Genomic DNA, 115,343 nt, shown 5'->3' on the forward strand with positions numbered 1-115,343 from the left:
CCATAAAGGAAGATAATTAACGTAGCAAATTTCACTATTTTTTTTTGTGAAATATATTTTCCAGAGATAAATAACTCCCATATAAGGATAAACAAATCTCTCAAAAAAAATACTTTTATTTGTTTTTTTTGGGCTATTAATAATAAAATTTAAATTTGTATTAAATAATTTAAGATCCTTTAAAAATTTATTGGCTATAATTCCTTCACCTTTATTTTTACTTAAGTCACAACACCATATAAATATATTTTTTTTAGACATTAAGTTTTTTCAAATTACCAGCTAGAACTGTGTATGCTGAAAGTAACATTATTAAATCAACTCCATATACACCATATGAGTTTTCAACTAGACCTCGGAATAATAAAAATAATATTATAGATATTGAACTTATTAAAACATAGTTATTTTCAAGGTTCAAATGATGGCGATATTTTATTGTTTTAAGTATTTGCATAAGAATAAATAAATTTAGAATTACAAAAATAAAAAAACTTAAAAAACCTCCACAAATTAAAGAATATATAAAAATATTTGATGCATGAGAACCAAATGGACCCATCACAGACTTTGCCATACTGTTGGGTTCAATTTTTTTTAAATTCATTAAATGTCTATCTGATTGAGGGCCAAACCCAAAAAAATATTTTAAATTTCCATCAGCATTATCTATGATTGGTTCATATTTAATAACTATTAATTTTTTTTTCATTTGATCGTTAAGATTTCCATTAAAATAAATTTGTAATAATAAATCCCAAGCCTCTATTCTGTTATTACTAAATGATGAAATTTTTTCAAAGAGACTAAGTTCTTTACCTGGGATATATTCTCCTTTTGTGGTTTTTAATAAAAAATCATTTCTAATAAAATTTATTTTATCTTCATCTTCTAATAAGACTTCAGTTTTAATATCTAATTTATTTATTAAATAATTTTTTAAGATAGGGTAAGACGAAAATAATAAAACAGGAATGATGATTGAAAATAAAATAAATTTTGATCTTAGTTTGTAATTATTAAATTTAAAAAAAATATTAATAGCTATCAAAGAAACAGCAAAAAATATAACTGTTGTTCTAGATTGTAAAATCAATATGATAAAAGCCAAGAAACTAATTACAAACAAAACAATATAATTTTTTTTTTGTTTATAAAAATTCACTAAGTAAAAAAAAGAAAAAAAATAAAAAGATATTAGTGCCATTCTAGATATTCCAGTAGATCTTGGGAAATATTCACCACCTAATTGACCAACAAATACTTTACTATGGTAAAGCAAGTTATAAGAAAGAATGTTTTGTTTAAGTGCTAAAAATGAAAAAATTATAGAAATAATGAAAATAAATAAGATATTAAAAATAAAAATTATATTTACTAAATTAAAATTTTTATTTTCTAAAATGACTTTGAAATAAATTATCAATGAGAACAGACAAACTACCCAATAATGTTCATAATTACTCACATTTGAAAAAAATAGTCCTATAATTTGAAATATTCCGTATAAAAATAAGCCTAAAAAAAACAAATCATTTTTAATATTGAGGTTAATTAAAAAATAATTGTGCTTAAAAATAAATAGAAAAAGAATTACGTAAGGTAAAATAGCCCTTGTAAAATTTAAATAAAAATTTAATCCAGTTTCACTTATTTCATAAATATTTAAATATTTAGAACCAGTATTTATTGATAACCAAAAAAGAATTAAGAGCAATACAAATATAATGTCTTTTTTATTTATTTTTAAAAAATTATTAAACATGTCTTAATTTTATACTATAAATAATGATATGAGAAAAAAAATACTTATTGCTGGTGGAGGTGGATTTATAGGAGGTCATTTAGCAAATTTCTATCATAAAAAAGGTTACGATATTACATCGATTGACCTTAAAAAAAAAAGTTTATGGTTTCAATTAAATCCTAAAATAAAAAATATTAAAGCAGATTGTAGAGATCCTATAGTTTGCGATAGAATTACTAAGGGCAAAGATTATATTTTTAATTTAGCTTGTGATATGGGTGGAATGGGATTTATTGAATATAATAAAGCTTTGTGCATGCTTTCTTCAGTAATAAATATTAATCTATTGAAATCATCAAAAAAAAATAAAATAAAAAAATTTTTTTATTCATCATCTGCTTGTGTTTATCCTTCTTATAGGCAAAAAAGTTATAATCAACCTCAACTAAAAGAGACAGATGCCTATCCAGCTGATCCGGAAGATGGATATGGATGGGAAAAATTATTTAATGAGAGAATGTGTAAGCATTTTTATGAGGATTTTGGCTTAGAAACAAGAGTAGCAAGATATCATAATGTTTATGGTGAGTATGGAAGTTGGCAAGATGGAAGAGAAAAAGCACCAGCAGCTATTGCGAGAAAGTTTGTAGAGTCGATTCATAAAAAAAAAAATCAAATAGATATTTGGGGTGATGGTAAACAAATTAGAAGTTTTTTGTACATAGATGACTGCATTAGAGGAACAGATTTACTCTTTAATAGCAAATATCGAAATCCAATAAACATTGGACACGATAAGCACATAACTATAAATCAATTAGTTACAGTTCTTGAAAAAATAACTGGGCACAAGGTAAGACGTACTTATGACAAATCAAAGCCAAAAGGAGTCAACTCAAGATCAAGTAATAATACACTTGTTAGAAAGATTTTGAATTGGTCTCCAAAAATATCAATAGAAAAGGGTATGAGTAGATTATATCAATTTGTTAAATCCGAATATTACAAAAAAAAATACTAAATGGAGAATAAAAAAAGAGAATTAATTTCAATTATAATTCCTTTTTATAATCAAGACGTTTATTTTGATAGCTGTGTAGAGTCGGCATTATCTCAGACATATACTAATACCGAAATAATTATAGTGAATGATGGTAGTGATAAGGTTTTTGAGGATAAATTAAAAAAATTACAATCAAAATATCCTGACAAAATTAAATTACTTACACAAGAAAATAAAGGAGTTGGAGCTGCAAGAAATTTAGGGATCGAAAATTCTAAAGGAGAATACATTGCTTTCCTTGACTCCGATGATTATTGGTTACCAAACAAATTAGAACATCAGATGACTATTCTAAAAAAAAACAAAATTAATTTTATTCATAATTCTTATTTAATTGTGAATGATGAAAATAGATTTATTGGTAAATTTATAAGTAATACATTGAGTTATAAAGAATTAATTAGATCTTGCGACATAGGTCTTTCTACAGTTCTGGTTAAATCAGATTTAATTAAGAAACATTTGTTTTCAACAATAAGTACCAAAGAAGACTTCGTATGTTGGTTAAGTATAGTTAAAGAAATTAATTCACTTTATGGAGACCAAAAAGAAGTTATGATTTATAGAGATAAAAAGAATTCATTATCATCAAGTATAAAAGTAAAATTTATAAATGCATTTAAAGTTTATTATAAGTATGAAAATTTCAATATAATTTTTTCACTTATCTATACACTCAACCTATCAATAAATTGGATTTTCAAAACTTATAAAATTATCTTTAAAAACCCTGATCAAATAAATTTTAAATATTTATCTAATATTAATAATCTCAAATTTGAAGAGTCTTATATTTTATCGGCACTGAATATGGCATCATTATCCAATATTAATTTATTTTATTTACATAGTGCAAAATTTATTTTTTGGATTGATGGATACTGTGCAAAATTTATTGTAAAAATGTTTAATAAAGTTCCAGGTAGAAAATTAATACAAGATTTAAAATTAACAGAAGATGTTAAAAAAATATATTTATGTGGAAACAATAGCAAACTTCAAATTAATTTTCTAAAAAATAAATTTAATTCTGAAATAGATTTTATAGAAGTACCATTTTTTAAAGAATTAAATGAAATCAATAAATTTAAAGTAACTGTTGATGATAGATCTCTGGTGATAATAAATATTTCAACGCCAAAACAAGAAATCTTAGCATTAAACATTTTAAATAATAATAAAAATAAAAAAATTTTTCTTTTATGTTTGGGGGGAGGAATATCAATGGTAACAGGTGAAGAAAAAATTGTTCCTGAAATTTTAGAAAAAATTAATTTAGAATGGCTATGGAGACTTAGAAGCAATACATGGTTTAGGTTAAAAAGATTAGTTAACACCTCGATTATATTTCTATTTAAAATTATATTTGGATATTTCGATAAAACAAATTTTAAAAATATTGATTAGATTTTATTAATAAAATCAGATGTTATTTTTTTTATAGAATATTTTTTTTGATAAAATTGACTGTTAGGTTTATTAATTTTTTTCGCAGAAATATTTTTTAAAATTAATTCTGAAAATATCTTAGGATTGTTTGCAATATGGATTTTACTAAAATGATTATTTAAATCTAATCCTAATATAGCTGTTTTGCTCGCAATAATAGTTTTGCCAAAAACTAATGCAGAAATCATTTTAACTTGTGAACCAAAAGCAGTTTTCATGGGATTTACAAAAAGGGATGCACCTTTTAGATAACTGTAAAATTCTTTTTTCGAGACAAAACCAATATTTTCTAAATAACTTTCTTTATATGGAATTTTTCTACTACCTGAGACAACAAGTTTTATAGTTGTATTTTTTTTAATCACTAAAGGCATTATCTTTTTTATTAAAATATCCAAAGCTTCTTTGTTTGGTAAATAGTCTATTGATCCACAAAAAAATATATATTCATATTTTAATTTTTTTTTCTGGACTTTTTCAATATCAGGAAAATTTATTCCATTTGGCAGCAATAAAGATTTTGATCCATAAATCTCCTTGATTTTTTTTTTATCCATATTTGATACAGCAGTAAAAATATCAAATTTTTTAGATATATATTTTTCAAAATGCTTAGTTAATATTGAAATTAAAAATCCATTCTTTTTTTTTCTTAACAAAAACTCAATATTATGTGAATGATAAATAAATTTTGAATTTTTAAGTTTTTTTTTTACAAGCAGGTAAAATAAGACCGTATATCCAATCCAGCTAGCACCTTCTAATATTATGACTGAATTATTTTTATTTTTACATAATTGCTCAGTAATCTTAGCCATTTTAAAAATCTTAAGAACCTTATCTATTTTTGATTTAGCTATAATGGTTTTGACGCTCTTCTCCTTTTGTCGAATATTAGAAAGTTGAATTAATCTTTTATTTTTTGATGGAATGTTTTTAAAAAAATTATATGAAACTTCTGATGCTCCAGAATATGGGTTTGTAACCCTAAAAAAATTAATTAATACAAAATTATATTTTTTTTTCATTCAAATATAGAAAAAACCCAACAGGTAAATATAAAATTATATTTACCCAGTTATTAAAAAAATCTCCTGATGGTATTGGTAATAAATTTAATAATAAAATTATATAAATATAACTTTTTGACTCAGCCTCAATACTATTGAAATTTTCAAAAAGAAAAATTTTAATTGATTTAATCATCAAAAAAACAAAAGTTGAAAGAAATACTAAATATGAAAAAATGCCAAGTTCAGCAATCACTTGAGCATGATAATTATGTGGATGCCATCCATTTGTAACATATAATTTGTAATTTTTTGCTCCCAATCCTAAAAATGTATTTTCTTTAAGAATACCAATCACATTTATTATTTGATCTTGATGAAATTTTGAGAAAAAGAAAATTCCTTCATCATAACCACCTTTGATTGAGCCACTATCGTTATAGCCAGGAAATAAAAGTCCACTAGAATAAAATACACTTTTTATCTTTTCATATAGATCAGGATTATAAAATAGTGTCAATGCTGTTAAAATAATAATACCAAATGAGAAGATTTTTTTAGATTTAATTAAAAAACTTGATTTAAATAATATTAAAATAAACAAACAAATTGCAATAAATATCGAAACTCTTTCTGTCGTAAGCAGTATTAGAATAAATAATATAATCATTAATACTGTGCTATAATAGGGTAATCTATAATTAAATTTTTCTTTAATCATTAAAATTGAAAATAAAAATATTGGTAAAAGTTTAGCAAGAAAACTACCAAGTTTTTTTTCCTCACCCATAAAGCTTGTAACGTAAGGAAGTCCAGTTTGATAAGTTTGAAGCTCAAATAATATTAAATTTTTACCAAAAAAATATTGGATATATCCATCAAAAATAATAATTAGAAAAGTAAGAAAAAAAACTATACTAAAATTTATTTTAAAATTTTTAAAATTTACTAATACATAGTATAAAAAAATCGAAAAAACCCCGTATCTAATATATCCAATTGAGTATTTAAATGATTGTAAATGTTCTGAGAATAATGAACTTAAATTAATCAGTATGAAAAAAATAATAAATATTTTAAAAAAATTATTTTTGTAGTAATTAAAAAGTTTTAGTCTGAAAGTGTCTATTAAGAAGAGAATTGAGCATATAACAACTATTAAATCAGGTAAAAATGGACCAGTTATTAATGCCAAAGGCAATAAATAAATTAATTTGTGGTAATAGGAAATCATTTCAAATAATGAAATTTAATTAGTCAAATTTGGTAACTCATAAATTTACTTATTTAGATAGTTTAAATTAAAAATATTGTAATATAATAAAACCGACGACTCATAAATATTTTAAATATATATACAAAATATGAAATTAACAAAGGAACAATTAGAAGAAATAAAAAACCAGCAATCTCAAAATAATCAAACAAAAAGAGTTACTTCACCTGAGCTAGAAAGAATTCTTTATGAAGCAATACCCGCATTAGATCATGGTTTTGTTAGAGTAGTTGATTATATGGGTGATGATAGCTCAATTGTACAGTCAGCAAGAGTGTCCTACGGAAAAGGAACAAAACAGGTTTCAACTGATAAAGGTTTAATAAAGTATTTAATGAGACATTGGCATAGCACACCTTTTGAAATGTGTGAAATAAAATACCACATTAAGCTTCCAATATTTATTGCCCGTCAATGGATAAGACATAGAACAGCTAATGTAAATGAATACTCCGCAAGATATTCAATTTTAGATAAAGAATTTTATTTACCTTCGCAACAAAATCTAGCTGCTCAATCTACTAGCAACAGACAAGGAAGAGGTGATGTGTTAGAAGGTAAACAGGCAGAAGAAGTTTTAAAACTTTTAAAAAGTGATGCTGAAAGAACTTATGATAATTATGAAACAATGCTTAATGAAAAATTTGATGGCACAACAATAGATGAAAGCAAAAAGGGACTAGCAAGAGAGCTTGCTAGAATGAATTTAACTTTAAATACATATACTCAATGGTATTGGAAAACTGATCTTTTAAATTTAATGAATTTTTTAAGATTACGAGCTGATAGTCACGCTCAATACGAAATAAGAGTTTATGCTGATATAATGTTAGAAACTTTAAAGAAGTGGGTTCCAACAACCTACGAGGCTTTCATGGATTATAGAGTTGGAGGCACCGAGGTTTCTGCAAAAGGAAAATTAATTATTCAAAAACTTATCAAAGGTGAAAATGTGGATGTTGAAAGTTCTGGACTGTCTAAAAGAGAGTGGAATGAATTAATGACTGCTTTTGATCTTATAGATAAGTTGATTTAATTTTTTCAGCAAAATTTAAATATATTTTAGAAATTTCATGCTCAGGGTTTGCCTCTACAATTGGCTTTCCTTCATCTCCAGTTTTACCAACTTCAGGATTAATTGGAATGTCACCCAAAAATTCTTTTTGGAATTCTTCAGCAGTTTTTCTAACTCCACCTTCTCCAAAAATTTTATATCTTTTTCCGTCGTCTCCTATAAAATAGCTCATGTTATCAACTAAACCCAAAATCTTAACTCCAAGTTTATCAAACATTTTAATTCCTCTCTTAACATCCAAAAGGGCTACTTCTTGAGGTGTACTTACAATTATTGCACCATCCATTTTTATTTCTTGTGAAAATGTAAGTTGAGTGTCACCAGTTCCTGGAGGCATATCAACGATAATAAAATCTAAATCTTTCCAATTTACTTTCTGAGTAAAAGTTTTAATTGCACTTGTTACCATCGGCCCACGCCATATCATTGGTGTTTGTTGATCAGCTAAAAAACCAATTGACATACATTGAATGTCATATTTTGTAATTGGATCTAATTTTTGACCATCACTTTTTGGTTTTTCATTAATATCAAACATTTTAGGAATTGATGGACCATAAATATCTGCATCTAAAAGACCAACTTTGCATCCAATTTTTTTCAAAGCTAAAGCAAGATTCGTTGCAAAAGTAGATTTTCCAACACCACCTTTTGCACTAGAGATTGCAATTGTAAACTTAGTTCCAAGAATAGGGTTTTTAGTGAATTTTTTAGGCTCTAGCTTACTTTTCATTGCGGCACTAAGTTCAGGTTTTTTATCGGTCATAAAAGCATCATTACTTGTTTTTTGCAATAAAGACACTATATACTTTCGCATATGTCAGACGATTTTAAAGGTCAAAGTCCTTGGGGAGCACCTCCTGGTGGAGGGGGCAGTGGGAATGGATCAGGTAGAGGTCCGACACCACCAAACGTCGACGAATTAATTAGAGATCTTCAAGATAAAATTAAAAGATTTTTACCTGGTGGAAAAACTTCAGGAGGAAAATCAATAAGTCTAATTTTATTAGTTTTAGTTTTTGTATGGTTAGCCAGTGGACTTTATAGAGTATTACCTGATGAACAGGGTGTTGTATTAAGATTTGGTAAGTTTGTAAAAACTACACAGCCTGGTTTGAACTATCATATACCTTTTCCTGTTGAGACTGTTCAAACACCGAAAGTCACCAAAGTTAATAGAATGGATATAGGATTTAGATCTGAGAGAGACAGTGGTTTTTCTACAGGTGGTGGTGTTGCTGATGTTCCACAGGAAAGCTTAATGTTAACTGGAGATGAAAATATTGTTAATATAGATTTTTCAGTATTCTGGGTAATTAAAGATGCAGGTAATTTTTTATTTAAAATTCAAGATCCAGAAGGCACAGTTAAAGCAGCTGCCGAAACTGCAATGAGAGAAGTGATAGCAAAAAGTGATATTCAACCAATTTTAACTGAAGGAAGATCTAAAATTGAGCTTGAAACTCAAGAAATTATTCAAACAATTTTAGATGATTACGAAAGTGGAATCCAAATAACTCAAGTGCAAACCCAAAAAGCCGATCCGCCTGATCAAGTAATTGATGCATTTAGAGATGTACAGGCTGCAAGAGCAGACATGGAAAGATCTAAAAATGAAGCTGAAGCTTATGCTAACGATGTAATTCCAAGAGCACGAGGGGAAGCGCAAAAAATTTTACAAGCAGCTGAAGCATATAAAAAAGAGGTTGTTGCAAAAGCTGAGGGTGAAGCAAGCAGATTTATAGCAATTTACAATGAGTATAAAAATGCGAAAGCAGTTACTCAAGAGAGAATGTATCTAGAAACTATGGAAAAAGTTTTAGCTGATATAGATAAAGTAATTATAGAAAAAAATGCGGGTTCAGGAGTAGTTCCATATTTACCTTTACCTGAATTGAAAAAGAAAGCGACAAATTAAGATGAAAGCTGGAAAAATATTAGCAGGAGTATTAGTTGCAATTGGTGTTGTAGCTTTTCTATCAGTAATTATAGTTAAAGAGGTTAACCAAGCAATTATTCTTCAATTTGGTGATCCAAAAAGAATTATAATGAAGCCGGGATTAAACTTTAAAATTCCTTTCATTCAAAATGTTGTTTATTTAGATAAAAGAATTTTAAACTTAGATGCTCCACCAGAAGAGGTTATTGCATCAGATCAAAAACGTTTAATAGTAGATGCATTTGCAAGGTTTCAAATTATTGATCCATTAAAGTTTTATATTTCAGTTGGAAATGAAAGAGTTGCTAGATCAAGATTATCTACAATTATAAATTCAAGAATTAGAAATGTATTAGGTCAAGAAGAATTACAAACATTGTTATCTAAAGATAGGTCTAAGCAAATGGCTTTAATTAAAGAAGGTGTAAACAATGAAGCTCAAAACTTTGGAATTAATATTGTAGACGTAAGAATTAAAAGAGCAGATCTTCCTCAAGCTAACAGTGATGCGATTTATAGAAGAATGCAGACTGAAAGGGAGAGAGAAGCAAAAGAATTTAGAGCAAAAGGTGCTGAGATGGCTGTTACAATTACATCAACTGCAGATAAAGAAGTTACTGTAATCTTGGCAGATGCTCAAAAGCAATCTGAGATTATGAAAGGTGAAGGTGACGGAGAAAGAAATAAAATATTTGCTGATGCCTTTGGCCAAGATCCAGAATTCTTTGCTTTCTACAGAGCTATGCAAGCATATGAAAAAGCTCTTATTGGTGGTGAAACATCTTTAATTCTATCACCTGATAGTGAATTTTTTAAATTTTTTGGAAATATAAAACCTGAAATCCAGCAATAATTCTTAAATGCGTGAGCTAGTTATAGCTTTTGGACTTTTCTTATTTATTGAGGGAATTTTATACGCCTTATTTCCAGCAAAAATGAAAAGTATGTTGAAAAAATTAGAACTTGTTAAAGATAGTCAGCTTAGATCAGGTGGACTTATTTTTGCGGTAACAGGTTTTATAATTATTTATTACATTAAGAGCTAATATGAATAACATTAAACTTATATTCTTAACCCTAGTTATATCATTTAGCTTTTCGTTAAATGTAAACTCTAAACCAGTTCCTGCTTCTTTTGCAGATCTTGCTGAAAAATTAATGCCATCTGTAGTGAATATTTCTACAACAACAACCGTCGTAACCAATACTAATCCTTTTCCTTTTCAATTTCCTCCGGGCTCTCCTTTTGAGGATATGTTTAAAGAATTTGGAACACCTCAGGAAAGACAATCAGCTGCTTTAGGTTCTGGGTTTATAATAGACGAGAAAGGAATTGTAGTAACGAATAATCACGTTATCCAAGATGCTGATGACATTATTGTTAGGGTAAATGGTGACCAAGAATTTAAAGCTAAGGTTCTAGGTGCTGACCCATTAATGGATATTGCTGTTTTACAATTAGAAACAGATGAAAAGTTTATTCCGGTTGCATTTGGTAACTCTGATAAAGCAAGAATTGGAGATTGGGTTTTAGCAATTGGAAATCCGTTTGGTTTAGGTGGAACTGTAACTGCAGGAATTATTTCAGCAAGAAATCGATCAATTGGTTTATCAAGATATGAGGATTTTATTCAAACAGATGCATCTATTAATTCTGGAAATTCTGGTGGGCCCTTGTTTGATATGGAAGGAAATGTAATTGGAATTAATACAGCAATTCTTGGACGTAATGGTTCTATTGGAATTGGATTTTCTATACCATCCAATAGTGCACAAATCGTAATTAAACAATTAATTGAATTTGGTGAAACAAAAAGAGGATGGTTAGGAGTTAGAATTCAAGATGTAACAAAAGAAATTGCTGAAGTTGAAAAATTAGATAAAGCAAGAGGGGCATTGGTTGCTAGTGTTGCAGAAAATAGTCCTTCAGAAAAAGCAGGAATACAAGCTGGTGATATTATTTTAGAATTTAATGGAGAGAAAATTAATCAAATGAAAGAACTTCCAGCGATTGTTGCACGTACAGAAGTTGGAAAAAAGGTTGAGGTTAAAATTTGGAGAGACAAAAAAGAGATCATTAAAGATGTTATTCTAGGAAGATTAGAAACTTCAGATGATTTCAAAATAAGCAAAAATCAAGAAACCGAAAAACAAAATAATGAAGAAATAATTGAAAGTTTAAGAATTGCAGTAAGACAATTAACTAAAGAAGATATTAAAAATAGAAATTTACCAAATCAAACTACCGGACTTGTGATAACAAAAATTGCAAACAACAGCCCTGTGGCAAATTCAATAGAGCTCAACAATATTATTATTGAGGCTCAGAAGAAAAAAATTAGATCAGCAGATGATTTAAGAAAAATTACAAATGAAGTTCTTAATTCAAATCAAAAGACAGTTTTACTCGCAATCTATAATAATCAAAATCAAAGACGATACATTGGTGTTAAGCTAGACTGATCATGGATTTAAAATCCAAGATCATATTAATCTCAGGTCCTACAGCTTCAGGTAAATCAAGTTTTGCTATTAAGTTTGCAAAAAAAATTAATGGAGAGATTATTAATGCAGATAGTATGCAAGTATACAAACAGCTTAAAATTTTATCAGCTAGACCGGATCTAAAAAAATACCAGAAAATAAAACATCATTTGTATGGTTTTCATAATGTTACAAAAAACTTCTCTACAGGTGATTGGCTGAAGTTAGTGATTAAAAAAATTAGCGAAGTTCAAAAAAGAAAAAAAATACCAATTCTTGTTGGAGGCACGGGTTTATACTTTAAAGCTTTGACTGATGGTTTAGTTAAAATACCTAATATTTCATTAAAATTAAGAAACGAAATCAGAGATTTGCAAAAAAAACTAGGACAAAAGAAGTTTTATGAAAAATTATTAAAATTAGATCCATCTTCAAGAGGCAAAATAAACCCTACAGATACTCAAAGATCTATCAGAGCCTATGAAGTAAAAAAGTTTACAAGAAAATCTCTACATGAGTGGTTTAAAAACACAAAATCAAACTTCGCGGAAGATGATTTCTTTAAAGTTTACATTGATTATCCTAGACAAGAACTAATTGAGCGTATCAATTTAAGAACAAGTGAGATGATAGAAAATGGAGCAATAAAAGAAGTAAAAGATTTCATAAAGCTAAGGGTTAAAAAAGATAAAACTGCCAATAAGGCTATTGGAGTTAATGAAATTAGAGAATATTTAAAAAAACAAAAAGATTTGAATGATACTAAAGAAAAAATAGCCATAAAAACTAGACAATACGCCAAAAGACAAAGCACTTGGGCTAGAGGTAATATGATGAGCTGGATGAAACTAAAGCCACAAGACATAAATAAATTTTTGAAAAAAATTTAAAATTTTCATTCTTAAACTTGACCAATGAGCACAACTTCAGCTAGATTGCCTAATGCCAAAATTATTAACTGGAGCAGAAATTGTATTTAAGTGTCTTGAAGACCAAAAGGTAGAACATATCTTTGGTTATCCAGGTGGCGCAGTATTACCAATTTATGATGAATTAAAAAATCATCCTTCTATAAAACATATTTTAGTTAGACACGAGCAAGGTGCAGGTCATGCAGCTGAAGGTTATGCTAGATCATCAGGAAAACCAGGCGTAGTTTTAGTTACATCAGGCCCTGGAGCTACTAATGTAGTTACAGCATTAACAGATGCGTATATGGACTCTGTTCCCTTGGTTTGTATTTCTGGTCAAGTTCCAACGCATTTAATTGGAACAGATGCTTTTCAGGAATGTGACACCACGGGAATTACAAGACCTTGCACGAAACACAATTGGTTAGTGAAAGATATTAATGATCTTTCAAAAGTAATTCATGAAGCATTTAGAGTTGCAACAACAGGGAGACCTGGACCAGTTTTAATTGATATTCCAAAAGATATTCAGTTTGCAAAAACAAAATACAAAAAACCTAACAAAGAAAAAAAATTAAATGGAAAATCCCATAATAAATTTTCTCAAGATCAAATTGATGAATTAGTAAATTTATTAAGTAAATCTAAAAAACCAATCATCTATAGTGGTGGAGGAGTAATTAACTCAGGTCCAAAAGCAAGTCAGGCTCTAAGAGAATTTGTTGAGCTCACTGGTTTTCCTATAACTTCTACACTTCAAGGATTAGGTGCCTACCCTGGAGATGATAATCAATTTTTAGGAATGCTTGGTATGCATGGTACTTATGAAGCAAATAATGCTATGCATGATTGTGATCTTTTAATTAACATAGGTGCAAGGTTTGATGATCGTATTACTGGAAAAATTGATGAGTTTTCACCAAATTCAAAAAAGGTTCATATTGATATAGATCCATCATCAATTAATAAAATTATCAAAGTAGATCTTGCAATTGTTGGAGACGTTACGAGCGTTATCAATAAAATTAATAAGACAATTGCTAAAAGAAAAAATGGTCATAGCAAATCAAATAAATCAAATATAGCTAAGTGGTGGGAACAAATCGAAAGATGGAGAGAAAAAGACTCTCTTAATTTTGTAAATAGCAATGAAAGTATAAAGCCTCAACATGCTGTTCAAAGACTTTATGAATTAACTAAGAATAAAGATACTTATGTTACTACTGAGGTTGGGCAACATCAAATGTGGGCTGCTCAACATTATAAATTTAATAAACCAAACAGATGGATGACATCTGGTGGTTTAGGAACCATGGGGTATGGATTGCCAGCAGCAGTTGGTGTTCAAATTGCTCATCCTGAAAAATTAGTAATTGATATTGCTGGAGAAGCTTCAGTTTTAATGACTATGCAAGAAATGTCTACGGCAGTTCAATACAATCTTCCTATTAAAATATTTATTTTAAATAATCAATATATGGGAATGGTAAGACAATGGCAGGAATTACTCCATGAAAAAAATTATTCTGAAAGTTATTCTGAAGCATTACCTGATTTTATGAAAATGGCAGAAGCATATGGTTGTAAGGGAATTAAAGCAGACAGTCCAGATCAGCTTGATTATAAAATTCAAGAAATGATCGATTTTGATGGACCAGTTATATTTGATTGTCATGTGGATCCTAACGAGAATTGTTTCCCAATGATTCCATCTGGAAAACCTCATAACCAAATGATCTTGGGGCCAAATGATCAAGAGGAAAATAAAATCAAAGGAAAAGGCAAAGCCTTAGTATAATCAAAATGCCGAAATCAAAATCAGCTTATAGCATCCCTTCGAAAAAGCAAAAATCTGACACATATATTTTTGTAGTATGGGTAGATAATGAGGCTGGAGTTTTGGCAAGGGTAGTAGGTTTATTTTCTGGGCGAGGATATAATATTGAGTCATTAGCAGTTGCAGAAGTTGACGCGGTTAAAAATATTTCAAGAATAACAATTGTTACTACAGGAACGCCTCAAGTAATTGACCAAATAAGACTTCAATTAACTAAATTAGTGCCCGTTCATAAAGTTGCTGAGTTTAAAAGAGAAGACAAAGATGTAATATTTAAGGAAATGGCTTTATTTAAGGTAGTAGGCAAAAGAAATAAAATTGAAAAATGCTTAAATGCTTGTAAAAAATTTAATCCCGTAATATTAGATGAAACAAAATCTTCAGCAGTAATTCAAATAACTGCTCTAAGAAGAGAGATAGATGTAATGAATAAAAAATTAAAGCCTTTGGGACTTATAAGTACTTCGAGAACAGGGGCAGTGGCTATGACCAGAGGTGCTAAAATATTTAATTAATTTAATAGGAGAGACGATATGAAAATGTTTTATGAAAAAGATGCGGATGTAAATCTGATTAAGAGTAAGAAAGTTGCTATTTTTGGTTATGGAAGTCAAGGTCATGCTCATGCATTAAACTTAAAGGATAGTGGAGTAAAAGATATTGTTGTAGCTTTAAGAGAAGGTTCATCGAGCGCAGCAAAAGCAGAGTCAAAAGGTTTAAAAGTAATGAATTTGTCTGATGCTGCTGAGTGGGCTGATGTAGTAATGATACTAACACCAGATGAATTACAAGCAGAAATTTATAAAAATCATATTGAACAAAGAGTAAGAGAAGGAACAAGTATTGCCTTTGCTCATGGGCTAAATGTTCATTATGATTTAATTAAAGCTAGAAAAGATTTAGATGTTTTTATGGTTGCTCCGAAAGGCCCTGGTCACTTAGTTAGAAGTGAATATGAAAAAGGAGGTGGAGTACCTTGTTTATTTGCTGTTCATCAAGATGGTTCAGGAAAAGCAAGAGATTTAGCTTTATCTTATGCTTCTGCAGTTGGTGGAGGAAGATCAGGAATTATTGAAACTACATTCAAAGATGAAGTTGAAACAGATTTATTTGGTGAACAAACTGTATTATGTGGAGGTTTGGTTGAGCTAATTAAAAATGGTTATGAAACTTTAGTTGAAGCAGGATATGAACCAGAGATGGCATATTTTGAGACTGTCCATGAAGTTAAATTGATTGTTGATTTAATTTATGAAGGTGGAATTGCGAACATGAATTATTCTATTTCAAATACTGCTGAATATGGCGAATATCAATCTGGACCAAGAGTAGTGAATAAAGAAGAAACCAAAAAAAGAATGAAAGAAGTTTTGGCTGAAATTCAATCTGGAAAATTCACTAAAGAGTGGATGGATGAATGCAAAAATGGTCAAAAAAACTTCCTTGCTACTAGAGCTAAATTAGCAGAGCATCCTGTTGAAAAAGTTGGTGCAGAACTAAGAGCTATGATGCCTTGGATAGGTAAGAAAAAATTAGTTGATAGCGATAAAAGTTAAATTTTATCAGTAAATTATTACTACTATAATTTAATTATTTCACTTATACTTTTTTAAATAAATTTTAAAAACGAGGGAAATAATGAAGACTAAAAATATAGTAAGGATACTATTATCATTAGTTATAGTATTCGGATTTTCTTCAGCATGGGCAAAAACTATTAAATGGTCTATGCAAGGAGACAGTTTAACACTAGACCCACATGCACAAAATGAGGGTCCAACTACACAAGTATCTAGACAAGTTTACGAAGCTTTAGTTCAAAGAGGTTTGGATATGAAAATAGGTCCTGCTTTAGCAACAAAATGGAAAGCTACAGATCCAAATACTTGGATTTTTACTTTGAGAGAAGATGCTAAGTTTTCAGATGGTTCTGGGATGACATCAGCAGATGTTGTGTTCAGTATATTGAGAGCTAAGCAAAGAACATCTGACTTTAAAGAATATATTAGCACCATTTCTAATGTTGAGGCAGTTGGAGATTACGCAGTCAAAATAACAACAAGCAAACCAAATCCTATTCTTTTAAACCAGCTATCAAACATTTTTATAATGTCTAAAGCTTGGTCAGAGAAAAATTTTGCAATGTCACCACAAAACTGGGATGCAGGTCAAGAAACATTTTCTGCTACTAATGCATTAGGAACTGGTCCTTTCAAAATTACATTGAGAGAACCTAATACAAAAACGGTGTTTAAAAGAAATAAACACTGGTGGGGTGAAATGAAAGATAAGAGTGTAACTCAAATCGAATTAATGCCTATTAAAAATGCAGCGACTAGAGTTGCAGCTTTATTATCTGGTGAGATTGATTTAGTTACTGATGCTCCTGTCCAAGACTTAAAAAGAATCGGATCTTCTTCAGGTCACAAGGTTGAAAGTACAGCTCAAATGAGAACAATTTTCTTAGGCATGGATCAAGCAGCTGACAAATTAAGAACTGGTAATACAGGTGATAATCCATTTAAGAAAAAAGCAGTAAGACAAGCTCTTTATCAAGCAATTGATATTGAAGCGATCAAGAAAAAAGTTATGAGGGGCTTAAGTGAACCAGCAGGAATTATAACTTTCCCAGGTGTAAATGGATATACAGCTGATCTTGATAAAAGATTACCTTACGATGTTAATGCTGCAAAAAAACTTTTAGCTGATGCAGGTTATCCTAATGGTTTTGATGTTGAACTTAGATGTCCTAACGACAGATATGTAAACGATGAAGCAATTTGTACTGCTGTTGTTGGTATGTTAGGTAAAATTGGAGTTAATGTTAACTTATTCGCTCAAACTAAAAGTAAACACTTCAAAGAGCTTAAAGATGATCAAGGTGATTTCTATATGCTAGGATGGGGTGTTCCAACTTTAGATAGTCACTATGTTTTCCATTATTTATATGAAACTGGTGCTAGCTGGAACAAAGTTAACTTTAGTAATGCAGAAGTTGATGCTGCAATTAGAATTATGGAAGGTGAAGTTGATTTAGATAAAAGAAATGCTGCAATTGCAAAAGCTTGGAAAATTGTAAAAGATGATATTTCTTATCTTCCTTTACATCACCAAGTAATTTCTTGGGCATCTAAAAGCAATGTTGATGTTCCTATCAGACCGAATAACGAACCGTTATTCAGAACTGCTAGTTTTAACTAATTAAAAATTATTACAAGCCCTTTAAAAATTTAAAGGGCTTGTAAGTTTAAACTTTCACAAATTGATAAAATATTTTTTTAAGAGGCTGTTTCAATCTGCTTTGGTGATGTTGGTTGTCGCCTTTGTATCCTTCTCATTATTTAATTTTGTTGGAGATCCAATTAATAACATGGTTGGAGAAGAGACTTCTGATGAGGAAAGAGCTGAATTGAGAGAAACATTAGGTTTGATGGATCCAATACACGTTCAATTTTCGAGATTTATAGTTAATGCTTCTAAAGGTGAGTTTGGAATTTCATATCAATTAAGAAGACCTGTTTCAGAATTAATAGTTGAAAGATTGCCTGCAACTATTGAACTTGTGGTTATTTCAGCATTAATTGCACTTATAACCGGTACATTGTTGGGAGTTTATACAGGTATAAATCGAAAAGGTTTTTTAAGTGATTTTGTCTTAGCAATCTCCTTGCTGGGGGTTTCGCTCCCCACATTTGTAATTGGTATATTATTTATATATTTATTTGCAGTAATCTTAGGAATATTGCCTTCTTTTGGAAGAGGAGAAGTTGTTGATTTAGGTTTTTGGACCACAGGTTTTTTAACAGTTTCAGGACTTAAAGCAATTATACTTCCTTCAGTAACATTAAGCCTTTTCCAAATGACTTATATCATCAGACTTGTACGAGCAGAGATGATGGAAATATTACAAACAGATTATATTAAATTTGCGCGTGCTCGAGGCATTAGTGAAAATAGTATTAAATATAAACATGCATTAAAAAATGGATTGATACCTGTAATAACTATAGCTGGAATAAATATTGGAACTTTAATTGCGTTTTCAATTATTACTGAAACTGTTTTTCAATGGCCTGGCATGGGCTTCTTATTTATTCAAGCTGTACAATTCGTCGATATACCAATCATGTCAGCTTATCTAGTATTTATTGCTTTTGTTTTCGTAATGATAAATTTTATAGTTGATATTCTTTATTATCTAATTGATCCAAGAATAAGAGTTAAAGGAGATACTGCAAGTGGATAACAAATCTATAAGTACTTGGGAGAGAATAAAAGATAGTGATGTTTATCATAGCTTTATTAAATCTCCTACTGCAATTGTCTCATGTACTATTTTGTTTATAATTTTTTTCTGCTCTTTCTTTGTTGAGCTGATAACACCTTACAATCCTTTTGATCCATCCTCTCTCTCACTGATGGATGCATTCACACCACCATCATGGACAGAAGATGGTCTTGCTAAATTTATTTTAGGTACTGATGGACAAGGAAGAGATATGCTATCAACAATTTTGTATGGATGTAGGATTTCTCTAATTGTAGGTTTTTCTGCGATAATTTTTAGTTTAATCCTTGGAGTTGGATTGGGATTAACCGCTGGATTTTTTGGGGGAAAATATGAAATGATAGTAATGAGGTTAACCGATGTTCAGTTAACAGTACCAAGTATTTTGATGGCATTATTGGTTGATGGTATAGCAAGAGGATTAATCTCGAGAGAAATGCATGATGAAATGGCAATTTATGTTTTAATATTTGCAATCGGGATTTCAGAGTGGCCACAATTTGCAAGAGTTTCAAGAGCAGCAACTTTGGTCGAAAAAAATAAAGACTATGTTTCAGCATCAACAATAATCGGTGTTTCAAATATAATTATTATGTTTAAACATATTTTACCAAATATTTTAAGACCAGTGTTAGTAATTGGAACTATTGGTTTAGCTCTTGCTATTTTAGCTGAATCTACTTTAAGTTTTTTAGGAGTTGGTGTCCCTCCAACAACACCTTCTTTAGGGACATTAATAAGACTTGGTAATGACTTTTTATTTTCAGGAGAATGGTGGATAACTTTTTTTCCAGCAATTTTCTTAGTTATTTTAGCATTTTCAATAAATTTATTAGGGGATTGGATGAGAGATACTTTAAATCCAAAATTAAAAAAATGACATTTTTAAAAATAAATAATCTTAGCGTTGATTATCAAATGAGAAAAGAGACAGTTTACGCTGCAAAGAATGTAAATATTGAGGTTAATAAAGGAGAAATTTTAGGATTAGTTGGAGAGTCTGGATCAGGAAAAAGCACTGTAGGAAATGCTATTATAAATTTAATTGATGAACCAGGTAAGGTTTCTAGTGGCTCAGTTATTTTAGGCGATCTTAACATTCATGAAAATTCTGAAAGTATTGTAAAATATAGGGGAAATAAAATTGGATTGATATTTCAAGATCCTCAAACTTCACTTAACCCAATTCTTACAGTAGGCGAACAATTAATTGAAACAATTCAAACTCATCTTAAATTAAGCAAAGAAGAAGCAAAAAATAAATCTATAAATTTATTAAAAGAGGTTGGTATAAAAGATGCAGAGGCAAGATTTGATAATTATCCTCACCAATTCTCAGGTGGAATGAGACAGCGAGTAGTAATTTCTTTAGCTTTATGTTGTGAGCCAGAATTGTTAATTGCAGATGAGCCAACAACAGCATTAGATGTGTCAATTCAATCTCAGATTTTAGAACTTATTAAAAAATTAACTAAAGAAAGAAATCTTGCGGTTATCTTAATTACTCATGACATGGGAGTTATAGCTGAGACAGCTGATCGTGTAGCAGTTATGAAAAGTGGTAATTTAGTTGAAATTGGTGAAACTAAAAAAATATTAACAAGTCCACAAGAAAATTATACTAAAAGTTTAGTAAGTTCAGTTCCACCAACTAATAAAAAAATTTCAAGATTTGTAATAGTTGAAAAAGAAAACAACAATAAAAAAGAAAATAATATCAAAATATTAAATAGATGGTCAAAGAAAGAAATTATAAACCAAGATTTGGTAGAAATAAAAAATCTTAATAAAAGTTTTGATGATAATTTTTTTACCGAAAGTTCTAAAAATTCTGTGATGGCTGTTAATGATGTTTCGTTTGCAATAAAAGAGGGTGAATCTTTCGGCTTAGTGGGAGAAAGTGGGAGCGGAAAATCTACAATTGCTAAAATGATAGTAAATTTATTTAAACCTTCTTCTGGCGATATCTTCTTTGACAACGTTTGTATAACAAAAATTAAACAGAGATCTGAATTAATGAAATTCAGAAAACAAATTCAAATGATATTTCAAGATCCTTATTCTTCACTAAATGGAAGATTAAAAGTAAAAGATATAATTGCAGAACCAATTACACTTCATAATCCATCTATATCTTCTTTAGATTTAAATAATTATATTTATGATTTACTGGAGTCTGTGGAATTAACTCAAAAATCTGCAGATCGATATCCTCATGAATTTTCAGGAGGACAGAGACAGAGAATATCAATTGCAAGAGCTCTTGCCACACAACCAAGGCTTTTGGTTTGTGACGAACCTACTTCTGCTTTAGATGTAAGTATCCAAGCCCAAATATTAAATTTACTTAAAGATCTTCAAGAACAATTAAATTTAACAATTTTATTCATTAGTCACGACCTACCGGTTGTTAGACAAATGTGCGATAGAATTGGCGTCTTAAAAGATGGAAAATTATGTGAAGTTTCAAATACTGAGGACTTATTTTTAAAACCAACGCATGAATATACAAAAGAGCTTTTAAGGTTAATGCCTAAAATTGAGTCTATTTATAATTAATTTTATGTAAGCCTAAAATGGTCCATTAAAAGTGATTATCTAACTAATTATTTTGCAATCTCTCTCATAGATTGTATTATAGATTTTCTAAAAATTTTAGTTATGAGCAAAAAAGATAGAGTCTTTATATTTGATACTACTATGCGTGATGGTGAGCAATCGCCAGGCGCATCTATGAGTTTAGAGGAAAAAATTCAAATCGCCAGAGTGTTTGATGAATTAGGTATCGATATTATTGAAGCAGGTTTTCCTATAGCTTCACCAGGGGATTTTGAAGCTGTTTCAGAAGTAAGTAAAATTTTAAAAAATTCTATACCTGCGGGACTTTCAAGACATTCAGTAAAAGATATTGATAGAGCTTATGAAGCTTTAAAACATGCACCAAGATTTAGAATACATACATTTATTTCTACAAGCCCGTTACACATGAAGCATAAATTAAATATGTCTCCAGAAGATGTTTATGAATCAATTGGAAAACATGTTGCTTATGCAAGAAAATTTACTGATGACGTTGAGTGGTCTTGTGAAGATGGAACAAGAACTGATATGGATTACATGTGTAAAACTGTAGAGCTTGCAATTAAAAATGGAGCTACAACAATTAATATTCCTGATACAGTTGGTTACACAATACCATCAGAGTTTACAAAAATTATAGAAACTTTATTAAATAAAGTTCCAAACATAGATAAAGCGATTTTATCTACTCATTGTCATAATGATTTAGGTTTGGCAGTGGCCAATTCATTAGCTGGAGTTCAAGCTGGAGCAAGACAAATTGAATGTACAATAAACGGATTAGGAGAAAGAGCAGGAAATGCTGCTCTTGAGGAAGTTGTCATGGCTATTAAAACAAGACCTGATTTAATGCCATACGAAACTGGAATTAATACAACACTTTTAAGCAAAGCTTCAAAAATTGTTTCAAATGCAACAGGATTTCCTGTTCAATACAATAAAGCTATCGTTGGAAAAAATGCTTTTGCTCATGAAGCAGGAATTCATCAAGATGGAATGTTAAAAAATAGACAAACTTATGAGATAATGACACCTGAAAGTGTAGGGGTTAAGCAAACATCATTAGTGATGGGTAAACATTCTGGGCGACATGCATTTAAAGATAAATTAAACAGTCTAGGTTATCCAGATTTAACTGATGATGTAGTAGGTAACGCATTTGCAAAATTCAAAGTCTTAGCAGATAAGAAAAAACATGTTTACGATGAAGATATTATTGCCTTAGTAGATGATAGTTTAATTGTAGATAATAAAGTGAGTGCAATTACTCTTAAATCTTTAAAAGTTTTTGCTGGAACAGGAGAACCACAAAAAGCAGAAATGACTTTGGATGTTTACGGTGATGTTAAAAATGCAACAGAAACTGGAGATGGTCCAGTGGATGCAATATTCAAATGCATTAAAACTTTATATCCTCATGATGTTAACTTACAGCTTTATCAAGTTCATGCAGTTACAGAAGGAACAGACGCACAAGCAACAGTAAGTGTAAAAATAGAGGAAAAGGGCAAAACAACTGTAGGTCAAGCAGCAGATACAGATACTTTGGTTGCATCAGCAAATGCTTACATAAATGCATTAAATAAAATGATAATCAAAAGAGATAAAACAGCTCCAATGGAGCAAGAAAGTCAGAAAGTAAGAGGGATATAATGGGATTATTTGATAGTGTTAAAAAAATATGGAGCCAAGATATGGCTATTGATCTTGGAACAGCAAACACACTTGTTGTTTTAAAAGGTCAAGGGGTGGTTTTAAATGAACCTTCAGTTGTTGCTATAGTTGATCAAGGCGGAAAAAAAAATGTATTAGCTGTTGGAGATGAAGCAAAAACAATGCTTGGAAGAACGCCTGGAAACATAAGTGCAATTAGACCTTTAAGAGATGGTGTTATAGCAGATTTTATAGTTACCGAAGAAATGATTAAACATTTTATTAAAAAAGTTCACAAAGGAAGTACATTTGCTAATCCTAGAATTTTAATTTGTGTACCAACTGGCTCAACACCAGTTGAAAGAAAAGCAATTCAAGATAGTGCTTTAGCAGCAGGTGCAAGAAGAGTTCAGTTAATTGAAGAACCAATTGCAGCAGCTATTGGAGCAAATCTACCAATTTCTGAAGCAACTGGTTCAATGATTGTAGATATTGGCGGTGGTACAAGTGAAATCGCTGTAATGTCTTTAGGTGGATTAGTTTACTCTAAATCTTTAAGAGTTGCGGGTGACTCAATGGATACCGCAATCGTAGATTATATGAGAAAAGAATATAATTTATTAATTGGTGATACTACTGCTGAAAAAATAAAAAAAGAAATGGGAACAGCTGTACCAACAGGAACAAATACTTATCCAGTTAAAGGAAGAGATTTAAGATCAGGTACGCCTAAGGAAGTAAATATTACAGAAGAAGATACTGCAGAAGCGCTAAACGATATTATGAAACAAATGGTTGGTGCAATTAAAGATGCGCTGGAAAATACTCCACCTGAGTTGTCAGCTGATTTAGTTGATATGGGATTAACTTTAACAGGTGGTGGTGCTTTGTTAAAAAATATCGATAAAAGGTTTTCTAAAGAAACAGGTTTACCAGTTCATATAGCAGATGATCCATTATCTTGTGTAGCTGTCGGTACAGGTAAAGCTTTGGATCAGGAAGAAACTTTTTCTACTATGTTATCTGAATATTAGGAAAAATGGCTACCGGCAGAGATGATTTTGTAATTGCCATTAGGTCAGCTTTTTTAAAAAAAAAAGATAAGCAAAAATTTTCTTTACTAACTTTAATTGTTTTATCAATTTTTGTAATTGTTCTAAGTAATTTAAACTTTAAAGCAATACAATTTGTTAAATTAGGAATTAATGAAGTAATTTATAGATCATCTCATATTGCATCAATCCCAGAAAATAAATTAAAAGAATTAACATCAAAATTCAAATCACATATGGATTTGTATGAAAGTCATCAGAAAGAATTAATTAAAATAGAAAATTCTGACCAACTTAAATTACAAAATGAGTTTTTAATTGAAGAAAATGAAAAGCTTAGAGAGTTACTTGACGAAAGTATAAATTCTGAAGAAATTTTTGCCAGAGTTTTAATTGATAAAGACAGCCCATATTTAAAATCAGTAGTATTAAATAAAGGCACAAAAGATAAAGTAAAAATTGGAATGGCTGTTATTGATGATGTTTACCTAGTTGGCCAAATAATTGAAGTAAATTATACTAATTCAAGGGCATTACTATTGTCTGATCTTAATAGTAAAATACCATCTGTTCTAGAGCCAGATGATATACAAGCTGTTATTTCTGGTACAGGAAGTGATTTTGGAAAAATTGAACATACCCAGGAGGACTATGCTCAAGGTTTTGAAAATAAAGATATTATTGCTTACACCTCAGGTCTTGGTGGTTTATTCAAACCCGGTATACCAATTGGAAAAATTGATAATATATCAGATGGAAAAATTAATTTTTTTTCTGATTTTACACAACTCAACTATGTAAAAATAGTTTCTTATAAAATAGGTGGAGAGGGATAATGTCGTCACTTAACAAAAGCTCTTTTTTAAAAATATTCTTATCTTATTCACCTTTGATAATGTTATTTTTTTCAGTATTTAATGAATTTGATTTTAATTACTTAAAACTTGATTATTTTGCTTTTAATTTTGTTCATTTATTAATTTTTTTCTGGACTTTAAGAAATCCTGATCAACTAGGCTACCTTGCAATTTTCTTTGCAGGTATAGTCAATGATGTTGTTATAGGGATACCAATAGGTATTAGTAGTTTTTGCTATCTTATTCTTTGTTCAGTAACAGCCTATATAAGAAATATTACTTTATCACCAAACTTTATGAAAGACTGGATATCATTATTATTTACAATTTTATTAATAAATTCAATTCAAATAATTATTTTGGATTTAGTCTTTTTAATTAAAGTTGATTACACTAATTATTTGATCAACTCAGGTTTTACTTTTTTATTTTATCCAATATTTTTTTTATTTTTTAATTTTTTAAACGAAAGAATTTCATATCAAACAAATGATTAAATCTAATTCAGGAATAAGAAAAACAGATGTAATTAATAGAAGGATGTTCATAATCGGAGCAGCAAAAATTATAGTTTTTGTTGGTATCGTTGCTCGTTTATTTTCTCTTCAAATAAACGAAAATAAAAAATATTTAACACTTTCAGACAAAAACAGAATTAGAGAATGGAAACTCCCACCTACAAGGGGAAATATTGTTGATTATTTTGGAAATGTAATTGCAGGGAATTTAAAAGTTTATCAATTACATATAATTCCAGAGCAAGTTGAGAATTTTAATTATTTATTAGTAAGATTAAAAAATCTTTTAAATCTAAGTGATAAAAGAATTGCAAGAATAAATAAATTAAAATCAGAACTGAAACCTTGGGATAGCATTATTGTTTCTGAAAATTTAAGCTGGAGTCAATTTGTAAAAATTAATAATTATTTATACGATCTTGTAGGCGTTAAACCTGTAATGACAATCTCCAGAAACTATCCATTTAACGATGTATACACACATGTTCTTGGTTATGTGAGTCAACCAAATGAAAAAGAAATTTTAGAAAATGAAATCATCCAAGAAAGATTTGTACCAGGAATGAAAATTGGAAAACTGGGCTTAGAGAAAAGACTTGAAAATCATTTAATTGGAACAAATGCCATACAAAGATATGAAGTTAATGCTTACGGCAAAAGAATTAATCAACTTGAACATCAAAAAGGTGAGCAAGGATCAAAAATACGTTTAACTGTAGATACAGAAATACAAAAAGCTTGTGGAGAATTGTTAAATCAAAAAGCAGGATCTATAAGTGTAATGGATATTTATACTGGAGATATAATAGCAATGTATTCATCTCCATCTTATAATCCTAATTTATTTCTCTTTGGAATAAGTAATGATGAGTGGCAATTAATTAGAAATAATCCATTAAAACCACTAATAAACAAAACCCTTTCGGGTCTATACTCACCAGGTTCAACAATAAAACCAATTGTTGCCCTATCTGCACTAGAAAACAACGTGGTTGATACAAAATTTAAAGTTAAATGCACAGGTAAAATGGAATTGTATGGACAAACATTTCATTGCTGGAAAGAAGAAGGACATGGTTGGGTAAGTTTAAAAAATGCTATGAAGCAGTCTTGTGATACTTATTTTTATGAAGTCGCAAGATTGTTAGGGGTAGATCGATTAAATAAAACAGCTGAAAAATTTGGTTTAGGAAAAAAAGTATTAGGTGATTATTTTGATAATGAAAAAAAAGGATTATTTCCCAATACAGTATGGAAAAAAAATAATCTTGGCAAAGGCTGGGTATTAGGTGAAACTTTAATCACAGGTATTGGTCAAGGTTATACACAAACAACACCTTTACAACTTTGTATGATGACTGCACAAATTGCAAATGGAGGATATGCAATAAAACCAAAAATAATTGTGGACAGTAATCCAATTTCTTATGAAGACGCAAAACAATCAATGGAAAGTGGGTTATTATTTGATGCCGGATCTGAGGAATTGTTAGACAAAAAGTTATTTAAAAACCAAAAAAATATTAAGATTGTTCAAGAGGCAATGTTTGCTTCAACCAATGAAAGATTTGGAACCTCTTATAAATCAAGAATTGATGATCCTAAATATCAATTTGCAGGAAAAACTGGAACAGCCCAGGTCAAGAGAATTAGCAAAAGAGAGAGGGAATTGGATTTGGAATTAGAGCAAATACCATACAAAGATAGAGATCATGCTTTGTATGTCGCTTATGGCCCATATGTTAACCCGCGATATGCGCTTAGTATAATTGTTGAGCATGGTGGTTCGGGAAGTAAGGCGGCAGCACCAATTGCAAAAAAATTATTTAAATTAATCATCGATAGACATGATTTAAGAAATAAACAATCAAATTTTGAGAGGATTACCGTTTAAATGTTTCAGCACGATAGATTGAGTAATGAGATTACATTATTTCAAAAAATAAAAAACTTAGATTATATATTATTGATTTCTATCATCCTTCTTTCTGTATTAAGTGTTTTTGTTATGTATTCTACAGACGGTGGTGAAATACTTTTTCATACAAAAAATCATTTTGTAAAACTTGCAGTTTTTTTTCCTTTAATGATATTTGTGGCTTTCTTTAATATAAAATTTTGGCATAACTTTTCTTATATAATCTACTTTATAGTAATACTTTTATTAATTTATGTTTCATTTTTTGGAATAAAGTCCTCTGGTTCACAAAGATGGATGGATCTTTATTTATTTGTTCTACAACCTTCAGAACTTATGAAAGTAGCAATCATAATGTGTCTTGCAAAATACTTTCATAGAATAAAAATAGAAAATGTTAATTCATTTACTAGTATAACTATTGTTTTATCGATTATAATAATTCCAATAATTTTTGTAATTTCTCAACCTGATCTTGGTACATCTATATTAATTGCTTTAAGTGGATTAATTATTTTGTGGTTAGGAGGAGTAAAAATAAAGTACTTTATTTACTCATTTATTACTTTTTTGATTTCGTTACCTTTTATAATTTCATTTCTTAAACCATACCAGAAACTAAGAATATTAACTTTTTTAGACCCAGATAGAGATCCCTTAGGTGCTGGATATCAAATTATACAATCAAAAATAGCAATAGGTTCAGGTGGCCTTAATGGGAAGGGTTTTTTAAAAGGCACCCAAAGTTATTTGGATTTTTTACCTGAAAAACATACAGATTTTATATTTACTTTATTTTCAGAGGAGTTTGGTTTTATAGGTTCTGTTGGTCTTTTGATATTATACTCAATAATAATTTTTAGAATTTTACGAATAGGATCTATTTCAAGAAGTAACTTTGCTAGACTTTTTTGTTTTGGTTATGCGTTTGCAATATTTATTTATATTGTTGTAAACTTATCTATGGTTCTAGGTTTACTACCTATAGTTGGTTCTCCATTACCAATAATGTCCTATGGAGGTTCTTCAATGTTAGCTACAATGATTGGCTTTGGCATAGTTTTGAGTGCTAAAATCAATCATAAACAAATGATTGCATAATAAAATTTAAATTTGCATAATTTGTCACTCTGATAAATTAATTTTTACTTGTATAACAATTTCATGAATAAAAATCTTAAAGTAGGAATAGTTGGAGCAGGAATTCAAGGTGTATCTAATGCTTTGTTTCTTCAAAAAAAAGGTTTCAATGTAACTATTTTTGACAGAGACAACCCAGGTAGCCAAGCCGCCTCTTATGGTAATGCAGGTCACTTTTCACCTTATGCGTCTCTTTCTTTAAATAGAACCGACGTTCTAGCAGACGTGCCTGCAATGTTGCTTAGTTCCTCAGGTCCACTTGCTTTAAAATGGAATTATGTTCCTAAAATGATTCCATGGTTTGTAAAATTTATAATGAATACTACTAAAACTAAGATGATGCATACTGCTAAAAATATGCACCAAATTTTAGATCTAGCTTTACCTGCATATGATGAATTATTTGAAGAGATAGACCTAGAAGGTTTGGTTGAAAACAAAGGAATTCTTTATATCTGGAATGATAAAGATTTAAAAAGTAGAGAATTAGAAATTAAAGTTAGAGATGAACTAGGTGTTGAACAACAATTGGTCACTAAAGCAGAAATACACGATCTTGAACCACATATTAAACCATTTTACCATGCAGGCGTTTATTATCCTTATGCGAGACATGCAAGAAATCCGAAAAGAATTCTTTTAAAACTATTTGATTTATTTTTGCAAAAAGGTGGAAAATTTAACAAAGTAAATATAAAAGATATTAATTTTGATGAAGAAAAACCAGTTTTTAAAACTGAAACTCAAAGTTACGTTTTTGATAAAGCAGTAATAGCGTGTGGTGCTTTTTCAAAAAAATTAACAGATAATCTTGGTGAAAAAATACCTTTAGATACAGAGCGTGGATATCATGTTCATTTTAAAAATTGTGACCATTTATTAAGCAGACCTGTGATATTTTCTAACCGTGGATTTGGAATTACACCAATGGAACAAGGTTTAAGAGTTGTTGGAACTGTAGAATTTGGCGGATTAGATAATCCATTATCTAAATCAAGAGTTAAAAATTTGATAAATAATGCAAAATATATGCTTGGTGATTTACCCGAGCATGAGGATGAATGGTTAGGATTTAGACCAACTTTACCAGATTTTTTACCTGTTATGGGACCATCAAAAAATCATAAAAATATTTATTATTGTTTTGGGCATCATCATTTAGGATGGACTTTAGGTCCAATTTCTGGAAAGATTGTTTCAGGGATGATAGCGAACGAAAATACAAATTTAGATTTAAAACCTTATAGTTCGCTTAGATTTAGTTAAGTGACTAAAGATAATAATTTTTTAGCCTATTTATATCTATTTTTAACTGTAACTTTCTGGGCAGGAAATTTTGTAGTAGGTAAACTTGCAAGTTTTTATGAAGTTCCACCTTTTTCACTAAATTTTTACCGATGGCTTTTTGCTTGGTTGATTTTAGCACCTTTTACAATTCCTGAAATATTAGAGAAAAGAAACTATATAATTAAAAACTATAAGATTTTCATTGTTTTGGGAGTTACTAGTATTACAATATTTAATTCAATTGTTTATTACTCATTAAATTTTACTCAGGTGATTAGTGGAGTTTTAATGATTTCAACGATACCTGTGATGATCATGTTATTTTCTTCAATTTTAAAAATTGAAAAGACAAATATTTTTCAAATTATAGGGGTAGTATTTTCTTTTGCTGGTGTAATTATGATTATTACAAAAGCAAATTTGGAAATATTAAAAAATTTAGATTTCAATAAAGGTGATATTACCATGGTGATAGCAATGTTCTCATGGGCTTTATATTCTACATTGTTAAAAGGAAAAAAATATGAATTAACTCAAATATCATTACTTCAAGTAGTAATTACATTTGGTTTAATATTTTTGATACCAGTTTATTTTATTGAATATCAAATTGGATTTAGAATTAACTTAGAATTACCATTTATTTTAATTCTATCTTATGTAGTTTTGTTTCCAGGTTTGGCATCTTTTATTTTATGGATAAAAGGAATATCTATGATTGGTGCTAATCGATCTGGTGTTTTTTTACACCTAATGCCAATTTTGAGCGCAATAATGGCGATGATTTTTTTTAGTGAAAAATTTATGTTTTATCATATTTTAGGCGCTTGTTTTATTATTACAGGAATATTGTTATCAAATAAGAAAGTTAAAAATGCTTAAAGTTGCTATATTAGATGATTATCAAAATGTTGCTCAACAATTTGTAGATTTAGAAAAACTGTCTGGGAAATATGAATTTAAGATTTTTAGCGAACCTTTTTTAGACGAAGCAGACGCAATTGATCAGTTAGCTGATTTTGAAGCTTTGTTAATAATGAGAGAAAGAACTCCAATTACAAAAAATTTAATTGATAATTTAAATGATTTAAAGTTTGTAATCACAAGTGGATTACGTAATAGATCTATTGATTTAGAGGCCGCTAAGAAAAGAAAAATTATAGTTTGTGGAACAGATATAAATATCAACCCAACGCCTGAATTAACTTGGGCATTAATTCTTGGCTTGGCAAGAAACTTTAAAGAAGAGTTCGATAATATGTATCAAGGATATTGGCAAACAACTATAGGGGTAGAATTAAAGGGAAAAATTTTAGGTTTAATTGGATTAGGCAGGGTAGGCAGTGAAGTCGCTAAAATTGGAAAGGCTTTCGGTATGCAAGTAATGGCTTGGAGTGAAAATCTTAACTTAGATAAGTGTAAAGAATTAGACGTACTACCTTGCAGTAAAGAAGATTTAATTACAAATTCTGATGTTCTTTCAATTCATGTTCAAGGAGGTGAAAGATATAAAGACTGCATTACTTTAAAAGAATTAGATAAAATGAAAAAAACAGCTTTTTTGATAAATACGTCTCGTGGACCTATTGTAAATGAGGATGATTTAATTATCGCTTTATCAACTAATGTAATTGCTGGTGCAGGAATTGATGTATATGAAAAAGAGCCTTTACCTGAAAATAATAAGCTTAGATTTTTACCAAATGCATTGCTCACTCCTCACATTGGTTATGTTACAGCTGAAAATTATAGTATTTTTTATAATCAAATGATTGAAGGATTAGAGGCTTGTGTAAATGGAAAGCCTATCAGAGTTCTAGAGTAAAAATGGAACTACCTGTTGTTAATCACGAGGATTATTTTGCTAAAATTGGTGATGATCACAAATTTCCAATAAATAAATTTGGTGAACTTGCAAAATACTTAATCCAAAATAAAATAGTAAAAAAATTTCACAAACCATCACCTTGCTCATTTGAAACATTAAGCTACGCACATGCCAAAAATTATATTTCAGACATTAAAAATAAAACTTTAAGTAAAGAGGGAATAAAAAAAATTGGATTTCCACTTGTTGATAGTGTTGTTCAAAGATCGTTAGTTGCTACAGGCGGCACTGTTTTAGCATCTAAACTTGCAATCAATTATGGCATATCATGTAATACTGCTGGAGGTAGCCACCACGCAAGTTATGATGGAGGAGCGGGCTATTGTGTATTTAATGATGTTGCAGTTGCGTCACATTACTTACTTAATAGAGGTCTTGCTAATAAAATTTTAATTGTTGATTTAGATGTTCATCAAGGAAATGGTAATTCAGAAATTTTTAAAGATAATAGAAGTGTATTTACATTCAGTATGCATTCTAAAACTAACTATCCAGCAAAAAAATCAAATAGTGATTTAGATGTGGAGCTCGAGGATAATTTAGAGGATGATGTTTATATCAAAACACTTAAACATTATTTAAATGAGTTAAATCAAGAAAATTTTGATTTCATTTTTTACATAGCTGGTGTCGATATTCATTTTAACGACAGATTAGGGAAATTAAAAATTTCTGATGAGGGTATTAAATTAAGAGATGAGCTAGTAGTAGAAAACTTTTTTTCTAGACGAATACCATTTTGTGGGGTTTTGGGCGGTGGTTATAATAAAGATTTTAAAAAACTTGTTGAATTACATTCAATGTTACATCAATCTTGTGCTAAATATATAGGATCATGACAAAAAAAATAAATCCAAATTTAACTGCTGAGCAAAAATTAATTTTATTCGAGGAAGGTACTGAGCGTGCTGGATCAAGTGAACTTAATCATGAAAAAAGGGAAGGAAGTTTTCATTGCGCAAACTGTGGTGAAAAATTATTTGATTCAAAAACAAAATATGAGAGTGGATCAGGCTGGCCTTCTTTTTATGAATCTTTACCAGACGTATTTGAAACAAAAACAGATCACCACATAGGTTATGAAAGAACCGAATATCATTGTAAAAAATGTGGAGGCCATCATGGGCATATATTCGATGATGGACCTGATCCTACAGGAAAACGATTTTGTAACAATGGGGCATGTTTAGTTTTTAAACCTAAGAGCTAAATATAATGTTCGAAAATATTGATATTAAAAAAGTCAAAGAGGAACTCAGAAATCACTCAAAAAATTATAGAGAAAATTTTGCTAAAATTGAAAAATTTATAGAAGCTGAAATACAAGAAATACTAAATTTCAAAAAAAACAATAAATCCATAATTCCAGAAATTAGTATTAATGAAATAGATCTAAACAAAACAAGAGTAATAGAAGATATAAAAAAAAGAGGGTGTGTAATAATCCGAGATGTTTTTGAAGACAAATTTATTGAAAATTTAAATCTTCAATTAGAAAAGTATATTGACGAAAATAATTATTATGAAGATCAAAAGAAGAAAGCTGATCTAGATAAATATTTTAGTGACCTTAAATCAGGCAAACCTCAAATATTCGGTCTTTATTGGTCCAAAGCACAAATAGAAATTAGACATTCAGAGCAAATGGCTAAAGTAAAAAAATGGCTAAATAATCTTTGGGTTTATAAAAATGAAGAATATGAGGTTTTTGATCCTAATAAAGAGTTATCTTATGCAGATAGAGTTAGAAGAAGAGAGCCAGGTGATGATACTTTGGGTCTTTCTCCTCATTGCGATGCCGGATCTATTGAAAGATGGACTGATAGTCATTATCAAAAAATTTATAGAGATATATTTTCTGACAACTTTGAAAAATATAATCCATTTGAAGCAAAATATAGAGATAAAACAATAGAGTTTGAGTCTCCTGCAGTTGCACATGTTTTTAGAACTTTTCAAGGTTGGACAGCTTTAACAGAACAAGGTCCTAACGATGGAACTTTACAATTAATACCAATTGCTAAAGCAATGACATATATTTTAACAAGAGCATTGCAAGATGATGTTCCTGAAAATGAATTGTGTGGATCAAAACTTGGTAGAGCATTATCTGTAAATAAAGATTATCATTCATTACTTTTAAAAGGTTTGGTTTCAATTCCAAAAATGAAACCAGGGGACACAGTTTGGTGGCATCCAGATGTTGTTCATGCCGTTGAAGACAAACATTCAGGAAAAAATTATTCTAATGTTGTTTACGTTGGTGCAACACCTTATTGTAAAAAAAATCTTGATTATACAATAAAACAATCAAAAAAATTTCTAGAAGGTAAAAGCCCACCAGATTTTTCTGCTGAAGATTATGAAATAAATTATAAAGGAAGAGTTAAGTTAGAAGATTTAAGTTTATTAGCAAAGAAACAGTTAGCTTTAGAGGAATGGAGTTAATTGTTTAAAAGATCTTGAAGTTTATTTTCTTTTTCTAAAGCTCTAACCTCATCATAACCACCAATATGTTGGTCATCAAAAAAAATTTGTGGAATAGTTCTTTTGCCATTAGCTTTTTTAATCATTTCATCCATTGCACCATCTATTTTTGAAATATCAATTTCATTATAGGGAGCATTATTTCTAGCCAATAATCTTTTTGCTGCCTCACAATAATTACATAGTGGGCCTGTATACATCGTAATTTTTTTCATGAACTATAGATAGTCACCTTTTTTAATTTTACTAGCTATTTCTTTTCTAGAATATTCAAATTTTTTTCGATGTTTTATACTTTTTTGATTTACTCTTTTTCTCCATAACCTGAAAGAGGATGGTTTTAGAGATCTTCGCATAATTTTAATTACATCAGATTCTTTCTTCCCAGTTTTTTTTTCGATTTCCTCAAAAGTGATCCTATCTGCCCAGGCTGCCCAAATGATCCAATCGGGATCGTCCATTTTGGGCTCTGGGTTTTTGACTCTAGTAACTGGTCTGTGACCTTTTTTTTTCATAAATCCTTTATATTTGAAAAAAAAATTTAATGCATTTTTTTTAGCCTCTGATATTATGTATCAGATAGTCCTTCTTAGCCATCTTTAGCTCCCGGTTTTTAAGGACTATCTTTTTTTATGCTCCCCTTAGATTTCATACTTTATCTACAGATAATAATTTTTTTATTCATTACACCTGGAACTCCTAGAGTTGTGATTATCTCTTATTCAATGAATTATGGGGTGGGAAAATGTGTTTGGTCGGCATTAGGGGATGTAACAGCAAACTTTATTCAAGCAACATTAGTAATATTTGTAATAGGATCTTTTTTTTCTGAGAACTCAACAATATTAAATATATTTAAATGGATAGGAGTAATTTATATTTTATATCTTGCTTACGATATTTATAAATCACGTCCAAAAACTATTTCAAGTGAAGGAGATATAAAAAAAAGTAACTTATCTTTCTTTAGAGATGGTTTCTTAGTGGCCGGAACAAGTCCAAAAGCTTGGATGTTTTTTCCTTTTATATTTCCCCAATTTATTGACTTTAATTCAAATTTATTGGCACAATTTGTAATTTTAATTACAACTTACATTGTTTTAGACTTTTTATCTTTGATTGGTTACGCAATGCTTGCACAGAAATTAATTAAGTGGATCACTGCAAACCCAAAAACAATTAATACAATTTCTGCGAGTGTTTTAGTAATTATTGCTGGAATAATTGTTATAACTCAACAATATTAAATCATTTTTGGTCTTTATTGCTACTTGCATTAAATAAAATTTCTTTATTTAATAATTACATAATTAATTAATTAAAGAGGAAATAAAATGAGATTAAATAAAATAATTTTAAGTTTTGTTTCTGCATTAGTAATTTTATTTTCAACTTCTGTTGCATCTTTTGCAAAAGTAGTTGGTGACAAAATTATTTTAGGTGCTGCGATTTCCTTAACTGGTAAATACTCATCTAATGGTGTTCATACTCAAAATGGTTACAACATGGCCGTTGATAGAATTAACAGCATGGGTGGTGTTAAAGTTGGTGGAAAGACTTATAAGTTTGATATTATTTATTACGATGATGAGTCAAACCCTAAGAGAGCTGCACAGCTTGCAGAAAGATTAATATCACAAGATGGTGTTGAGTTTATGCTTGGCCCTTACAGTTCTGGTTTAACTAAAGCGATTGCGCCAGTGACTGAAAAATATGGTGTTCCAATGGTTGAAGCAAATGGTGCATCTAGATCTTTGTTTACAAAAGGTTACAAATATCTATTTGCTGTATTAGCTCCAGCTAACCTATATCTTGATGTTGCTATCGAAACAGCGGTTGAGTTAAATGGTGGAAAACCAGTAAGAATTGCTCAAGCGTTTGAACAAGATGCTTTTTCACAGGACGTTAGATTAGGTATTTTAGATGCTGCAGAAAGAACTGGTTCTAAAATCATAATCGACGATAAATTGCCTAAAGAGCTAAATGATATGGCTGCTACTTTGGTTAAAGTAAAACAAATGAAACCAGATGTACTTGTTGTATCAGGTCACACAAAAGGTGCGTTAACTGCGATCAGACAAATTGCTGAAATGAAAGTTGATGTTCCAATGCTAGCTATGACACACTGTGATGCAGCTAAGCTATCTAAACAGCATGGTAAAAATTCACAGTATGCACTTTGTGCTTCTCAATGGCACAAGTCACTAACTTATAAAGATGATTTCTTTAAAGATGGTATGACTTATGCTGCAGACTTTGAGAAAGAGTTTGGATATGATCCACCTTACCAATCTGCTGAATCTTCAGCTGCTTTATTGGTATTCAAAGATGCATTTGAAAGAGCAAATTCTTTTGATCAAAAGAAAGTAAGAGATGCTCTTGCAGCTACAAATATGCAAACATTCTATGGAAATATTAAATTTGCACCTGGTGGTCAGAACGTTGACAAGCCAATGGTACTTTTCCAAGTAATGTGTGATGACGCTGGTAAGTGTGAAAACAAAGTTGTTGCTCCATTAAAATGGGCATCAGCTAAGTTAATTCATCCAGTGCCAAAGTGGTCAGAAAGATAAAATAAAATATTAAAGCCCCCTAGTCATAGGGGGCTTTTTTTTATATAAACCAAAAAATATTTTTTATGGATTTTCTTGTATTTCAATACCCAATGATAACTGTTCAAGCTTGTTTGGATGGTATTTTGCTAGGTGTTTTGTTTGCATTGATTGCATATGGAATGGCACTTCAATGGGGAGTGATGAATATAATTAACATTGCACAAGGAGATCTTGTTATTTTAGGAGGATACATTGCATACTTCATGTATCTGTACGGTATTCATCCAGCATGGGGAGTAGTTGTTGCTCCAGTTATAATGTATTTTGTTGGTATAGCGATTTACAAACTCGTTATTAATAAAGTAGTAGATAGAGATCTATTTATCTCTATTTTAGCGACTTTTGGAATAAGTATTCTTTTCATGCAATTAATGAACTTTGCATTCGGTGCAGATGTTGTACTTGCAAACTCTGGTTACGGAACAACTATGTTGTTTGATAACAACGTTGTGTTGCCTAATTCAAAAATATTTTCAGCTTTTATAAGTATTTTGTTTGCAGTTTGTTTAGTAATTTACATGAAAAGATCTAAGCTTGGCCGAGCTATTAGAGCTACAGCTCAAAATGCAAGAGCTGCAAAGATTTTAGGGGTTGATACAGAAAAAGTTTATGCTGCAACATTTGGAATAAATGCTGCTCTTTGTGGTGTTGCTGGAGCATTAATTTCAATAACATTTACTATTCATCCTTATATGGGTTTACCATATACGATTAGATCTTTTATGATTGTGATTGTTGCAGGATTAGGAAACTTGCCCGGTGTTGCAATGTCAGGAATGGGATTAGGAGTTTTTGAAGAGTTTGCAGATTATATATTGGGTACAGAATTTAGAATTGGTTCAGTGTTTTTATTATTGGTTTTAATTCTAGTTTACAGAAGATTTAAACTTTCTAGAAAAAGAGAGTATTTAAAATGAGAAAAGTTAAAATTAATGATAACGAGGGGAAATCTATTGAAGTTGATATAGATGAATTTAAAAAGCATTTAGATGAATATCATTCATCAGGGTCAAGTGTTCATGATGAAGATGGCCATTATTTTACAGTAGATGAAAATTTCAGGGATAAAATTAATAACTTATATGAACAAAAATAATTTAATATTATACATAGGTATACTAATTTTTGGTTTAGCTGCTCCTTTTGTATTTCCAGCATTTAAAGTTCAATTATCAATTCTTTGTATATTGATTGTTCTTGCGATCACTTGGAATATTCAAGGGGGCGAAATGGGATATAACACTTTTGGAAATATATTATTTTATGGACTAGGAATGTATTTATGCGCCTCGGTTCAAGTTGGAATGTTTTTTCCATTAGCTGAATGGACCGAAAGTGGTGGTGAAAAAACATTTGTTCATACTCCAGCTCAATTTTTTCAAGGTATGGCTATGGGACTTGTCGTTGCTGCCGTGGTACCAACAATTGTTGCTGGCTTAATTGGATATGCAATTTTAGGATTAAGAGGTCACTATTTTGCTATTTGTACTCTAGGATTAGGTGTTGCTGCAGGTGAAATTTCCGGTGGAATTGAAATTATTGGAGCAGGTCAAGGTTTTACTACTCCCCCTTTTCCTAATGTAGGAAGTTTGGAAGCTAGAGGTGAATTTTTTTATTTTTTAAGTTTCTTAGTTTTGATCTTAACTTTTCTTGCTGTCAAAGCAATTTACTCTACAAGATTTAAATTAATTTTGAATGCTATAAGAGATAACGAAGATAAAGCAGAGGCGATGGGAATAGAGACTATGAAATATAAAATTATTGGTTGGATGATATCTGCTTTCTTCTGTGGTTTAGCAGGAGGTATTATGGGTGGTTTAGTTGGATACATAGACTCAACTGATGTTGCATTTGATGGAAGAGAAATGGGAGTGTTTATGGTTCTAATGGCTATATTAGGCGGTAAAGGAACTTTATGGGGACCAGTTATTGGAGCAACTGTATTTCATATATTTAAAGAAGGTTTTTGGACATTCTTCTTAGGTTGGCAGTATGTAGCTCTAGGAGTTTTGATTGTTGTAATTGTAATTTATTTCCCAGAAGGAATTATGGGGTGGCTAAGAGAAAAATATCCAGAACGATTTGGAGAAGTAGTTGATGAAGCAGACCGAAAGGCACAGGTAGAAATAAAATGAGTATTCTTGAAGTAAATAACGTTAGTAAATCTTTTGGAGGAGTAAAAGCTAATGTTGATATTTCTATGTCGGTTGAAAAAGGAAAAATAGTGGGATTAATCGGTCCGAATGGATCTGGAAAAACAACATTATTTAATTCTATTGTTGGAACTTATCCTATAGATCAAGGATCAATTAAATTTAATGGTAAGGAAGTATCTGAACTTCCAGTCCCAGTTATAGCTAAACTTGGTTTATTAAGAACTTTTCAACAAACAAGAATTTATGGAAAATTAAATTGTATAGATAACATGCTTATCAGTCATAAAGGTAGCGACGAAAGTGTATTAAAATTATTTTCAAAGATCCCACAGGAATTAACTGAAAAAGCAGAAAATTTATTAAATTTTGTTGGACTATATCAAAAAAGAAAATTAAGAGCTGGAGACTTATCTTTTGGACAACAAAAGCTTCTTGAGCTTGCTATGGCATTAATGAATGAGCCAGAAATGCTTTTGTTAGATGAACCTACTGCAGGAATTAATCCTACTTTGATCAATGGAATTATAGATAGATTAATAAAAGTAAATCAAGACTTTGGAATTACTCTTTTAGTTATCGAGCACAACATGAGAGTAATAATGCAATTAGCAGAGAATATTTTTTGTTTAGCTCACGGTAAAATGTTAGCTAATGGTTCGCCTGATGAAATTAAAAATGATAAGCGTGTTATCGATGCTTATTTAGGAGCTCAATAATGTCCAATCAATATGAAGTTTTAGGTAAAGCTCCAACACCAGAAGATTTAAAAAAACTTTCTCCAAATGAAATTCATTTAACAATTAAAAATTTAAGTGCTGGTTATGGAAAAATGGAAATTTTGCACAACTTTGATTTATTTATAAACAAAGCACAATCACTATGTTTAATTGGCCCAAATGGAGCAGGTAAATCTACAATTCTTCATTCAATTTATGGTTTTACAAATATTTTTTCAGGTCAAATAGAAATAGATGGAAAAGAAATTACTAATCTTACTCCAGCTGAAAAACTAAAGTCAGTTGGTATCGCATATATTTTACAAGATAATTCAGTTTTTCCAGACATGACAGTCGAAGAAAACTTATTAATGGGTGGATATATTAAAGATAAAACAGAAGAATCATTTCAAGAAGCAGAAAGAATTTTAGAAAAATATGAAAGATTAAGAAATAGAAGAAACCAACCTGCAAAAGTGCTATCTGGCGGTGAAAGAAGATTATTAGAAATATCTAGAGCTTTAGTTATGAAACCATCAGTATTATTGGTAGACGAACCTTCAATTGGTTTAGAACCAAGATACATTGATATGGTGTTTGAAATTTTAAGAGATCTTCAACAGAATGAAAAGAAAACTATAATTCTAGTTGAGCAAAATGCCAAAAAAGGTTTAGAGTTTGCAGATATAGGATACGTTCTGGTATCAGGACAAACTGCAATCGCCGGCAAAGGAGATGAGTTATTACAAAATCCAGATGTTGGCAGACTATTCCTTGGCGGTTAATGATTAATAAAAAAATTTTCTTTAAAGGATATAAATCAATTTTAGCATATGACAGTCCTGCAATTGCTTTGGGTTGTTGTTTTATTGCAATTGGTGCACTTCTTAAAAATTTAGGATTTAATATTCAGGAAAGTATTTTTTCAACAATGTTGACTTATGCTTTGCCAGGATCTTTAGTTATGGCAGAGTCTTTATTAGTTGGAGCATCACTCTTAAATATTTTTTTAGCAGTTTGGTTTGTAAATGCTCGTTTATATCCAATGGCTGTATCTTTATTTCCATTAATGATGCATAAAAACCAACCAAAATGGAAATATTACTTTTCCTGTCATTTTATAGCTGTATCCGCTTGGTTGATTATGAAAAGTAATTACAAATCAATTCCTAAAGAACAAAGAATTGATTATTGGATAGGAATAGGAAGTGCCACTTGGAGTGTTGCTGTCTTAGGTACATTTCTTGGTTTTTATTTTTCAGAATTTCTAAATAAAGAAATAATGATGGGTTTAGCAATTTTAAATCCTATTTATTTTTTATGCATGATGGTTGGAGCATCTAAAACAATTCAAATTACACTTTCAGTGATGTTAGGTTCAATATTAGGACCAATTTTTTATTTTTTTTCACCAGAGTGGTCAATTTTATTAGGAGGTGTAGTAGGTGGAACAGCAGCTTATCTAATTGGAGAAATAAATGTCAGTTAGTGTAGTTTATGCAATTTTGGTTACTTCACTTGCGACTTTTTTATCAAGGTTTCTTGGAGCTGTAAGTTCTCAAGGAATAAAAGAAACTTCAAAAATTTTTAAATGGTTTAATTGTTTAGCCTATGCAACTTTAGCTGCTTTGATAGCAAGAACAATCATTTTTCCTGTAGGAGTTTTAAATGAAGCAGGATATTTATTAAGACTTACTGTTGTTATCTTGTCCCTGGCAGTGTTTTTTGTTTCAAAAAAAAATTATGTATATCCAACAATTTTTTCTGCAGTCTGCATGGCTGTATTAGCAAGTTATTTTTAAATAAAATTGATTTATTATTTAAGTTAACCTAAAATTTCTTATGGAAAAAATATCTGGCATAGATGTGCAGGAGCACGAAAAATCAAAAAGAATTTTGAATATTAGATTAAAAGACGAAATAATTGAAAAACTAATTTTCCCCTTTAATAAATTTGATTTAACTGCATTAGAACTAAAACCATTTACAAGATTTACTATTGCTAAGAGTTTAGATGATTTAACAGGAAATAAACTAAGCAAGTTAATGAATTCCATTATAAGAGACAGATCTACAGGTTGCTTCATTATTGGCCCGAGTAATATTTCTTCGAAAATCAATGATAAATTTTTAGTCAAATTGTCTACAGCTGTTGCATACTTAATTGGCATTCCCAATCATGACTCTATGGCAGGAAAATATTATGCAAGGTTTCATGTAAAACATGAGGATGCAAGCGACTCATACTTAAGAAAAGCATACAGAAATATGGATCTTCATACTGATGGTACTTATGTAAAAGAGGTAACTGATTGGTTAGTAATGACTAAGTTAGAAGAAAAAAATGTTGAAGGTGGAGAAACGGCCATGCTTCATTTAGATGATTGGGAGCATTGTCATGAATTATCAAATGATCCAGTTGGTAAACAAAATTTTATTTGGGGATCTCCAAAAAGTAAAAATGTAGATTACAAAGTTGAACATCCAGTATTTTCATCAGATGAAAAAGGTAGACCACAAATTTCTTATATTGATCAATTTCCAGAACCAAAAAATATGGATCAAGGAAATTTTCTGCAAAGGTTATCGGATGCGTTGGAGGAAAGTAAAAATAAAGTAATAACAAAACTACCCGTAGGTTGTTCTATAATTGCAAATAATTACTTTTGGCTTCATGGTAGAAAGCCATTTAAAGAAAATAAGGAATTAAGCAGAGAATTGTTACGAATAAGAGGATCTTTTTTTGTTAATTAATTCAATATAATCAATATAAAGTATCCAAAATTATGAATTTAGGTTTTATTGGTACAGGTAAAATTGCTTCTTCAGTTATTACTGGAATATGTAAATCAAAAATTTCTTATAAAAAAATTATAATCTCTCCAAGAAATAAAAAAATAGCACAGGGTTTAAAAAGAAAGTTTAAAAAAATTGTAATAGCCAAAAATAATCAGCAAATTGTAGATCAGTGTAATTGGGTATTTTTATCTGTGACACCGACCGTTGGTGAAAAAATTATTAAAGATTTAAAGTTTAAATCCAATCAAACTGTTGTGAGTTTCATTTCTACTATAACTTTGTCTCAATTAAAGAAAGCAATTAAAGTAAAAGCAAAAATTGTACGAGCAATACCTTTGCCTCCAATTTCATTAAAAAAAGGTCCTGTACCTATTTGTCCTCCCAATCCAAAAGTAAAAGCATTTTTTAATAATTTGGGAACAACTGTAGAAATTAAAAATGAAAAATCTTCAATAAATTTTTGGTCAACATCTGGAATGATGGCACCATTTTATGAGGTGTTAAGAGTTATGACTGATTGGCTGGTAAAAAGAGGGGTAAAAAGAAATAATGCTCAAAAATACATAACATCTTTATTTTTGGCTTTATCTCAAGATGCAGTCGTAAATTCAAAAGAAAATTTAAAAAATTTAGTTAAAGAATCTCAAACGCCTAGAGGACTAAATGAACAGGGTGTTAAAGAATTAACCAAAGCTGGATTTTATAAATCTCTAGAAAGAACTTTAAATAGTATTCACAAAAGACTAAACAAATAAATCAAATGTCTGAAAATATTTTAGAGATTAATAATTTAAGTAAATATTTTGGTGGATTAGCTGCTGTTTCAGATTGTTCAATTAAAGTTAAAAGAGGAACAATCACAGGTATAATCGGACCTAATGGATCTGGCAAAACAACTTTATTTAATTTAATTGCAGGAAACTTAAAATCTTCAGGAGGAAGCGTAACTTTTGACGATGAAAATATTACTGATGTTCCTTCCTATGAATTATTTTCTAAAGGATTATTAAGAACTTTTCAAATTGCTCATGAGTTTTCAAATTTATCTGTTCTAGAAAACTTAATGATGGTTCCAGGAAATCAATCAGGCGAAAAGCTAATGACAGCATTATTTAAACCAGGTTTAGTTGCAGAGGAAGAAGCCGCAGTTAAAGAAAAAGCAAAAGAAGTTGTTGAATTTTTAAACCTTGGACATCTTTCTAATGAACTCGCAGGAAATCTTTCAGGTGGTCAAAAAAAATTATTAGAACTTGGAAGAACAATGATGGTGGATGCTAAATTAGTATTATTAGATGAGGTGGGGGCTGGTGTTAATAGAACTTTGCTTAAAGATCTTGGAACCGCAATAGAAAAACTTAATAAAGAAAAAGGTTATACTTTTTGTATGATCGAACATGATATGGATTTTATTGGAAGATTATGTGACCCAGTGATTGTAATGGCTGAAGGATCGGTTTTATTTGAAGGAACAGTTGAAGAAGCAAAAAAAGATGAAAAGGTTATTGAGAGTTATCTTGGAAGAGGATCAAAATTAAAGGATACAAACTAATGGCTTATTTTGAAGGAATAAAAATGACAGGTGGTTATGGAAATGGTCCAGACATTATTAGTTCGTGTTCTGTAAACGTTAATAAAGGAGAAATAGTTTCTATTTTAGGCCCTAATGGCGCTGGTAAATCAACTGCCATGAAAGCAATGTTGGGTTTATTAAATTTAAAATCTGGATCAGTTATGATTGATGGTAAAGATATTTCAAAATTATCACCACAAGACAGAGTTAAAGAAGGAATTTCTTTCGTACCTCAAACAAAAAATGTTTTTGCAGGAATGACTGTTGAGGAAAATTTAGAAATGGGTGCATTTCTTATGAAGGATGAAATTCAGAACATTATTGAAGAAATCTATGAATTGTTTCCGATTTTAAGAGAGAAAAGAAATCAAATGGTTGGAGAACTTTCAGGAGGACAAAGACAACAAGTTGCTCTTGGTCGAGCTTTGATGATTAAGCCTACTGTTTTAATGTTAGATGAGCCAACTGCAGGTGTATCACCAATTGTGATGGACGAATTATTTGATCATATTGTAAAAGTAAAAAGGACAAACGTTGCTATCTTAATGGTAGAACAAAATGCAAAACAAGCCTTAAGCATTTCAGATAGAGGCTATGTGCTAGTGACTGGAGAAAATCGTTATTCAGGAACTGGAAAAGAATTATTAGACGATCCAAGAGTAAGAAGCTCTTTTTTGGGAGGGTAATATGGATTTTGTAAATGCAATAATTCTTTTATTAAATTATATTTTCATTCCTGCATTAACTTATGGTTCTCAGTTAGCGCTGGGGGCAATATTTGTAACACTTATTTATGGAATTTTACGATTTGCGAATTTTGCAACTGGAGACATGATGTCTTTTGGAACCATGGCAACGATTTTATTTACATGGTACTTTCAATCTTTAGGTGTTTCTTTAGGTGTTTTACCTACTGCTTTATTAGCTATCCCATTTGGAATTATTTTGATGATTCTATATATGCTTTTAATAGATAAATTTGTCTTCAAATATTATAGACATCAGAAAAGCCCTCCAGTTCAGTTTGCAATGGTAAGTATTGGTGTCATGTTTGTAACACAAGCAGTGGTAAGAATTATTATTGGACCTAGTGACAGAAGATTTTTTGATGGAGAAAAATTTATTATTAAAGCTCGTGAATTTAAAGAGATGACAGGTTTAAATGAAGGTCTTGCATTAAAGTCAACTCAAGTAATAACTATTTTTGTAACTATAGTTTTAGTTTCTTTATTATTTTGGTTTTTAAATAGAACAAAAACTGGAAAGAGTATGAAAGCTTATTCGGATAATGAAGATCTTGCATTACTATCAGGTATTGATCCAAAAAAAATAGTTTTAGTGACTTGGGTAATTGCAGGAATTTTAGCTACTATAGGTGGTGTATTGTATGGTTTAGACAAAAGTTTCAAACCATTTACTTATTTTAACAATATGCTTCCTATCTTTGCTGCTGCAATAGTCGGTGGAATTGGAAATCCTTTTGGAGCTTTTTTAGGAGGATACGTTATAGCTTTTTCTGAAATTTTATTAACTTATGCTTATAAAAAATTCTTTATGTATATTTTACCTGAAAGTATGGAACCAAATAGTTTAGTTCAACTACTGTCTACAGATTACAAGTTTGCAGTCTCGTTCTCAATCCTGGTAATAGTTTTAATTTACAGGCCTTCAGGAATATTTAAGGGGAAAGTATTGTGAGAAAAAATTTAAATGTAATAGCAGCTTATAGTATCATGATGGTACTTATTCTTATGGTTGGGATATTTCAATCATGGAATATAGCTTTATCAATATTTAATCTGTGTTTGATTTCCGCGGTAATGACGATGGGTGCAAATATTCAGTGGGGATACGCAGGTTTAATTAATTTTGGAATTATGGGGTATACAGCTTTAGGTGGTTTAGCTGCTGTATTGATATCAGTAGACCCTGTTCAAGAAGCTTGGAGAGCAGGAGGTTTTGATATTTTAATGTGTTTATGGCTTATCATTGTAATGGTTCTAGTTATTAGATTTATTTTGAAAAATTTTGAAAAATCAAAATTAAGAACCTATAGTATTGCAGCTCTCATTATAACAGGGATTATAATTATTAGAGTAACCGCAGAGCCAGGTATTGAAAAAATTGAAGCTGTAAATCCTGCAACAACAGGTTTTCTTGGAGGATTTGGTTTACCAATAATTTTTTCATGGATAGTTGGAGCTCTTTTTGCGGGTGGGTTAGCATTTATAGTGGGAAAAGTTGCTCTTGGTCTTAGAGCTGATTATTTAGCTATTGCAACACTTCTTATTTCAGAAATCGTTATTGCAATTATTAAACACGAGGACTGGCTCACAAGAGGTGTGAAAAACGTTATTGGATTAAAAAGACCGGCACCGTATGAGGTAGATCTTCAAACAACAGATTGGTTTATAAGCTTAGTTGAAAAGTTTAATTCAGGAAAATTAAGTGTAATTGATAATTTGGCTGATCGACAAGCTGCTTTAAACCAACTTGTAATTGAAGGCTCATCAGTATTTGTAAAACTATGTTACTCAGGATTATTCTTAGTAGTAGTTATTATTCTTTTAATTTTAACTCAAAAAGCTCTTTATTCTCCTTGGGGAAGAATGATGAGAGCAATAAGAGATAATGAGGAAGCTGCAAATGCAATGGGGAAAAATGTTGTTAAACAACACTTGTTAATTTTTGTTTTAGGCTCAGCTATCGTTGGAATTGCGGGCGCAATGCTTGTTACACAAGACGGCCTATTTACTCCAGGAAGCTATAGACCTATGAGATATACTTTCTTAATTTGGGTAATGGTAATTGTAGGAGGAAGTGGAAATAATTTTGGAGCAATTTTAGGTGGTTTCGTTGTATGGTTTTTATGGATTGAAGCTGCACCAATATCAATGTTTTTAATTAATTTCTTTACTGCAGGTATTCCTGAAACAAATGCAATTAAAGCTCATTTAATTGAAAGCGTTCCTTATTTTAGATTTTTACTGATGGGATTAGGATTGTTGTTTATAATGAGGTATCGACCTAAAGGTATACTTCCAGAAAAAATAGAAATAAAGTAAACATAATGAAATATATTATATTAGGCGCTGCTGCAGCTTGGGCTTTGTATATGGCTGACAAGTATTTATTCTTTTAATGAATAAAAATCTTTCGTTACTTATTTTAAGCCAGATTTTCGCTTTTACAGCTGCACCAGTCACTGTTTTTTTAAGTGGTATAATTGGTTCGAAATTTACTCCAATAAAATCTTTAGCAACTCTTCCAATGGCTTTGTCGGTTGTTGGAATTGCGTTGTTCGCTTTTTTTGCTGCAAAGCTTATGAGTTTGATTGGTCGAAAATTAGGATTTATTTATGCATCAATAGGTACATGTTTTGCATCTCTTTTAACTGCGTACTCTATAATAATAGAAAGCTTTGTCTTATATAATTTAGGATGCTTTTTAATTGGCGGAGGAATAGCTTTCAGTCATCAATACCGTTTTGCAGCAGTCGAGGTTGTAAATAAGGATTATGCACCAAAAGCAATTTCTATCATTTTATTAGCAGGAATAGGTTCAGCGTTTATTGGTCCAAATATTGCAAACATTTCGAAAGGATTTATTTCAGATCATATGTATGCAGGTTCTTATCTTGCTCTTGCAGTATTATCTATTTCATCAACAGTATTTTTATTTTTTTTTCAAGAACCTAAAAAGACATCAAATAATCAATATAAAACTGGAAGAAGTTTTTTAGAACTTATGTCACAACCAAGATTTCTACAGGCACTTGTAGCTTCAGCTTTTGCCTATGCTGTAATGACTTTTTTAATGACAGCCACACCCATAAGTATGCACTTGATGGAGAAAATAAGTTTGTCCAGGACTGGATTTGTTATTCAGCTTCATATAGCAGCCATGTTTTTACCTTCACTAGTTACTGGAAATTTAATTAAAAGGTTTGGTCATAGTAAAATTATGTATATGGGAGTTTTATTATTTTTAGTCACAATTATTACCAGTTTATTTGAACAAAACTTTATTAATTATTTGATTGCTCTTATTTTTCTAGGTCTAGGATGGAATTTTTTGTTTATTTCAGGAACGAGCTTACTTGTTTTGTGTTACAGAGAAGAGGAAAAATTTAGAGCTCAAGGGTATAATGATTTTATCGTTTACACTATTCAAGCAGCAGCGAGTTTGTCTGCTGGGGTTTTTCTAAACTTAACTAGCTGGAAAACTATGAATTTAATATGTTTGATTTTTCTAATTATAATAGCTCTTTCTACTATAAGAGCTGATTTAAAAAAAAACCCCAGTAATTAAATTACTGGGGTTTTTTGAATTAAGATAAAAAATTATCTTTGTTTTTTAGTTTTGAATTTTCCGCCTTTAACTTCTTGTTCTAAGAAAGAACCTTCAGCTTCACCAACTTCAGTAAAAGTTACTCCAGTAGCACCTTCGTAATTAATCTTTTTACCTTTTGCTAGTAAATCTAAACCTTTCTTAAGTTCACCTGGATAAATTTTAGTTCCAGGAGCATTAGCAACATCCATTACATTTTTTGCAATAGATGCTCTGTCAGCAGAGTTACCTGCTTGCATTGCAAGAACGATTAAAGCAGCTGCGTCGTAAGATTCACCTGTGTAAGGACCAGAAGCTTCTACACCTCCAGCTTTTGCAACTTCAGCAAATATACCTGCACCTTTACCAGTAGAACCTGGTAATGATCCAAATGATTTGCTTAAATCTTTTCCAAATGCATCAACTAAAGATTGACCAATCATACCATCTGATAAAATAAATCTATCAAATGCACCAGAGTCTAAAGAAGCTTGAATAATTCCTTTTCCTCCTTGGTCAAGGTAACCAATAACTGCTACAGCATCACCACCAGCAGAAGCAAGAGTTGCTACTTCAGATGAGTAATCTGCTTTTCCATCTTCGTGAGCAGTTACAGTTGTAACTTTAATACCATGAGCTTCAACTGCTGCTTTGTAAACATCAGCTAAACCTTTACCATAGTCATTGTTAGTATAAGTGATTGCAACACTTTTTACTTTTCTATCTTTAGTTATATCAGCTAAAATTTGACCACCTCTAGCATCTGAAGGAGCAGTTCTAAAGAAATATCCTTTATCATCTAGAGTTGTTAATCCTGGAGAAGTAGCTGAAGGTGAAATCATTACTACACCATTTGGTACAGCAACATTAGTTGCAATAGCACCAGTTACACCTGAACAGTCTGCTCCCATAATCGCAGCCACACCACCTGAAATTAAACCTTCAGCTGCAGCTGTTGCCGCTGCTGAGTCAACACAAGTTGAGTCTGCTCTTACTGGCTCAATTTTTTTTCCACCTAATAGAGAACCTGAATCAGAAGCTTCTTTAAATGCAAGCTCTGCAGATGCAGCCATAGCTGGAGTTAGAGATTCAATAGGACCAGTGAATCCTAAAATGATCCCCATTTTAATCGAATGTCCGTCTGCCATTACATTTGAACCAAAACTTGATACAAACATAAATACAGCGATAAATAGTTTTCTCATTATCTTCCTCTTTATTGTTAACAATTTATAAAAACCAATTTAAGTATGAATACAATCAATATTCAATGACAAAATTATCCTATTTTAGATAGCTTAATTGATGTTGGGAGTTATCTTATAGAGAAGGGGTCTAGAGAAGGTTCATCTGATGTATAGAACCAAGTTGTTTTTACTCTTGTGTAGTCTTTAATTGAGTCAATTCCTGCTTCTTTTCCATATCCACTATCCTTGATACCTCCAAATGGAGCTGAAGGAGAAATTAATCTATAAGTATTTACAAATGTTATTCCTGCTCGGATGGCATTAGACACTCTCATTCCTCTTGCAAGATCACTAGTATATACACCTGAAGATAGACCATATTGATTATCATTCATTAATTCTATTACTTCTTTTTCAGTATCAAATTTCATGACCGATAATACAGGACCGAAAAGTTCATTCTCAGCAGCTGGTAAATTATGATTTTCACATTCAATAATTGTTGGAGGAAAATAATAACCTTCATTTGAAAATGGATGTCTTTTACCACCACATTTAATTTTTCCACCTTGTTCAACTGTTAATTTAATATTTTTTTCTATTACTTCTAATTGTTTAAAGTTGCTTAAGGGACCCATTTCAGTACCAGAGTCCATTGGTGCACCTATATTTATTTTTTCTGCTCTTGATGCTAATTTATCTAAAAATTCATTATAAATTCCTTTTTGTAAGTACAACCTTGAACCTGCTATACAACTTTGACCACTTGCTCCAAATATTCCAGCAGTGATTCCATTAATTGCATTTTCTTGTTTAGCATCATCAAAAACAGCTACAGGACTTTTTCCACCTAATTCTAAACTTACTTCAGATAAATTTTCTGCAGAGTTTCTAATAATATGTCTTGCAGTTTCTGGACCTCCTGTAAAAGCTACTTTCTCAACTAAGTTGTGAGTAGTTAAAGCTTTACCACATGGATCTCCAAAACCAGAAACTACATTTACTACGCCTTTTGGTATTCCAGTTTCTTCAACTAACTTTGCAAACTCAAACATAGTTGCTGGCGCTAATTCAGAACATTTAATTACAACCGTATTTCCCATAGCTAAAGCAGGAGCAACTTTTGTTGCAGTTAAAAACATTTGAGAATTCCAGGGAATGATAGCTGCAATAACACCTATTGGAATTCTTGTTGTGATTGCTTGGATATTTGGTTTATCTATTGGAAGAACTGTTCCTTCAACTTTGTCAGCTAAACCTGCGTAGTAATCATAATATTCTGCAATATATTTTGCTTGTTGATAAGTTTCTCTATACAGTTTGCCTGTATCAATCGTTTCAATCTTTCCTAATAATTCAGAATTTTCTCTGAGCTTATTTCCAATCGCTCTTAAATATTTTGCTCTATCTCTTGCAAGCATTTTTGGCCATTCACCTTCAAAAGCTTTTTGTGCAGCTTTTACAGCTCTATCAACATCATTTGCACTAGCTTCAGGAACCACAGCCCAAGGCTTATTATTTTCTGGATTTAAAGTTTCAAAAGTTTTTTTTGTATCAGAGTCTACCCACTGACCATCTATAAACATTTGATATTTTTTTAATTCAGGCATTATTTATATGTTTCATTATTGCATTATTTACTTCATCTGCATATTCAATAGTGCATAAATGTTTTCCATTTTTAATTTCAACATATTTTGAATTTTGTATATCTTTATTTAAATTTTTTGACATATTAGGCGTAGATCCTGGATCATCTGATCCTGTTATAATTAAGGTATTAGTTTTAATATTTTTTATGTTTTCAAGATTGTCCTCATAGTTTGCAAATACTTCATAAGCCTTAATAAAATTTTCTTGATCAATTCCCTTCTTATTTAGAATTTTCATAAACTCATCGTATAATTCAGGGTTTTGCTCAAGGTACTCATTTGAAAACCATCTCTTCATTGCCATTTGAGATATTGGCATATTTTTTTTTGCTAAATTTACTCTATCAATTACATTTTGTCTTTCTTCAGCCGTCCGTTGATATGTAGTGGATATTAGAGTTATAGAATTTAAATAATTTTCATATTTTGAGGCGAATTCAATTGCAATTAAAGATCCGATAGAAAAGCCAATTAAATTAAATTTCTCTATCTTTAGGTTGTTTACTAAATTTGACAATTGGTCAGTAAAATTTTCCATTGATAAATTTGGCTCTTTAAAGGGTGTTTTTCCATGCCCTAACAGATCGTAAGTTATAAATGAACTGTCTTTAAAAAATTCAATTTGTGGTTTCCACATTTGCTGATTTAAACCAACACCATGAATAAAAATTATTGGTAAAGAATTCTTGTTATTAAAATAATAATGATTTTGATCTGTATCAAAATTATAAGACATCAATTAGTTATCAATGCCCATCTCTTTCATGTCTTGATATCTATCACCTGTTCTTGCATGAGCTCGTCCAGTTGGAGCACCTCCAATTGCAACAACTATTTCATCCTCATTTGGTGCATCATGAATTGTAAATTCGTGCGTAAGATAAAAAGGTCTTAATCCAGCATCAGTTTTGTGCATCATTGGAATTGAAATTTTTGCACCTGCAGGACCTCTAGTATTTGTAAAGCTTAAATAGGAAGTACCACCAACGGCATCTCTAAATTTATTTCCAAATCTTAAAGTATGAATAAATGCAGATGCGTGTTCTATCTCACCATTTAATCCAACCATAGCAGCTTTTCCATAAGCTAAAATTTTTTCACCTGATCCAATTTCTTTTGTTAACTCTGGCACTAAAAGATCACCTAATTGAGGTGCAAGATCTAATATTTCAGGTTTTAAATCTTCTACAAAACCTTTTCCAGCCCAAGGATTTTCTATAACAGCTGCAACCGAAACTAACAGAACAGGTTCTTTAGCTTTTTTTCCACCTTCAATAAAAGTTTTATCAACAAATTTTGCAAATTTTCTAAGTTTTAAATCCATTTACTAACTAGCTCTTTGAATGTTTGTGTCTATCGGTTTTATATTTGGAATTACTTCTTCTGTAAATAATTTGATGCTTCTCATACAATCTTCGTGTTTAATACCTGGAAAGTTAGACCAGACTTGTAAATTTTGAAGATTTAATTCTTGTTGAAGTTCTTTTATTTTTTCAATTACAAACTCAGGTGTTCCAAACAATAGATTTCTTTTATGAAGAAATTCATAATTTAATAAATCTAGTTTATTTTTTGTCTCTGGTAATTTTTCATCTGGATCCATATGATTTCCCAATCCTCTCCAATGACAAACCCATCTCATATAATTTACAATATGTTCTCCAGCCATTTTTTCAGCCTCTTCCATAGTTTCTGCAACAAACATATCTCTAACCAAACTAATACCTTCCCCTAGTGGTACATCTCTATTTTCAGCTTTAGATTTTGCATCTTTATAAATTTCAAATCTTTTTTTCAAAGCTTTTACAGTTGGTATCCACATAATTGTATTAAGCCCATTTTCTGCTGCCCACTGAATTGATCTTTCTCCATCAACTACTTGAGAAATTGGTGGAAAAGGTTTTTGATAAGGTTTTGGTAATACAGATATTTGTTTTAATTCATTTGTTTTTAAATCGACAACATTTTCTTTTGGAGGACTCATATCGTGTTGCCAAATAAAATTAGGAGATGGATAGGTATAAAATTCTCCTTGATGAGAAAAGAAGTCTTCAGACCATGCTTTTTTCATTATGTCTAATGTTTCTGAAAATAGTCTAAAATTTTTTGCTTGGTCTTTTAAGTCAGCTTCTTTATTCATGTTGATTGCTTCTCTACCATAAACTCCTCTACCAATACCCACTTCAACTCTCCCTTTTGACATTTGGTCGAGTGTTGCAATATCTTCTGCAAGTCTTATGGGATTGTGAAATGTAATTACGTTACACGCTTGTCCTAAACGAATATTTTTAGTTCTTGCAGCAGCATCAGTGCACATCATTAGTGGATTGGTGCACGACTCCATTCCCTCATGATTAAAATGATGTTCGGTATACCAAATAGAATTCCAATTATTTTGATCACAATATTCAGTGATCTCTCTAGCTTCATCTAAAAGTTGGGTATAAGGTTTTTTATCCCAATTAGTAGTGTTACAAAAATATCCAAAGTTCATAAAGCCTCCTTTAAAAATTAATTTAAAGACGACCGATCCCACTTTCGTAAATTTTTGAATTTAACGACGAGTTATGTATCGCTTTATATTTAAACCTTATTATTACTAACGTTGATATTCAATAAATTTCTTTAAGGATTTGTTAAGAAATTTCTCATAAATTGGACCATTATTTTTGAATTTGCTTCCATTTAAAAATGATTGGTTCATTTTGAAATCATAGGACGGTTCAAAGAAAAAAGGAACAGAGAGTCTCTTACTTTTATTCCACAAAACTCTGTGATTAGTTGCTTTAAATTTTCCTTTGCTTAGAAACTCCAAAGCTCTACCAGTGTTTACTACTAAAGCTTTTTTGTTAAACGGTACATCATACCATTTTTTATTTTTTCTATTTTGTACCTGCAATCCACCTTTTCTATCTTGATAAAGTACCGTAAACACTCCACTATCAACATGTGTTTCACATCCAAGAGCAACCCCGTCTTGTTTAGATATTTCTATTGGTTTTGTTTGATTGGGATAATAATTAAATCTTAATGTGCTTAATGTTTTTAATCTTGAAAAAGCTGCACTAGAAATATCGGGGTTTTTTTTATTAAGTTTTATTACGCTTTTAAATAAAGTTTCACTCAATCTATAAATATTATCAAAATATTTATTTAAAATATTAATTGAGTTTTTATTAAAACACAGACCTAGATTAAGAAATTCTATGTATTGATTATTTAAATTTGCTGAATATTTTTTTGTAACCTTCAAATCACCTATATCTAAACCTTCTTTTCCATTAACATCATTAGGAAAATATCCTCTATATAGATTTTTATTTTTTTTATTCCATTTTTTAGGTGATAATTTTCTTTTCTTACTGTCTGGTAAATTAAAAAATTTGTTGCCAACCTCACATGTTTTTTTAATTTCTTTTAGATTAATTCCATGACCGATAATTTGAAAGAAACCAACATTGTTACAAGCTTTTTCAATTTCTTTAATTGTTTTAAAAGCATTTTGAGTTTCAAAATTATTTTTAATTAGCGATGATATATTAATTGTTGGTATATAGTTTTTGTTCATCTTCTTACTGGAGTTTCTGTTGCAATATATTGATCTCTAACTCTTTCTCTAAGGTAAATATAAATTCCAGCTGCTATTATACAGGCAACTCCGATAAAGGTTCTGGCTGATGGTATTTCGTTAAATAAAAAATAACCAGGAATCATAGACATTATAATTAAAGAATATTCAAACAATGAAACAACTGATGGTGAAGCAACAATGTAAGCCGAAAATATACAAAGAAAAGCAATCGATGCAGCAACACCAAAAAATAAGATAAATTTCCATGTATATTCAATATTTGAAAACCATTCTCTAAAAATAAATTGAGTAGTGGGGTCAAAATTAGGATTGTTCAATTGACCATTTCCCATGAATAAAAAGATTATTCCACAAAGGATTAATGCAATTAGATAGAAATAAAAAAGTTGTGTGTTTACGTCATCTTTGTCAGATGTATATTTAGTTATTGTCATTGAAGCTGCATAAAAAAATGCGCATAGGACTGGTAATAAACTTTTGTACTCAAAATCAGAAAAGTTTGGATCTAATACAATGAATACGCCAATAAAACCAAATACAATTGCAGACCATCTTCTAATACCAATAAATTCCTTCAAAAAAAATTTTGCAAAAATTGATACAAAAAATGGACATGAAAAAAATAAAGCATTTGCAGTAGCTAATGGCATATAGGTTAAAGAAATGAAGAATGCAGAAAAAGCCAAAAAATGAAGAATAATCCTGACAAGTGTTAAAAAAGGATAATAAGTTTTTAATGAAACTTTTTGGCCTCTGAATTTGATGTATCCAAAAAGTAAAATTGCTGCAACAAAATATCTTCCAAAAAAAATCTCATAAAGTGCAGCTTTTTCAAAAATAAATTTAATTAAAGAATCCTGCATTGCAAACAAAGTCATTGCAGCAATAATTAAAAGAATTCCTTTTGAGTTATTGTCAGTGCTCATTATGCACCTATATCAAAAAAAAAATCTTTCGAATATTTAATTATTTCTTCAATTTAGAAGTGAATAGAAGACCTTCAGTTGAAAATTTTGATTTGTTTTGTTCAATAAAGTCTTTCATTATTTTTATTTTTTCTTCCTCAAATTCTGTGACTTTCCTTTTGCTTAAATCTATATACAGCGATATCCATTCCATAGATGCAGAAAGTTTGTTAGTTTTTTGAGAAATCATCTCCATTTTGAAATGCAATCTTTTTTTATCATGATCAAAATAAGTGAGATTAACATTAACCATCTCACCTTCTTTAACTTCATTTAAGTATTTAGTATTTGTTTCAACAACCATAGTACTTCTATTAAGATCTTTTGCTGCAGTTCCTCCCATTTTGAATTTTTCAAGCGCAACTTCCCATGCTTGATCAAAAACAAGCACATAATAAGACATGTTCATATGGTTGTTGTAATCAACCCATTCCTTTTTTACTTCGAAAGTTTTTAATAACACTTTATGATCTTGTTAATGAAGACTGTAATTCTTGGTTTGAAATGTATCCCTTTACATTTCCACTTTTATCAACCACTTCACAATTTGAATCTGAACAAACAATTTTTGGTAAAAAATCTTCAATAAACTCATCTTCATTTACTTTAATTAAGTTTGACTTGTCTATGTCATTAGCTTGATCAGTAGTTTTCATAATAATCTTTGCCTTGATTACTTTTGCTCGGTTTACATCTTTTACGAAAGCTTTTACATAATCATCAGCAGGGTTCATAATAATTTCCTCAGGAGTTCCTACTTGAACTAATTTTCCAGAATTTAATATCCCAATATGATCTCCTAATCTTAATGATTCATCTAGATCGTGCGTAATAAATACAATTGTTTTTTTTAATTCTGCTTGAAGATCAATTAATTGTTTTTGCATATCACTTCTAATCAGAGGATCTAGAGCGCTGAAAGCTTCATCCATTAACATAATATCTGTATCAGTAGCTAATGCTCTTGCTAAACCAACACGTTGCTGCATTCCTCCCGATAATTGAGCAGGGTATTGATTTTCAAAACCAGTAAGACCAACTGCATCGATTTTTTCCATCGAGATTTTATTTCTTTCATCTTCACCTTTCCCTTGCATTTCTAATCCGTAACCAACATTTTGAATTACTGTTTTATGCGGGAACAAACCAAATCTTTGAAATACCATGCTCATTTTATGTCTTCTAAATTCAATGAGCTTCTCTTTATCAAGTGACATTACATTCGTGCCCTCAACTAAAATTTCGCCATCAGTTGGATCGATTAGTCTATTTAGATGTCTTATTAGTGTTGATTTCCCTGATCCTGATAAACCCATACAAACAAAGGTTTCTCCTTCTTCAATTTTAAGCGAAACATTATCTAATCCAACGGTATGACCTGTTTGCTCTAAAATTTCATCTTTTGTTGCACCATCTTTTACCATTGGCAGTACAGAGGAAGGGTTATTTCCAAAAATTTTGTAAACGTTGTTGATCTCAATTTTTGACATGATGTAATGTTCTAACAGTTACAATCATCATATGTAAAACAAATATTATACAACTTACAATTGTTTTAAGAAATAACGGTTGTATTTATTTGCTTTTACTTATTTTTTAAATAAGAATTTTATTTATGGAGCAAACAGATAAAGATGTGCGACTAGAGTTGTCCGCTCTCTATAGAATTTTACATATGTACGGTATGACTGATCTTGCAAATCAATGTGCAGGCGCAAGATCTGCTGAGGATAAAAATTGTTCTTTTGTTCATCCATACGGAATGTTTTATGAAGAAATTACCGCTTCATCTTTAGTTAAAATTGATCAAAACGGAAAAAAATTAGACTCAGATGGACCTTGGTTAAATGATGGATGCATTAACCTTGCTCAATGGATTTTTAATAAAAGAGACGATGTAAATTTTTATGTTCATGGACATGCCAACGATGTGATGGCAGTTGGTGGCACTAAAGAGGGTTTAATGTATCTCTCACAGGCTGCAGTTTATTTAAATCATCTTGTTGGATATATTGATTATGAATTTGTTGAGGACAAAGAATTTGGAAGCAAATTTGAAAACCTAATTAGCAAACACGATATTTTGATTACTAGAAATCATGGATATTACACTTTAGGAAAAACTGCAGCAGAAGCATTTTTCAGAGCTTATTATCTGGAGCAAGCATGTTCAGTTCAGGTAAAAAATCTTGCTATGGGATTAAACAAACATGAGATAGATAAACAGAAAGCTGCATATTTCTGGGAAAACATGAGTGACTCTGATGATTATAATTATGATGGAAAAACAGAGTGGGCTGCTTTATTAAGAAAATTAGAGAGAGAACATTCAAATTATAAAAATTAATGGAACAAAATTTTACAATTAAAAATATAACTAAAAATTCTACAAATTTAGAAGTTGACTGGAGTGATGGAAAAAAAAGTAAATTTAATTATTTATGGCTAAGAGACAATTGTCCAACTGCACATGATAAAGACTCACGTCATAGAATGTTTAATATTTTAAAAGTATCAAATAATATTAATCCAAAAAAATTTTCAGTAAATACTGAAGGTAAGCTTGAAATTGAATGGAGTGAGGGAGACCACGTAAGTTATTATGACCAAAATTGGTTAAGAGAAAACTGCTATACAATAAAAAATAATTTAAAATATAAATCACCATACCAACTTTGGGATAACTCTTTGCAAAATGATCTGAAGTCAATTGAGATTGAACATGATGAAATTATGAGTTCAGATGAAGGACTTGTCAGATGGTTAGAACTCTTACATCATACTGGAATTGCTATAGTAAAAAATGCTCCAACTGAAAATAATTCTGGCTTTAAAATTTTAAATAGAATTAGCCATACCAGAGAAACTTTTTTTAAAACACCATTTGAAGTAATTAATATTCCTAAACCAAATAATTCTGCTTACACAGCACATGCACTAAGAAATCATATGGATTTACCATGGTTTGAAACACCACCTGGTTATCAATTTCTTCATTGTTTAGTTAATTCTGCAACGGGAGGAGACTCATCCGCTGTAGATGGGTTTGCAGTAGCGGATTATTTAAGAAAAAATGAGAAAGAAATATTTGATACGCTAGTTAACGTTCACTTAAAATTTAGAGACATGGATTATACACAAGAGTCTGTAAGAAGTTATTATGCACCCGCGATATCTCTAACAAAAGATAATGATTATCATGATATTCGGTTTAGTGTAGCAACGATGGATGCTTTAGACTGTCATCCTGATTTGATGGATAAAGTTTACAAAGCTCATCACCGATTTGGAAATTTGCTTCATGACGATCAATTCCAAATTAAATTTAGATTAGGACCAGGTGATATTTTTTCTTTTAACAATAGACGATTATTACACGGTAGAACTGAATATGATCCAAACTCAGGACATAGACATTTACAAGGTTATTACATGGATCGAGATGAAATTATTGGAAGACTAAGATATTTAAAAAATTCGGTTAACTCCAACCAGTAACATTCTTTACTTCAAGATATTCCTCAAGGCCCCAAACACCTCCTTCTCTCCCATTACCTGATTGTCTGTAACCACCAAATGGAGTTCCGGCATCTGCTCCATTTCCATTTATGTAAACACATCCAGATCTTAATTTTTTAGCAACTCTGTGTGCTTTTTCTCTGTCTTCAGTTTGCAAATAATTTCCAAGACCATAAGAAGTATCATTTACAATATTGACTGCCTCATCTTCGGTCTCAAATGGAATTATAGATAATACAGGTCCAAAAATTTCTTCTTTAGCAATTCTCATTTCATTAGTTACATTTGTAAATATAGTCGGTTTAATAAAATATCCTTTGTTCAAACCGTTTGGTAACTCAGGTCCACCTGCTGCAAGAGTTGCGCCTTCAGAAATTCCACTTTTAATAAGATTTATAATTTTATCATATTGAACTTTAGAGATGACGGGTCCTATATGATCTCCTTTTTTTGAAGCTTGATCTACTTTAATTTTGTTTGCTTCATCCACTGCTTCTTTAACAGCTCTTTCATAAATTGATTTCTCAACCAGCATTCTTGTTGGTGCATCACAAGATTGACCAGAATTGCTCATTACATTTCGAATACCATCTCTTACTGCATCTTTATAACTGTCAGCAAAAACAATGTTTCCACCTTTACCACCTAATTCAAGACAAACCCTTTTGATTGTTTCTGCAGCGTTTTTTGAAATTAATCTTCCTGCTCGTGTTGAACCTGTGAAAGAAACCATATCAATATCAGGGTGGCTTGAAATGTGGGTTCCCACTCCTGCGCCGTCTCCATTTACCAAATTAAATACACCTTTTGGAAAACCTGCTTCATCAATCATTTCTGCAAATAGCATTCCAGAAATAGGAGCTATCTCTGACGGTTTTAAAATCATTGTACATCCAGTTGCGAATGCAGGGACAACCTTCAAAGCAATTTGATTAATTGGCCAATTCCACGGTGTGATTAATCCACAAACTCCAATTGGCTCATAATAGATATGATTATTTGATTTATTATCAAAGTGTTCATCAAATTTAAAATTTTTTAATCTTAAAATGAAATCATCTAAATGATCTTTCCCTGAAGCCGTTTGAACATCTGTTGCCCAATCCATTGGTGCACCCATTTCAAGAGAAATAGCCTCAGCCATTTCATTAAATCTTTTTTTATAAACTGATGATAATTTTTCAAGTAAACTAAGCCTTTCTTTCTTGCTAGTTTCTTTCCAAGTATCAAAGGCATTTTTTGCTGATTTAACAGCTAAATCTGTATCCTCTTTTGATCCTAAAGAAATAACAGCAAACGGGTCTTCATTGCATGGATTAATTACGTCAAAATCATTTTTTTTAATTGGATCAACCCACTGACCATTTATGTAAAATTTTCTTTTATCTAACATTTTTTATCTTAACACATTAATTAAATTTCATATCCTTTTTCCTCAGGTTCATTATCAACCAACTCATCAGGAAAACCATTAGCTCTAAAATTAATATTATTTAAATCCTCCATCCTTTTCACAATCATTGATGACCAAGCTCTGGAACCATATTTTTTTTGACCATCTTTAAAAATTTCAACTATTTGTGGAGAAATTTCTAAAGGAGCATTCAGTTTTTTTGCAAGATTATCAAATAGACTTGTGTCTTTTAAAACCAAATCCATTGTAAAATTTATATTATAAGATCCATTTAATATAACCTGACTTTCAGTTTCATGCACAAATGAATTACCAGAGGAAATAGCAATTCCTTTATAAGTTTTTGCTAAATCTAAATTAGATTTTTTTGCTACAGTCCAAGCCTCACCTAATGCAACTAAATGTGCAGATGCTAGATAATTTGTAATTACTTTTAATACACTTGCTGTACCAAGCTCACCAGTGTGTAATATTTTTCTCCCCATAACAGTTAATGCAGGTAAAATTTTTTCAAATGCTTTTCTTTCTCCACCAACAAATATTGCAATATTACCTGTTGCTGCTCTATGACATCCACCACTCACAGGCCCATCCATTGGTATAGCTTTTTTTTCTATTACTTTTTTCCCAAGTCTTTTTACTTCATTTTCATCTGTGGTGCTCATTTCTAACCAAATTTTATTCTCTGATAATCCATTTATAATTCCATCATCAGCCTCCATCACTTCTGCAGATACTTCAGGAGAAGGAAGGGAAGTAATTATTAAATCCGAGTTTTCTGCTAATTCTTTTGGAGATTTTGCAACCCTAGCACCTAAGTCTTTTAAGGAATTTGTTAAATTTTCATCTAAATCTCTTACTGTAAGATCAAAATTGTTTCTTAATAAACTTCCCGCAAGTTTTCCTCCAACATTACCTAAACCAATAAATCCAATTCTCATTTTATTTCCTCTTCTTTTTTGTTTTTTGTAAATACAATTAAAATCACACCAACTATGATTATTGTGCCCCCAATAAATAATTCTGGTGTTGGTTTTTCACCTAAAAGAAATATAGCGGCTAACAAACCTGTTGGTGGTATCCCCATAGTAACAATTGGAAGTACTTTATAAAGCGGGTTATTTTTTAAAACATAATAAAAACAACCGTATGTAATTGGTTGCATAATGAAACCAATATAAATAGCAATAATCCAATGATCAAATTTTGCATTTGTCAGATAATTAATTGTATTTCCATCAATTATTGCAGATAGAATTACCAAGATTGGTCCAGAGAATAATGCTAACCAAGCAACTAATGCTAGAGGATTAATTTCTTTGCTTAATGGTTTAACCATAACTTGTCCAAGAGCCCATACAGCTGAACCTAAAATCGTAAGACCAATTCCAATAAATTTTCCATCTAAGTTAGGAGATCCAGTTAAAATATAAACACCAACAAAAGCGATAGCTATACCAATCAAAGCTCTAATAGTTGGTTTTTCTTTAAGCATGAAGTAAGCAAAAATAACTCCAAACGGAACTTCTGTTTGGACTAAAAGAACTGCTGCCGATGCATCAATTAAATCTAACCCTGAATAAGTAATGCTATATTGTAAAGTATTAGCCACTAATGATGCTGCAAATATTCTTTTTAAATAACCTTTTGGGATTGGAAACCACCATATCAACAATAATGCTGCAAAAGTAAATCTTATGCCCATCAAAAGAATAGGAGGAAAAGATTCAAATGCAGGTTTAGCTATTACAAAACCAAAGCCTAAAAAAATAGGCACCAAGGACGCTACAAAAGTATCTTTTATATTCATACCTATTTTTTATATTAATGATTATTAAAGAACTTCTGATATATTCACCTTTTAAAATATGAATTCAACAAAAATAGATCCCAAATATATTACTAAATCAAATCCAAGAATTGGACTTATTGCCCTTGCAAGCGATTTTATGATTGAAAGAGATTTTATAAACGTAATTAAAGACAGAGAAGTTGATTTCTTTGTAAATCGTATCGAATGCTATAACCCACTAACAAAAGAAAATTTGATCAAAATGTCAAATAAAGTAACTGAGGTAACAAAAGATATATTACCTGATCAAGATATCGATTGTGTTGTTTATGGCTGCACATCTGGAACAATAGCTGCAGGCTACGAGTCTATTGAAAAAAAAGTAAAAGCTGCAAAACCTATGGCAGAAGTGACAACTCCAAGCACCGCTGCAATCAAAGCTTTAAAGAAATTAAATATAAATAAAATAAGTCTATTTACACCTTATAGCAAAAAACTTAACGATGAAGTTTTGGAATATTTTAAAAACGAAGGATTTGAAGTTACTTCAAATTCTTATTTTGATATAGAAGCAGATTACGATATTGGAAAAGTTGATCAGAATTATTTATATAATGTTCTATCTGAGATAGATTTAAATGGCGCAGAAGCACTCTTTGTTTCTTGTACTGCTTTACCAGTGTTGCCAATTATTGATAAATTAGAGAAAAAATTAAATACTATAGTTTTATCTAGTAATCAGGCTTTAATTTGGGACACCCTTGTTAAAATAAATAAAAATAACTCGGTCGAGGGATTTGGTAAATTATTTAAAGAAAATTAATGTTGTTCACAAAAGAAGAATATAAACAAAGATTAACAAAAGTTAAAAAAATGATGCAAGAAAAAGGCATCGATCTTTTAATCTCACATGACACGAACAACATGAATTACCTAACAGGTTATGATGCTTGGTCTTTTTATTATGCTCAATGCGCAATTGTTCATATAGATGCAGACGAGCCTCTATGTTTTGTTAGGGCTCAAGATGCAGGTGGCGCATATATTAAAACTTATTTAAAGGATGAGAATATTTTAGTTTATGACGAAAATTATATCCATACTTGGCCAAAACATCCTTATGATAATTTGGTAGAGATTATAAAAGAAAGAAAATGGGATAATTTATGCATTGGATTAGAAATGGATGCGCATTACTTCACTGCGTTTTGTTATGAAAAAATAAAGCAAGGATTACCTAATGCAAAAATCAAAGATAGCGATCGTCTAGTTAATTGGGCAAGGTTAGTAAAATCAGATGCTGAAATAGGTTTCATGAAATCTGCTGCAAAAATTTCTGAAAAAGGAATGAAAACTGCAATGAAGGTTATTAAACCAGGAGTAAGACAGTGCGATGCAGTGGGTGAAATTCAAAAAACTTTATTCTATGGAACGGAAGAATTTGGAGGAGAATATTCTAGTATTGCAACATTACTTCCAACAGGGAAAGGTACTTCAGCTTCGCATTTAACAGCAACACAAGATAAATTTGTGGAGGGTGAGGCTACAATTATTGAATTATCTGGAGTTTATAAGCGATATCATGCTCCAATGGCGAGAACAGTTCTGCTTGGAAAACCCAATCAATTAAAGATTGATACAATGAACAAAACAATTGAAGCTTTAAATGCTGGCATAAGTCAAATTAAGCCTGGTAATACAGCAGATGATGTTGCTCAAGCTTTTTGGAAAATATTGGATAAATACGGTATAGAAAAAAAATCTAGAACAGGTTATTCGATTGGAATTGGTTATCCTCCTGATTGGGGTGAGCATACACTCAATATCTATAAAGGTGACATGACAGTTCTTGAGCCCAATGTTTGTTTCCACATGATAGCGGTAATGCAGTTTGGAGATTGGGGTGTTGAAGCATCTGAGGCTATAAGAGTTACAGAGAATGGATCAGAATTGTTTTGTAATTTTCCAAAAGAGCTTCATATTAAGAGTTAATTAGCTATTGAAATCTATTTATACAAATGTTTTATATTCACCTTTATGTCTAAAAATCCAGAATTTGTAAAATTCGATAAAGTAGATAAAAGTTATGACGGTAAAGTTCTTGTCGTCAAAGATCTTCAATTAGATATTGCAGAAGGTGAGTTCATTACAATGCTTGGTCCATCTGGTTCAGGTAAGACAACTTGTTTAATGATGTTAGCTGGTTTTGAAACACCAACTCACGGTGAAATATTATTAGATGGAAACATAATTTCTAATATTCCTCCACACAAAAGAGGTATCGGAATGGTTTTCCAAAACTATGCATTGTTTCCACATATGACAGTTTATGAAAACTTAGCTTTTCCATTAAGAGTAAGAAAAGTTGAAAAAGATGAAATAGATAAAAAAGTTGATAAAGCCTTATCTATGGTTTCATTAAGTGGATTTGAAACTAGAATGCCAGCTCAACTTTCAGGTGGACAACAACAAAGAGTAGCAGTTGCAAGAGCACTAGTGTTTGATCCAGCAGTTGTATTAATGGATGAACCTCTTGGAGCATTAGATAAAAATTTAAGAGAAAGCATGCAATATGAAATCAAACATATTCATGAAAGTATTGGTGTAACAGTTGTATATGTAACTCATGATCAAAGTGAGGCATTAACTATGTCAAATAGGATTGCAGTATTTAATGATGGAAAAGTTCAACAACTTTCAAATCCAGCAGAACTTTATGAGAAACCAGTAAATTCTTTTGTTGCTGAGTTCATTGGTGAAAATAATACTTTTAATGGAGAGGTAGTTGATATCGCTAAAGATAAATGCAAAGTTAAATTAGCAAATTCAGAAATATTAGCTAATCCAATTTCTGTTAAGTCTAAAGGTGAGAAAACAACAGTCTCATTAAGACCTGAAAGAGCATTAATAAACCCAACTGATAAGATGGACAATATGTTTACTGGGAAGATTGAGGAAGTAATCTATCATGGTGATCATACAAGAGTTAGATTAAATCTTTTAGGAAGTTCTGAGTTTATTCTTAAAGTTCCTAACAGTACATCCAATTTAGAATTAAAAGTTAGTCAAGATATAAATATTGGGTGGAATAGTGTTGACGCTAGAGCATTAGACCCAAAATAATTTCAATTAAAAATATGTATATCTAATATACATTTTAAAGACAAAATCAGCTGTTGACTTCACTTTAGCTATTTGTTGTACTTTTACTTATATAAATTAATTTATATCAACGTTTAAACGGAGGAATAATGAAAAAACTAAGTAAATTATTACTAGCTCTTTCTTTTGTTTTATCTCTTACTTCTTCAGCCTTTGCTGTTACAGTAGCATCATGGGGTGGAGCTTACACAGAGTCTCAAAAGCTTGGGTATGGTGATCCTACTGCTAAAGCACTTGGAATAGAAATCAACTGGGTTGACTATTCTGGTGGTTTATCAGAAATCAAAGCACAAAAAGAAGCGGGTGCTATAACTTGGGATATCATAGACTTATTTGCATTCGATACTATTAACGGATGTGATGAAGGTTTATTTGTTAAATTTGATTTTGACAAAGACTTCCCAGCTGCACCAGATGGAACTCCTGCAAGTGAAGACTTCTTTACAGGAATGCCAAGTGAATGTGCTGTAGGTAACATTTTATATTCTTGGAACTATGCTTTTGATACAAGAGCATTCGGTGGTAAAGAGCCTAAAACAATTAAGGATTTCTTTAACACTAAAAAATTCCCTGGAAAAAGAGCAATCTACAAAAGTGCTTTAACTAATCTAGAAATCGCTTTAGCTGCTGACGGTGTTAAGTTAGGTGACGGCGGAACTAGAGTTTACAGAAAACTTTTAGAAGAAGGTGGAATTGATAGAGCTATGAACAAAATCAAAGCTCTTTGCCAAGATCCTAATGGTGGATGTGTATTCTGGTCTGCAGGTGCTCAACCACCTGAATTATTAGTTGCTGGTGAAGTTGTAATGGCAACTGGTTGGAATGGAAGATTCTTTAATGCTGAAATAGGTGAAGGTGCTCCAATTAAACAAGTATGGGATGGTCAAGGTCTTGACTACGAATATTTCGCACTTGTTAAAGGTGGACCAGATGAAGCAAATGCTAAAAAAGCTTTAGCTATGATGACTAACACAGAGATGTTAGCTGGTAGCGCGAAGTACATTGCATATGCTCCATGGAGAAAATCTTCTCTTGATGTAATCACTGCTGGCGAGCCATGGTACAAAGATGGTAAAACAGAAATGATGCCTCAAATGCCTACTGCTCCTGCAAACACTAAAAACTATTTCTTAGTTGACCCATTCTTCTGGGCTGATTATGGAACAGAAATTGGTGAGAAGTGGGAAGCAATGAAAGCAGGTCTATAATTTCAGTTTTAAACACTGAATTTATATAATATATTTAGGGCGGTTATTTATAACCGCCCTATTTTTTTATGAGCTCTGAAACAAAACAAATTTTAACTACTGACGGAATACCTCTAGAGGTCAGTTTAAAAAAAGCAGAAAAGAAGAATAAGATAAAAGCATTTCTTCTAGTAGCTCCTTTATTATTATTTTTAATCATCACCTATATATTTCCGATCGGAGAAATGTTTACTAGAAGTATTGATGACAAAATGATTACTAATATGCTTCCAAAAACATTTAAGGAAATGGAAAGTTGGGATGGACAAGAGCTACCACCAGAAGAAGTTTTCTCTGCTTTTTATTATGATTATAAAGCACTTGTTGAAAAACAAGAACATGGAAAACTTGGTCAAAGGTTAAATAAAGAAAAAAATGGCTTTAATTCAACAACCAAAAGACTGTTTAGAAATATTAAAAGAAAAAAAATTGATGAGTCTATAAGTATTAAAGAACAAATAATCAAAGTACACCCAAACTGGAATAAGGTAGAGTATTGGCAGGCGATCAAAAGAACTGCACCACCTTACACTTTAGCAAAATACCTAAAAGGTATGGACATGTATTACGCTCCAGATGGAAGCATTGTACAAGTGGATGAAGATAGAAGAATTCATAGAATTCTTTGGCTCAGAACACTAGAAATTGCGTTTTTTGTAACTTTATTTTGTTTTTTGATGGGATATCCAATCGCACATTTACTTGCAACATTGCCAATGAAATATTCAAATCTACTAATGATATGCGTTCTACTTCCTTTTTGGACTTCATTGTTAGTTAGAACTGCAAGCTGGATGATTCTATTACAACAACAAGGGGTCGTTAATGATTTTTTTGTGATGATTGGACTGGTTGCAGATGATAACAGGCCGGAGATGATGTACAACAAAGTGGGTACTTATGTTGCCATGACTCAAATATTGTTACCTTTTATGGTTCTCCCACTTTATAGTGTTATGAAAACCATCTCTCCTAGCTTAATGAGAGCAGGAAAATCTTTAGGAGGAACTCCTTTCGTCGCATTTTGGAAGGTTTATTTCCCTTTAACTATTCCAGGTATAGGAGCGGGATGTTTGTTAGTATTTATTTTAGCAATCGGTTATTACATTACTCCAGCATTAGTAGGTGGAGCATCAGGAACCTTGATTAGTAATCAAATTGCATTCCATATGAAACAAACTTTAGATTGGAGCTTTGCCTCTGCAATGGGATTAATGTTGTTAACTGGAGTTTTAGTTATTTATTGGATTTATAATAAATTAGTTGGAGTAGATAATATTAAATTAGGATAAATATGGCATTACCAAGTTATACAGAAACACGTTATAGGATTTGGCATTATGTTTATTTAACTATTTGTGCATTTGTATTTTTCTTTTTAATTGCACCACTATTTGTAATATTTCCATTATCTTTTAACGCTGAAGAATTTTTAGTTTTTTCTGAGGGAATGAAAAATCTTGATCCTGATGCTTTTTCTTTAAGATGGTACAAAGACATGGTCTATGGAACTAAAAACCCATGGGGATTAGCTGCAAAAAATAGTTTTATAATTGCAATCTTTGCAACCATTGGTTCAATAATTTTAGGTACTTTGGCTGCTTTAGGATTGAGTAGTAGGCACATGCCTTATAAAGGAATTATAATGGCTACTCTTATTTCTCCAATGATTGTTCCATTAATTATTTCAGGTGTTGCAATATTTTTCTTTATGGCAAAAGTAGGTTTAGCAGCAACGCATACAGGAATAGTTTTTGCTCATATAATACTAGGAACTCCATTTGTTGTAATTACTGTAACTGCAACACTTTCCGGATTTGATCATAGTGTGACAAGAGCTGCAGCAAGCTTAGGTAGTAATCCAGTAAATACATTTATGAAGATAACTCTTCCATTGATATTGCCCGGTGTAATTTCAGGAGGATTGTTTGCTTTTGTGACATCTTTTGATGAAGTTGTGGTGGTTTTATTCCTCGCAGGTTTAGAAAATACTACTATTCCAATACAAATGTGGACAGGTTTAAGAGAACAATTGAGCCCGACAATTCTTGCAGTAGCAACCTGTTTAATTCTTTTATCAACCTTAATTCTTGTAACCGCTGAATTATTAAGAAGAAGATCTGAGAGATTAAGAGGAATAAATAGATAATTTACCCAAATAATTTATTCATATATAGAAGTCGCTATGGAAATTAAAAAAGTTGTAGTTATTGGTTCTGGTACAATGGGTAGCGGGATAGCTGCCCACTTATGTAATGCAGACGTACCAGTTACTCTTTTAGATTTAACAACTGAAATCAGCGAAAAAGCTAGAGAAAGAATTCATAATTCTAGACCTCCATTGCTAATAGATAAGAGCAAAATTAACAATATTAATGTTGGAAATATTGAAGAAAATTTTGACGTAGTAAAAGATGCAGATTGGGTGGTAGAGGCAGTAGTAGAAAGAATTGATATTAAACACAATATTTATGAAAAGATATTTAAGAACAGAAAAAAAGGTGCAATAGTTTCATCAAATACATCGTCAATTCCAATTAAAGTTCTATCAGAAAAACTAAATGATGAAGAAAAAAAAGATTTTTGCATCACTCACTTTTTTAATCCTGTCAGATACATGGGATTGTTAGAAATTGTTAAAAACGAAAATAACGACTTAAATAAAATTAATTCTTTAAAGAAATTTTGTGAAGTTGAGCTTGGTAAAGGAGCTATAATCTGTAATGATACCCCAGGGTTTTTAGGTAATAGAATTGGTGTTTATGCTATGCAGGTTGCCATGACGGAAGCATTCAAAATGAAACTTTCAATAGAAGAAGCGGATGCAGTTTTTGGTAGACCAATGGGTATACCTAAAACAGGAGTATTTGGATTGTATGATCTGATTGGAATTGATTTGATGGCTGATGTATTAAAAAGCTTTATAAAAGAACTTTCAGATAAAGATGAATTTCAAATTGTTGCAAAAGAAATTCCATTAGTAAAAAAATTAATTGAGACAGGCTACACCGGTCGTAAAGGAAAAGGTGGCTTTTATAGAATGAATAAAAGTGGAGATCAAAAAATTTTAGAAGCGATTAATTTAGAAACAGGAGAGTATTCAGCAACAAAAAAAATAGATTTAGGAATTGAGACTGTTGACATCAATAATTTAATTAATCGAAAAGATAAGTATGGTGAGTATGCCTGGATTGTAATTTCAAAAATAATTAAATATGCATCTTCACTGGTTCCAGGAATTACCGATAAGTTTAATGATATTGATGAAGCTATGAGACTTGGTTTTAATTGGGCAATGGGTCCTTTTGAAATGTTAAAATCTATAGGGGTAAAGAATTTCTTTGAAAGAATCGATAACTTTGAAAATAATAAATTTTTAGAAAATTTATCAAAAACAAAAGATGAAAATTTCTATGGAGAAAGACAAATTTATACAGACATTCAAACTTTAGGAAAAATAAGACCATCAGCAATTAAACTGGATAAAAATAATTCAGCTGAAATTCATCGATTTAAAGATTTTAATATTGTTGAATTTACAACAAAAGCTTGTGCATTAGATTATGACTCAATGGATGCACTGAAAAATGCAACTGACAAACCCTTAATAATAATTAATGAAAGCATGCAATTTTCAGCAGGTGTAAATTTAAGTTATACTATGAATTTTGCTGATAAAGGAGATTTTAAATCAATTGAAAAATTCATTAAGTATTTTCAAGATACATGCAAAACTTTAAAATACTCTAAGTACCCAGTTGTATCAGCTCCCTCTGGACTTACGCTTGGAGGAGGCTTTGAGGTTTTAGTTCAAAGTAATTTTGTAGCCTCACACACAAATTTAGTTATTGGATTAGTTGAAACTATTGTTGGATTAGTTCCAGCAGGTGGGGGATGTAAAGAAATGTTGTGGAGATGGTCACAAACAGAAGAAGCAAAATCAGACCCAGATTATGCACCATTAAAAGTTTTTGATATTATTGGTTATGCTAAAACAGCTACATCTCCAATCGAGGCTGAGCCATTAAAATATTTAAGACCAGAAGACAAAAAAATAATGAACAGAAACAGTCTTTTTGAGGAATCAAAAAATTTAATTGATCAAAATAATGATTTTATTCCTCCAGAAGAGTGTAACTTCAAACTTTCTGGAAAACCGTTGAAAGATAAAATGGTTAAGGTTTTAGAGAAATTATACAACGAAAAGGTAATTTTAGATCATGGTATGCATGTTGGAACTGAGCTTGCAAACGTTTTAAGCGGTGGAGATACTACTATTGAAAAAGTATTGTCAGAGGATGATCTTTATAAATTAGAACTAGACTCTTTTATGAGATTGATAGAAACAAAACAAACTCAAGAAAGAATTAAACACACATTGTCGACTGGTAAACCTTTGGTTAATTAGAATTAAACATTCTCAGGGTTTTAATATAATCAGGTCTTAAAACATAAATTGCTTTATTACCTGTTTTAATTTTAGTTAATATATCTAAACCATAAACTACTTTACCAATTGGAGTATATTCACCTTGATAAATTGGAATTTCTTTTAATGTAATAAAGAATTCACTATCTTCTGTATCAAATTCTGTTGCTCTAGCAAAACCTACACTTCCCTCTGTAAATTTAAAATCATCGCTCAGTTCTGATTTTAACAATCCTAATCCAGACTTTCCGCTACCAATTTTGGAATAATTTAAATTATTTATATTTCCATACTCAATATCTCCAGCTTGTACAAAAGTATTTTCTGAAACTTTATAAAAAGCAGAACCATCATACATTTTTTGTTCAATTAAAATTTTAAATCTTTCTACCGCTTTTGGAGAAATATCTGGATAAAGTTCAATTATTACATTTCCACACTCAACATTCATTACTGCAATATTATTTGGTTCATTAAAATTAAGTTTACTTAAATTATTTTTTCCAACAAATAGACATTTATTTTTTAATAAAAAAAAAGATGTAAAAGCAAAAATTGAAAGACTAATTAAAAATATAAATAAAATTTTTTCTGATTTTGAAGCTTTAATAGTTTTAATCATAAAATATTTTTATCTATTTTAGCTAAGTTTAATTTTATAAAATTCACTTTGTTATTTAGGATTTTGTCACTATTAATTTTATCTTCAATTGTTTCTTTATCAGTCATTAAAAATGAAAAAATTTCAGCCATATCCTCAGATGGGATAGATTTAGAATATTCTGTTAAAAAACCATCAGTTTTTTCATATAGATCTAAATTTAATCTATCAGAACAAGTTGAACATTCAGCGTAATTAAATGATTTTAGATTAAAAGAGGAAAATCTATCCTCATCAAAATATTCAATGTGAGTATTTTGTATCATATGAAAAATTTCATGGTGCATCATTCTTTCAAAATATTTTTTATTAAAATTAATATCTAAAATTAATGTCCTATTTTTATTATCAGGTATTCCCCCAGTATTAATTTCAGAGATGAATAAATTTTCACAAAATACAATATATTTTAATTTTATCTTATTAAGAAAATTAGAATTATATCGATTAAGATTTTTTTCAATTAAAGGAAATTTTGTATTTAAATTATTTATATTAACTTTGTCACAAGTAATGTTCTTATTTGCACCAATTTTAAAATTACCTTTAGCGCTTAAATAACGAATATTATTGTCGTTTTTTAATTTATAAATTTCTAAATTAGGAATTTTTATCAGATTATAAATTTCATCAGCATTTACGTGCGAAATATGAAAAATAAGAATAAATAAAAATAAAATTTTCATTAAATTATTATAGACGAATTAGATTAGATAATATTATCTTAGATTATTAAAAAATGAAAAAAGAAAGAAACAAAAATCCAATTCAACCAGTTAGTGGAACTAAAGTTCCAAGATTTGCTGGCCCAAGCACTTTCGCAAGACTTCCCGAACTAAGAGATGTGGAAAGTTGTGACGTTGCAATTGTTGGAATTCCATTTGATGCTGGCACAAGTTATCGACCTGGAGCAAGATTTGGTCCACAAAGCATCAGGCAAGCATCTAGACATTTGAGAACTAATTATCATCCTAATTATGATGTTGAGCCTTTTAAAATCCAACAAGTAGCTGATGCTGGTGATATTGCTTGCAATCCATTTAGTATTGATGAAGCAATCAAACAAATAGAAGTAGGCGCAACAGATTTACTAAATAAGGTTGGAGGAATTATAAGTTTAGGTGGAGATCATACTATTGCAGTTCCACTGTTAAGAGCAGTCAATAAAAAAAATAAGGGTCCTGTATCTTTAGTTCATTTTGATGCCCACTTAGATACTTGGGATACATATTTTGGTGCACCTTATACTCATGGAACTCCATTCAGAAGAGCAAGAGAAGAAGGTTTATTTTTAGATGATGCTTCTATGCATGTTGGAATTCGTGGACCACTTTATAGTAGAGATGATATTAAAAATGATGAAAGTTTTGGATTTAAAATAATTCATTGTGATGAGTTTCAAACAGAAGGAACCGATAAAATAGCAGAAAGAATTAGAAAAAGAGTGGGAGACAATCCTCTATACTTATCAATTGATATTGATGTTTTAGACCCTGCATTTGCTCCAGGTACTGGTACACCAGAAATTGCAGGGATGACTACAAGAGAAATGGTAAATGTTTTAAGAGGCTTGTCTGGATTAAATTTAGTTTCAGCAGACGTTGTTGAGGTTTCTCCAGCATATGATCATGCAGAAGTAACTTCTTTAGCAGCAGCAACTATTGTTTATGAATTAACTAATTTATTTGCAAAAACATAAAGAAAGGATAACGTCAAAACATGTTAGACAAAAAAAATTTTTACATTAATGGAGCGTGGGTTAAGCCAAACAGTTCTGAGGAAATTAAAGTAATTGATCCTGCCACAGAAGAAAATTGTGCAGTAATTACTTTAGGGAACAAAGCTGATGTTGATATTGCTGTTAATGCAGCTAAAGATGCCTACGAGTCTTGGGCCTTTTCTTCCAAAGAAGAAAGAATTGCACTATTAGAAAAACTTTATGAAAATTATAAGAAAAGATGGGTAGATATTGCAGAAGCTATAACTCTTGAGATGGGTGCTCCAAAAGATTTTGCAACAAAATTACAAGCAGGCACAGGAGCAAGTCATATTAAATCATTTATTAGATACTTAAAAAATTTTGCATTTGAAAAACCATTAGGCGAGCATGCTCCTAATCAAAGATTAATTTATGAACCAAAAGGTGTTTGTGCATTAATAACACCATGGAATTGGCCGATGAACCAAGTTTGTTTAAAAGTAATGCCAGCAATAGCTGCAGGTTGTACAATGGTTTTAAAGCCATCAGAATTAGCACCACTATCTTCAATGATACTTGCTGAAATTATTGATGATGTAAAATTTCCAAAAGGTGTGTTCAATTTAGTTAATGGTGACGGAGCAACAACAGGTGATGCTCTCACAAGTCATCCAGATATTAATATGATTTCTTTTACGGGATCAACAAGAGCAGGAGCTTTGATTTCACAAAATGCTGCTAAAGATTTTAAAAGAGTAAGCTTAGAATTAGGTGGTAAAGGAGCAAATATAATTTTTAAAGATGCTGATCCAGAGGCTATTGAAAGAGGTGCTTTAAGATGTTTTAGAAATTCTGGACAATCTTGTAACGCGCCAACAAGAATGTTAGTTGAAAAATCAATGTATGAAGAGGCTATTGAGAGATTAAAAAAATATACTGAAAGTTTTGAGGTTGGTGACCCTAAAAAAGAAGGAGAACATATAGGTCCAGTTATTTCAGAAACTCAATACAATAAAATACAAACTTTAATTCAAAAAGGAATAGATGAAGGTGCAAAATTAGTTGCTGGAGGAACAGGTAAACCTGATGGATTAGACAAAGGTTATTTTGTTAAACCAACTGTTTTTGCGGACGTAAATAATAATATGGAAGTTGCAAGAACAGAAATTTTTGGACCCGTTTTATCTGTTATCCCATTTGAAACAGAAGAAGAGGCAATAACAATTGCAAATGATACTGCTTATGGATTAACAAATTATATTCAAACTCAAGATTCTGAAAAAGTACAAAGAGTTGCGAGAAAATTAAGATCTGGAATGGTTGATGTAAATGGGGCAGGTATTGCAGTTGATGCACCTTTCGGTGGTTTTAAACATTCTGGAATAGGTCGAGAAGCAGGTGAACACGGTTTAGAAGAGTTTTTAGAAGTAAAAGCCGTAGGTGGTTGGAGTTAATTTACCGATTTATCTTTTACACCTTCTAAAAATTTAAGACATTTTTTCATTTCATTTAATTCTATGAACTCGTCAATTTTGTGAGCTTGTTCTATGGAGCCAGGTCCACAAACAACTGTACTGATTCCTAATTCTTGAAATAAACCAGCTTCTGTTCCAAAAGAAACTACTTCTCTAGAATTATCACCAGTTATATTTGATACAAATTCACATGCTTCAGACTCATCCAATCTGTTAAAACCAACAACTTCACCTATCACTTCTTTTTTAATATAAGAATCTGGAAATACTTTTTTCATTTCTGGTAAGAGTACATCGTTTGCATATTTATCAATTTCATTCGTAACAAATTCCCCATCTTCTTTCACAACTGGTCTTGTTTCCCATTCAACACTACATTTATCTGCAATGACATTATGGGCAATACCACCCTTAATTCCCCCAATTGATAAAGTTGAATGTGGAGGATCAAAAATACTATCTTTTTGAACTCTTTTTTTTAATTCTTCTCTAATTTCTAAAAGTTTTCCAACATATCTAGTAGCATATTCAGCTGCATTTACTCCTAAATGTGGTTTAGAACTATGTCCTGCAAGTCCTCCAAAGTGAACTGTGTATTCATTCATACCTTTGTGGGCATCAATAATTTTCATTTTAGTTGGTTCACCAATTATACAAATTCCATTTTTGATATCTCTTTTTTTCAATTCCTCTATTAATAAAGGAGCTCCAATACATGCAGTCTCTTCATCAAATGTGTAACAGAAATGTAAGTCTCTATCTAAATTACTTTCTTTGAAGATAGGTGCATAAGCAAGTGTACATGCAATAAATCCTTTCATATCACATGAGCCTCTTCCATATAATTTATCATTTTTAATAGTTGCAACGAATGGATCACTGCTCCAACCTTTAGACACTGGGACCACATCAGTGTGTCCAGATAATATGATAGGTTTTTTTGTGCTTTGATTTTTTGCTTTTAAAGTTCCAAAAAGATTAACTCTTTTTTTGTCATCATCATAAACTTTGAAAGTATCTATACCTATGTTCTTTAAAATTTTTTCACAATAATCAATTAAATTACTGTTATCTTGACCTGAGATAGTTTTAAATCCGATTAAGTCAGTTAAAATCTTGATTGATTTTTCATATAAATTGTTATCTATACTCATAAACTTAAAACACTATATTATATTATGATTAAAGAGCAAATTACCTATAATGATTTTGATAAAGTAGATATTAGAATTGGTACTGTAATTTCTGTTAAAAAAAATGAAAAAGCGAGAAAGCCATCTTTAGTGGTTGAAGTTGATTTTGGAAGCGATATTGGCATTAAACAATCTTCAGCTCAAATTACTCATTATTATAATGAGGAGAATTTAAAAGGAAAACAAGTTATTGCTGTTTGTAATTTTCCTGAAAAAAATATTGCTGGAATAGTTTCTCAAGTATTAGTTTTAGGAGCAATTGATGCCGATGGTAAGGTTACACTTGTTCATCCCTCTCAAAAAGCAGAAAATGGATTACCGATCGCTTAGTAATGCATCCTGAAATTCTCTCTATAACTTTATTTGGAATAGTTGCTGCATTTACTCCTGGACCAAATAATTTCGTTGCTTTCTATTCTGGTTTCAACTTTGGTATTCTAAGAACACTACCTCATATAATTGGTGTAACTTTAGGATTTCCTTTTTTGTTATTATGTTTAGCTTTAGGGTTGATAAATATTTTTAAGCTTTATCCTTTAATTCAAGAAGTATTGAAATATTTAGGAACTCTATTTTTAATTTATTTAGCATACAAAATTTCTTTTTCAGGACCTTCTGATCAGGAAAATAAAAACAAAAATCCAATTAAGTTTCATGAAACTTTTGTTTTTCAATTTTTAAATCCTAAAGGCGTTATTGCATCAATTATTCTTGTTTCAACTTACATTAATCCAGGAGAGACCTTTGTAAGTTATACGACTCAAATTATCATTATGGCTTTAATTGTTTCAGTGACTAGTATAACTCTGTGGACTTTTTTAGGTAAATTTTTCAGGAAATTTGCGACAAATCAGAAATTTATTAATTACTTTAATTATGCTATGTCACTGCTTCTTTTAACAAGCATAATAACTTTTTATTTATAATATGACCCCAGGAAACAAAAATTCTTATAATTCACATAAAAAAATCACAGTTAATGATAATGAGTATAATTATTACTCATTAAATGAAGCAGAAAAAAATGGACTTGAAGGAATAAATAAACTTCCAAAGTCTCTTAAAGTTTTACTAGAAAATTTATTAAGATACGAAGACGATTTAAGTGTAACGAAATCTCAAATAGAAGCGATTAAAAACTGGCTAAAGACAAAAAAATCTAAAACTGAAATTGCATATAGACCAGCAAGAGTTTTGCTTCAAGATTATACAGGAATACCTGCGGTTGCAGATTTAGCTGCAATGAGAGAAGCAGTTAAAGAAAAAAATAAAGATCCAAATACAATCAATCCACTGTCTGCAGTTGATCTTGTAATTGATCACTCTGTGCAAGTCGACCAATCTGCAAAAGCAGATTCTTTTGAAAAAAATGTCGATATAGAATTTGAAAGAAATGGTGAGAGATATTCTTTTTTGAAATGGGGACAACAGGCATTTGATAATTTTAGAATAGTTCCACCAGGAACAGGAATTTGTCACCAAGTAAATCTGGAATATTTATCGAAGGTTGTTTGGTCAGAGGAATTTAAAGGAGAAAAATATCTTTTTCCAGACACTTTAGTTGGAACAGACAGTCATACAACAATGGTAAATGGTTTATCTGTTTTAGGATGGGGTGTTGGAGGAATTGAAGCTGAAGCAGGAATGTTAGGTCAACCAATTTCTATGTTAATACCAGAAGTCATTGGTTTTGAAATAAAAAACAAATTGCCAGAAGGAACCACTGCAACAGATTTAGTTTTAACTGTTGTTAAAATGTTAAGAGATAAAGGTGTGGTTGGTAAGTTTGTTGAGTTTTATGGAGAGGGTTTAAAAAATTTAACTCTTGCAGATAGAGCTACAATTGCAAACATGGCACCAGAATATGGTGCTACTTGTGGCTTTTTTCCTATCGATGAAGAAACTCTAAAGTATTTAAAATTTTCTGGAAGAGATCAACAAACTGTTGATATCGTAGAAAATTATGCCAAGGAACAAGGTTTATGGGCAAGTAACGAAATAGAATTTACTGACATTATATCTTTAGATATGTCTACAGTTGTACCAACTATTTCAGGACCTAAAAGACCTCAAGACAAGGTTCTTTTAACAGATGCACCTGGTTCGTTTAAAAAAGTATTGCAGGAAGCTACAAATAAAAATGAAAAATCAATTTCAAAAGTAACAAATACAGATTATGAAATTAAAGATGGTTCAATATTAATTGCAGCAATAACATCTTGTACGAACACTTCTAATCCAAATGTTCTAATTGGAGCTGGACTATTAGCTAAAAAAGCTATTGAAAAAGGTTTACAGGTTAAACCCTGGGTAAAAACTTCTTTAGCACCTGGATCTCAAGTAGTTACAGATTATTTGGCAAAAGCTGGATTAAACACTTATTTAGATCAGCTTGGCTTTAATTTAGTTGGGTATGGCTGCACAACTTGCATTGGAAATTCAGGACCACTTCCAGAAAATATTGTAGAAGCGATCCAAAAAGAAAATATTTATGCTGTTTCAGTTTTATCTGGAAATAGAAATTTTGAGGGAAGAATTTCTCCTCATATAAAAGCTAACTATTTGGCTTCACCTCCACTAGTTGTTGCATATGCAATAGCTGGTCATATGGAAGTTGATTTATACAAAGATCCATTAGGAAAAGATAAAGAAGGAAAAGATGTATTTTTAAAAGATATTTGGCCATCAAATAAAGAGATAGAAGACACATTAAAAGACTCACTTAATGCTGAGATGTTTATACAAAGATACTCAAATGTTTCTGAAGGCCCAACTCAATGGCAAAAAATTAAAACTGATAAAAGCAGTATCTATAATTGGGATGAGGGATCAACATATGTAAAAAAACCTCCGTTTTTTGACTCTTTACCAGATGAACCAGAAGGATTTAAGGAAATTAAGGATGCAAGACCATTATTAATTTTAGGTGATATGATTACCACTGACCATATATCGCCAGCCGGGAGTATTCAAAAAGATAGTCCAACTGGTGAATATTTCATGGAACACCAAATTTTACCTAAAGATTATAACTCATATGGTTCTAGAAGAGGTAACCATGAGGTTATGATGAGAGGAACTTTTGCAAATATAAGAATTAGAAATGAAATGGCTCCTGGTACAGAAGGTGGTTTTACAAAGTTATATCCAGAAGAAAAAGTTCTTCCTGTCTATGATGCGGTAGTTGAATATAAAAAAAGAGGAACAGATTTAGTTGTAATTGGTGGAAAAGAGTATGGAACTGGATCGTCTAGAGATTGGGCAGCTAAAGGAACAAAATTACTTGGAATAAAAGCAGTAATTGCAGAGAGTTTTGAAAGAATTCACCGATCTAATTTAATTGGAATGGGTATATTGCCATTACAATTTATCGAAGACGTAAATAGAAAAAATCTAAAATTAATTGGTTCTGAATTAATTAGTATTCTAAATATAGAAAAGGGTGTTAATCCCTCAGATGAAGTGACAGTAGAAATCAAATATGCTTCTGGCGAAATAAAGAAAATTAAAACTTTATGCAGAATTGATACAAAAAATGAACTAGAGTATTATAAAAACGGAGGTATTCTGCAGTACGTTTTAAGGAATATGATTTAGTTATGGACGAAGATTTATCAATTATAAATACCAATACTAGAAATGAAAAAATTAAGAATTTTTTTGTAAACAATAAAAATAAAATTATTTCTGGTATAATTATTTTAATCATTATTATAGTAGGTGTTTTTAGTTACGATAAATATTTAATTAATAAAAAAAAGGATATTTCAGATAGTTACAATTCAATAATCATTGATTATTCAGAAAAAACAAAAGAAAAAACTGCTAGCAGTCTAATTGAAATTATAAACAAGAAAGACCCAACTTATTCACCTCTATCACTTTATTTTATTATTGATAATAATCTTGTAAGTGATCAGTCCAAAATCAATTCATTATTTGATATATTGATAAACGATACTTCGTTAGACAGTGAGATTAACAACTTAATTATATACAAGAAGGCACTCTTCAATGCAGATAACGCTCAAGAGGGCGACCTTCTAAATATGTTAAATCCACTGATCAATTCACAAAGTGTCTGGAAATCACATTCTTTATATTTAATGGCAGAATATTTTTATGCAAATAATCAAAATCAAAAAGCTAAAGAATTTTTTAACCAAATAATAGCTTTAGAAAATTCAAATCCAGATATAAGGCTTCAAGCAGAGAGAAGATTGAACAGAGACTTGAGTGAATAAATTAATTTTTACCTTCATTGCATTATTTTTTCTTAATAACTGTTCATTTAATGAAAACTCCAGAATTTGGAAAGATAAAGAAAATAAATTAGAAACAGATAAAAAAATTACAAAAGTTTTTGCAGAAGAAAATATAAGTGTTTCGGAATTTAATAGAGACTTAAAATTAGATTTATCATCGATAAAAATAAATAATAAAAAAAATGAAAATCAAAATAATCTTGGTTTGCAAAATTACAAAGGTGAACTAACAAAGATTGGTAACTTTAAATTTTCAAAGTTAGAGGAACTTAATCAATTAGATTTCAAACCAATTTTTTTAAAAAAAGGTATAATATTTTTCGATAAAAAGGGCACAATTATCAGGTATGACAATAATCAAAAAGTTATTTGGAAAAAAAATCATTATTCAAAATCTGAAAAAAAATTAAAACCAAAACTTAATCTTTTAGTAGATGGTCAAAATCTTTTAGTAACTGATAGTATAGCAAAATATTATTCTGTGAATATTAGTACTGGAGAATTAAATTGGTCCAAAAATAATGATTATCCGTTTAATTCAAATATTAAAAAGCATAAAGATAAAATATTTGTTATCGATTATAAAAATACATTGAGATGTTTTAAAATTAAAGATGGTTCTGAATGTTGGAATTTGCAAACAGAGGACTCATTTACAATTTCAAATATTAAATATTCTTTAATTATTTTAAACGATAATGTTATTTTCAATAATTCTATAGGAGATATTACAGCTGTAGATATTGAGACAGGTTTAATTACATGGCAACTACCTACACAGAGTAGCTCTATAATAAATGAAAGTTATAACTTTAAGACATCTAAACTAGTATCAGATGGAAACTCTATATTTTTTTCAAATAATAAAAATCAGTTTTATTCAATTGATTTAAAAACAGGAACAACAAACTGGATTAATGAAGTTAATTCTAATGTAAAACCTATTTTGGTTGGAAATCTAATCTTTACAATCTCTAATGAAGGTTATTTATATTTAATTGACAAAAATAAAGGCAATATAGTTCGAATTACAGATCTATTTATGAATTACAAAGATAAAAAAAGAAAAAATATTTATCCAATTGGTTTTGTAATTGGAGACAAAAACATATTTTTAACTAACTCAGATGGCAAGATGATCATAGCCGGGATTGAGGATGGAAAAATAATAAAAATTGAGAAAGTTTCTAGTGGATTAGTGTCTGAACCGTTTATATTTAATAACAATTTATATGTAGTAAGAAATGGTTCAATTGTACAATATAACTAAACATGTTCTTAAAATTTTTAGAAAAAATTGGCAGAAAAAAAGTTGTATTAGATAGAGGACCTTCACATCCTAATTTTAAAGAGGCAAAGCCTTGGATGAACCGTTATTATGTTTTGATGAGGTATCGACCTAAATGGTTTCCATTCAATATATTAATTCATGAGATGCTAGCAGATGACCATGGAGAAGGAGTTCATAATCACACATTTCCTTATATCACTATAATTTTAAGAGGTGGTTATTGGGAAACATTAAGTACTGGCAAGTTTTGGCGTCCACCAGGTTATATTGGTTTTAGATCAGCAAATAATTTGCATCGAGTAGATTTGGAACCAGGAACCAAACCATTAACTTTATTTATCTCAGGTCCATTTGGGCTAAGGAAAGGACCAAGATCAGAGTATGGTATTGACTTTAAAACTAAAAAAAATTGATGCCAAAAAAATTTGAAAAAGAATTCATATTTTATTGTGAAAATCAAAATTTAGAAGTTAATCCTGATCAAATTAAAGTTATTAAAAAATTAGAAGATTACCATAATAGTAATTATAAATCATTTTTTTCAAAATTATTTTCCAAACAAAAAACTAAAAAAGGATTTTATTTATATGGTGGTGTAGGGGTTGGTAAAACAATGATTTTAAACCTCTTTTATGATCATCTTGAAGAAAAAAAATTAAAAAAGCATTTTAATGAATTTATGTTAGGTTTTCATGATTTTGTCCATGAGCAAAAAGAAAAAAATGAAGAAAATGTAATCAATCAATTTGTTAAAAATTTAAAATCAAAAGCTTCATTAGTTTATTTCGATGAGTTCCAAGTAACAAATATTGTTGATGCAATGATTTTAGGAAAACTATTTGAACAAATATTTAAAGAAGGTATTAAAATTATTCTTACTTCAAACACTAAAATTTCAGAACTTTATAAAGAAGGTCTTCAACGTGAACAATTTATACCTTTTATAAAAATAATGGAAGATCAATCAATCGAGTATGAATTAAAAATTGAGGATGATTATAGAAAATCTAATGATAATCAAAAACAAAGATATTTTTTTCCACTTAATCAAGAAACCAATTTTAAGATTAACAAATTTTTTAGAACCATAACAAAGGATAAAAAACAATCTTCAATAAAAATTAATGTAAAGGGAAGAGAATTTAAGATAGAAAACTTTTATGAGGGAATCATTAGATATGACTTTAATCAACTTTGTGATCAAAATTTAGGAGCGGAAGATTATTTGGAAATAATTAAAAATTGTAAATTTATAGTAATAGATAAAATACCTCAATTTAATGATGTGAATTCAAATCAACAACAACGTTTTATCACTTTGTTAGATGTAATTTATGATAAAAATATTCCATTGGCAGTTACAGCTGATCTAAATTTAGATCAATTAACCTCTTCAAGATTGTTAGAAAAACCATTTAAACGAACCATTAGTCGTTTGTATGAGCTTACATCGAAGGAGTATAATTAATGAAACAAGAATTTTATAATCTTCAAATTAAGACTAATGGTCAAAAGTTATATGAGTTTACTAATGATACAATTCATTGGATTGGTCAAAATAACTTTAAAAATGGTATTCTCAATTTAAGTATTCAGCACACAAGCGCCTCTTTAATTGTTCAAGAAAATGCAGATCCAGATGTACAAACAGATTTAATAAATTATTTTGATAAATTAGCTCCTATGGATAACAAACTATATGTTCATACTACGGAGGGAAAAGATGATATGCCTGCACATATTAAATCTGCATTAACAAATAATCAAATTTCTCTAAGTGTGAAAGATAGTGAATTGCTGCTTGGAACTTGGCAGGGCATATATTTATTTGAACACAGATTAGAGGCTCAAAAAAGAACTATAATTCATCATTTTATTGGAGAATAAAATTAAATTTATTTTTTCTTCAAAGATTGAAACGCTTCAAGAGCTGCAGCTCTAGCTTTTTCATGAACAACAATAGGACCCGGGTAATCTTTGCCAATAATTGTTTTTATAGCTTCTTGATACTTTAGTTCCATTTCCCATGGTTTATGAATAAATTTATTTGGAACATTTTTAAGTTCAGGAACCCATTTTTTTACATAAATTCCTTCCTTATCAAATTTCTCACCCTGAAGTATTGGGTTGAATATTCTAAAGTAGGGTGCTGCATCTGCACCACAACCAGCAACCCATTGCCATTGAGCAACATTATTTGCTTTGTTAAAATCTAGTAGACAATTTCTAAAATGCTTTTCACCTTCAGTCCAATTAATTCTCAAATGTTTGACTAAAAACGAGCCAACAACCATTCTTATTCTGTTATGCATCCATCCAGTTTCATATAATTCTCTCATACCAGCATCGACAATAGGATAACCGGTCATTCCTTTTTTCCATGCTTTTAAGAATTTCTCATTTTTTGCCCAAGGGAATTTATCAAATTCTTGTCTAAAATTTCCTTTTAAGAATTCTGGGAAATAATTAATTAAACTATGTGAAAACTCTCTCCAACCAAGTTCATTAATATATTTTCTATAACCAATTCCTTTTGATTTAATTTCAGAACATTTTTTCCAAATACTGTCTACATGAATTTGGCCATGTTTGATGTAGGGAGATAATTTAGAGGTTCCCTCGATAGATGGTATATCCCGAGAAGTTCCATAATCTTTAATTTTGTTTTCAATTAAATTTTTAAGTATTTTTTTTGAATCATTTTCTGAAACTTTCCAATATTTATCAAATTTTTTATACCAATCTTTTTTTGGCAAAATATTATTTGGCTCAATACATTTTTTAAAAAATGAAATCTTTTTTGTTTTCTTTTTAACAATATAATTTTTACTTAGAGGCTTATTTAAATAAACTTGCTCCGCATTTCTCCAAAAAGGGGTAAACACTTTAAAGGGAGTTCCATCATTTTTTGTTATCTCTTGAAATTCATTTAAAATATTTCCTTTGAAATATTTATAATTGATTTCATTTTTAATAAATAAGTCACGTATTTTTTTTCCTTTAGCTATAACATCTGGCTCATAAATTTTATTCCAATAAACTGAAAGCTTATCCTTTTTATTAAATTTAGAAAAAATTTCTAATTCATCGCCTTTTACTATTTCAAGATTAATTTTATAATCTGACAATTCTTTTTTTAAAGTTTCTAGAGATTTAAAAACCCACCATTTTTGAGCTTCTCTTTTGTTGTCAAAATCATTATTATTATAAATATATAATGCAATTACATTATCATGATTTTGTGTTGCAAAAGATAAAGCAGGATTATTTTCAATTCTAAAATCCTCTCTTATCCAAAAAATACCTGTGCTACTCATTGATTTAATTTTGGTTAATTAACTTTTGATACATTTCTTGATCAGTATCTCCCTCACAACCAAAAACCAAAACATTAGATTTTTCATTTAAATCTAATTTTTCTTTAATTGCTTGATCTTCACAACTTGTAATCAGACTGATTACGCCAGGTGCTGAGTTTTCTCCTGCAATTATTTTATCATCACTAAAGCTTGAATTTCCAAGTAGTTTCATAGTTTTTGCAATATCATCATCTGGTAAACTAATACAATGCTTAACTGAATTTTTGAGTATTTCCCATGGGACCAATGATACTTCACCACAAGACATACCACCCATTAAGCTTTCTCTTTTAATATCTATTTTTTCTATTTTTCCAGTTTTGATGCTTTCCATTACACATGCTGCGCTATCAGGTTCAACAACTATTATTACTGGAATATGATTTAAATATCTTGCAATACCTGCAACCATCGCAGCTGCCATGCCACCAACACCCGCCTGTAAAATGATGTGGGTTATTTTCTCCTCTTGGATTTGATCAGCTATTTCTTTCATCATGACTGTATAACCTGCCATCGTATACTTAGGTACAATCATATAATCTTTCCAAGCAACATCTTGAACTATTTGCCAATTACTTTCAGTAGACTGTTTTATACATTCAATCAATGATTTTTCATAATTACCTTTTACTTTAACTACATCTGCTCCAAGATTAGACATAGCTTTGCCTCTCGCATCACTTACAAATTCACTAATAAATATTTTGCATTTTAATCCCAATCTTCTTGCTCCCCAGGCAACTGATCTTCCGTGATTACCAGCAGTAGCTGTTGCTACTACTATATCTTTATTTCCTTTGGTTACTTTTTCTACTGCATAAGCTCCACCTAAAGCTTTAAAAGATTTTAAATCAAATCTTTTATTTTCATCTTTATAAAAGATTTTGTTTAAATTTAATTCTTTTGAAAGTTTATTTAAAGAAAGCAGAGGAGTAGGAGAATAACCTTTCCATTTAGAAATACTCTTATAAGCATCATCAATTTCTTCTGTGGTTAAAGAATTAAGAATTTCTTTTTTATTAAATGAAAAATTTTTATTGTCAGTAAACTCTGTGTATTTCCATTGATGACCGTTAGATAATATAGTCATGTACTAACAATCTAGAGTATTATCTTTTTCCCACTTTGTAACATCTTTTGTTTTATCAAAACTATTTTTTGACTTGAATTCATTCATTTCTGAACTTCTTAATTTTATATAACTATTGATTACATCTTTACCAAAAGCATCATTCATATCTTTATTATTTTTTAACAAATTTAATGATTGCGCAAGTTCATCAGGTAGTTTGGGTAAATCTGGATATTTAGCGTGGTCTTCATACATATTACAATCCAAAGGTTTGCCTGGATCAACTTTATTTTTTAAACCATATAGACCAGCTGCTAAAACACTTGCTTGCAATAAGTAAGGATTTGCAGAACCATCCATTAATCTTAATTCAAATCTTCCTGGATCAGGAATTCTGATCATGTGTGTTCGATTATTACCTGTATATGAAATACTACTCGGTGACCACGATGCTCCAGATTTTGTAGGTGGTGCATTTATTCTTCTGTAACTATTGATTGTTGGGTTAAAAAACGCAGATAAAGATGAAGCATTTTTAATTACTCCACCTAAAAAATTATAGGCCATTTTACTTAATCCAAGTTTATCTTTACTGTCGAAGAATTTATTTTTATTACCCTGCCAAACTGATACGTGAGCATGACAACCATTACCGGTTAAATTTCCAAATGGTTTAGGCATAAATGTTGCTCTTAATCCGTGCTTTTCAGCAATTGTTTTTACCATAAACTTAAAAAAGGTATGTCTATCTGCAGTTTTTAGGCATTCTGAATAATCCCAATTCATTTCAAATTGACCGTTAGCATCCTCGTGATCGTTCTGATAAGGACCCCATCCCATTTCAATCATACAGTCGCAAATTTCCTTAATTAAATCATACCTTCTCATTAGTGCAGATTGGTCATAACAAGGTTTGGATTGTGTATCTCTTGGATCTGCAATTGAGTTTCCGTCAGGTGAAATTAAAAAATATTCACACTCAACGCCCGATTTCATTGTTAAATTTTGTTTTTTTAATTTTTTTATTTGATTTTTTAACATCACCCTAGGTGATGCATCTACCGGTTTGCCATTCATCCACAAGTCAGATGCCAACCATCCAATTTCTTTATTCCATGGAAGTTGAATTAAACTATCTGGGTCGGGAATTCCAAACATGTCTGAGTCAGCAGGTGTCATATCTAACCATGCTGCAAACCCAGCAAAACCAGCTCCTGCAGTTTGCATTTCTTTTATGGCGTGAGCAGGGACTAATTTTGATCTTAATACACCAAATAAATCTACAAAACTGATTAAAAAATATTTAATTTTTTTTTGCTTAGCAATTTGAAATAAATTTTTAGCCACAACTTAAGTTAACACAATTATTTAAAAAAAGATAAAATTGTTTCTTTATAATAAATTAAATTTACAACAATAATTACAATTACAGCTAGTATTGCACCATACTTGGCCTTAGGAAACGCTACACCTCTCATTTTTGAGGGCCTTAGTTCTTCTTTATTATCTTCCATAAGTTTAGAACATAAAAAAGGGCGCCACATTTAAGTAGCGCCCAAATTTTAATTTTAATTACCAGTCGGTAATATTGCTTTTATGATCGTTAGCACTATGTCTCTTCTTAGCAAGCCTTGAAAGTTCATCGCTTTCAGATTTTGCTGTAAGAATGTGCCAACCTATCCATAAGATCACCGCAATGATTACCAGTATGCCTTCACTAGATCCAGCACCAGGGTAAATTGCACCAGCAACTTCTTCTGCTGGCTTATTAAGATGATCTATCCAGTTTGTAACTGTAGCCATATTTTCCTCCTTTACCTGGTTGCAGATGAAACTGCTTTTTCATCTTCTTTAGCAGATTCCATCATTTCATAGTCTAATCCAGCTATCTCAACTTCACGAGGGATTCTTAATTTACCCATGCCGTTAAGAACTTTAGCTATGATGTAGCCTGGTATTAGTCCAAGAACAACGAACATAATTAATGCTCCGATGAACTGTCCTAATGGATTAATTGTTGCATAAGTTGTTCCGTCCCACATAGCACCAACACTGTAACCAGATGATGGATAACCATTTAAGACAAAACCACAAATAACAAGACCTACAAATCCAGCATAACCATGTACTGCTACGGCACCAACTGCATCATCAATTTTGAACTTACGTTCAACCCAGTAATGTAGTTTGTATGCAATAACAACACCGATCATACCAATGATCATTGCTTGAATTGGATGATATAAATCATTTCCAGCTGAAGCACAGATCACACCTGCTAGACCACTTGAGTAAGTCCAGAAAGGATCTCCTTTAGCAATCCAATATCCAGCTAACAATCCTCCTGATAATGACATCAAGAAGTTGAATGTAATACCACTAAGTGTAGTAGGCGTTACGTAGATATTTGTTGCTGTCCAGTAAGATATACCTTCCATACCATACTCTGGTCCTAGATCGAAAATAGGTATGTTGCATGCTGCATAAAATCCCCAAAAACCAGTATAAATTAAAAATAATCCTACTGTTACTAGCCAAGGATTTCTTGGTCCAATGTTTCTTGGTTCACCGCTAGATGAAAACTTACCAATTCTTGGTCCTAAAACCATTAGAACACCTAAAGCAAATCCACCCGCGATTGCGTGAATTACTCCTGATGCGTAAGCGTCGTGATATCCAAGAAGTTTTAGCATCCAGCCGTCGAAGTGCCATCCCCATGCAGCATCAATTGTCCAAAATACAGAACCAATTGCAATTGCTAAAATTCCAAATGCAAAAGTTGTAATTCTTTCAATGATTGCTCCAGATACGATAGAAGCAGCTGTCCAAGAGAATAAAAGGAATGCAGCCCAGAAGACCCCAGAAATATGGTCTCCTAAGTTAACAGCCATTAAATCACTTGTTGCCGTATACCAAGTAGCACTAAATGCAGACTCATCGGTGATGAGTGCAGTGCTTTCATTCATTATTGATGGTGCCAAACCCGGTCCTGTTGGGAAAGCCCAGTAGATCCACCAACCAAATAAAAACCACGTTACTGTTACCAGAGGTATCAGCATTGTATTTTTCATAAGTGTATGTTGATGGTGTTTATATCGAGAAGCTCCAACTTCATACATACAGAATCCGACGTGAATTAAGAACATCAGTACTACTGTCACCCAGTAGTAAAATTCTGTAAATATGGTAGTAAGAGCGCCTAACTGATCAGTCATATTTACTCCATATTAGTTTGAATAAACCCTATTAAATTTTATGATTCGATACAAACATAAAGAGTATTAAAAACCTAGCATAGAAGCTAGGTTTTTAAAAATAATCAACTTTTAATTGAAAAATTAAAATTTTAAGTATGCTTTTTTCAAATCAACAAGTGGATGTTTTGGAGACATTTGAAACTTAACTAAAAGTTCTCTTGCAATCATATCTCTATCTTGTTGATTGTTTGGGAGTTTAATTGATTTTGGAATTGTTACCCAACCATTCGCATTTCTACAGAATACTGCTGGTCTATCTTCCTCATAACCCATGTGAACATCTTCCAACCAATTTAAATCATCCCATCCCATCGCTTCTATATATTTTTTTAGAAACGGAGTTATTTTAGAATAGTCTGGTAAGAGATTAACATCATATCTATAACCGATAGACTGGCCAATCATTTTTTCTCTGGCTGTCTCTTTTTTTTTACCTAACTGACCTTTGATCTCTTTTGTTTTTACTACTTTTTTATTTTTTTTCTTTGGCATAGTTACCTCTATATTTTGTGGTAGTTATCAACACCAACTGTGTAGTTAGTTCCAGCTAATGGAACTTTAGCTAAAGCTGATGCTTCAGATGTTAAAGCAGCTAAATCTTCAGGCTCTAAAGAGTGGATATTTGTTTTTCCACAAGCTCTTGCTAAAAGCTGAGCCTCTAAAGTCATCGAGTGAAGATAATTATATACTCTTAATGCTGCATCATCAGGGTTTAATCTTGCTCTTAACTTAGGATCTTGTGTAGCAACTCCTACTGGGCAACGTCCTGTATGGCAGTGATAACATTCACCTGCTTTTACTCCCATTTCTTTTTCAAAGTTTGCTTCTGGGATATCTTTGTTACAATTTAATGCAATCATTGATCCAGTACCAATAGCTATTGCATCAGCTCCAAGAGCTAAAGCTTTTGCCATATCTGCACCATCTCTAATTCCACCAGCATAAATTAAAGTAACTTTTCCAGTTTTACCTACATCATCAATTGCTCTTCTTGCTTCTCTAATTGCTGCAATTCCTGGAATTCCAGTATTAGCAGCAGCAATGTGTGGTCCTGCTCCAGTTGATCCTTCCATTCCGTCTAAATAAATAGAATCTGGATCACATTTCGCAGCCATACGAACATCATCATAAACTTTAGATGCACCTAACTTTAATTGAATTGGCACTTTATTTTTTGTTAACTGTCTTAACTCCTCTACTTTTAGAGCTAAATCATCCGGTCCTAGCCAGTCAGGGTGTCTTGCTGGAGATCTTTGGTCGATACCAGATGGTAATGATCTCATCTCAGCTACTTGGTCAGTAACTTTTTGACCCATTAAGTGTCCACCCATTCCTACTTTTTGTCCTTGTCCAATAAATACTTCAATACCATCTGCTAATTGTGCATGATGAGGATTAAAACCGTATCTTGATTGGATACATTGGTAGTACCATTTTTCAGAATATCTTCTTTCATCAGGTATCATTCCACCTTCTCCAGAACATGTGGCACTTCCTGCCATTGTTGCTCCTCTTGCTAAAGCAGTTTTTGCTTCATAAGAAAGGGCACCAAAACTCATTCCTGTAATATAAACTGGAATATCTAGCTCAATTGGATTTTCGCATCTTGGTCCAATAACAGTTTTTGTTTCACATTTTTCTCTGTAACCTTCGATTACAAATCTAGTTAGTGTTCCAGGTAAGAAAACCAAATCATCAAAAGTAGGAATTTTTTTCATCAATGCCATTCCTCGCATTCTGTATCTTCCTAATTGAGATTTAATATGAATATCGTCTATTACTTCTGGAGTGAAGATAGCATTATGACCTAATAAACTTTTGTTTCTTTTACCTTCTTCATGTGCATGGACATCAGCTTTTCCACCAACACCTTTTCCATTTTTTTTAACTTTTTTAGATTTCTTCTTAGGCATTATATTGCTCCCTTCTTCTCTGTAGGTTCCAAATTGTCATAATTCCAAAGTTTTTTACCAGCTACAATTTTTTTCATTTTACTAACATCAAAATTTTCACCAATCTCAGCTACTTTTAATTTTCTTTTTAGCCAATCTTGATCGCTTTTAGTTAACTCAGCGTCTACTGCATCACTACCATATGATCCAATTTCTCCACCTACGAAAATTGTCCCATCGTACATTGAGTCACCTAAATTTATTCCTACATTTCCAAGAATAATTATTCTTCCTCTTTGCATCATGAAACCAGTAAATGCACCAGCGTCACCACCAATTATTATAGTTCCACCTTTCATATCAATACCAGTTCTGGCACCAACACTACCTTTACAAATTAAATCTCCACCTCTAATTGCCGCACCAAAACAAGATCCAGCATTTTTTTCAATCACTACTTTACCAGCCATTAAATTTTCTGCACATGACCATCCAACTCTTCCATTAATTCTAACTATTGGACCATCACAAGAACCCATGCCGAAATACCCTAAACTTCCTTCAAAAATTAAATTCAGTTTATTTAAAATACCAACTCCTAGACTGTGTTTACCTTGAGGGTTTTTAATAACTATTGTTCCGTATCCTTGACTCATTAAGTTATCGATTTCTTTATTAGCTTCAGGTGCTGTCATGTCTTTAACATCAAGCTCTGTTCTTTTATTAAAATCTACATCGTATGTGCCAAAGTAATAAAAGTTTTCTGCTTCATCAGGATTAAAGAATTTTTGCTGAGTTCTTCCTGTTAATACCTCAGTGTGCATACCCATTGATTGGGCTTTTGACTTTTTAGATACTGTTTTTAGATTTGCCATACTTTCACCTCCCCATCAAAAGGATCATAAGTATCAATTTCTTGTGGTAAAACTGATCTTATTGCTATTTCTTCTGATCCCATTGCAACTAAATCGTCAGATTCATATAAAACCAAAGGTTTTGCAGCCATAGTGTCTTTTGCCATACCTAATGAGTCTTTTGTTGCAACGAAGTATGTGAAAACTCCATCTAAACCAGTTAAAGACTCTTTCATTCCTTCTTCTAAGGTTGCGCCATCTCTCATTTTTTCTGCAAGATAAACTGCGATTAATTCTGAGTCACACTCAGACATAAATCTCATACCTTTATTTTCTAGAACTCTTCTGTTATTCCAATAGTTAGTTAATTGTCCATTATGTACTACAGATACGTCGCTAAATGGATAACCCCAGAACGGGTGAGCAGATTTAATATCTACACCAGACTCTGTTGCCATTCTAGCATGACCAATAGCATGTGTTCCAACTACTTTGTCTAAGCTATATCTATCACAGACCATTTTAGCATTACCAAGATCTTTAATTACTTCTAATGATTTTCCCATAGATAGAATTTCAACTCCTGGAATACTTTCAATTCTTTGTGAAAAATCTAATAAATCTTTTGTATCATAATCAATCTCATATCTAAGCGAGTAGGGAAGAGTTCTCTCTTCTTTAACTACTTTAGCTCCCATCTCAGCTAGAGTTTGGTCTACAATTTTTTTTCTTTCATCATATACAGATACATCTTCCATAACCGATGAACTTCCTTCACCTACGTTTTCACCCACTTTAAAACGCATAATGAAATTTTTACCATCAGTATCTCCATATAAAGCGTAACCTGTTGAGTCTTCTCCTCTATGTTTTAATGCTTGAAGCATACCTTGTAGTTCGCTTCCAACATTTGAGGATTTTCCTCTATGAATTAAACCTGCTATCCCACACATATATTTATACCCTTTCTATCTATTTCTGTGACCTACGGTAGACAATCAAGATAAGTGTCCAGATCCCATTGTGTTGTTGCACCAAGAAATCTTTCCCACTCATCGTTTTTGTACCAATGGAAAACTTTATACATTTCATCTGGCATTGCAGATTTGATTACTTCATCTTCTGCCAGTCTATCCAAAGCTTCACCTAAACTTAATGGAAGTTTTTTAACATCTTTACCAGCTTTTTGAGCTTCATAAATATTTCTAGATTCTGGAGCTGCTGGTTTCATTTTTTTAGTTATACCTTCGTCGCAAGCTTTTAATAAAGCAGCACCTAATAGATAAGGATTATGCATAGAGTCTACTGATCTATATTCAAATCTTCCTGGAGCAGAAACTCTTAAACCACAAGTTCTGTTTTGATATCCCCAGTCAGCATACACTGGTGCCCAAAAACCTTGATCCCATAATCTTCTATAAGAATTTACAGTTGAAGAACCAAGAGCTGTTAATGCTGGTAAGTGCTTCATGATACCCGCAATTGATTGCAAACCAATTTCACCTGGTAATTGCATATCTTTTGTATCAGGCATGAAAGTATTAGTTCCACCCTCAACATAACTAAATACCTCTTCTACACCTGGTAGAGTTTTGTTTCCAAGTTTGTTAACTTTTATTTTTCCACCTTTCCATAAAGACATATTTGTATGACAACCACTTGCAGAAACACCCATAAATGGTTTTGTCATAAAGCAGGCGATTAAATTATGTTCTCTTGCAACTTGAGCACAAATTTGTCTGTAGGTTGATAATCTATCTGCGTTTCTTAAAACATTATCATAGGTCCAGTTTAATTCTAATTGGCCAGGAGCATCTTCGTGATCCCCTTGAATCATATCAAGACCCATGGCTTTTGCGTATTCAATAACCTTCATAAATACTGGTCTTAATGACTCGAATTGATCAATATGATAACAGAATGGTTTAGAAAAACCCTTACCTGTAGGTGTTCCATCTTCATTTTTTGTTAACCACATCATTTCAGGCTCAGTACCAACTCTTAATTCTAGACCATGTTTTTTCTTAAATTCATCCATGAAAATTCTTAGATTTCCTCTGCAATCTGAAGTTAAATGACCACCTGGATTTACTCTTTCTTCTCTGTTTCTAAAACAAGTTACAAATACTCTTCCAACTCTTTTATCCCATGGTAACTGAACAAAAGTTTCAGGATCAGGTATTCCAACAAGCTCCATAGCTTCTGGTCCATATCCTATGTAATTATTATGACGATCTAAGAACAAGTTTGCAGTAGCACCGTAAACTAATTGAAATCCTTTTTCTGCTGTTCTTTCCCAGTGATCTGCAGGTATACCTTTACCAACAACTCTACCTGTTACAGAAATGAATTGATAATAAATATAAGTTATTCCAAGTTCGTTAATTTTTTCTCGAACTTTCTTTACTAGTTTTGCTCTACCTGGCTGGTTAACATGTTTTTCTAAATCCGTCATTTTCACCCCTCAATGAATTATAATTTATTCAAGCGTAGCTGAAAATTTTATTTGTGTCTAGGCTTAGAGTCTAGCTCCAAGGGAACGGACTGTTCGAAGTAGGATGAAGTTCACCCTTCTCGTAACGGTTGAATCTAAACGGCTTCAATAAATCACTCTCAGTACCAAGAATTTCTTTTGCAACAAGTTCTCCAACTCCAATCATTTTGTAACCGTGATTGGCATCTGCAATCATGTAAACGTTTTCAAAAAATCTATCAAAGATTGGAAACGAGTCTGGTGTCATACATCCGAGTCCACCCGATGGTCCTTTTCTATATAAATCTGATTTACCTTCAAATCTTTTTTGACAATGCGCTAAAGCTGAACACCACATTTCACTAAATGCGTCTGTTGTTTGATATTCAGGTGACTCAATTCCATAAGGATCAACATTTACTTCATCAAAATGTTTTTTAACTATGTAAGGAGAGGTTCCTCCTTGTACACCCAAACCTTCAATATCAGGTTTGTAATAAATTCCCCAAATTTTATCTGTTAATAATTTTTTAGTTTTGTCTGAATATAATGGAGCAGTCGAGTCTACATGAACCACAGGAGGTTGTTTTCCGTCATTTGTTTTTAGAAAATCTGGCTCAACGCCAATAACACCCTCTTGTAACATCCAGTAAGTCCACATATCCGTCACATGCATTTTACCATCTTTGCCTTTTATGTTAGCCGTTTTAGGTAACTCTAACATATTCCAAAAATCTCTCGCCCATGGACCTGCGCCGATAACAACCTGTTCACACTCAATTGTACCTTTGTCTGTCTCTACTCCTGTAACAGCTTGACTGTTACTTCCTCTTTTAAATCCTGTTACTTTTACACCTTTCATAACCTGTACACCATTTGATGTAGATTTATTTTCAAGTGCCTTAATTGAATCTTTGTTAAATGCGTATCCACCTTTTTTTTCATGAAGTATTGAAGTGATGCCTTGAGCTTGCCAATCATCAAAAATACCCTTCATATAATTTGAACAATCTTTTTCACCTTCAATAAAAACTGACTCGTAACCAATTGCTTTTTGTTGTTCATAAATACTTGCAACATCCTCATGCATTACCTCAGGAGAAATTTGTAAATAACCTACTGGATTATATTTAAATGCTTTAGGATCACTCTCCCAAACTGAAACTGAGTGAGCCATTAACTCTCTCATTGCTGGTTGGAAATAATTATTTCTTACAACACCACAAGCAATTCCGCTTGCACCTGCTGCAGTATCTTTTTTTTCTAATACAATTATGTCACCAGGATTTTTATATGTTTCAGAAAGTTTCCATGCAGTACTTAGTCCGTGAATTCCACCACCGATGATAACTACTTTTGCTTTCGAAGGTAATGTCGTCATGCCAAAACATTATTTTTTGGTAGGGGTAATTAATATAATTTTTTATAGAACTAAAAATTATATATAAAAAATAGATACTTCGAATTTATTTAAAAATTTGGCTAATAACTTATGTTTTTTAAAGTAACCAAATAATCGTTGAATTCTTTAATAAAAGACTCGCTAGGCATTATATTTTTAATTCGCTGATCAGTTGAAGTTTTTTCAAGTCTAAAGAATCCTTTTTCACAAGCTTCTGTAATTATTAAAGCTGATTTAGGTCTAGAAGTCTTGAATAATTTCGTTTTTAATTCCTCTACCGATAATTTTTTACCTTCTTTATATGCAGACATTACCAGCAACATCATATGATAGTGCGATGGTGATTTTCTAAAAAAGTAATTGCTTGATGTATGAGATTGTCTCATTTGATCTTCCCAAAAATCTAAGAGTGTTTTTTTTTCTTTGGGCATTATTTTTCTTTATGCTCTAACCTTTGATTTTGTTGGGTCATAGAATGGAAACCCAACCACCTTTGCACTAATTCGTTTTTGGTGTCCATCTATTTTTCCTACCTCTACTTCTGTACCTATTTCTGAATACTGTAAATCAATTCTACAAAGAGCAACATTTTTATTTAAGGTTGATGATAAACATCCGCTAGTAACAATACCTACTTGTGATCTCCCTACATGCACACAGTCTCCATGGCCTGCAATTTCTTTTCCTACAAGTTCTAAACCAACAAGTTTTTTTTGTGGATTGGCTTTTCTTTTAATTAATTCTTCTTTACCAATAAAATCCTCTCCTTTAGTTTTTAAAGGCACTGCAAAGCCGATGCCAGCTTCAAAAGGATCTTGTTGTCCATCAAATTCATTTCCAAATAAAATTAACCCTGCTTCAATTCTAAGTTTGTCTAATGCAGCAAATCCAGCTGGTATCAAGCCATCATCTTTGCCAGCTTCCATTAATTTATCCCAAACTTCAGGAGCATGTTTTGGATGACACCATATTTCATAACCTAATTCTCCGGTATAACCAGTTCTTGAAACAATTAAAGGAATTCCCTGTAATTCTTCTATTCTGCAAATGGTAAACCTAAACCATCCTAACTCATCGATCGAAGGTTGAGTAGGTGGTGTAAAAATAATTTTTTTTAAAATTTCTCTACTTTTTGGTCCTTGTAAAGAAACGTTGCTTATTTGATCTGTAGAATTTTTAACATTGGCATTGAAATTTTTTTTCTTAGCAATTTCCTTTAACCATTCTCCAGCATATTCATCACCACAAATCCATCTAAAACCTGTTTCGCTTAATCTTAGGAGAGTTCCATCGTCAAACATCATTCCATTTTCATAACACATTGCAGAATAAACCACCTGTCCAACAGAAAGTTTTTTTATATTTCTTGTAAGTGTGTAGTTCATTAACTCCTCTGCATCAGGACCTATTATTTCAAATTTTCTTAGTGATGAAAGATCAATTAATACAGCATCGTTTCTGCATGCATTATATTCATTAACTAAACCATGTTTAGTGTAATCATTTGGCAACCAAAAACCTCTTGCATCAACAAAGTTTCTAGTAAGCTTTGAAGTTCTTTCGTAAAATCCGGAATTTCTTGTTAATTTTTTTTCTGAGTCTGTTTTCATTCGAAAAGCAAATGATTTACTAAATTCTTTATTTTTATCATAAGTTCTAACAAAAATATCTGTAGGATTCCACGAATTACATGCATCAATATCACTAGGACAAGCTGTTGTTCCAATTGTTAAATCTTTTAAAGCTCTAAACATTACATAATCTCCTGGTCTAGAATAAGACTCATCGGATATCACAGAATTTAAACCAGCAGCAGAAGTATTAAAAAAAAGGTTAATCGCATGCCAACCTTTTTGTTTTTGTACTCCAAATTTTGACATGCTCTCAGTCAAATTATCTGAACAGTTTGGGTGACCAAAATATCCTGCATCTTCATAATATTTTGAAGTACATGCTAGGTTAAAAGTATCATGTTTTCCCACTGTATCTCTTATAACCTCAACGAGAGGCTCATGGTCTGTATCATAAAATTTTGAATGTAATCCAGGTCCAGGAAAAGTATTGCCCATAAATGTTCTTGTAGTTTGCCAGTCCAATCCTTTCTCAATTCCTTTTTCTAATTTTCTTGTATCAAATGCTACGAAGTCAGAACACTGTCTTCCAGTTGGACTGATTACTTGAATATAATCACCTTCTTTTACTTGGTAAGATATAGAAGTTTCTTTATTTATATTTTCTTCATACAAAGGTTCAAAGACAGGATCAGGTATTACATTTAATTCCTTATCATTAACGATTTTAGATCTCTTAATAAAAATTGTTAAATCACTTGGAGGATTTTGGTTTGTGACATCCATATCCTCACCAGGTGCTGCAAAAATAGCATAACACTTATCTTTTGATTTAAATTTGATACTTTCTCCTGCTTTAGTATCTTGATCAAATATGATTGAAGATTTTGAATCTGAAATATTTAAGTTTCTTTTTTTTAATTGATGATTTGTCGCTAATATTGTTTCATCTTTACCATTAAGAACATTTCTAATGAAATTTTTTTCATTGTTTGGTTTTAAATTTAAAATTCCAACATCAGATTTACCATCCTTATTAAAACAAATGATTTCACAAATTTGATTACCCTCATTATTAATAATTTCTAATTCATCATCTGGAAAAATTTGAAAAGCTGTAAGAGCACCACCATTAACAACATGTCGTTCAACTCCAGGTGGTAAAATATTTAAACCAGGGTATTTAATGTCTTTACTTGTTCCAAACATTTTAAATTTTTTTATATTGTTATATTTATTATCACCAATTTTATTGTTTAAATATATATATATTTTTTAGAACTAATTATTCTTTACCTATCTATTCCTTTTGTCATAGACTGTTAGATATTAATATTAATAGAGGGGTATACATGAAAAAAATAATATCATTACTATCTGCTCTAGTGATTTCTGTTGTAAGTTTTGCAGGAATTTCTAATGCTGATAGCAAGAAGCCCATCGTAATCCCAACACATAACTGGTCATCTCAAATTGTAATGGCATATGTTATTGGTGGAATTTTTGAAAGCATGGGTAACAACGTAAAATACGTAAACGCTGACTCTCAAGCAGTTTATGAGTCAATTAGAATTGGAGACGTAACTATTTCTCACGAAGTATGGGAGTCTGCATTCGGTAAGTCATTTACAACTGCTTTAGACAAAGGTGGTTTATTAGATTGGGGTGATCATGAGGCAAGAACTCTTGAGGATATGGGATATCCAAACTGGGTTGCTGAAAAAGGATTATGCCCAGGTCTACCAGATTGGACAGCTTTAAAAAACCCTGATTGTGCTAAAAACTTTACAACACCTGACTCTCCAGATGGAAAAGGAAGAATGTTGGAAGGTCCACAAACTTGGCACGGTGACTTAATTCCTCAAAGAGTTGACGCTTTAGGTTTAGGTGATCTTTGGTGGGTTAAATTTGCTGGAAGTGCAGATGCACTTTGGGCAGAGTTATCTGCAGCTGAAAAAGAAGGAAGAGGAACAATTATATTTAACTGGACACCAAACTTTACAGACGGTGCTGGTTTTACATTTATTGACTTCCCTCCATACACAGCTGGTTGCAGACCAGAAGATGGTGGAGATGGTAAATGTGGTTCTCCTGATGGATACTTGAAAAAAGCAGTTCATGAGGATTTCCCAAAAACTCATCCTGATGCAGCAGCAGCGTTCAAAAAAATGTCATTCTCTACAAGTCAAATTGGTGCAATGGCAGCTTTAGTTGACGTTGACAAAATGACTCACGAAGATGCAGCTAAAAAATGGTTAGCTGATAATAAGTCAGTTTGGCAAGCATTTACTAAATAAGGATTATACTTAAAAAATTAAAATCTCCCCCAACTCCGTTGGGGGGGATTTTTTTTTAAATCAATTTGTGTAAAATATATTAATGAAAAAATATTCTCTTATAATATTTTTTAGTTTTTTGATCTGCTCCTCAGTTTTAGCAAGAAGCACTGGATGTAAAGAAGGTAACTGTGAAAATGGTTTTGGTAAATGGGTTTATACCGATAAAACTACTTATGAAGGGGAGTGGGTTAATACAAAAAAACAAGGTCAAGGAGTCGAAACTTGGCCTAATGGTTACATCTATGAAGGAGAATTTAAAAATAGTGAATGGAGCGGACAAGGAACTTTAACCTTTCCTGACGGGTCTACTTATGAAGGAGAGTGGTCTAAAGGTTTTATGAATGGACAAGGAACATTTACTTGGGCAGATGGAAAACAAAAATCAGGTATTTGGAAAAACGGTAAGTTACAAGAATAATGTCAAAAGAAAATTATATTAACAAAATAAAAGCTTTACCTGAATCTTTAAGGCAATTTATTGGTCTCATAATTATTACTCTTCTAGTGATTATGTCTTTTAGCATTTTAAATGGAATTTTTGGTCAGGGTGATGATTTGGTAAAAAGAATGAAGTTAGAAGAAGAAAGAATTGCTGAGGAAAAAAAGCTTAGTGAATTAATATCTAAATTACCTTCTGGTATATTGGTCTCATTTGATGGCACAGATCATTATAAATTATCCGATGAGGTATATGAGCAAGTATGTAAGGCTACTAAACTAATTCCACAAAGAGCAATTATGGGAGCTAATTTTTTAAATTTTAGAGCACATGAGCTTTATACAATTAATGGAAATAAAATTGATGAAACTTTTGTCAAATGGGATGAAGAAAAAAACAAATGTTTTGCGGGTTTTACAGTTAGTGGAAATAACGTAGGTGTTGATGAAAGTATTACTATAAGTGGAGAAGCTTTAAGTTTTTTAAGTACCGGAATTGATACTAGAGTTTATTTTATTAAAAATTTTTAATTAAGAAAGGTAACAATTATTAACATTTTAATTTTATTGAATTTAAGATAACTTTAAAAATATTTATGTCTGAAACTGTAATCAAATGTGAATCGGTTTACAAAATTTTTGGAGAAAATGCCAAAAAGATGCTTGAGGAGTCTAATGGCAATGTAGATGCAAAAACCTTTCAGGAAAGAGGATGTATTGTTGGAGTAAATAATGCTTCTTTTGAAGTTGCAAAAGGAGAAATATTAGTAGTAATGGGTTTGTCTGGTTCAGGTAAATCAACACTTCTTAGATGTATTTCAAGATTAACGGATGCTACCGGTGGAAAAATTTTTATCGAAGGTCAAGATTTATTAGAATTAAATAATAAAGAGCTTATTGAGCTTAGAAGAAATAAAATGGGAATGGTTTTTCAAAGCTTTGCTTTGTTACCTCATAAAACAGTTGTTGAAAATATTGCTTTTCCGCTTCAAATAAAAGGCACTAATACTGAAGAGAGTATTAGTAGAGCAATGGAAATGGTAAAACTAGTTGGACTAGATGGAAGAGAGAATTATTTTCCAAGAGAACTTTCAGGTGGACAACAACAGAGGGTAGGAATCGCAAGGTCATTAGCAGTAGAGCCTGATATATGGTTTTTAGATGAACCTTTTTCTGCATTAGATCCATTGATTAGGAAAGAAATGCAAGATGAGTTTTTAAGACTTCAGGAAAAATTACAGAAAACCATCATGTTCATCACTCATGATTTTGATGAGGCATTAAAGTTAGCTGATCGAATAGCAATTATGAAAGATGGTATAATTGAACAATTAGATACACCGGCCAATATCGTGCTAAATCCAGCAACTGAATATGTAAGAAAGTTTACTGAAGAAGTACCGAGAGAGAAGGTTTTGATTATTGAGGATGTAATGGATACTTCAAGTAAAGACAATTTAGGAGATTTAAAAGTATCAAAAGATGAAATTATAGAAAATGTTGCAGAAAAAATACTTACTCAAGAAAAATTAGTAGGAGTAGTTGACTCAAATAATAATATTGTAGGATCAATTAAACCTTCAAAAATAATAGATACAGTTTTTGGAGGACGAAAAAACGGTAGTTAAAATATGGAGTATTTAAAAAAATATCCAAAATTATTTCAATGGTTATTTTTATTAATTGTATTTTTTGCTTTATGTTTTGCAATTGATGTTCCTGAAACTTATAAATTTATAAGAGGCCAGGCTGAATTTGTTAAAGATCCAAACCAAAGTGTTTACTTTTTTCTAGGTAAAGAGGTTAGGTATTATGCCTTTGATGTATTTTGGAGATTGCCACCACTTCTAGGATGGCTACCTATTTGGATAAACGACTCTTTATTTTTTTTAATGAATGAATGGATGCCAATGGAGTTTTGGAACGAAGATACTCAAGAATTTAAAACTCGACCATTATTATTAGAGATAAGTAGAAATTTAACTTCATTTATGACTTTTTTAATTGAATTAATTAGGGAGATTTTACTTGGAGGTTTAGAAACTATTGTTGCATTTACAAGTTGGGATTTTATTGATGCTTATCCATGGTTAGAGTTGCCAGGTTTACCTTGGACCATTGTTGCAGCTGGAGCAGCTATACTTTCTTATAAATTAAGTGGAAAAGGATTGGCTTTGTTTGCAGGTTTAACAATGATCTATATTTCTATATTTGGTCAATGGAAACCATCAATGCAAACGCTTTCTTTTATACTTGTTGCAGCTCCACTTTCATTTATTTTTGGTTTAGGCCTAGGTATTGCAGCTTACAAAAGTAAACGTGTTGAAAAAGCATTGTACCCAATTCTTCTAGTAATGCAGACTATGCCACAATACGCTGTATTAGTTCCTGCACTTGTTTTATTTGGAGTAGGTGATCACGCTGCTGTAATTATTACTATGGTTGTTGCAGTTCCACCAATGATATTATTAACAATATTAGGTTTAAGAGCTATACCACCAGAAGTTATTGAAGCTGGAAGAATGAGTGGTTGTACCAATTGGCAATTAATGTTCAAGGTACTAATTCCAACAGCAAGAAGAGATATTTTAATTGGAGTTAACCAAGTTATTATGGTTTGTTTTTCAATGGCAGTTATATCTGCGTTCATCGGCGCAAAAGGATTAGGATTTAATTTGTTGTTAGCACTTAATCAACTCAATATAGGCTTGGCACTAGAGGCTGGTTTATGTATTAGTTTAATTGCAATTTTACTTGATAAAATGTCTTTGGCATGGGCAAATCAGCAACAAGATTATTTTGGTAATCTGACATTTTTCCAAAGAAATAAAAATGTAATATTTTTTGCAGCTTCATTCGTAATTGGAATAATTCTTGCATATGTTGGGACTTTTATTTTCAAAGGTAGTTTTAATTACTTGTTTGAAATTCCTCATAATAAAGGAATATCAACAGCAGATTTTTGGAACAAAGGAGTTGATTGGATTTTTGATACTTTCTTCGTGTATATTAAAGCATTCAATACATGGTTAATTCAAGATGTGCTTCAGCCGATGAGAGCTTTGTATTTAAGAATGCCTGCAGTTGCTACATTGGTACTAGCAGTTGGTGCAGGATATTTAATAGGAGGAATTCGATCAGCATTAGTTGTTGCTGCTTTGACTTTATTTATAGCATTAAGCCCTTGGTGGGATAGAGCGCTAGTTACATTATATATGGCAACTTTTGGAGTAGTTATTTCTTGTTTAATAGGATTTACAGTTGGAACATTATGTTTTCAAAACAAAAAATCTGCAGCGTTTATGCTAGGTGTTTGCGATATATTTCAAACATTCCCATCATTTGTATATCTAATTCCTGTAATGATGCTTTTTGGAATAACAGATACATCTGTTTTAATTGCTGTAATTGTCTACGCAACAATTCCTGCAACAAGATATACAATAGAAGGACTTAGAAGTGTTCCTGTTGGCTTACATGAAGCTGCAACAATGTCAGGTGTAAATAAATTTCAAAGATTAACAAAAATTGAGTTTCCATTAGCATTTCCACACATGATGCTTGGTTTAAATCAAACAATAGTTTTTGCTTTATTTATGGTGATAATTGGAGCCTTCATTGGAACAGAAGATCTTGGTCAATACATTTTAAAAGCACTATCAGATAAAAATGGTGCTGGAATTGGTTTAACACTTGGTATCTGTGTTGCGTTTATAGGATTAATTTTTGATAACTTGATTAGAACTTGGGTTGGAAAAAGAAAAAAACATCTTGGCATAGCTTAGTATTTTGAAAAAATTTATTGTCTCTATTGATCAAGGAACAACCTCGTCAAGAGTTGTTTTGTTTGACACTAAAGGGAACATTAAATTGATTTCACAATATGAATTTAAACAATACTTTCCTAGAAATGGCTGGGTAGAGCATAATCCAAATGAAATTTGGTCGACAACACTTAAAGCATTAAAGCAAGTAATCAAAAAAGCTAAAAGTTTAAAAGGTCATATACTTACTATTGGAATTACAAACCAAAGAGAAACTACAATTTTGTGGAATAAAAAAACTGGAAAACCTGTTTATAATGCAATCGTCTGGCAAGATAGAAGAACTCAGGAATATTGTAAATCTCTAAAGAATAAAAATTATGAAAATACTTTTAGAAAAAAAACAGGGTTATTTATAGATCCTTATTTTTCTGCCACTAAAATAAAATGGATTTTAGATAATATAAAAGTTTCAAAAAAGTTATTAAAAACTAATAATTTATTGTTTGGTACAGTAGATACCTTCTTAATCTGGAAACTAACCAAAGGTAAACAGCATTTAACCGAAGCTACCAATGCAAGTAGAACCATGTTGTTTAATATCAATAATAATAAATGGGATAATGAAATTTTACAGAAATTAAAAATTCCAAGGAGCATCTTGCCAGAGGTAAAAAATTCTGCAGATAATTTTGGAAAAACAGACAAGAGAGTTGTAGGAAAAGAAATACCCATTTCAGCTGTTTTAGGAGATCAACAAGCAGCCGCTGTAGGACAAGCTTGTTTTGAAAAAGGATCTATAAAAAGTACTTATGGTACTGGTGCATTTATAATAATGAACACTGGATCAAAAAAAATTAATTCAAAAAATAAGTTATTAACGACAATTTGTTATCGATTGAACAATAAGACCACGTATGCCCTTGAAGGATCTATTTTCATAGCAGGAGCAGGCGTACAATGGTTAAGAGATAAAATTAAACTAATTAATAATGCTTATGAAACTGAAAAAATAGCTAAATCAACAAAAAGCAATAATGAAGTTTATGTTGTCCCAGCTTTTAGTGGAATAGGCGCACCTTATTGGAGACCTGATGCTAGAGGTTTAATAACAGGACTTACAAGAGATAGTGATTGGAAAACTTTAGTTAGAGCAACTGTCGAGTCAGTTGCTTATCAAAGTTATGATTTATTTTATTCAATGAATAAAGATGGTTTAAAGCCCAGGATAGTAAAGATTGATGGGGGCATGGTAGCTAATAATTGGTTCTCACAATTTTTGGCAGATGTAATTGATTTAAAAGTAATTCGACCTAAAGTCTTAGAAACTACCGCGCTAGGAGCTGCGCTGTTTGCAGGATATCAAGTAGGAGAATTCAAATCATTAAATCAAATTAAAAATACATGGAAAAAAGATAAAGCTTTTAAGCCAAAAATTAATAAAAAGCTGAGAAATCATATATTGCATGGTTGGAAGCAAGCAATTAAAAAAACCTTAGCATAAAGATAAAAATGAAAAAAATATTAATTGTTGGCGCTGGAGCTATGGGAGCTGCTTTCTCAATACCATTGTTAGATAATGGTCACTCAGTTGTGTTAACAGAGCCATACAACTTTAAATTATTAAAAAAATTAAACTCAAAAAAAAAATATCACCCATCATTAAATATAAATTTACCAAAAAAATTAAAAATAAATAAATTTTCAAGTGAAATTTTAAATCGCAACTGGGAGCTAATTGTAATAGCTGTGAGCTCTATTGGAATAGACTTGATTGGAAAAAATCTATCAAAAATTAAAAATAAACCACCTATTTTGGTATTAACAAAAGGTCTTAAATTAGATGGTAGAAATTTAATTTCAATGTCTAGCTTATTAAGAAAATATAATAAAAATTTAAATATCTCAGTTTTGAAAGGCCCATGTTTAGCAAAAGAATTAGCTAAAAAAGTTAAAAGCTTCACTGTTGTTGCAAATAAAAATATAAATACTGCAAAAAAAATAGGAAAATTAATTTCAACAAATTATTATCAAACTGAATTTAGTAGAGATGTTAATGGGGTTGAGTTTTTATCTGCAATAAAAAATATTTATTCTATGATAATTGGAGCTGGGCAATGGCACAATACATCATCAGCTTTGTTCAGAAAATCAATTGATGAAATGAAATATCTTGCAAATTATTTTAAAGGAAAAAAGGAAACTGTTTATGGTCTGGCAGGTTTAGGAGATTTATACGTAAGTGCAATGGGAGGAAGAAATAGTAAAATGGGAGAATATCTAGGTAAAGGCTATACTTTTACCCAAGCAAAGAAAAAGTTTATGAAAAACGATACAGTAGAAGGTGCTGATTTAGCAATAGAAATTGCTCCTTTTGTATTTAAAAAAATTATTAAAAGAAAAATCCCTTTAATGATTTCTTTATTAGAGGCAATTGTTAAAAATAAAAAATTAAAAATTAAATATTAATTTTTTATTTATTTAAAAAAGTTTCCATAGAGTCGTCCATCGCTTTTTCCCAAGGTGTATGATGAATTGGCGCAACTGATCCAGTCACTGGAGAGGAAAACGATTTATTTCTATAAGTTAGAATATCCTCTACTTTATGGTGTTCCCATTCTTTGAAATGTTTTCTAATTAATTCAAAATCAATTTTAGGATAATCAGACATATCATGAAGTTCTTTGGTATATTCTGTTTGAAAATCTATCATTTGATCAGGATTTTCTAATTTTTCCTCCATTGAAACCCACTTATTAATGTCTTTATCTATCTCGTCGTCACTAGGCATTTTGATTTTTCCCATGATCACATCTCTCGCATACCATCCCTGACAGTCAAACATGTTAAATGTATGAAACTGGTCCTGCATACCTAAGTATAAAAGTTTATGATTATCTTGCCACACAACTCCTTTGTAAAGTTTTGGTGGATATAATCTGTTATGAGTTTTTAATTTTAAACTTTCATCTAAAAATGGGAAATGATGAAGATATCCAGTACATAAGATCACTACATCGGCATTTTGTTCTGTTCCGTCTTTAAATATAGCTTTTTTTCCATCTAACCTATCTAAGTAATGAACTTCTTTCATGCCTTTCGGCCATTTAAAGCCCATTGGGTTATGCCTGTAACCAATTGTTACACTTTTAGCACCATATTTATTACATTGCAGTGCTACATCTTCAGCTGAATAGCTGCTTCCCAAAACAATCACATCTTTTCCTCTGAACTCTTCTGCATCTCTAAAATCATGTGAGTGCATTATTCTTCCTGGGAAAGAATTCATTCCTTCGTACTCAGGAATAAAAGGTACAGAAAAATGACCTGAAGAGACTACCACATAATCAAATGTATCATTTAAAACTTTATTATTTACTTTGTCCTGGTAGCTAATTTCAAACTTATCATTTTTAAAAACAGTATTTGTAACTCTTGTATTAAATTTAATCTTACTTTTTATATTTCCTTTACTTACTCTTCCCAGAATATAATCTTGCAAAACTTCTCTAGGAGGAAAAGAGGGAATTGGTTTTCCAAAATGTTCATCAAAAGAATAATCAGCAAATTCCAAACATTCTTTAGGTCCATTAGACCATAAGTATCTGTACATACTGTTAGGTACTGGATCTCCGTATTGATCTGAACCAGTTCTCCAGTTGTAGTTCCATAAACCACCCCAACTTTCTTGTTTTTCAAAGCAAACTATTTCAGGAATTTTTTCTCCTTTATTTTCTAAATGTTCAAATGCTCTTAAAATTGAAAGTCCACATGGACCAGCACCAATGATTGCTACTTTTGACATAGAATTTTTCCTATCATTAATAAATTTATAAATATATCTTACTAACAATTTTTAAAAAAATAAAATTATATTTTGTTATGGGTATTAATTGGAATTATCCTACCACTATGTGGATAGGAGAAAATAGAATTGAAGATTTATCCTTAGCTTGTAAAGAGTTGAATATTTCAAATCCATTATTCGTAACAGACAAGGATTTAATCAGCTTAGATTTGATAAAAAATATAATATTAAGATTAAAAAAAAGTTTTAAAAATTTAGCAATTTTTTCTAATTTTACGGGAAATCCAATTGGAGAAAATGTAGAAGAAGGTGTCGAAGTTTATAATACCTTGGACTGTGATGGTGTAATTGCTTTAGGAGGCGGAAGTGGTTTAGATGTTGGAAAAGCTATAGCATTCATGTGCAATCAATCTCGACCGTTATGGGATTTTGAAGATATTGATGATTACTGGACAAGAGCTGATAGTTCAAAAATTTCAAAAATTATTGCAGTTCCAACCACTGCTGGGACTGGATCCGAAACTGGTAGAGCATCCGCAATCATAAATAAAGAAACAGGTACAAAAAAAATTATTTTTCACCCAAAAATGTTACCTTCGATTGTTATTTTAGATCCTTTACTTACACTAGATTTATCTCCAAGATTAACAGCAGCAACAGGAATGGATGCACTTGCACATAATTTAGAAGCATTTTGTGCACCAGGATATCATCCAATGGCTGATGGTATGGCAATAGAAGGAATGAAATTAATTAAAAATTCATTAATTAAAGCCTTTAAAAATGGAAAAGATGTTAAGGCTAGAATGGATTTACTTTCAGCAGCTTCAATGGGCTCGACTGCATTTCAGAAAGGACTGGGAGCAATTCACTCTTTAAGCCACCCAGTAAACGGTAAATTTAATGTTCACCACGGCTTATCAAATGCAATATTTATGCCTTATGTTTTGACATTTAATAAACACTCAATTGAAAATAAAATAATATCAATTTGTGATTATCTTAATTTAAATAAAAATTTTGATAGTTTTATAAATTGGATTTTGGAATTAAGACAAAATTTAAACATTCCACACAAATTATCAGATGTGATGGACTGTAATAATGTTGATTTAGATGAACTTTCCTTAATGGCATTTGAAGATCCATCTACAGGAGGAAATCCCAAAAAATTAAGTCAAATTGATCTAAAAGAAATGTATATAAAAAGTATTTCTGGAGAATTATTTTAATGAAAAAAATATTGATAGTAGAAGGAAACTTACGAGAAGAAAATCAAAGTTTTTCTGAGGCTGGAATTCAAACACATACAGAAAGCCTTAAAGATAGTTTAGCGTTTTTTACAGATAAATTAGAAACCCACGTGGTCAATCCTTCTTCAGATGAAAATATCGATAAAAATATTGATGCACTTGAAAGCTACGATGGTCTTATTTGGGGAGGAAGTAGTTTGAACATCTATAACAATACTCCAGAAATAAAAAGACAAATTGATTTTATGAAAGAGTGTCAGAAAAAAATAAAAAAAATTCTAGCAATTTGTTGGGGCATGCAAGTAGCTGTGACTGCAGCAGGAGGGGAGGTAAGAAAAGCGACAAAAGGATCTCATAGAGGCATTGCCTCAAATATAGAAATTAATGAAAATGGTTTAAATCATCCACTTTATAAAAATAAAGATCGAAAATTTAACACACCAGCATTTAATTTTGATGAAGTCGTAACAATACCAGAAGATTCAATTTTATTAGCCTCAAACTCAATAAATAACGTTCAAGGAATAAATTTCAAAGTTGGTAACTGTAATATATGGGGACTTCAATATCACCCTGAGATTACTTATAATAAAATGATCAATTTGATTATTTTCAGAAAAAAGAGACTTTTAGAAAAAGGTGCTTTTAAAGATGAGGATGAAATCAATAATCATATTAAATATATAGAAACTGAGAATAATAAATTAGATAAAGTTTCTAGAATGAGAGAATTGGAGAACTGGTTAGACTATCTAAATTTAGAATAAACCTTCTATTTCACCTTTTTTATTTAACTTAATCGAGTCTGCTGCTGGAACTTTTGGAAGACCAGGCATTGTCATTATCGCTCCACAAATAACAACTATAAATTCAGCACCCGATGATAGTCTTACTTCCCTTATTGGAAGAGCATGGCCAGATGGAGCACCTTTTAAATTAGGATCAGTTGAAAAACTATATTGAGTTTTTGCAACACAGATTGGTAAGTCACCGTATCCAGCTGCTTCAAAGCTTTTTAGTTGTTCTCTTATTTTATTGTCAGCAATTACTTCATCAGCTCTATAAATTTCTTTTGCTATTGTCTCAATTTTTTTGAACAATGGTATTTTACTTTCGTATAAGAATTTAAATTTTGCCTCATCTTTTTCACATAATTTAGCAACATGAGCTGCTAAATCTTTTGTTCCTTCACCACCATTTGCCCAATGAGTACAAAGACTTGCTTTAACTCCTAAATCATTACAAAAATCTATTAGTGCTTTTACTTCACTATCTGTATCTTTAATAAAATGATTAACAGCAACTGCAACTGGTAAACCAAATTTTTTAACATTTTCAATATGCCTCTCAAGGTTAACCAATCCTTTTTTAAGTGCATCTACATTTTCGTTTTTTAAATCTTCTTTTGCAACCCCACCATGCATTTTTAATGCTCTGATTGTTGCAACGATTACTACACAACTAGGTTTTAAATTTGATTTTCTGCATTTAATATCTAAAAATTTTTCAGCACCCAGATCAGCACCAAACCCTGCCTCTGTTACAACGTAATCTGCAAGTTTTAATCCAGTTTTTGTTGCAATAACTGAGTTACATCCATGAGCGATATTTGCAAAAGGACCTCCATGTATAATTGCAGGATTGTTTTCTAATGTTTGTGTTACGTTAGGTCTAATAGCTTCTTTAAGAAGAACTGTCATAGGTCCTTGAGCATTTAAATCTTTTGCATAAACTGGTTTTTTATCTCGGTTATATCCAATTGTAATATTCCCAATTCTTTTCTCTAAATCTTCTAGATCATTTGATAAACAAAAGATTGCCATTATCTCAGACGCAACAGTAATATCAAAACCATCTTCTCTTGGAAATCCATTGGCAACACCACCTAAATTAATGTTTATTGATCTTAAAGATCTATCGTTCATATCCATGACTCTTTTCCAAACAATTCTTCTAACGTCTATGTCTAATTTATTTCCCCAATAAATATGATTATCAATTAATGCAGATAACAAATTGTGAGCTGATGTGATTGCATGAAAATCACCTGTGAAATGTAAATTTATTTGTTCCATAGGAACAACTTGAGCATATCCTCCGCCAGCTGCACCACCTTTCATTCCAAAAGAGGGACCAAGACTTGGTTCTCTTAAACAAACAATAGATTTTTTTCCAATTTTATTTAATCCATCATTCAATCCAACAGAAGTAGTTGTTTTACCTTCACCAGCTGGAGTTGGAGTGATTGCAGTTACTAAAATTAATTTTCCATCTGGTTTATCTTTAAGAGTGTCTAAATATTCCAAATTTATTTTTGCGATGTGTCTTCCCATTGGGCTGAAAGCTGCACTCTCATCAGGAACATTTATCTTTGCTAAAATATCATTAATTGGTTGCATTTTAGCTTCTCTAGCTATCTGAATATCTGACTTTACATCGCTCATGAATAATCCTTTAAATTAAAAACATTTACCTGTGACTTCTTATCCTTTTTTGAGATATTTGGAAACTTCTAAAAAATATATATAAAAAAAATAAGCACTATTTATATTCTTTGTTATAAAATTATTTGATGCAGAAGTATTCAATATTTAACTTGGTTAAAAATGCTTTTTCTAATCATCAAAATTGGGATTTAGCCTGGAAAGATCCAACACCTAAGGAAGAATACGATGTTGTAATTATAGGTGGTGGTGGTCATGGATTAGCTACCGCATATTACCTCGCTAAAGAGCACAACATTACAAAAGTTGCAATAATCGAGAAAGGTTGGATTGGAGGAGGAAATGTAGGACGTAACACTACAATTATTAGATCCAATTATATGCATGATGAAAATGGATTGTTTAGTGAGTTTGGAATGAATTTATGGAGAAAGATGAGTCAGGATTTGAACTACAATGTAATGTTTTCTCCAAGAGGAATAATTAACCTTGCGCACTCTGATGCACAAATGAATGCATACGCGAGAAGAGGAAATTCGATGAGGTTAAATGGAATTGATGCAGTTCTTTTAAATAGAGAACAAGTTAAAGAAATTATTCCAATGGCTGACTTTTCTGACAATGTTAGATTTCCAATTTTTGGTGGTTTGATGCAACCAAGTGCAGGCACAGCAAGACACGATGCTGTTGCATGGGGTTATGCACGACAAGCGGACTCTATGGGTGTAGATATAATTCAAAATTGTGAAGTGATTGGTTTTGATGTTAACGCAGGTAAAATAAAAGGAATAAGAACTTCAAGGGGAAATATTAAAGCAAAAAAAGTTGGTATTTGTGTTGCCGGTAGCACAAATATATTAGCTGAAAAATTAAATATGACTTTACCAATTGAAACACATTTACTTCAAGCTTGTGTTTCTGAACCAGTTAAACCAGTTTTAGATAAAGTAGTTACATTTGGTGCTGGTCATTTTTATGTAAGTCAATCAGATAAAGGTGAGATGGTAATGGGAGGTGATCTCGACGGGTATAATAGTTATGCTCAAAGAGGAAATTTACCAACATTACAACACGTTTTAACTGAAGGAATAGCGATGATGCCCTTTTTAAGTAAATTAAAAATGTTGAGAACTTGGGGCGGTATAATGGATATGTCGATGGATGGTTCACCAATTATTGATAAAACACACATTGAAGGATTGTATTTAAATTGTGGATGGTGCTATGGAGGATTTAAAGCCACACCTGCATCAGGATGGACATTTGCACACACAATTGCACAAGATAGAGTTCACGAATTAAATGCTGGTTATAGTTTAAATAGATTTAGTACTGGCCATCTTATTGATGAAAAGGGACTTGGAACAAAAACCTGGATATCGTAAATGCTTTATATAAATTGCCCGCACTGTGGAATGAGGTCTCAAAATGAATTTTCGTATGGTGGTGATGCAAGCGTTAAAAGACCAGAACTTAATAAAGAAGTTTCTGATCAAGAATGGGATAATTTTGTTTACAATAGAAAAAGTTTAAGAGGAAAGCATTTAGAGCTATGGCAACATATTTCTGGATGTAGACAATGGATAAAGGTTGAGAGAGATACAGCAACTCATGAAATTTTCAGAACCTTTAAAGCTGATGAGGAAGTTGCTTAATGACTCAAGCTTTTAGAATTGAAAATGGCGGGTTAATAAATAGAGATAAAAAACTATCTTTTAAATTTAATGGAAAAACTTACTTTGGTTATGAAGGTGATACATTAGCTTCAGCTTTATTAGCAAATGGAGTTCATTTAGTAGGAAGAAGTTTTAAATATCACAGACCCAGAGGTTTCTTTGGAGCAGGTGTAGATGAACCTTATGCGGTGGTTCAACTTTATAGAAATGGTGAAACAGAGCCAAATATAAAAGCTACAGAACAGGAGTTATTTGAGGGTTTAGAGGCTAAAAGTGTTAATTGTTGGCCAAGTGTTAATTTTGACATAGGTGCAATCAATAATTTTCTAAAAATTTTTTTACCAGCAGGTTTTTATTACAAAACTTTTATGTGGCCAAAAAGTTTTTGGTATCGAATTTATGAGCCTTTTATAAGAAAAGCAGCTGGTTTAGGTGTAGCTTCAACTAAACATGACAAAGAAAGGTATGAACATAAATATGAATATTGCGATTTATTAATTGCAGGTTCAGGACCTTCGGGATTAGCAGGTGCGTATGCTGCAGCAAAAAATGGAGCTAAAGTAATTTTAGCTGAAGATAAACCAAGATTTGGTGGATCTTTACTAACTAGTGATGTCAATATTGGAAATCAATCAGGAAAAGATTGGGCCGAGGGAATAATTGCAGAACTTAAAACAATGCCAAATGTTGTTGTAAAAAATAGATCTCAAATTTTTGGATACTATGATCACAACATGCTTGTGATGTCAGAAAAAGTTAGTGATCATTTACCATCAACTAAAAAATACCATCCTAATAAAAGACTATGGTACATTCGTGCAAAAGAAGTTTTGATTTCCTCTGGATCAATTGAAAGACCGATAGTTTTTGGAAATAATGATACGCCAGGAGTTATGCTTTCTTCAGCTGCTAAAGAATATTTAAAAGTATATGGTGTTTTAGTTGGAAGAAAACCATTGTTATTTACAAATAACGATAGTGGATATGAAACAGCAATTGAATTTAAAAAACATGGAGTAGATCCAGTTGTTTTAGACTCAAGGAAAAGCGCTGAGTCAGAAATAATTGATGAAACAAGAAATTTAGGAATTAACATTAAAAATTCATATGTTGTGGTTGCAGCACAAGGATACAAAAAAGTAAAATCTGCAGATATTGCAAGTATTTCAGATGACAAAAAACAACTTGGTAAGATAGAAAATATTCAATGTGATTGTATTTGTGTTTCAGGTTTTTGGACGCCAACTATCCATTTAGCTTCACAATCAGGAAATAAAACAAAGTTTAAAGAAGAAATTGATGCATTTGTTCCAGGACAATCAAAACAAAATGAAATCACTTTAGGTGCAGCTAATGGTGTATTTTCACTTGATGAAACGATAAAAACTTCATTTAAAGCAGGAAGTGAATTATCAAAAAAATTAACTAAAAAAGATAATGAGATAGCTATTCCAAATGTTGTTGAAAAAAAATCTTCTCAACATGATAAGTTTTGGTGTGTTCCATTACCAAAAGGTAAAAATTATAAAAGATTTTTAGATTTTCAAAATG

The 115,343-nt window shown here is 31.0% G+C and carries 112 protein-coding genes (1 of these 112 running past the window's edge); 74 read left to right on the plus strand and 38 right to left on the minus strand.

Annotated features, from left to right (window positions below; all coding sequences use genetic code 11):
- On the minus strand, positions 1-261 hold a 261-nt coding region (locus ACTTBL_RS02130; protein ID WP_440643403.1), incomplete at its 3' end, for a hypothetical protein.
- On the minus strand, positions 254-1,765 hold the full coding sequence (locus tag ACTTBL_RS02135; RefSeq protein ID WP_440643404.1) for a hypothetical protein: 1,512 nt from the start codon (positions 1,763-1,765) through the stop codon (positions 254-256). The genes ACTTBL_RS02130 and ACTTBL_RS02135, both read right to left, overlap by 8 nt.
- 28 nt (positions 1,766-1,793) lie before the next feature.
- Between ACTTBL_RS02135 and ACTTBL_RS02140 the strand changes: the two genes are divergently transcribed.
- Both ACTTBL_RS02140 and ACTTBL_RS02145 read left to right on the plus strand, forming a co-directional pair.
- A complete protein-coding gene (locus tag ACTTBL_RS02140; protein ID WP_440643405.1) occupies positions 1,794-2,768 on the plus strand; it encodes an NAD-dependent epimerase/dehydratase family protein in 975 nt (324 codons plus the stop codon).
- A complete protein-coding gene (locus ACTTBL_RS02145) occupies positions 2,769-4,217 on the plus strand; it encodes a glycosyltransferase (RefSeq protein WP_440643406.1) in 1,449 nt (482 codons plus the stop codon).
- Here ACTTBL_RS02145 and ACTTBL_RS02150 read toward each other — a convergent pair.
- Together ACTTBL_RS02150 and ACTTBL_RS02155 are read right to left on the minus strand one after the other, a co-directional pair.
- The gene (locus ACTTBL_RS02150; protein ID WP_440643407.1) at positions 4,214-5,287 is read right to left on the minus strand and encodes a glycosyltransferase; all 1,074 of its coding nucleotides are present in this window, start codon (positions 5,285-5,287) and stop codon (positions 4,214-4,216) included. The two genes, ACTTBL_RS02145 and ACTTBL_RS02150, sit on opposite strands and share 4 nt — an antisense overlap.
- The gene (locus tag ACTTBL_RS02155; RefSeq protein WP_440643408.1) at positions 5,271-6,503 is read right to left on the minus strand and encodes a hypothetical protein; all 1,233 of its coding nucleotides are present in this window, start codon (positions 6,501-6,503) and stop codon (positions 5,271-5,273) included. Before ACTTBL_RS02155 ends, ACTTBL_RS02150 begins: the two co-directional genes overlap by 17 nt.
- A gap of 130 nt (positions 6,504-6,633) precedes the next feature.
- On the opposite strand from ACTTBL_RS02155, the gene thyX reads away from it, so the two are divergent.
- Positions 6,634-7,581: an FAD-dependent thymidylate synthase gene (gene thyX / locus ACTTBL_RS02160; protein WP_440643409.1), complete on the plus strand. Its 948-nt coding sequence runs from the start codon at positions 6,634-6,636 to the stop codon at positions 7,579-7,581.
- On the opposite strand, the gene ACTTBL_RS02165 is transcribed toward thyX, so the two are convergent.
- Positions 7,562-8,386 (minus strand): Mrp/NBP35 family ATP-binding protein, encoded by an 825-nt coding sequence (locus ACTTBL_RS02165; protein WP_440643410.1) that lies wholly within the window; start codon positions 8,384-8,386, stop codon positions 7,562-7,564. The genes thyX and ACTTBL_RS02165 overlap by 20 nt on opposite strands.
- A 51-nt stretch (positions 8,387-8,437) precedes the next feature.
- Here ACTTBL_RS02165 and hflK point away from each other — a divergent pair, with 51 nt between their 5' ends.
- From hflK to ACTTBL_RS02285, 24 genes are all read left to right on the plus strand, one after another.
- Positions 8,438-9,538, plus strand: coding sequence for an FtsH protease activity modulator HflK (gene hflK / locus ACTTBL_RS02170; protein ID WP_075535910.1), 1,101 nt, complete (start codon positions 8,438-8,440; stop codon positions 9,536-9,538).
- A gap of 1 nt (position 9,539) precedes the next feature.
- Positions 9,540-10,412 carry a protease modulator HflC gene (gene hflC / locus ACTTBL_RS02175; protein WP_440643411.1) on the plus strand — a complete coding sequence of 291 codons (873 nt, stop codon included), beginning with the start codon at positions 9,540-9,542 and terminating at the stop codon, positions 10,410-10,412.
- Positions 10,413-10,419: 7 nt separating this feature from the next.
- Positions 10,420-10,605, plus strand: a complete 186-nt coding sequence (locus ACTTBL_RS02180) for a DUF2065 domain-containing protein (protein WP_440643412.1) — start codon at positions 10,420-10,422, stop codon at positions 10,603-10,605.
- 1 nt (position 10,606) lies between these two features.
- On the plus strand, positions 10,607-12,022 hold the full coding sequence (locus ACTTBL_RS02185; RefSeq protein ID WP_440643413.1) for a Do family serine endopeptidase: 1,416 nt from the start codon (positions 10,607-10,609) through the stop codon (positions 12,020-12,022).
- A gap of 2 nt (positions 12,023-12,024) precedes the next feature.
- Complete coding sequence (gene miaA, locus ACTTBL_RS02190; protein WP_440643414.1) at positions 12,025-12,933, plus strand: tRNA (adenosine(37)-N6)-dimethylallyltransferase MiaA; 909 nt, start codon at positions 12,025-12,027, stop codon at positions 12,931-12,933.
- Positions 12,934-12,985: 52 nt separating this feature from the next.
- Positions 12,986-14,752, plus strand: a complete 1,767-nt coding sequence (locus ACTTBL_RS02195) for an acetolactate synthase 3 large subunit (RefSeq protein WP_440643415.1) — start codon at positions 12,986-12,988, stop codon at positions 14,750-14,752.
- A gap of 5 nt (positions 14,753-14,757) precedes the next feature.
- Positions 14,758-15,306, plus strand: a complete 549-nt coding sequence (ilvN, locus tag ACTTBL_RS02200) for an acetolactate synthase small subunit (RefSeq protein ID WP_440643416.1) — start codon at positions 14,758-14,760, stop codon at positions 15,304-15,306.
- Between the two features lie 18 nt (positions 15,307-15,324).
- Entirely contained in the window at positions 15,325-16,347 is a 1,023-nt protein-coding gene (ilvC, locus tag ACTTBL_RS02205) for a ketol-acid reductoisomerase (protein WP_145596083.1), read from the plus strand.
- A gap of 82 nt (positions 16,348-16,429) precedes the next feature.
- Positions 16,430-17,992, plus strand: coding sequence for an ABC transporter substrate-binding protein (locus ACTTBL_RS02210; protein WP_440643417.1), 1,563 nt, complete (start codon positions 16,430-16,432; stop codon positions 17,990-17,992).
- A gap of 61 nt (positions 17,993-18,053) precedes the next feature.
- A complete protein-coding gene (locus ACTTBL_RS02215) occupies positions 18,054-19,037 on the plus strand; it encodes an ABC transporter permease (RefSeq protein ID WP_440643418.1) in 984 nt (327 codons plus the stop codon).
- Positions 19,030-19,959, plus strand: a complete 930-nt coding sequence (locus tag ACTTBL_RS02220; protein WP_440643419.1) for an ABC transporter permease — start codon at positions 19,030-19,032, stop codon at positions 19,957-19,959. The genes ACTTBL_RS02215 and ACTTBL_RS02220 overlap by 8 nt, the downstream gene beginning before the upstream one ends.
- Positions 19,956-21,638, plus strand: coding sequence for a dipeptide ABC transporter ATP-binding protein (locus ACTTBL_RS02225; protein ID WP_440643420.1), 1,683 nt, complete (start codon positions 19,956-19,958; stop codon positions 21,636-21,638). The genes ACTTBL_RS02220 and ACTTBL_RS02225 overlap by 4 nt, the downstream gene beginning before the upstream one ends.
- Before the next feature lie 102 nt (positions 21,639-21,740).
- On the plus strand, positions 21,741-23,312 hold the full coding sequence (locus ACTTBL_RS02230) for a 2-isopropylmalate synthase (RefSeq protein WP_440643421.1): 1,572 nt from the start codon (positions 21,741-21,743) through the stop codon (positions 23,310-23,312).
- On the plus strand, positions 23,312-24,346 hold the full coding sequence (locus ACTTBL_RS02235) for a rod shape-determining protein (protein WP_440643422.1): 1,035 nt from the start codon (positions 23,312-23,314) through the stop codon (positions 24,344-24,346). The genes ACTTBL_RS02230 and ACTTBL_RS02235 overlap by 1 nt, the downstream gene beginning before the upstream one ends.
- A 5-nt stretch (positions 24,347-24,351) precedes the next feature.
- Positions 24,352-25,200, plus strand: coding sequence for a rod shape-determining protein MreC (gene mreC / locus ACTTBL_RS02240; protein WP_440643423.1), 849 nt, complete (start codon positions 24,352-24,354; stop codon positions 25,198-25,200).
- Complete coding sequence (mreD, locus tag ACTTBL_RS02245) at positions 25,200-25,718, plus strand: rod shape-determining protein MreD (protein ID WP_440643424.1); 519 nt, start codon at positions 25,200-25,202, stop codon at positions 25,716-25,718. The genes mreC and mreD overlap by 1 nt, the downstream gene beginning before the upstream one ends.
- Complete coding sequence (gene mrdA / locus ACTTBL_RS02250) at positions 25,711-27,633, plus strand: penicillin-binding protein 2 (RefSeq protein ID WP_440643425.1); 1,923 nt, start codon at positions 25,711-25,713, stop codon at positions 27,631-27,633. The genes mreD and mrdA overlap by 8 nt, the downstream gene beginning before the upstream one ends.
- Positions 27,634-28,758: a rod shape-determining protein RodA gene (gene rodA / locus ACTTBL_RS02255; protein WP_440643426.1), complete on the plus strand. Its 1,125-nt coding sequence runs from the start codon at positions 27,634-27,636 to the stop codon at positions 28,756-28,758. It abuts the gene before it with no gap.
- A 63-nt stretch (positions 28,759-28,821) separates the two neighbouring features.
- Positions 28,822-30,063, plus strand: coding sequence for an NAD(P)/FAD-dependent oxidoreductase (locus ACTTBL_RS02260; protein ID WP_440643427.1), 1,242 nt, complete (start codon positions 28,822-28,824; stop codon positions 30,061-30,063).
- Entirely contained in the window at positions 30,064-30,966 is a 903-nt protein-coding gene (locus ACTTBL_RS02265; RefSeq protein WP_440643428.1) for a DMT family transporter, read from the plus strand.
- Positions 30,959-31,909, plus strand: a complete 951-nt coding sequence (locus ACTTBL_RS02270; RefSeq protein ID WP_072090696.1) for a D-2-hydroxyacid dehydrogenase family protein — start codon at positions 30,959-30,961, stop codon at positions 31,907-31,909. Before ACTTBL_RS02265 ends, ACTTBL_RS02270 begins: the two co-directional genes overlap by 8 nt.
- Positions 31,910-31,911: 2 nt before the next feature.
- On the plus strand, positions 31,912-32,811 hold the full coding sequence (locus ACTTBL_RS02275; protein WP_440643429.1) for a histone deacetylase family protein: 900 nt from the start codon (positions 31,912-31,914) through the stop codon (positions 32,809-32,811).
- Positions 32,808-33,182, plus strand: a complete 375-nt coding sequence (gene msrB / locus ACTTBL_RS02280) for a peptide-methionine (R)-S-oxide reductase MsrB (RefSeq protein WP_440643430.1) — start codon at positions 32,808-32,810, stop codon at positions 33,180-33,182. The genes ACTTBL_RS02275 and msrB overlap by 4 nt, the downstream gene beginning before the upstream one ends.
- A 5-nt stretch (positions 33,183-33,187) precedes the next feature.
- Entirely contained in the window at positions 33,188-34,420 is a 1,233-nt protein-coding gene (locus ACTTBL_RS02285) for a YbiU family protein (RefSeq protein ID WP_440643431.1), read from the plus strand.
- On the opposite strand, the gene grxC is transcribed toward ACTTBL_RS02285, so the two are convergent.
- The gene (grxC, locus tag ACTTBL_RS02290) at positions 34,417-34,674 is read right to left on the minus strand and encodes a glutaredoxin 3 (protein WP_440643432.1); all 258 of its coding nucleotides are present in this window, start codon (positions 34,672-34,674) and stop codon (positions 34,417-34,419) included. The genes ACTTBL_RS02285 and grxC overlap by 4 nt on opposite strands.
- A gap of 3 nt (positions 34,675-34,677) precedes the next feature.
- A complete protein-coding gene (locus tag ACTTBL_RS02295) occupies positions 34,678-34,974 on the minus strand; it encodes a TIGR03643 family protein (protein ID WP_023854243.1) in 297 nt (98 codons plus the stop codon).
- 117 nt (positions 34,975-35,091) lie between these two features.
- Here ACTTBL_RS02295 and ACTTBL_RS02300 point away from each other — a divergent pair, with 117 nt between their 5' ends.
- The 16 genes from ACTTBL_RS02300 (at position 35,092) to ACTTBL_RS02375 (ending at position 48,626) form a co-directional block, all read left to right on the plus strand.
- Positions 35,092-35,706, plus strand: a complete 615-nt coding sequence (locus ACTTBL_RS02300; protein ID WP_075504616.1) for a LysE family translocator — start codon at positions 35,092-35,094, stop codon at positions 35,704-35,706.
- 87 nt (positions 35,707-35,793) lie between these two features.
- Entirely contained in the window at positions 35,794-37,032 is a 1,239-nt protein-coding gene (locus ACTTBL_RS02305) for an amino acid ABC transporter substrate-binding protein (protein WP_440643433.1), read from the plus strand.
- Positions 37,033-37,097: 65 nt separating this feature from the next.
- Entirely contained in the window at positions 37,098-37,991 is an 894-nt protein-coding gene (locus tag ACTTBL_RS02310) for a branched-chain amino acid ABC transporter permease (RefSeq protein WP_440643434.1), read from the plus strand.
- Complete coding sequence (locus ACTTBL_RS02315; protein WP_440643435.1) at positions 37,988-38,170, plus strand: hypothetical protein; 183 nt, start codon at positions 37,988-37,990, stop codon at positions 38,168-38,170. The genes ACTTBL_RS02310 and ACTTBL_RS02315 overlap by 4 nt, the downstream gene beginning before the upstream one ends.
- A complete protein-coding gene (locus ACTTBL_RS02320; RefSeq protein WP_440643436.1) occupies positions 38,157-39,209 on the plus strand; it encodes a branched-chain amino acid ABC transporter permease in 1,053 nt (350 codons plus the stop codon). The genes ACTTBL_RS02315 and ACTTBL_RS02320 overlap by 14 nt, the downstream gene beginning before the upstream one ends.
- On the plus strand, positions 39,206-39,946 hold the full coding sequence (locus ACTTBL_RS02325; protein WP_075504611.1) for an ABC transporter ATP-binding protein: 741 nt from the start codon (positions 39,206-39,208) through the stop codon (positions 39,944-39,946). The genes ACTTBL_RS02320 and ACTTBL_RS02325 overlap by 4 nt, the downstream gene beginning before the upstream one ends.
- Positions 39,946-40,731, plus strand: coding sequence for an ABC transporter ATP-binding protein (locus tag ACTTBL_RS02330; protein ID WP_440643437.1), 786 nt, complete (start codon positions 39,946-39,948; stop codon positions 40,729-40,731). The genes ACTTBL_RS02325 and ACTTBL_RS02330 overlap by 1 nt, the downstream gene beginning before the upstream one ends.
- Positions 40,731-41,435: an AzlC family ABC transporter permease gene (locus tag ACTTBL_RS02335; RefSeq protein WP_440643438.1), complete on the plus strand. Its 705-nt coding sequence runs from the start codon at positions 40,731-40,733 to the stop codon at positions 41,433-41,435. Before ACTTBL_RS02330 ends, ACTTBL_RS02335 begins: the two co-directional genes overlap by 1 nt.
- Positions 41,425-41,748, plus strand: a complete 324-nt coding sequence (locus ACTTBL_RS02340; RefSeq protein ID WP_145596031.1) for an AzlD domain-containing protein — start codon at positions 41,425-41,427, stop codon at positions 41,746-41,748. Before ACTTBL_RS02335 ends, ACTTBL_RS02340 begins: the two co-directional genes overlap by 11 nt.
- A gap of 40 nt (positions 41,749-41,788) precedes the next feature.
- Positions 41,789-42,700 (plus strand): glutarate dioxygenase GlaH, encoded by a 912-nt coding sequence (gene glaH, locus ACTTBL_RS02345; RefSeq protein WP_075504976.1) that lies wholly within the window; start codon positions 41,789-41,791, stop codon positions 42,698-42,700.
- Between the two features lie 32 nt (positions 42,701-42,732).
- Positions 42,733-43,500, plus strand: a complete 768-nt coding sequence (locus ACTTBL_RS02350) for a pyrroline-5-carboxylate reductase (protein WP_440643439.1) — start codon at positions 42,733-42,735, stop codon at positions 43,498-43,500.
- Between the two features lie 5 nt (positions 43,501-43,505).
- Positions 43,506-44,294 carry an ABC transporter ATP-binding protein gene (locus ACTTBL_RS02355; RefSeq protein ID WP_145596024.1) on the plus strand — a complete coding sequence of 263 codons (789 nt, stop codon included), beginning with the start codon at positions 43,506-43,508 and terminating at the stop codon, positions 44,292-44,294.
- The gene (locus ACTTBL_RS02360) at positions 44,294-45,001 is read left to right on the plus strand and encodes an ABC transporter ATP-binding protein (protein ID WP_440643440.1); all 708 of its coding nucleotides are present in this window, start codon (positions 44,294-44,296) and stop codon (positions 44,999-45,001) included. The genes ACTTBL_RS02355 and ACTTBL_RS02360 overlap by 1 nt, the downstream gene beginning before the upstream one ends.
- Position 45,002: 1 nt before the next feature.
- Positions 45,003-46,013 (plus strand): branched-chain amino acid ABC transporter permease, encoded by a 1,011-nt coding sequence (locus ACTTBL_RS02365; protein WP_075504972.1) that lies wholly within the window; start codon positions 45,003-45,005, stop codon positions 46,011-46,013.
- A 35-nt stretch (positions 46,014-46,048) separates the two neighbouring features.
- Positions 46,049-47,380 (plus strand): branched-chain amino acid ABC transporter permease, encoded by a 1,332-nt coding sequence (locus ACTTBL_RS02370; protein WP_440643495.1) that lies wholly within the window; start codon positions 46,049-46,051, stop codon positions 47,378-47,380.
- A 76-nt stretch (positions 47,381-47,456) separates the two neighbouring features.
- Positions 47,457-48,626 (plus strand): MFS transporter, encoded by a 1,170-nt coding sequence (locus tag ACTTBL_RS02375; RefSeq protein WP_440643441.1) that lies wholly within the window; start codon positions 47,457-47,459, stop codon positions 48,624-48,626.
- A 32-nt stretch (positions 48,627-48,658) separates the two neighbouring features.
- Here the strand turns inward: ACTTBL_RS02375 and ACTTBL_RS02380 are convergent, their stop codons facing one another.
- The 9 genes from ACTTBL_RS02380 to ACTTBL_RS02420 all read right to left on the minus strand — a co-directional run bounded on the left by ACTTBL_RS02380 (position 48,659) and on the right by ACTTBL_RS02420 (position 57,530).
- Positions 48,659-49,849 carry an ABC transporter substrate-binding protein gene (locus ACTTBL_RS02380; RefSeq protein ID WP_440643442.1) on the minus strand — a complete coding sequence of 397 codons (1,191 nt, stop codon included), beginning with the start codon at positions 49,847-49,849 and terminating at the stop codon, positions 48,659-48,661.
- Positions 49,850-49,959: 110 nt separating this feature from the next.
- Positions 49,960-51,441: an aldehyde dehydrogenase gene (locus tag ACTTBL_RS02385; RefSeq protein WP_440643443.1), complete on the minus strand. Its 1,482-nt coding sequence runs from the start codon at positions 51,439-51,441 to the stop codon at positions 49,960-49,962.
- Positions 51,434-52,219, minus strand: coding sequence for an alpha/beta fold hydrolase (locus ACTTBL_RS02390; RefSeq protein WP_440643444.1), 786 nt, complete (start codon positions 52,217-52,219; stop codon positions 51,434-51,436). Before ACTTBL_RS02390 ends, ACTTBL_RS02385 begins: the two co-directional genes overlap by 8 nt.
- Before the next feature lie 3 nt (positions 52,220-52,222).
- On the minus strand, positions 52,223-52,807 hold the full coding sequence (locus tag ACTTBL_RS02395; RefSeq protein ID WP_440643445.1) for an amino acid synthesis family protein: 585 nt from the start codon (positions 52,805-52,807) through the stop codon (positions 52,223-52,225).
- A 3-nt stretch (positions 52,808-52,810) separates the two neighbouring features.
- Positions 52,811-53,977, minus strand: coding sequence for an LLM class flavin-dependent oxidoreductase (locus ACTTBL_RS02400; RefSeq protein WP_440643446.1), 1,167 nt, complete (start codon positions 53,975-53,977; stop codon positions 52,811-52,813).
- Between the two features lie 105 nt (positions 53,978-54,082).
- Positions 54,083-55,051 carry a 2OG-Fe(II) oxygenase family protein gene (locus ACTTBL_RS02405; RefSeq protein ID WP_440643447.1) on the minus strand — a complete coding sequence of 323 codons (969 nt, stop codon included), beginning with the start codon at positions 55,049-55,051 and terminating at the stop codon, positions 54,083-54,085.
- Positions 55,048-56,001: a DMT family transporter gene (locus tag ACTTBL_RS02410; RefSeq protein WP_440643448.1), complete on the minus strand. Its 954-nt coding sequence runs from the start codon at positions 55,999-56,001 to the stop codon at positions 55,048-55,050. The genes ACTTBL_RS02405 and ACTTBL_RS02410 overlap by 4 nt, the downstream gene beginning before the upstream one ends.
- A gap of 40 nt (positions 56,002-56,041) precedes the next feature.
- Positions 56,042-56,503: a thioesterase family protein gene (locus tag ACTTBL_RS02415; RefSeq protein WP_440643449.1), complete on the minus strand. Its 462-nt coding sequence runs from the start codon at positions 56,501-56,503 to the stop codon at positions 56,042-56,044.
- Position 56,504: 1 nt separating this feature from the next.
- Positions 56,505-57,530 (minus strand): quaternary amine ABC transporter ATP-binding protein, encoded by a 1,026-nt coding sequence (locus ACTTBL_RS02420; RefSeq protein WP_440643450.1) that lies wholly within the window; start codon positions 57,528-57,530, stop codon positions 56,505-56,507.
- A 125-nt stretch (positions 57,531-57,655) separates the two neighbouring features.
- Here ACTTBL_RS02420 and ACTTBL_RS02425 point away from each other — a divergent pair, with 125 nt between their 5' ends.
- Both ACTTBL_RS02425 and ACTTBL_RS02430 read left to right on the plus strand, forming a co-directional pair.
- On the plus strand, positions 57,656-58,387 hold the full coding sequence (locus ACTTBL_RS02425) for a class II aldolase/adducin family protein (protein ID WP_440643451.1): 732 nt from the start codon (positions 57,656-57,658) through the stop codon (positions 58,385-58,387).
- On the plus strand, positions 58,387-59,538 hold the full coding sequence (locus ACTTBL_RS02430; RefSeq protein WP_440643452.1) for a TauD/TfdA family dioxygenase: 1,152 nt from the start codon (positions 58,387-58,389) through the stop codon (positions 59,536-59,538). Before ACTTBL_RS02425 ends, ACTTBL_RS02430 begins: the two co-directional genes overlap by 1 nt.
- Here ACTTBL_RS02430 and ACTTBL_RS02435 read toward each other — a convergent pair.
- The 3 genes from ACTTBL_RS02435 to ACTTBL_RS02445 are packed head-to-tail and all read right to left on the minus strand — an operon-like array spanning position 59,522 to position 62,783.
- Complete coding sequence (locus tag ACTTBL_RS02435) at positions 59,522-60,952, minus strand: aldehyde dehydrogenase family protein (protein ID WP_440643453.1); 1,431 nt, start codon at positions 60,950-60,952, stop codon at positions 59,522-59,524. The genes ACTTBL_RS02430 and ACTTBL_RS02435 overlap by 17 nt on opposite strands.
- 20 nt (positions 60,953-60,972) lie before the next feature.
- Positions 60,973-61,914 carry an NAD(P)-dependent oxidoreductase gene (locus ACTTBL_RS02440; protein WP_440643454.1) on the minus strand — a complete coding sequence of 314 codons (942 nt, stop codon included), beginning with the start codon at positions 61,912-61,914 and terminating at the stop codon, positions 60,973-60,975.
- The gene (locus ACTTBL_RS02445; RefSeq protein WP_440643455.1) at positions 61,911-62,783 is read right to left on the minus strand and encodes a DMT family transporter; all 873 of its coding nucleotides are present in this window, start codon (positions 62,781-62,783) and stop codon (positions 61,911-61,913) included. The genes ACTTBL_RS02440 and ACTTBL_RS02445 overlap by 4 nt, the downstream gene beginning before the upstream one ends.
- 58 nt (positions 62,784-62,841) lie before the next feature.
- Here ACTTBL_RS02445 and ACTTBL_RS02450 point away from each other — a divergent pair, with 58 nt between their 5' ends.
- The 7 genes from ACTTBL_RS02450 (at position 62,842) to ACTTBL_RS02480 (ending at position 71,582) form a co-directional block, all read left to right on the plus strand.
- Complete coding sequence (locus ACTTBL_RS02450) at positions 62,842-63,588, plus strand: maleate cis-trans isomerase family protein (RefSeq protein WP_440643456.1); 747 nt, start codon at positions 62,842-62,844, stop codon at positions 63,586-63,588.
- Positions 63,588-64,757 carry a M24 family metallopeptidase gene (locus ACTTBL_RS02455; protein WP_440643457.1) on the plus strand — a complete coding sequence of 390 codons (1,170 nt, stop codon included), beginning with the start codon at positions 63,588-63,590 and terminating at the stop codon, positions 64,755-64,757. The genes ACTTBL_RS02450 and ACTTBL_RS02455 overlap by 1 nt, the downstream gene beginning before the upstream one ends.
- A gap of 45 nt (positions 64,758-64,802) precedes the next feature.
- On the plus strand, positions 64,803-65,888 hold the full coding sequence (locus ACTTBL_RS02460) for an ABC transporter ATP-binding protein (protein ID WP_440643458.1): 1,086 nt from the start codon (positions 64,803-64,805) through the stop codon (positions 65,886-65,888).
- Positions 65,889-66,016: 128 nt separating this feature from the next.
- On the plus strand, positions 66,017-67,135 hold the full coding sequence (locus tag ACTTBL_RS02465; protein WP_440643459.1) for an extracellular solute-binding protein: 1,119 nt from the start codon (positions 66,017-66,019) through the stop codon (positions 67,133-67,135).
- A gap of 68 nt (positions 67,136-67,203) precedes the next feature.
- On the plus strand, positions 67,204-68,466 hold the full coding sequence (locus ACTTBL_RS02470) for an ABC transporter permease (RefSeq protein WP_440643460.1): 1,263 nt from the start codon (positions 67,204-67,206) through the stop codon (positions 68,464-68,466).
- A 2-nt stretch (positions 68,467-68,468) separates the two neighbouring features.
- The gene (locus ACTTBL_RS02475; RefSeq protein WP_440643461.1) at positions 68,469-69,323 is read left to right on the plus strand and encodes an ABC transporter permease; all 855 of its coding nucleotides are present in this window, start codon (positions 68,469-68,471) and stop codon (positions 69,321-69,323) included.
- A gap of 36 nt (positions 69,324-69,359) precedes the next feature.
- A complete protein-coding gene (locus tag ACTTBL_RS02480; protein ID WP_440643463.1) occupies positions 69,360-71,582 on the plus strand; it encodes a 3-hydroxyacyl-CoA dehydrogenase NAD-binding domain-containing protein in 2,223 nt (740 codons plus the stop codon).
- Here the strand turns inward: ACTTBL_RS02480 and ACTTBL_RS02485 are convergent.
- Together ACTTBL_RS02485 and ACTTBL_RS02490 are read right to left on the minus strand one after the other, a co-directional pair.
- On the minus strand, positions 71,575-72,225 hold the full coding sequence (locus ACTTBL_RS02485; RefSeq protein ID WP_440643464.1) for a peptidylprolyl isomerase: 651 nt from the start codon (positions 72,223-72,225) through the stop codon (positions 71,575-71,577). The two genes, ACTTBL_RS02480 and ACTTBL_RS02485, sit on opposite strands and share 8 nt — an antisense overlap.
- Positions 72,222-72,950, minus strand: a complete 729-nt coding sequence (locus ACTTBL_RS02490; protein ID WP_440643465.1) for a putative zinc-binding metallopeptidase — start codon at positions 72,948-72,950, stop codon at positions 72,222-72,224. Before ACTTBL_RS02490 ends, ACTTBL_RS02485 begins: the two co-directional genes overlap by 4 nt.
- Before the next feature lie 53 nt (positions 72,951-73,003).
- Here ACTTBL_RS02490 and speB point away from each other — a divergent pair, with 53 nt between their 5' ends.
- Both speB and ACTTBL_RS02500 read left to right on the plus strand, forming a co-directional pair.
- Positions 73,004-73,963 carry an agmatinase gene (gene speB / locus ACTTBL_RS02495; RefSeq protein ID WP_440643466.1) on the plus strand — a complete coding sequence of 320 codons (960 nt, stop codon included), beginning with the start codon at positions 73,004-73,006 and terminating at the stop codon, positions 73,961-73,963.
- A 20-nt stretch (positions 73,964-73,983) separates the two neighbouring features.
- Positions 73,984-75,417, plus strand: a complete 1,434-nt coding sequence (locus ACTTBL_RS02500; protein ID WP_440643467.1) for an aldehyde dehydrogenase family protein — start codon at positions 73,984-73,986, stop codon at positions 75,415-75,417.
- Here the strand turns inward: ACTTBL_RS02500 and argE are convergent.
- Positions 75,414-76,592 (minus strand): acetylornithine deacetylase, encoded by a 1,179-nt coding sequence (argE, locus tag ACTTBL_RS02505; protein ID WP_440643468.1) that lies wholly within the window; start codon positions 76,590-76,592, stop codon positions 75,414-75,416. The genes ACTTBL_RS02500 and argE overlap by 4 nt on opposite strands.
- Positions 76,593-76,619: 27 nt before the next feature.
- Between argE and ACTTBL_RS02510 the strand changes: the two genes are divergently transcribed.
- Genes ACTTBL_RS02510 through ACTTBL_RS02545 form a run of 8 tightly spaced genes read left to right on the plus strand, consistent with a single transcriptional unit; the run spans position 76,620 to position 84,074 of the window.
- Positions 76,620-76,961 carry a tRNA-binding protein gene (locus ACTTBL_RS02510; protein ID WP_075536140.1) on the plus strand — a complete coding sequence of 114 codons (342 nt, stop codon included), beginning with the start codon at positions 76,620-76,622 and terminating at the stop codon, positions 76,959-76,961.
- 2 nt (positions 76,962-76,963) lie between these two features.
- The gene (locus tag ACTTBL_RS02515) at positions 76,964-77,557 is read left to right on the plus strand and encodes a LysE family translocator (RefSeq protein ID WP_440643469.1); all 594 of its coding nucleotides are present in this window, start codon (positions 76,964-76,966) and stop codon (positions 77,555-77,557) included.
- Position 77,558: 1 nt separating this feature from the next.
- Entirely contained in the window at positions 77,559-80,228 is a 2,670-nt protein-coding gene (gene acnA, locus ACTTBL_RS02520; protein WP_440643470.1) for an aconitate hydratase AcnA, read from the plus strand.
- Between the two features lie 2 nt (positions 80,229-80,230).
- Positions 80,231-80,875 (plus strand): hypothetical protein, encoded by a 645-nt coding sequence (locus ACTTBL_RS02525; protein WP_440643471.1) that lies wholly within the window; start codon positions 80,231-80,233, stop codon positions 80,873-80,875.
- Entirely contained in the window at positions 80,868-82,166 is a 1,299-nt protein-coding gene (locus ACTTBL_RS02530; RefSeq protein ID WP_440643472.1) for an outer membrane protein assembly factor BamB family protein, read from the plus strand. The genes ACTTBL_RS02525 and ACTTBL_RS02530 overlap by 8 nt, the downstream gene beginning before the upstream one ends.
- A 2-nt stretch (positions 82,167-82,168) precedes the next feature.
- Complete coding sequence (locus tag ACTTBL_RS02535; protein WP_075504010.1) at positions 82,169-82,600, plus strand: hypothetical protein; 432 nt, start codon at positions 82,169-82,171, stop codon at positions 82,598-82,600.
- Positions 82,600-83,655: a cell division protein ZapE gene (gene zapE / locus ACTTBL_RS02540; protein WP_440643473.1), complete on the plus strand. Its 1,056-nt coding sequence runs from the start codon at positions 82,600-82,602 to the stop codon at positions 83,653-83,655. Before ACTTBL_RS02535 ends, zapE begins: the two co-directional genes overlap by 1 nt.
- Positions 83,655-84,074 carry a secondary thiamine-phosphate synthase enzyme YjbQ gene (locus ACTTBL_RS02545; RefSeq protein ID WP_023854184.1) on the plus strand — a complete coding sequence of 140 codons (420 nt, stop codon included), beginning with the start codon at positions 83,655-83,657 and terminating at the stop codon, positions 84,072-84,074. Before zapE ends, ACTTBL_RS02545 begins: the two co-directional genes overlap by 1 nt.
- A gap of 8 nt (positions 84,075-84,082) precedes the next feature.
- Here ACTTBL_RS02545 and ACTTBL_RS02550 read toward each other — a convergent pair whose 3' ends face one another.
- The 14 genes from ACTTBL_RS02550 to ACTTBL_RS02615 form a co-directional block, all read right to left on the minus strand.
- A complete protein-coding gene (locus tag ACTTBL_RS02550; protein WP_440643474.1) occupies positions 84,083-85,504 on the minus strand; it encodes a cryptochrome/photolyase family protein in 1,422 nt (473 codons plus the stop codon).
- Positions 85,505-85,508: 4 nt separating this feature from the next.
- A complete protein-coding gene (locus ACTTBL_RS02555) occupies positions 85,509-86,639 on the minus strand; it encodes a diaminopropionate ammonia-lyase (RefSeq protein ID WP_440643475.1) in 1,131 nt (376 codons plus the stop codon).
- Between the two features lie 3 nt (positions 86,640-86,642).
- Positions 86,643-87,968, minus strand: a complete 1,326-nt coding sequence (gene glnT / locus ACTTBL_RS02560; protein ID WP_440643476.1) for a type III glutamate--ammonia ligase — start codon at positions 87,966-87,968, stop codon at positions 86,643-86,645.
- A gap of 17 nt (positions 87,969-87,985) precedes the next feature.
- Positions 87,986-88,135 (minus strand): hypothetical protein, encoded by a 150-nt coding sequence (locus ACTTBL_RS02565; RefSeq protein WP_179850556.1) that lies wholly within the window; start codon positions 88,133-88,135, stop codon positions 87,986-87,988.
- 58 nt (positions 88,136-88,193) lie between these two features.
- Positions 88,194-88,424 carry a hypothetical protein gene (locus ACTTBL_RS02570; RefSeq protein ID WP_440643477.1) on the minus strand — a complete coding sequence of 77 codons (231 nt, stop codon included), beginning with the start codon at positions 88,422-88,424 and terminating at the stop codon, positions 88,194-88,196.
- An 11-nt stretch (positions 88,425-88,435) separates the two neighbouring features.
- Positions 88,436-89,836, minus strand: coding sequence for an ammonium transporter (locus tag ACTTBL_RS02575; RefSeq protein ID WP_075503989.1), 1,401 nt, complete (start codon positions 89,834-89,836; stop codon positions 88,436-88,438).
- Between the two features lie 123 nt (positions 89,837-89,959).
- A complete protein-coding gene (locus tag ACTTBL_RS02580; protein WP_440643478.1) occupies positions 89,960-90,370 on the minus strand; it encodes a hypothetical protein in 411 nt (136 codons plus the stop codon).
- An 8-nt stretch (positions 90,371-90,378) separates the two neighbouring features.
- Entirely contained in the window at positions 90,379-91,791 is a 1,413-nt protein-coding gene (locus ACTTBL_RS02585; RefSeq protein WP_440643479.1) for an FMN-binding glutamate synthase family protein, read from the minus strand.
- On the minus strand, positions 91,791-92,645 hold the full coding sequence (locus tag ACTTBL_RS02590) for a glutamate synthase (protein WP_023854175.1): 855 nt from the start codon (positions 92,643-92,645) through the stop codon (positions 91,791-91,793). Before ACTTBL_RS02590 ends, ACTTBL_RS02585 begins: the two co-directional genes overlap by 1 nt.
- On the minus strand, positions 92,633-93,577 hold the full coding sequence (locus ACTTBL_RS02595) for a glutamine amidotransferase (RefSeq protein WP_440643480.1): 945 nt from the start codon (positions 93,575-93,577) through the stop codon (positions 92,633-92,635). The genes ACTTBL_RS02590 and ACTTBL_RS02595 overlap by 13 nt, the downstream gene beginning before the upstream one ends.
- A gap of 32 nt (positions 93,578-93,609) precedes the next feature.
- Positions 93,610-95,079, minus strand: a complete 1,470-nt coding sequence (locus tag ACTTBL_RS02600; RefSeq protein ID WP_440643481.1) for a glutamine synthetase family protein — start codon at positions 95,077-95,079, stop codon at positions 93,610-93,612.
- Positions 95,080-95,149: 70 nt separating this feature from the next.
- On the minus strand, positions 95,150-96,478 hold the full coding sequence (locus tag ACTTBL_RS02605) for an NAD(P)/FAD-dependent oxidoreductase (protein ID WP_075484313.1): 1,329 nt from the start codon (positions 96,476-96,478) through the stop codon (positions 95,150-95,152).
- 101 nt (positions 96,479-96,579) lie between these two features.
- Positions 96,580-96,930, minus strand: coding sequence for a hypothetical protein (locus tag ACTTBL_RS02610; RefSeq protein ID WP_440643482.1), 351 nt, complete (start codon positions 96,928-96,930; stop codon positions 96,580-96,582).
- A gap of 9 nt (positions 96,931-96,939) precedes the next feature.
- Positions 96,940-99,279 (minus strand): DUF1989 domain-containing protein, encoded by a 2,340-nt coding sequence (locus tag ACTTBL_RS02615; RefSeq protein WP_440643483.1) that lies wholly within the window; start codon positions 99,277-99,279, stop codon positions 96,940-96,942.
- A gap of 143 nt (positions 99,280-99,422) precedes the next feature.
- Between ACTTBL_RS02615 and ACTTBL_RS02620 the strand changes: the two genes are divergently transcribed.
- The 7 genes from ACTTBL_RS02620 to ACTTBL_RS02650 all read left to right on the plus strand — a co-directional run bounded on the left by ACTTBL_RS02620 (position 99,423) and on the right by ACTTBL_RS02650 (position 107,080).
- Positions 99,423-100,367, plus strand: a complete 945-nt coding sequence (locus ACTTBL_RS02620) for an ABC transporter substrate-binding protein (RefSeq protein WP_023854169.1) — start codon at positions 99,423-99,425, stop codon at positions 100,365-100,367.
- Between the two features lie 82 nt (positions 100,368-100,449).
- Complete coding sequence (locus ACTTBL_RS02625) at positions 100,450-100,827, plus strand: MORN repeat-containing protein (RefSeq protein ID WP_440643484.1); 378 nt, start codon at positions 100,450-100,452, stop codon at positions 100,825-100,827.
- Positions 100,827-101,378, plus strand: a complete 552-nt coding sequence (locus tag ACTTBL_RS02630) for a hypothetical protein (RefSeq protein ID WP_075536410.1) — start codon at positions 100,827-100,829, stop codon at positions 101,376-101,378. The genes ACTTBL_RS02625 and ACTTBL_RS02630 overlap by 1 nt, the downstream gene beginning before the upstream one ends.
- A 65-nt stretch (positions 101,379-101,443) precedes the next feature.
- The gene (locus tag ACTTBL_RS02635) at positions 101,444-102,475 is read left to right on the plus strand and encodes a quaternary amine ABC transporter ATP-binding protein (protein WP_440643485.1); all 1,032 of its coding nucleotides are present in this window, start codon (positions 101,444-101,446) and stop codon (positions 102,473-102,475) included.
- Between the two features lie 3 nt (positions 102,476-102,478).
- Positions 102,479-104,632 carry an ABC transporter permease gene (locus tag ACTTBL_RS02640; protein ID WP_440643486.1) on the plus strand — a complete coding sequence of 718 codons (2,154 nt, stop codon included), beginning with the start codon at positions 102,479-102,481 and terminating at the stop codon, positions 104,630-104,632.
- 4 nt (positions 104,633-104,636) lie between these two features.
- Positions 104,637-106,115 carry a glycerol kinase GlpK gene (gene glpK / locus ACTTBL_RS02645; RefSeq protein WP_440643487.1) on the plus strand — a complete coding sequence of 493 codons (1,479 nt, stop codon included), beginning with the start codon at positions 104,637-104,639 and terminating at the stop codon, positions 106,113-106,115.
- Positions 106,116-106,123: 8 nt separating this feature from the next.
- Positions 106,124-107,080, plus strand: a complete 957-nt coding sequence (locus ACTTBL_RS02650; RefSeq protein WP_440643488.1) for a glycerol-3-phosphate dehydrogenase — start codon at positions 106,124-106,126, stop codon at positions 107,078-107,080.
- Between the two features lie 4 nt (positions 107,081-107,084).
- On the opposite strand, the gene ACTTBL_RS02655 is transcribed toward ACTTBL_RS02650, so the two are convergent.
- The gene (locus tag ACTTBL_RS02655) at positions 107,085-108,416 is read right to left on the minus strand and encodes an NAD(P)-binding domain-containing protein (protein WP_440643489.1); all 1,332 of its coding nucleotides are present in this window, start codon (positions 108,414-108,416) and stop codon (positions 107,085-107,087) included.
- A 77-nt stretch (positions 108,417-108,493) separates the two neighbouring features.
- On the opposite strand from ACTTBL_RS02655, the gene ACTTBL_RS02660 reads away from it, so the two are divergent.
- Positions 108,494-109,651 carry an iron-containing alcohol dehydrogenase gene (locus ACTTBL_RS02660; protein ID WP_440643490.1) on the plus strand — a complete coding sequence of 386 codons (1,158 nt, stop codon included), beginning with the start codon at positions 108,494-108,496 and terminating at the stop codon, positions 109,649-109,651.
- Entirely contained in the window at positions 109,651-110,439 is a 789-nt protein-coding gene (locus ACTTBL_RS02665; protein WP_440643491.1) for a type 1 glutamine amidotransferase, read from the plus strand. Before ACTTBL_RS02660 ends, ACTTBL_RS02665 begins: the two co-directional genes overlap by 1 nt.
- Here the strand turns inward: ACTTBL_RS02665 and ACTTBL_RS02670 are convergent.
- The gene (locus ACTTBL_RS02670; RefSeq protein ID WP_440643492.1) at positions 110,431-112,116 is read right to left on the minus strand and encodes a formate--tetrahydrofolate ligase; all 1,686 of its coding nucleotides are present in this window, start codon (positions 112,114-112,116) and stop codon (positions 110,431-110,433) included. The two genes, ACTTBL_RS02665 and ACTTBL_RS02670, sit on opposite strands and share 9 nt — an antisense overlap.
- A gap of 128 nt (positions 112,117-112,244) precedes the next feature.
- Here ACTTBL_RS02670 and ACTTBL_RS02675 point away from each other — a divergent pair, with 128 nt between their 5' ends.
- The 3 genes in view from ACTTBL_RS02675 to ACTTBL_RS02685 are tightly spaced (each overlapping or abutting the next) and all read left to right on the plus strand, a layout consistent with a single transcriptional unit that may run on beyond the window.
- Positions 112,245-113,501, plus strand: coding sequence for a sarcosine oxidase subunit beta family protein (locus ACTTBL_RS02675; RefSeq protein ID WP_440643493.1), 1,257 nt, complete (start codon positions 112,245-112,247; stop codon positions 113,499-113,501).
- The gene (locus ACTTBL_RS02680) at positions 113,502-113,771 is read left to right on the plus strand and encodes a sarcosine oxidase subunit delta (RefSeq protein ID WP_023854156.1); all 270 of its coding nucleotides are present in this window, start codon (positions 113,502-113,504) and stop codon (positions 113,769-113,771) included.
- Positions 113,771-115,343 carry the 5' portion of a sarcosine oxidase subunit alpha family protein gene (locus ACTTBL_RS02685; RefSeq protein ID WP_440643494.1) on the plus strand. Its footprint extends 1,424 nt past the window's final position, so only the first 1,573 of its 2,997 coding nucleotides appear in the window; the start codon lies at positions 113,771-113,773; its stop codon lies off the right edge, out of view. The genes ACTTBL_RS02680 and ACTTBL_RS02685 overlap by 1 nt, the downstream gene beginning before the upstream one ends.

The sequence above is a fragment of the Candidatus Pelagibacter sp. HIMB123 genome (assembly GCF_052048195.1).
Classification (GTDB): Bacteria; Pseudomonadota; Alphaproteobacteria; order Pelagibacterales; family Pelagibacteraceae; genus Pelagibacter.

Excerpts from the sequence above, each read along its gene's own strand:
- ACTTBL_RS02395 (WP_440643445.1), bottom strand. The coding sequence starts at position 52,807 with ATGGATTTAAAACTTAGAAAATTTGCAAAATTTGTTGATAAAACTTTT.
- ACTTBL_RS02615 (WP_440643483.1), bottom strand. The coding sequence starts at position 99,279 with ATGTTTGGAACAAGTAAAGACATTAAATACCCTGGTTTAAATATTTTA.
- ilvC (WP_145596083.1), top strand. The coding sequence starts at position 15,325 with ATGAAAATGTTTTATGAAAAAGATGCGGATGTAAATCTGATTAAGAGT.
- argE (WP_440643468.1), bottom strand. The coding sequence starts at position 76,592 with ATGAGTATAGATAACAATTTATATGAAAAATCAATCAAGATTTTAACT.
- ACTTBL_RS02210 (WP_440643417.1), top strand. The coding sequence starts at position 16,430 with ATGAAGACTAAAAATATAGTAAGGATACTATTATCATTAGTTATAGTA.
- ACTTBL_RS02335 (WP_440643438.1), top strand. The coding sequence starts at position 40,731 with ATGATTAATAAAAAAATTTTCTTTAAAGGATATAAATCAATTTTAGCA.
- ACTTBL_RS02305 (WP_440643433.1), top strand. The coding sequence starts at position 35,794 with ATGAGATTAAATAAAATAATTTTAAGTTTTGTTTCTGCATTAGTAATT.
- ACTTBL_RS02665 (WP_440643491.1), top strand. The coding sequence starts at position 109,651 with ATGAAAAAAATATTGATAGTAGAAGGAAACTTACGAGAAGAAAATCAA.
- ACTTBL_RS02470 (WP_440643460.1), top strand. The coding sequence starts at position 67,204 with ATGAGCTCTGAAACAAAACAAATTTTAACTACTGACGGAATACCTCTA.
- ACTTBL_RS02195 (WP_440643415.1), top strand. The coding sequence starts at position 12,986 with ATGCCAAAATTATTAACTGGAGCAGAAATTGTATTTAAGTGTCTTGAA.
- hflC (WP_440643411.1), top strand. The coding sequence starts at position 9,540 with ATGAAAGCTGGAAAAATATTAGCAGGAGTATTAGTTGCAATTGGTGTT.
- ACTTBL_RS02300 (WP_075504616.1), top strand. The coding sequence starts at position 35,092 with ATGCTCCCCTTAGATTTCATACTTTATCTACAGATAATAATTTTTTTA.
- mreD (WP_440643424.1), top strand. The coding sequence starts at position 25,200 with ATGTCGTCACTTAACAAAAGCTCTTTTTTAAAAATATTCTTATCTTAT.
- ACTTBL_RS02145 (WP_440643406.1), top strand. The coding sequence starts at position 2,769 with ATGGAGAATAAAAAAAGAGAATTAATTTCAATTATAATTCCTTTTTAT.
- ACTTBL_RS02380 (WP_440643442.1), bottom strand. The coding sequence starts at position 49,849 with ATGAGAAAACTATTTATCGCTGTATTTATGTTTGTATCAAGTTTTGGT.
- ACTTBL_RS02155 (WP_440643408.1), bottom strand. The coding sequence starts at position 6,503 with ATGATTTCCTATTACCACAAATTAATTTATTTATTGCCTTTGGCATTA.
- ACTTBL_RS02625 (WP_440643484.1), top strand. The coding sequence starts at position 100,450 with ATGAAAAAATATTCTCTTATAATATTTTTTAGTTTTTTGATCTGCTCC.
- ACTTBL_RS02620 (WP_023854169.1), top strand. The coding sequence starts at position 99,423 with ATGAAAAAAATAATATCATTACTATCTGCTCTAGTGATTTCTGTTGTA.
- ACTTBL_RS02475 (WP_440643461.1), top strand. The coding sequence starts at position 68,469 with ATGGCATTACCAAGTTATACAGAAACACGTTATAGGATTTGGCATTAT.
- ilvN (WP_440643416.1), top strand. The coding sequence starts at position 14,758 with ATGCCGAAATCAAAATCAGCTTATAGCATCCCTTCGAAAAAGCAAAAA.
- ACTTBL_RS02480 (WP_440643463.1), top strand. The coding sequence starts at position 69,360 with ATGGAAATTAAAAAAGTTGTAGTTATTGGTTCTGGTACAATGGGTAGC.
- ACTTBL_RS02575 (WP_075503989.1), bottom strand. The coding sequence starts at position 89,836 with ATGACTGATCAGTTAGGCGCTCTTACTACCATATTTACAGAATTTTAC.
- ACTTBL_RS02270 (WP_072090696.1), top strand. The coding sequence starts at position 30,959 with ATGCTTAAAGTTGCTATATTAGATGATTATCAAAATGTTGCTCAACAA.
- ACTTBL_RS02135 (WP_440643404.1), bottom strand. The coding sequence starts at position 1,765 with ATGTTTAATAATTTTTTAAAAATAAATAAAAAAGACATTATATTTGTA.
- ACTTBL_RS02555 (WP_440643475.1), bottom strand. The coding sequence starts at position 86,639 with ATGACTATATTATCTAACGGTCATCAATGGAAATACACAGAGTTTACT.
- ACTTBL_RS02310 (WP_440643434.1), top strand. The coding sequence starts at position 37,098 with ATGGATTTTCTTGTATTTCAATACCCAATGATAACTGTTCAAGCTTGT.
- ACTTBL_RS02455 (WP_440643457.1), top strand. The coding sequence starts at position 63,588 with ATGTTGTTCACAAAAGAAGAATATAAACAAAGATTAACAAAAGTTAAA.
- ACTTBL_RS02385 (WP_440643443.1), bottom strand. The coding sequence starts at position 51,441 with ATGCCTGAATTAAAAAAATATCAAATGTTTATAGATGGTCAGTGGGTA.
- ACTTBL_RS02435 (WP_440643453.1), bottom strand. The coding sequence starts at position 60,952 with ATGTTAGATAAAAGAAAATTTTACATAAATGGTCAGTGGGTTGATCCA.
- ACTTBL_RS02570 (WP_440643477.1), bottom strand. The coding sequence starts at position 88,424 with ATGGCTACAGTTACAAACTGGATAGATCATCTTAATAAGCCAGCAGAA.
- ACTTBL_RS02605 (WP_075484313.1), bottom strand. The coding sequence starts at position 96,478 with ATGACGACATTACCTTCGAAAGCAAAAGTAGTTATCATCGGTGGTGGA.
- ACTTBL_RS02390 (WP_440643444.1), bottom strand. The coding sequence starts at position 52,219 with ATGTCTTATAATTTTGATACAGATCAAAATCATTATTATTTTAATAAC.
- ACTTBL_RS02590 (WP_023854175.1), bottom strand. The coding sequence starts at position 92,645 with ATGGCAAATCTAAAAACAGTATCTAAAAAGTCAAAAGCCCAATCAATG.
- ACTTBL_RS02375 (WP_440643441.1), top strand. The coding sequence starts at position 47,457 with ATGAATAAAAATCTTTCGTTACTTATTTTAAGCCAGATTTTCGCTTTT.
- ACTTBL_RS02370 (WP_440643495.1), top strand. The coding sequence starts at position 46,049 with ATGATGGTACTTATTCTTATGGTTGGGATATTTCAATCATGGAATATA.
- zapE (WP_440643473.1), top strand. The coding sequence starts at position 82,600 with ATGCCAAAAAAATTTGAAAAAGAATTCATATTTTATTGTGAAAATCAA.
- hflK (WP_075535910.1), top strand. The coding sequence starts at position 8,438 with ATGTCAGACGATTTTAAAGGTCAAAGTCCTTGGGGAGCACCTCCTGGT.
- ACTTBL_RS02660 (WP_440643490.1), top strand. The coding sequence starts at position 108,494 with ATGGGTATTAATTGGAATTATCCTACCACTATGTGGATAGGAGAAAAT.
- ACTTBL_RS02565 (WP_179850556.1), bottom strand. The coding sequence starts at position 88,135 with ATGGAAGATAATAAAGAAGAACTAAGGCCCTCAAAAATGAGAGGTGTA.
- ACTTBL_RS02535 (WP_075504010.1), top strand. The coding sequence starts at position 82,169 with ATGTTCTTAAAATTTTTAGAAAAAATTGGCAGAAAAAAAGTTGTATTA.
- ACTTBL_RS02400 (WP_440643446.1), bottom strand. The coding sequence starts at position 53,977 with ATGAACTTTGGATATTTTTGTAACACTACTAATTGGGATAAAAAACCT.
- ACTTBL_RS02610 (WP_440643482.1), bottom strand. The coding sequence starts at position 96,930 with ATGCCCAAAGAAAAAAAAACACTCTTAGATTTTTGGGAAGATCAAATG.
- ACTTBL_RS02330 (WP_440643437.1), top strand. The coding sequence starts at position 39,946 with ATGTCCAATCAATATGAAGTTTTAGGTAAAGCTCCAACACCAGAAGAT.
- ACTTBL_RS02650 (WP_440643488.1), top strand. The coding sequence starts at position 106,124 with ATGAAAAAAATATTAATTGTTGGCGCTGGAGCTATGGGAGCTGCTTTC.
- ACTTBL_RS02490 (WP_440643465.1), bottom strand. The coding sequence starts at position 72,950 with ATGAAAATTTTATTTTTATTTATTCTTATTTTTCATATTTCGCACGTA.
- ACTTBL_RS02550 (WP_440643474.1), bottom strand. The coding sequence starts at position 85,504 with ATGAGTAGCACAGGTATTTTTTGGATAAGAGAGGATTTTAGAATTGAA.
- ACTTBL_RS02585 (WP_440643479.1), bottom strand. The coding sequence starts at position 91,791 with ATGCCTAAGAAGAAATCTAAAAAAGTTAAAAAAAATGGAAAAGGTGTT.
- ACTTBL_RS02485 (WP_440643464.1), bottom strand. The coding sequence starts at position 72,225 with ATGATTAAAACTATTAAAGCTTCAAAATCAGAAAAAATTTTATTTATA.
- ACTTBL_RS02525 (WP_440643471.1), top strand. The coding sequence starts at position 80,231 with ATGGACGAAGATTTATCAATTATAAATACCAATACTAGAAATGAAAAA.
- ACTTBL_RS02670 (WP_440643492.1), bottom strand. The coding sequence starts at position 112,116 with ATGAGCGATGTAAAGTCAGATATTCAGATAGCTAGAGAAGCTAAAATG.
- ACTTBL_RS02410 (WP_440643448.1), bottom strand. The coding sequence starts at position 56,001 with ATGAGCACTGACAATAACTCAAAAGGAATTCTTTTAATTATTGCTGCA.
- ACTTBL_RS02450 (WP_440643456.1), top strand. The coding sequence starts at position 62,842 with ATGAATTCAACAAAAATAGATCCCAAATATATTACTAAATCAAATCCA.
- ACTTBL_RS02465 (WP_440643459.1), top strand. The coding sequence starts at position 66,017 with ATGAAAAAACTAAGTAAATTATTACTAGCTCTTTCTTTTGTTTTATCT.
- ACTTBL_RS02640 (WP_440643486.1), top strand. The coding sequence starts at position 102,479 with ATGGAGTATTTAAAAAAATATCCAAAATTATTTCAATGGTTATTTTTA.
- ACTTBL_RS02360 (WP_440643440.1), top strand. The coding sequence starts at position 44,294 with ATGGCTTATTTTGAAGGAATAAAAATGACAGGTGGTTATGGAAATGGT.
- ACTTBL_RS02140 (WP_440643405.1), top strand. The coding sequence starts at position 1,794 with ATGAGAAAAAAAATACTTATTGCTGGTGGAGGTGGATTTATAGGAGGT.
- ACTTBL_RS02340 (WP_145596031.1), top strand. The coding sequence starts at position 41,425 with ATGTCAGTTAGTGTAGTTTATGCAATTTTGGTTACTTCACTTGCGACT.
- acnA (WP_440643470.1), top strand. The coding sequence starts at position 77,559 with ATGACCCCAGGAAACAAAAATTCTTATAATTCACATAAAAAAATCACA.
- ACTTBL_RS02680 (WP_023854156.1), top strand. The coding sequence starts at position 113,502 with ATGCTTTATATAAATTGCCCGCACTGTGGAATGAGGTCTCAAAATGAA.
- ACTTBL_RS02515 (WP_440643469.1), top strand. The coding sequence starts at position 76,964 with ATGCATCCTGAAATTCTCTCTATAACTTTATTTGGAATAGTTGCTGCA.
- glaH (WP_075504976.1), top strand. The coding sequence starts at position 41,789 with ATGGAAAAAATATCTGGCATAGATGTGCAGGAGCACGAAAAATCAAAA.
- ACTTBL_RS02350 (WP_440643439.1), top strand. The coding sequence starts at position 42,733 with ATGAATTTAGGTTTTATTGGTACAGGTAAAATTGCTTCTTCAGTTATT.
- grxC (WP_440643432.1), bottom strand. The coding sequence starts at position 34,674 with ATGAAAAAAATTACGATGTATACAGGCCCACTATGTAATTATTGTGAG.
- ACTTBL_RS02600 (WP_440643481.1), bottom strand. The coding sequence starts at position 95,079 with ATGACGGATTTAGAAAAACATGTTAACCAGCCAGGTAGAGCAAAACTA.
- ACTTBL_RS02225 (WP_440643420.1), top strand. The coding sequence starts at position 19,956 with ATGACATTTTTAAAAATAAATAATCTTAGCGTTGATTATCAAATGAGA.
- ACTTBL_RS02180 (WP_440643412.1), top strand. The coding sequence starts at position 10,420 with ATGCGTGAGCTAGTTATAGCTTTTGGACTTTTCTTATTTATTGAGGGA.
- ACTTBL_RS02165 (WP_440643410.1), bottom strand. The coding sequence starts at position 8,386 with ATGACCGATAAAAAACCTGAACTTAGTGCCGCAATGAAAAGTAAGCTA.
- ACTTBL_RS02405 (WP_440643447.1), bottom strand. The coding sequence starts at position 55,051 with ATGAACAAAAACTATATACCAACAATTAATATATCATCGCTAATTAAA.
- ACTTBL_RS02500 (WP_440643467.1), top strand. The coding sequence starts at position 73,984 with ATGTTAGACAAAAAAAATTTTTACATTAATGGAGCGTGGGTTAAGCCA.
- mrdA (WP_440643425.1), top strand. The coding sequence starts at position 25,711 with ATGATTAAATCTAATTCAGGAATAAGAAAAACAGATGTAATTAATAGA.
- ACTTBL_RS02325 (WP_075504611.1), top strand. The coding sequence starts at position 39,206 with ATGAGTATTCTTGAAGTAAATAACGTTAGTAAATCTTTTGGAGGAGTA.
- ACTTBL_RS02630 (WP_075536410.1), top strand. The coding sequence starts at position 100,827 with ATGTCAAAAGAAAATTATATTAACAAAATAAAAGCTTTACCTGAATCT.
- ACTTBL_RS02355 (WP_145596024.1), top strand. The coding sequence starts at position 43,506 with ATGTCTGAAAATATTTTAGAGATTAATAATTTAAGTAAATATTTTGGT.
- msrB (WP_440643430.1), top strand. The coding sequence starts at position 32,808 with ATGACAAAAAAAATAAATCCAAATTTAACTGCTGAGCAAAAATTAATT.
- thyX (WP_440643409.1), top strand. The coding sequence starts at position 6,634 with ATGAAATTAACAAAGGAACAATTAGAAGAAATAAAAAACCAGCAATCT.
- ACTTBL_RS02445 (WP_440643455.1), bottom strand. The coding sequence starts at position 62,783 with ATGAATATAAAAGATACTTTTGTAGCGTCCTTGGTGCCTATTTTTTTA.
- ACTTBL_RS02260 (WP_440643427.1), top strand. The coding sequence starts at position 28,822 with ATGAATAAAAATCTTAAAGTAGGAATAGTTGGAGCAGGAATTCAAGGT.
- mreC (WP_440643423.1), top strand. The coding sequence starts at position 24,352 with ATGGCTACCGGCAGAGATGATTTTGTAATTGCCATTAGGTCAGCTTTT.
- ACTTBL_RS02460 (WP_440643458.1), top strand. The coding sequence starts at position 64,803 with ATGTCTAAAAATCCAGAATTTGTAAAATTCGATAAAGTAGATAAAAGT.
- ACTTBL_RS02440 (WP_440643454.1), bottom strand. The coding sequence starts at position 61,914 with ATGAGAATTGGATTTATTGGTTTAGGTAATGTTGGAGGAAAACTTGCG.
- ACTTBL_RS02580 (WP_440643478.1), bottom strand. The coding sequence starts at position 90,370 with ATGCCAAAGAAAAAAAATAAAAAAGTAGTAAAAACAAAAGAGATCAAA.
- ACTTBL_RS02315 (WP_440643435.1), top strand. The coding sequence starts at position 37,988 with ATGAGAAAAGTTAAAATTAATGATAACGAGGGGAAATCTATTGAAGTT.
- ACTTBL_RS02545 (WP_023854184.1), top strand. The coding sequence starts at position 83,655 with ATGAAACAAGAATTTTATAATCTTCAAATTAAGACTAATGGTCAAAAG.
- ACTTBL_RS02150 (WP_440643407.1), bottom strand. The coding sequence starts at position 5,287 with ATGAAAAAAAAATATAATTTTGTATTAATTAATTTTTTTAGGGTTACA.
- miaA (WP_440643414.1), top strand. The coding sequence starts at position 12,025 with ATGGATTTAAAATCCAAGATCATATTAATCTCAGGTCCTACAGCTTCA.
- ACTTBL_RS02365 (WP_075504972.1), top strand. The coding sequence starts at position 45,003 with ATGGATTTTGTAAATGCAATAATTCTTTTATTAAATTATATTTTCATT.
- ACTTBL_RS02635 (WP_440643485.1), top strand. The coding sequence starts at position 101,444 with ATGTCTGAAACTGTAATCAAATGTGAATCGGTTTACAAAATTTTTGGA.
- ACTTBL_RS02420 (WP_440643450.1), bottom strand. The coding sequence starts at position 57,530 with ATGTCAAAAATTGAGATCAACAACGTTTACAAAATTTTTGGAAATAAC.
- ACTTBL_RS02235 (WP_440643422.1), top strand. The coding sequence starts at position 23,312 with ATGGGATTATTTGATAGTGTTAAAAAAATATGGAGCCAAGATATGGCT.
- ACTTBL_RS02595 (WP_440643480.1), bottom strand. The coding sequence starts at position 93,577 with ATGTGTGGGATAGCAGGTTTAATTCATAGAGGAAAATCCTCAAATGTT.
- ACTTBL_RS02655 (WP_440643489.1), bottom strand. The coding sequence starts at position 108,416 with ATGTCAAAAGTAGCAATCATTGGTGCTGGTCCATGTGGACTTTCAATT.
- ACTTBL_RS02430 (WP_440643452.1), top strand. The coding sequence starts at position 58,387 with ATGGAACAAAATTTTACAATTAAAAATATAACTAAAAATTCTACAAAT.
- ACTTBL_RS02320 (WP_440643436.1), top strand. The coding sequence starts at position 38,157 with ATGAACAAAAATAATTTAATATTATACATAGGTATACTAATTTTTGGT.
- speB (WP_440643466.1), top strand. The coding sequence starts at position 73,004 with ATGAAAAAAGAAAGAAACAAAAATCCAATTCAACCAGTTAGTGGAACT.
- ACTTBL_RS02185 (WP_440643413.1), top strand. The coding sequence starts at position 10,607 with ATGAATAACATTAAACTTATATTCTTAACCCTAGTTATATCATTTAGC.
- ACTTBL_RS02425 (WP_440643451.1), top strand. The coding sequence starts at position 57,656 with ATGGAGCAAACAGATAAAGATGTGCGACTAGAGTTGTCCGCTCTCTAT.
- rodA (WP_440643426.1), top strand. The coding sequence starts at position 27,634 with ATGTTTCAGCACGATAGATTGAGTAATGAGATTACATTATTTCAAAAA.
- ACTTBL_RS02275 (WP_440643429.1), top strand. The coding sequence starts at position 31,912 with ATGGAACTACCTGTTGTTAATCACGAGGATTATTTTGCTAAAATTGGT.
- ACTTBL_RS02675 (WP_440643493.1), top strand. The coding sequence starts at position 112,245 with ATGCAGAAGTATTCAATATTTAACTTGGTTAAAAATGCTTTTTCTAAT.
- ACTTBL_RS02285 (WP_440643431.1), top strand. The coding sequence starts at position 33,188 with ATGTTCGAAAATATTGATATTAAAAAAGTCAAAGAGGAACTCAGAAAT.
- ACTTBL_RS02295 (WP_023854243.1), bottom strand. The coding sequence starts at position 34,974 with ATGAAAAAAAAAGGTCACAGACCAGTTACTAGAGTCAAAAACCCAGAG.
- ACTTBL_RS02230 (WP_440643421.1), top strand. The coding sequence starts at position 21,741 with ATGAGCAAAAAAGATAGAGTCTTTATATTTGATACTACTATGCGTGAT.